The organism is Polyangiaceae bacterium, from assembly GCA_015075635.1.
GTDB lineage: Bacteria > Myxococcota_A > Polyangia > Polyangiales > Polyangiaceae > JADJKB01.
Genome location: JABTUA010000001.1, coordinates 626,176 through 740,474, shown reverse-complemented (window position 1 = coordinate 740,474; position 114,299 = coordinate 626,176). Strand labels below are relative to the sequence as shown.

Genomic DNA, 114,299 nt, shown 5'->3' with positions numbered 1-114,299 from the left:
GTGGAACCGGCGGCGCGCCCGGCGGCGGCGGGGGCACGACGGGCGGCGGGGGCACGACGGGCGGCGGGGGCACGACGGGCGGAGGTGGCACGACGGGCGGAGGTGGCACGACCGGCGGAGGTGGCACGACGGGCGGAGGTGGCACGACCGGCGGAGGTGGCACGACCGGCGGAGGTGGCACGACCGGTGGCGGTGGCACGACCGGTGGCGGGGGCACGACCGGTGGCGGTGGCACGACCGGTGGCGGGACGGGCGGCGGCCTGGACGCGGGCGCTGACTGATGGCCGGTCGCGCGCTGCTCGTGGCGACGGCCGCCCTCCTGCTCTCGGGGACGGCGAGCGCCCAGGTCGCGTGGGGCCCGCCTCCAGGCTCGTTCCCGGTGGTGCTGCACGCGAGCGACCCGAACGTCTCGTTCACGCTGGCGCACGAGAAGGACTCGCCGCCGTTCGTGGCCTGTCAGGGCGAGTGCGTGTTGCCTTTGTTCGCGGGCGACTACTTTCTGAAGATCGACGAGACGAAGAGCATCATCGGAGGGAAGCGGCGCTTCAAGGTGGACGCGCCCAGTGACGTCAGCATCGAGCCGCGGACCTACGATGACCGCGCGATGGGCCAGCTGATGGGCGGGATCGGCATCGGCCTTCTGGTGCTCGGCACCGTGGGCATGGTGGCTACGGGGATCCACATCGACGGAGAGCGAGAGAACGACAACGGCGAAGCGGCGCTCTTCGCCGTGAGCTTCTTCGGCTTCGTCGGCGGCGCCGTGCTCACACCCATCGGCTGGGTCAAGGCGGGACGCGCGGCGCCGGTGCTGAGCGTGACGCCGCTCGCGCCGGCACCCCGATGATGGTCGCGCTCAGCCACAGTCGCACGCGCATCCCGCGGCCCCACACGGATCCGCGCAGCCGTTCACCGCGCAAGCCGCATCGCCGCACTTCTGATACGCGCAGTAGCACTTGAAGCCGTGGCTCTGGCAGTAGAGGTCGCAAGTCGACCAGGTCAGCGTCGGCTCGCACATCGTACACGCGCCCGAGGTGCACTTCCCACAGGCCGTGCAGCCCGCGCCACACGCGGCACAGCTCACTTCGAGCTGCTGCTCTTGGCTCACGGCGTTCGACGCTGAGTCCGAGAACTCGACCAACACGGTTCGCGTCGCGCTGGCGCCGGCCTTGAAGACGATGGTCTCCAGGTCGTTCAGCACCTTCCAGGTCACGTCCGCGGTGAACGTTCCTGCACTGAGTTGGGTGAACGCGCCGAGGAACTTCGACTTGTCCTTCGAGTACAGCTTGCCGCCTGCGATGTCGGCCAGTCCGTCGGGATCGGTCACGTCGACGGTGAGCTCCACGCTCGCAGCGTCACCATCGAGCTCGCCGCTGACCAGGATGCTCAGGATGACCGGGCTCTGGTTCGCGCTCCCCGCCGCGCCGGCCGCTCCACCGGAAGCCGGGCTGCCGCCGGTTCCCGATGTTTCGGAGGACGACTCGGAGCAGGCGAGCGCAGTGCCGCACAGGACCGCCGCTGCAGCGAACACCGCCTGCCGCATGCAGATACCAATACCACGCGAGGGTGCTCGGGCGCGCCCACTCACACCCCGCGCCGGCCGCCCCAGCGCTCGATGTGCAGGCGGGGTGACAGTCCGAGCCCGCGCGACAGGCTCGCCGCCGCGACGAACGGCGTGCGCGCCGCCAGCTCTTCGCGCGTGCGCGCCTCGGGCATGAGCAGCGCGCGCACGCGTGGCCAGCCGAGCTCGGCGATCAGGCGCTCCGCCTCCTCCACGTCGGCCTCGTCGGCGACCACCAGCTTCAACCAGGCGCGCTCGGTGGCGAGGAATACTCCGAGCACCTGCGGTCTCAGGCGCAGTCCCTCGCGATTGCCGCTCTTGGAGAGCTTTGGGGAGACGTTCCACTGATCGACCCGCCGCGCGAGCTCGGGTACCGGAGCGAGCGTGCCGTTGGTCTCGACCTCGATGCAGAAGCTCCGGTCCAGCGCTGCCAGGAGCACGGCGAGGCTCGCCTGCTGGAGCAGCGGTTCGCCGCCGGTCACGACCAGCCGGCGCGCGCACGAGGCTTCGAGCTCGCTTCGCACCGACTCCACGCTGCGCGTGTGGACCTCGTCTTCGTAGCGGTGGTTGTTGAAGTCCCAGGTGTACTTGGTGTCGCACCAAGAGCAGTGCAGGTTGCAGGTCGCCAGGCGCAGGAACACCGCCGGCTGACCGGCGCTCGCACCCTCGCCTTGGATGCTCTCGAAAATCTCGGAGACCTTGAGCGTGCGCATGGCAGAGGTCGAAGGATTGTGCTCGCCGCTCTGCGGAGCAAGGCCGTTTCGTGGTAGCTCTCTCCCCCGATGGCCGACAAACGCCAAGGCTTGCCGCTCAACTCGATCCGTCCGGTGGAGGTGAAGCCGGGCTTTCACCGCTTCGCAGAGGGCTCGGTGCTGTACCGCGCCGGCGGGACCCAGCTCCTGGTCACCGCGTCCATCGACGACGGCGTCCCGGACTTCATGAAGGGCCGGGGCAAGGGATGGATCACCGCGGAGTACCAGATGCACCCGCGCGCGAACCCCAAGCGCCGCGAGAACCGCGACGGGCGCGACAAACCGCTGTCCGGCCGCTCGCGCGAGATCCAGCGCTTGATCGGGCGCGCGCTGCGCGCCGCGGTGGACCTCGACAAGCTCGGCGAGCGCAGCATCGTCATCGACGCCGACGTGCTCGAGGCCGACGGCGGCACGCGCACCGCGGCCATCACCGGCGGCTTCATCGCGCTGGCCATGGCCGTCGACAAGCTGCGGCTCGACAGGAAGGTGCTGCGCGATCAGGTCGCCGCGGTGAGCGTGGGGCACGTGGACGGCGAATACGCCCTCGACCTCTGCTACGCGGAGGACAGCACGGCGCGCGTGGATCTCAACGTCGTGGCCACGGCCAAGGGTGGCATGGTCGAGATCCAGGGCACCGCCGAGGGTGAGCCGGTGCCTCGCTCCGATCTGGACGCCATGGTCGATCTCGCGCTGATCGGCGTGGCGGAGCTGTGCGTGGTGCAGCGCAAGGCGCTCGGCGGCGTGGGCATCGAGCTCGGGCGCCTGATGCCCAGCTGAAGGGAGAACGGAGATGGGGAAGATCCGCGAGACCGCCGAGGCGCTCTGGTCGGGAGCCGCCGCCACCAGAGAATTGCAGCCGATTTCGCTGATGCTGGGCCTGGAGGAGCTGCAGCCGGGCCTGGCTTTTCTGTCGAGCTTCGGCAACGTGATCGCGCTCCGCACGAGCGACGGGCTGGCGTTGATCGACACCGGCTCGTTCTTCATGGCCGGGCAGAACCACGCCAACCTGCGCGAGTGGTGCGGCGAGCCGCTGAAGACCGCCGTCTACACCCACGGCCACGTCGATCACGCCTTCGGCCTCGGGCCCTTCGAGGCGGAGGGCAACGGCAAGATCGAGGTCATCGCCCACGAGGCGGTGAAGGAGCGCTTCGATCGCTACCAGCTCACCGCCGGCTACAACCGCGTGATCAACGGCCGGCAGTTCGGCATCGCCGCGTGGCCGACGGAGTACCGCTATCCGGACCTCTGCTACCGGGACCGGCTCGAGCTGCACCTGGGTGGCGAGCGCGTCGAGCTCTTCCACGCTCGCGGCGAGACCGACGACCACACCTTCGCCTGGCTGCCGGAGCGCCGTGCGCTGTGTACCGGCGACCTGTTCATCTGGGCGTCGCCGAACTGCGGCAACCCGCAGAAGGTGCAGCGCTTCCCGCGCGAGTGGGCGGCGGCGCTCAGGCGCATGGCGGAGCTCGGTCCGGAGCTGCTGTTGCCCGGCCACGGCCTGCCCATCGAGGGTCGAGATCGGGTCCAGCAGGCGCTGACGGAGAGCGCGGAGCTCCTGGAATTCCTGGTCGAAGCCACGCTCGAGCGCATGAACGCCGGGCAGCGCCTGGACACGATCCTGGCCGAGGTGAAGGCGCCGGCGCGCCTCCTCGAGCGCCCCTATCTCAGACCCGTCTACGACGAGCCGGAGTTCATCGTGCGCAATCTGTGGCGGCTCTACGGCGGCTGGTGGGACGGCAACCCCGCCAACCTGAAGCCCGCGCCGGAGGCGGCGGTCGCCCGGGAGATCGTCGCGCTCAGCGGCGGCGCCGGCGCATTGATTTCGCGGGCGAGCGCGCTGGCGGACGCCGGAGAGCTCGCGCTCGCGTCGCACCTGATCGAGCTCGCCCGTGCTGCGGCGCCACGAGACACGGAGCTCGGCGCGGTTCGCGCTCGGATTTACGCGGCGCGTTCCGAGGCCGAGTCGAGCCTGATGGCCAAGAACATCTTCCGCGCCGTGGCCGAAGAAGACTGAGCTCCGGGCTGGCCAGCCGAGCGTCTGGTCTTATCTTCGAGATCTCATGACCAAGCTGGACGCGAGCTACGAGCGCGGCCGCTGGCAGCACCCGCTCCCGGACGGGCGCATTCAGTGCGACCTGTGCCCGCGCTACTGCCGGCTCCACGAGGGCCAGCGGGCCTTTTGTTTCATCCGCGAGCGCGTGGGGGACGCCATCTACCTCACCAGCTACGGCCGGGCGACGGGCTTCTGCATCGATCCCATCGAGAAGAAGCCGCTGAATCACTTCTACCCCGGCTCGAGCGTGCTCTCCTTCGGCACCGCCGGCTGCAACCTGGGCTGCAAGTTCTGCCAGAACTGGGACATCTCGAAGGCCAAGGAGATCGAGCGCCTGTCTGACCGCGCGACGCCGGCGCAGATCGCCGAGGCGGCCGAGCGGCAGGGCTGCAAGAGCGTCGCCTTCACCTACAACGACCCCGTCATCTTCGCGGAGTACGCCATCGACGCTGCCAAGGAGTGCCACGCGCGTGGCATCAAGACGGTGGCTGTCACCGCCGGGTACATCACCCCCGAAGCGCGCGGCGACTTCTTCGAGCACATCGACGCGGCGAACGTCGATCTCAAGGCCTTCGAGCCCGACTTCTACCGGAAGCTCTGCTCCGCCGAGCTCGCGCCCGTGCTCGAGACGCTGGTCTGGCTGAGACGCGAGACGAACGTGTGGGTCGAGGTGACGACCCTGCTCATCCCGGGTCACAACGACTCCGTCGAGGAGATCGACCGGCTGTGCGCCTGGTTCGCGAAGGAGCTCGGTCCCGACGTCCCCCTTCACTTCAGCGCCTTCCACCCGGACTTCAAGATGCTGGACGTCCCGCAGACACCGCCCGCGACCTGCCAGCGCGCCCGCAAGCAAGCGCTCGCCCACGGCATTCGCTACGTCTACTCCGGCAACATCCACGACCCGAGCGGGGGCTCCACCTACTGCCCGAGCTGCAAGACGCTCCTGATCGAGCGCGACTGGTACGAGATCGGCAGCTATCACCTGGCGGGCAACCGCTGCGCCAAGTGCGGAGCGACCGTTGCCGGGCACTTCGAGGCCGAGGCGCCGAACGACCCCTGGGGCCGGCGGCGCGTGCGCGTCGCGATCGCCTAGCCCTCGCCGAACGCGTAGCGGTACAGCATGTCGGCGAGCGCGTCGCGGATCGCCTTGGCTGCCCGCGGCGACGGCGGCGGACCGCGCAGGCCCGCGGTGACCAGCGCCACGTCCTGCGCGGCGACGGAGATCACCCGCGCCGCGGCGTCGGCGTCGGGGATGCGCGCTTCCGAGACGCTCTGGCGGATCAACATCGCGATGGCCATGATGCCGCGCTCCTCGTAGTCGTCGCGCAGCTTGGCCAGGCCTTCGTCGCGCATCGCCACCGCCATGAACACGCGGGTCAGGCGCGGATTCTCCGAGGTGCTCTGGAACAGGATGTCGATCACCTGGTCCACCGCGGCTCGCCGCTCGCGCCGCGTGCGCGTCGAGGCGAAGGAGTCCGGCGTCAGGCGGCGCATCACGCTCTGGTACGAGTGCTCGAGGTGCCGCTCGACCAGCTCGACGAACGCCTGCCGCTTGTCGGCGAAATAGCGGTAGAAGGTGCCGACGGACACGCCCGCGCGCTCGGCGATGTCCGGGGTCTGGGTCTCGTCGTAGCCCCGCTCGGCGAACACCTCTGCCGCCGCCTCGAGCAGGCGCTGGTGGGTGTCCCGGGCCCGTTTCTGGGCAAACTCTCGGGTGTCCCGGGGGCGGGCGGGGCGGGGCTCGGCCAAGACCCCTAGCCTACACCGGACCACCAAAAAGTGAAGCCGGGTTCATATTTGCCTTGACGGGGAACAGATCAAACATGAAACTGGTTTCACTTTCGACACGGAGAGGTCCCGATGGAGACAGCCAAGAACCCGGTCAACGTCGAGCGCATCGAGGCCCAGCTCGATATCAGCTTCAACTGGGGCTACGAGAAGACGCGCGAGGATCTGCGCGACCTGTATCGGAAGAGCAAGCAGGCGCAGTGGGACGGCGAGACGCGCCTCGACTGGTCCATCGACGTGGACATCGAGAAGGCGCAGATCCCCGAGTTCATGCACCCGCTCTACGGCTCGGACATCTACGCCAAGCTGGACGAGAAGAAGCACCTCGAGCTCCGGCGCGAGATGCCCGCCTGGACCCAGTCCCAGTTCCTGCACGGTGAGCAGGGCGCGATGCTGGTGGCAGCCCAGCTGGTGAGCGCCGTGCCCGACATCGAGTCGAAGCTCTACGCCTCGACGCAGGTGATGGACGAGGCGCGCCACGTCGAGGTCTTCGACCGCTACCTGCACGAGAAGGTCGGCAACACCTACCCCATCAGCCCGCACCTGCGCGCGCTGCTCGATCGCATCCTGAAGGACTCGCGCTGGGACATGAAGCTTCTGGGCATGCAGATCATGGTGGAAGGGCTGGCGCTGGCGGCCTTCGGCGTGACGCGCGCCTACATCGAAGAACCCCTCTTGCAGAGCCTGACCACCTACGTGATCCAGGACGAAGCGCGCCACGTGGCCTACGGCGTGCTCTCGCTGCGCGACTTCTACCGCGACCAGAAGGAGTCGGAGGTGCGCGAGCGCGAGGACTTCGTGTACGAAGCCGCGGTCCTGATGCGCGACCGTTTCCTGTTCCAGGAGGTCTGGGAGAAGACCGGGCTGCCCGTGAAGGAGTGCATGGAGATCACGCTGAACAACGCCGGCCAGCAGGAGTTCCGCAAGATCCTGTTCTCCAAGATCGTGCCGGCCGTGAAGAAGGCGGGGCTGCTCTCGGACCGGCAGCGCGAGCGCTTCGCCAAGCTCGGCATCCTCGAGTACGAGAACTGGCAGGATCCCTTCGAGGCGCTTCAGCAGGCCGAAGCCGAGATGGCTGCCGAGCGCGCGGCCTGAAAGAAGTACTCATACGGCTCGTTCGCGGCGCGCACTCGCGTGTGCGGCGCTCCCGGCGCACCTGTGAGTAATCCTCGACAGCGATAGTGGTCAAACCACCACACCCCGCGCGAATCAAAGCCAAATCTTGCTCACGCCCGCGCGGCACGGTGGTTGCTCTTCATCGCCAGCGTGAAACGGGCTGACTCACGCGATCGCCGGAGACTCGGCGGCGCGGCGCTCCTGGCGCTGTGCCTGTTCGGGTCGCCGGCGCCGGTGGTCGCTCAAGCGTCCGATCCGGACGGCGAGGCGACCGAGGGTGTGGTCGTGGCGTTGGAGAAGGACGAAGTCATCGTCGATCTCGCCGGCAAGCGGGGCGCGTCGAGCGGCGACATCGTCGAGATCTGGCGCCCGCTGAAGCTGAAGCACCCGGTGACGGGGAAGATCGTCAGCGATCGCTTCCGCTTCGGCTCGCTCCGGCTCGTGCAGGTGCGCGACCGGCTCTCCATCGCTCGCGCCGAGGGCAAACCGTCCCGATCGATCGAGCCCGGCGACATCGTCGTGCTGCGGAAGGCGCGGCTCGACGAGCCGAAGGCGCCGCCGCCCATCGCCAAGAAGCAGCCCGAAAAGCCCAAGCCGCCCGCAAAGCCAGAGGCCACGGAGCCGGGGGTCGGCGCGCTGCCGCCGGTCGCGGCGCCAGGCGCGGAGCCCGCCGCCGCGGCGGATCCGGACACGGAGCTCGTGAGCGCGATGTTCGACCGGCTCAAGGGCGCCGACGTGACGAAGCGCATCATCGCCTACGAGGACTACGTCCGCGAGAACCCCGAAGGCCGCTACGCGGTGGTGCTGTGGGAAGAGGCGGCGCAGCTTCGTCGCCTGCTCGCCCAAGACGCCAGCAAGAAAGCAGACACGCTGCCGCGCCTGCTCAGCTTCAAGGCCCCCGACGAGGCGCTGCACGGCATTCCACTGACGGTAGGTCTGGAGCTCGAGGGCCCGGCGCGCGGCGCCGTGCTCTACGCGCGCCGCGCCGGGGAGGTCGCCTACCAGCCTGCGCCGATGCGCCCAGCGGGCCCCGGGTACTTCGCGGTGACGCTGCCCGCCACCCGCATGCGCGCGCCGAGCGTGGAGTATTTCATCGAGGCCACCACCGCCGACGGCAAGTCGCACGCGGTGGTCGGGTCGACGGAGAGCCCGAACGAGATCGAGGTTCACCCGATCCCCTCGCCAACGCCGCCGGTGAGCGCCGAGGCCACCGCCAGCATTTGGACCGACTACGCCGACTACAACCGCATGAAGGGCAACGACCGAGTCTGGCAGACCGAAGGCTTCGTCGGCATGCGCTTCCGCGACGAAGGCCTCCGGGCCATTCGCACCGGCTTCGGCGTCTTCCGCGGCGTCGGCGGCTCGCTGGAAGATCTGGACGAAAAGAAGCTCTCCGCGCGCCGCGTGGGGCTCACTTACGGCTACCTGGAAGCCGAGTGGGGCATCACCTCGTTCACTGGGCTCATCGCCCGCGGTGTGGTCGGCCTGCGTGACGACGGCATCACGGGCGGCGCGCAGGCGCTGGTCCGCATCGGCAACGACAAGAAGACCAACCTCCAGATCGGCGGCGAGGTGCTGGGCGGCGTCGGTCTGCGCGGCATCACCCAGCTCGAGTTCAACGGCATCGAGAAGGTCCCGATGCTGTTCCGCACCGAGGTCACGAACCAGCCCGCGGGAGTGGCCGCGAGCCCGGGCTCGGTGCGACCCGACGATCCCGACGCGCCCGGCGTCTCGCTGGAGCAAGGTGAGGTCGGAGCGCGGGCCATCGTGCAGGTCGGGTACCGACTCATGCCCGGCCTGGTGGTCGCCGGAAGAGGTTCCTACCAGGGCCGCAACATCAATCACGCTGGACCGGGGTTCGGCGGGGCGGTGACGTACACATGGTGACGCGGATCCATCACGCGGCGTGGCTCGTCCTCGCCCTCTCGACCATCCCCTTGGCGGCGCGCGCGGAAGAGGCGGCGGAGCCCGCGGAAGCCGCGAAGCCCGCCGGCCCCGCCCCGGCGGAGACGGCCGCGGCGCCAAGCGCTCCGGCGACGCCCAAACTGCACCACTCGCCTCCCTCGGTGGCGACCGCCCACGAGACCCTCGCCGTGCGTGCGGACATCGAGCACCCTCACCTGGTCAAGCGCGCGCTCCTGGTCTACCGCACCGCCGACAACCAGACCTTGCGCGAGGTCGAGCTGATGCGCGCCTCCGACGGACCCTACCGTGCCGAGGTGCCGGCCGACGACGTGACCTGGCCGAGCTTGTCGTACGCCATCGAGCTCGAGCTCACCTCGGGCACACGCGTCGCGGCGTTCGCGTCGCGCTCGGAGCTCTTCACCGTGCAGGTGCCCGAGGACCTGATGGACATCCGCGAGCGCGCGCTGGACCAGCGGCTGGGCGGCCGGCGCTCGGTGTTCAGCGCCACCGGCGAGTACGTGGACTTCGGACGCAGCAAGGTCCAGAACGTGCCGGGCGTCGAGAGCGTGCGCGATCGGTACTTCCGCATCGAAGGCAGCTACACCTACCGGCCGCTCCGAGTCGTCACCGAGTTCAGCATCCGGCTCGGTCTTGTGCGCGGCACGGCGCCCGTCCCGGTGCGCGACCTGGTGCCGGGGCAGGACGAGTCCGAGCGCTTCGACGTCGGCCTCAACTACGGCGCGCCCACCGTGCGCTTCCGCTTGCACGACCAGATCCACCTGGAGGGTGAGCTCCTGAGCAGCATCACCGAGACGGGATTCTCCCTGGGCGGCGGCAGCGCTCTCTTGCTCGGCGATCCCTACGGCAACAAGCTGACCTTCGGCTTCGAGTCGATCCAGAGCTTCGGCAACCGCTTCTATGCACGCATGGACGTGACGGCGACGGACCGAGTGATCCTAGGCCCCGTGATCGAGGTCACCAACATGCCGAGCGCCGAGGAGTACGGCGTGCGTCTGCTCGGCGAGGTGGCGATCGACGTGGGTGGAGGCTTCTCCACCGCGCTCCGCGGCGGCTACCAGGCACGCCTGGCGACCAGCGGCGGCGCGAGCGGGGGCGCCACGTTGTCCTACGCCTTCTGAGCGCGCTCCAGCGCGCCGCGCACGCCATACAGCGTGGAGTCGTCCGGGGGGAGCACCGGTCCGAGGGCGGTGATGGCGAGGACGGCGCAGAGCCGGTGGAGCGCGCCCTCCGCCGTCCCCGGCTCTGGTTCGACCTCCCACACCGTGGGGCAGCGCGCGGCCAGGTCCGCCATGCCGGCGGCGCGTCCGCGCGTCTCCGCCTGGCGGGCGCGCTGGAGGTCGGCCTCGCTTCGCGGGCGCGCGTGCAGCGCGAAGCTCGCGTCACCCAGCTTCAAGCGCAGCGTACCCGCGCCCTCCTCCAGAATCTCGACGTCGGCACGAAAGTGCCGGGTCGCGTTCCGGACCAGGGCCGCCGGGTCCACCCGCGGCTCGGGAGCTTGCGCGAAGATCAGGAAGGACACGCCGCAACACATATCAGAGCGCGAGACACTGCTCACGCGGGCGAGTGCAATGCTCGAAGTGGAGACTATCGCGCAAGGCCGTGGGATTCGCGAACTGGCCAGACTTCGTCGGGTTCTGAGCACGCTGACGATCTGGTAATGATTCAAGAGAGCGAGCGAAGCCAGGGCCAGAAGAGCGACAAGCGGGAGTGGACGCGGGCGAGTGCCGCATCGGAACGTTCGCCCGCGGAAGCGGAACGGACGCTGAAGTCGGCAAGGCCGGCGTTCGGCGGGTGGAACGTCCAGCTATGCAGCGGCTGCGCGCGACATCAGACCCAGTTCTCGCAACGAAGTCCGGGCACGCGAGCGAAGTGCTTGGCATCGTTCGTCACGAGAACGACCTGCTGAGCGATCGCGTGCGCAGCGATCATCGCGTCGAAGCCGTCGATCGGTGTCCGTTTGGCCGCCAAGGAGGAAACAAGTCGGCCAAAAATACGAGCGGTGTTCGAGGCGGAGTCACGATATCCCCTGGGGACGCGCCGAGCGGAGAGGTCATGACGACATCTGCTCGCAGCTGCATAACGGGATGACGTTCACCCGCGAACGCCGAGGAACATCGTAACAGAGCGCGGGGCGTGAACGCACGCGGGCGCGTGCCGCATCAGTGTGTCGCCCGCGGGCGCGGAACGGACGGTGATGGCGGCAGGGCCGGCGTTCGGCGGGTGCAACGTCCAGTTATGCGGTGCCTGGTCACCTGACTTCGTCGAGTCGATCGATCCAATGGAGCGGCTCCTGGCTGCCCAAGAATGCGACGACCACGACGCGCGGATCGGTGACGTAAATGACCGAGACGGGGAACGTGCGCAGAACGACATGCCGAACGCCGGGCGGGACACCCTCCAGGACCCAGGGCGGGCCGAGCAGAGGAGACTCGTCGAGCAGCCGGAAGATGTCTTCGGCTTCGTCGATGAAGCGGGAGCCGTAGCCGGACCGCCTTTCCTCGTACCAGACAGCGTTCGCGGCGAGCTCACGCGAGGCCGCGTCGAGGACTTCAGGCACGGCGAGCAGCCACTGCGGCTCGAGCCATCGAGAGCGCGTCCTGTGCGGAAACGGTCTTCGCGGTTCCGTCACGAAGGCGCTCGACCCGTCGCGCAATTTCTCCAACCCAAGCGTCGTGCGCAGACGGCGCTGGTGTCGGGGTCAAGCTCTCGGCCAGCCGGAGGGCGAGCTGAGCGCGCTCGTCGTCGGGAAGCTCGAGCGCTTCCGCGAGAATGAGGTCGATGCGGGACATCGCGCCAATCGTACCACGTCGTGCCGGTCGGCAAGTCGGGTATCGAGGCTCGAGCTGAAAGCACTCGGCGCTTCGTCGCAGCCGAATAACGGAGTGGCGTTCACCCGCGAGCGCCGCAGGCCAAACATATCAGACCGCCGGGCGGTGCAGCGCGGGCGAGTGCCGCATCAGAATGTTCGCCCGCGGAGGTGGAACGGACGCTTGGGCAAGGCCAGACCGGCGTGCGGCGGGTGCAACGTCCAGTTATGCGGCAGTGGCCGAGGCGATTCGGGTAGTCTCCCCTGCGGTGCGGTTCGTCGTTGTTGGCGCAGTTCTCGAAGTGGAGACCATCGCGCAGGGGCGTGGGATTCGCGAACTGGCCAGGCTTCGTCGGCTCTACGGTCCGGGACGCTGGCGCAAGCGCAAGGGGATCGCTAAGATCCGTTTCGACGATGGCACGACCTGCACGGCGGAGCTCCACTGGTACGAGGCGCACGGCGTCGGGCGCAAAGAGCTCAAAATCAAGCGCCTCATCTCGTAAGGCGCCGATGGCTCGGCCGCGAACCAAACATGTCGTGTGCGTGGAGAATGAGGGGTACGCCGCCTCGCTCGAACGGCGCAAGATCTACACGGCGATCGCGGACCAGGGCGCAGAGCGGCTCGGGTTGGTCCGAGTGGTGGACGAATCCGGCGAAGACTACCTCTACCCGGTGGGCTTCTTCGCCGACATCAAGGTGACGCCCAAGTTGGCGAAGGCGCTGTCCTCGGCCGGATAACGGAACGGCGTTCACCCGCGAACGCCGGAGGTGATCTTAGCAGAGCGCGAGGCGCTGCAGCGGCGGGCGAGTGCCGAAGACAGAGTGGTCGCCCGCCGGCGCGGAACGGACGGTGAAACTCGGCATGGCCGGCGTTCGGCGGGTCGAACGCGAGGTATGCGGCTCAGGCGTCGGGGCGGAGATGGTCGGGAAGGTGTTCGACGAAGACCGCCTCGCCGTGCGCGGCGACATGCACGCCGTCGCCGGCAACCTCCACCGTCTCGCCGGCAGGAAGTGAGAGACGAAGACGTGTTGAGTGATTCGCAACCAGGGGGATCGGAATCAGATTCTCGAAGACCTTGCCTACGTCCAGGGTTCCACCCGACAGCGCGACGGCTTTGAATGGGGCGACCCAAGAAGTCTTTCCGGCCAAGACGCGAATGGAGACGGATTGCATCGAGCCGGTGCCGGCCCAGCGATCGTCGCGACGCTCCCAAGCATGAATGTAACCTCGCAGTTCGACGACGAGGTCGTTCCCGACGTTGGTGATCGCAACGAGGTCGGAGTCGTGGAGTTCAAGCCACTGCGACAACTTCCTCACGTCCGCATGACGAGACACACGTTCACCCGCGAACGCCGAGCGTCAAGTCGTCAGTCCGCGTGGCGCCACAGACGCGGGCGAGTGCCGCATCAGTTTGGTCGCCCGCGGAAGCGGAACGGACGGTGAAGTCGGCAAGGCCGGCGTTCGGCGGGTGGAACGTGAGTTATGCATCACAGCCGTCGTCGCCGGACAGCGGGGTCGCGCTTGCCGTGGAAGCACGCCACGACAAACAGCGTGTCGTCGGAATCGCGGTAGAGAACGCTGTATGGGAACGTGCGGAGAAGCTTGCGGCGCACGCTGCGTTCGACGATCGGATTCGCCTTGGGCGCGCGCGCGATCTGCTCGAGCGATTCCGCTACCGAGGCCAGGAAGCGCTCGCCTAGGCCCGAGCGTTGTTCCTCATACCAGTCGTACGCGTCGGTGATGTCGCGCTCGGCTTCGGGCTCCAGGACGACGCGGGGCATCAGCGGGGAGCGCGAATCCGAGCGACAACGTCAGACCAGGGGCTGCCGCGCGATCCTTCGGCATCCAAACGATCCAGCCGGCGAGTCAGCTCGGCGCGCTGCTCAGCGGAGAGTGGCACGTCTGCAGGGGTGAGGCTGTCCCAGAGTTCCCCGATCAGATCGAGGCGCTCGTCCGGGGTCATCTGCGAGATATCGAGGGCTGGGCGTGCCACGAGTCGAATTGTGCCTCCGCGATGGGGAATCTGCCAGTGGATGTATAACGAACGGCGTTCACCCGCGAACGCGTTGGAACATCATAGCAGTCGGCAGGGCGTTGTCCGAGGCCGGCGTGTGCCGTATCAGTGTGTCGCCGGCCGCCGCGGAACGGGCGCTGAAGTTGGCAAGGCCGCGCTCGGCGGGAGCAGCAGCGAGTTAGACGGCAGCAGTGCAACTGTAGGCGCCGGCGGCGTCGTCCGCGCGGCTCGACCGTTTCTAGTCGGGCGCCTGCTCGACGTCAGTCTCGGCACTTGCGTCGCCGGAATCAGCCTGGGCTGCGTCAGGACAGACGTAACAGAGAGTGCCGATGGGGCAGCAGACAACCGGGCTTGTGCACCAACAGACTTCTCCAGTCTGACAGGCGCCTAGGCCACAGGAATGTGTGGACGCATCCGCAGGAGAACTGTCAGCACTTGAATCATGTGAGTCGCTGGCGTCGGCGTCTGTCGCGTCGGAGAAGGATGCGTCATGTGACGCGTGAAGAATGGTCTCGGCACTATCCCCGCCACACGAGGCGAACAGCAACGCCGACAAGATCGCTGCGACGGTTGTCGCCGAGCTACGAAGCACCCGACCGGCGTTGCGCATGGCACGAACTCTGCACGAACCGTGCCTGCCGCAACTCAGCGGCGCTGCGAGTTCAGTGGCACAGCCTGGCTCACCGCCGATCATGCGTCCGTCTAACGAGACACACGTTCACCCGCGAACGCCGGAGATCATCGTAGCAGAGCGCGGGGCGGTGCAGAGGCGGGCGAGTGCCGAAGTCAGAGTGGTCGCTCGCCGGCGCGGAACGAACGGTGGGGCAAGGCGAGGCCGGCGTTCGGCGGGTGGAACGTCGAGTTATGCGGCTGTCGGCGGGGCGCAATCGAGCTATGCTTCACGCATGGCGCAGTCACACCCCGACGAGTTGTTGCGGCGCGCGTTGGCGCTTCCTCCGGACAAGCGGCTGGCGCTGGCGACCGAGTTGCTGAACAGTGTCGAAGAGCGCCAGGACGAACGCTGGGAGCGGGAGTGGCTTGCGGAGTTGGACCGACGGAGCGCCGCGATCGACCGCGGTGAAGACAAGCTCGAGGACTGGGAGACCGTGAAGGCCAGGTTGCGGGCCGAGCTGCGCGCGAAGTGAGAACGCGGCTCTCTGACGGCGCGCAGGAGGACCTGCGCAGCGCGATGCTGCATTACGAAGAGGCGCGCGCTGGCCTGGGCGGTGAGTTCCTCGACGAGGTGGATGCGCTCGTCGCTGGCATCGGGGAACGGCCGCTCAGTTCCGCGACATCCTGATCGCGGACTCGACGGTCATCCGCCTGCACGAGCTGCTGGCCAAGGCGTTTCCGGCCTGCCGCACCAACCACACCCGGGCTGCCGCGAAGGTGCATGTGGTGATGTGCGTGGCGGGGGCTGGCAAGCAGACCGTCAAGGTGACCGCCGAGCCGGCGCTGTGCGCGGCCTGGGGCTCGATCCAGTCGATGGCCACCTGTATCTCTTCCTCAACAAGCGCAGGCGGATCGCGAAGGCTCTGTGGTTCGACGGGTCGGGCTGGTGTGTTCTCGCCAAGCGCCTCGAGGCTGGGAGCTTTCAGCTTCCGCTGCTGGACGGCGACAAGCCGCAGGTGGTGATCGACGGCTCGGCGTTCGCCTCGCTGCTGGCTGGGATCGACTTCACAGCGGCGCGGCGCGGCTGGTACCGGCGGCCTCGATTCGAAAAAGCACGCAAGGGGATCGACACGGATCTCCAAGTATGATCTCTACTCGTCTGTGAACGAGCTGGAAGCGCTGCGCAGAGAGAACGCGGAGCTTCGCGAGCGGACCAAGTCCCTGACCGCGCAGGTCGGCCAGCTCGTCGTGGAGCTCGCGCGGCTGAACGAGCGCGTGGCCGAGTTGCTCGCCGTAGCGCAGCGCAAGCAGCGAAAGGCTCCTGCTCCCGGCGCTGCAGCGCCAGCCGCTGCCCGCCCGTCGTCGAGGGAGAAGCCCAGCGTGCTTTCGATGAGCGCCCGAAGGCCCCGGAGAAGCCCCCCGCTGAGACTCCGCCGAAAAAGAAGCCACGGCCCACCGGGCGCAAGCCGATCCCCGGCCACCTTGAAGCCGAAGACCACGAGCTCCGCCCGGACTCGTGCGCCGAGTGCGGCGGAGCTGCCCTGGACGTCGTCGACGAGCTCGTCGAGGAGAAGCTCCACGTCGTCAAGGAACACCAGCGCCGGCGCGTCGTTCGTCGCTACACGTGTCGCTGTCGCGAGTGTGGCGAGCGCACGACGCTGCGCTCTCTGCCTGCCCCCTACGAGCGCTCCAAGGTCACCTGCGAGTGGCTCGCGTGGCTCGTGTACCAGAAGTTCTGGCTGCTCACGCCGCTCGACCGCATCCGGCGCGACCTCGCCGAGCGCGGAGTCCCGATCGCGATGAGCACGCTGGTGACCTTCATCGAGCGCGCTGCCGACCTGCTGTCGGGCATCGACGGTTTGCACTGGAAGCAGCTGCTCGCCGGCTCCTGGATGGCTACCGACGGCACCGGGTTGAAGGTCATCATCAAGAAGCTTCCGCTGCGCACAACGGTTACGTGGAGCTCTACCGCAACCACGACGTCGCGGTCTTTCAGTACGAGCCCGACAAGAGCGGCGAGGTCGTCGCCGCGAAGCTCAGACCCTTCCGAGGTACCCTCACCGCCGATGCCGAGCATCGCTTCAACGACGTCTTCGCTTCAGGCCGCGTGCTCGAGGCCGGGTGCAACGCCCACGGCCGTCGCAAGTTCCGTGACGCAGAAGACACCCAGCCGGTGCTCGCTCTCGAAGGCGGCGCCTTCCTGGGCGCGATCTACGGCGAAGAGGAGAGGCGCAGAAGCTCGGCCTGGTCGGAGAGGCGCTCAGAGAACATCGCCAGCGGTGCATTCGCCCCATCGTCCAGGACTTCGAGCGCTGGCGCGACGCCGTCGAGCCGACGCTCTTGCCTCCGAGCCGCTGGCGGCGGCGATTCAGTACTACAAGAACCATCGGGACGCGCTCTTCCGTTTCGTCGACGACCCGCTGGTCCCCATCGACAACTCTCCCACCGAGCGCGAGTTTCAGAACGTCGCCAAGCTGCGCCTCAACATGCTCTTCGCCGGCAGCACGGAAGGCGCCCACCGTGCTTGCGTGCTCCTCGGCATCATCGCCACCTGTCGAGCTCTAGGTGTCCCTGCGCAGGCCTATCTCACCTGGGCCTTCGAGCGCCTCGGGACCCACCGCGATGTCTTCGCGCTGCCGCTCGAGGCCCTGACCCCCGCCGCGTTCAAGAAGACCCTCGGCTGAGCCCCACGCACGATTCCACCCGCCGCGCATCCCGGCGTCGCTGATCGGTCACCGAGCAGCGCCGGTTCGTCACCGGCGGCACCGCCACCAGCGGCATGAGCTGGGGGCTGATCGAGACGCGTGGGAACGCGTGGGCGACGTTCAACTTCAACCGCGGGCAGGGCGCCGTGGGCTCGGCGGCGCTGCATATCAGCGCGCAAAAGTGCGGCTGTATAACGAGACACGCGTTCACCCGCGAGCGCGAGGAACATCGTAGCAGACAGCGCGGCGCTTTCGCAGGCCGGCGCAAGCCGTAGACAGAGAGGGCGCCGGCCGTCGCGGAACGGACGGTGAAGTCGGCAAGACCCGCGTTCGGCGGGTGGAACGCGAGTTATGCGGCTCGTACGCACCGCACTCAGCGACTCGTTCGGGGCTTTTTCGATCGCGTTGGTCGCTTCCGAGGCTGGCGGTTACTTTCGGCAGGCTTGGTCTCCCGATGGTGTGGCGCATCCGCGTGGTCCACCTCCAGGACGCGGAGTCTGACTTCATCTCCGGGGCGAAGAAATTGGTAGAGTTCCTGGGAGCCCTTCTTGCACCAAGTCGTATAGCTCTCCTTTCCGGCCCGCGAGGCTGTCAGTCCTCCGACGTACAGGAAGGGCTCATCGCTAGCGCCCCAGGTCACGCTTGCAGTGAGCACTGACTGATTCGCGTGGCCCGCAAGGAATTGGCGCTTTCTGTTGATGAAGACCTCGAATGCGACGAACCGTTTCCGCGTGGGCATGAGGCTTGTCCGAATAACGGGGCACGCGTTGACCCGCGAGCGCCGGGGCTCATCGTAACAGAGCGCGGGGCGTGAACGCACGCGGGCGAGTGCCGAAGACAGAGTGGTCGCCCGCGGGCGCGGAACGGACGGTGAAACTCGCCACGACCGGCGCTCGGCGGGTCGAACGCGAGTTAGGCGGCATCGACCGCGTCGAGCGACCTGCATCATGCGCACCCGCGCTGACACTTCACTTTGGTCTCCTCGGCCAACTGACACACGGGGTAGTCGGCGGCGCAGTACTGCGCACAGAACGCAGAATCCTGTTGGTATTCTCCAACCGAGGTGAATCCAGTGGCACCCGCGTCAACCTGGACGAAGTAGTGAGGGCAGCTAGTTCGCGTCGAGGCGGCGGGCTCGGAACCGCACGCAACAACCGTGGCCACCGACAGTCCGCAGATCAACCCGCAATGAGTTCTCATCTGTCCGCCTAACGAAACGGCGTTCACCCGCGAACGCCGGAGACCATCGTAGCAGAGCGCGAGGGGCTGCAGAGGCGGGCGAGTGCCGAAGACAGAGTGGTCGCCCGCCGGCGCGGAACGGACGGTGAAACTCGCCACTACCGGCGTTCGGCGGGTGCAACGTCGAGTTAGACAGCGCGAGGAACGGTGTCGACGTCGCGGTATCTCAAGCGCTGCCAAGGGCCTCGGCCGACCCTGAACCTGGGCCCGCCGGTGGCGGCAGCTTCTCGACCAGCGCTTCGATCTGCGGAAGGGCTTGGAGGGTCGCGCGTCGCGCCCTGGTTAGGTCCGGCAGTGCGTCGTATCGCAGGACGAGCACGTAGACGGTGGCGAAGGAGCGAACGTACGCCACGCCAGCATCGTCGGCGCTACAGAGGCGATCAAGTGAACCGCCCTGCTGCAGTGGAAGATCAAGCGACGCGAGCGCGCGGCGGAGACTGCGCGCGGCGTCCCTCGCAACGGCGATGTTGTGGTGCGGCGCGCAGCACCAAGGCAAGCCCCAAGCGTCGAGAACGGAGGCGCTCGTCGCGCACGCGTCGTGCGCGAGCGCCGCGAGGGCCTGTTGGAGCTGGGCCCACTCCGGAACGTGCGGTCCCAGGGCCATGGTTCGGCTGTTTAACGAGTAGGGCGTTCACCCGCGAACGCCGGGGGTCATCCTACCAGACCGCGAGGCGCAGCAGCGCGGGCGCAGTGCCGCAGACAGTGAGGGCGCCCGCGGGCATCGGAACGGACGCTTGGGCAAGGCCACAACGGCGTTCGGCGGGTGCAACGACCAGTTATACAGGTCTTGGCACGACGGTGATTCTCGGAGCAGTGGCGAGGCGCGTGGGCTCGGCTCTGCTTGTCCGAACGGTACAGTCGTCATGGCGCCGTGGTCTTGGCCGCAGCGCCGCGAACTTCAACAGTCAGCTCCGCCTCGAGCGCGAGCTCGGCGGGGGCTTGGCACGGCGCTGTGCGAAGCGTCAGAGACCGTCAGCTTCAACCGCGGGCAAGGCGCCGTGGTCTTGCGCGGTGCAGCAGCCATCGCCGCGAGCGCGACGACGGCTGGGGCTCGTCAGGGCGCTGTGCGAAGCGGCGGAGACCTACAACTTCGACCGGCGGAACGAGCGGCGCTGCCCAACAGCGAAGCCACAAAGCTGTATAACGAGACACGCGTTCACCCGCGAACGCCGAGCGTCAAGTCGTCGGTCGGCAAAGCGCTGCAGAGGCGGGCGAGTGCCGCATCAGAATGGTCGCCCGCCGGAGCGGAACGGACGGTGAAGTCCGGCAAGACTGGCGTTCGGCGGGTGCAACGTGAGTTATGCAGCGGCTGCGCGCGACATCAGACCCAGTTCTCGCAACGAAGTCCGGGCACGCGAGCGAAGTGCTTGGCATTGTTCGTCACGAGAACGACCTGCTGAGCGATCGCGTGCGCAGCGATCATCGCGTCGAAGCCGTCGATCGGTGTCCCTTTGGCCGCCAAGGAGGAAGCAAGTCGGCCAAAGTGGGCAGCCGCTTCGGCGTCGAAGGGGAGCGGCGTGACGCTCGCGGTGAACGTGTCGATCAGACGGTGCAACTTGCGTGAAGCGCGCTTGTCCGCACCGAAACGCAACTCCGCCAGCGTCACGGTGCTCATGCAGAGTTCGGATGGGCGATGCTGCAAGAGGCGCGCACCAACCCCGCCTTGACCACGCAGCGCGTAGCTTATGGTGTCGGTGTCGAGCATGTACTTCATTCAGAAGGGATCGCCAGGCGCACGCAGGCGATGTGCCTTGGGCCGCTCGATCTCTTCTGGCCATGCGCCAAGGCATCGAACGAACTCAGCTGGCCATTCGTCAGGCGCCTCCAGCACGACGCGGCGCCCTTCGCGATGGACGACGACCTCTTGTTGGTTGCCCGGAAACCGGCACGACTTGGGCAATCGAACCGCCTGGCTCCCGCCGTTTTGGAACAATTTGGCTCGAGCAGTCACGAGAGGAAGTATAGACAGACGTCTATACTTGTGCAACTGACCGTGACAGGCACGGGCACGAGGCCGGCGAGTATCCGGGTTCCGGCTGAATAACGACCATCGCGTTCTCCCGCGAACGCCGAGCGTCATCGTAGCAGACCGCGTGGCGCTGCAGAGGCGGGCGAGTGCCGCAGACAGAGTGGTCGCCCGCGGGCGCGGAACGGACGGTGAAACGCGGCATGACCGGCGTTCGGCGGGTCGAACGCGAGTTATGCAGGGCACGGAGCGTGGTGACTTCCAGCTCACTCAATCCCTGGTCTACGCACCGCACGACGAGTTCGGTCGCACTACCAGTGCTGCGCGGCGAACGCGATTCCGAAGATGAGTGATTCCAGGTCCGCGTCGTCGCCGAACACATGGGAGTACGCGAGACGCCCTTCGAACCCGAGCGAGCCACCGAACCAACCCGCGCTGAGGGCCGCGAGCAGTCCACGCAGGCGCCCGGCAAGGCGCGGGGCGCCAGCAACGGCTGCTCGGCTACCAGATAGCCACCCGACCTGGGCGGCACCGACAGATGCCGAGGAGTACAGCTCGTCGGTGGCGGCGAGAGAGAGAGGACACCGAGTGAGGCCTGGTATGGCATCGAGGCCGTCGTCAGGCCCATCTTGGTCCCGGCGCCGAACATGCCAATGTCCAAGTATCCGCCAATCCCAAGCGCCGGAGCCAGCAGCGGCCCGGCCGCGAAAGAGAGCTCGGCCCCAGGACCATCGACCGTGCCGGCGTAGGTTCGCCTGCCAGCCGGTGAATCCTCGGTCTGCGAGTACGTTCCGGCGAGATACGCGGGGCCTGCGGTGCCGCGCGCCCACAACGAGCCTGCGTCTCGCGATCGGACTTCCGGCTCAGCCTGCGCGGTCGCGGCGCCCGCGAGAAACGCGAGCAGCCCCAAGTTGAACAAGGGAAAGACCCGCACTCCAAGCCACACAATGAGCTTCAGCGTAGCAGACTACGCGAGATGCACCGGCTAGCAGTGCGGCGTGTCTGCATAACGAGACACACGTTCACCCGCGAACGCCGAGCGTCAAGTCGTCAGTCGGCAAGGCGCCACAGACGCGGGCGAGTGCCGCATCAGAATGTTCGCCCGCGGGCGCGGGACGGACGGTGAAGTCGGCAAGACCGGCGTTCGGCGGGTGCAACGTGAGTTAGGCGGCTCGCCCGAGGTCCCTTCATCAGCAACGAAACGTGGTTGCCGACTTTACCGGTGGGGAGGCACCGCCAGGGCTGCGCCCTTCGCAACCACGTCGGCGAAAGCGCGATCTCGCTCCACGTACTCCTGGGAGAAGACGTGCACTCGCCCGATGTAGGCGCCGCCGTCTATGGGTAGCCTCTCGATCAAAAGTTGGAGGCCGGAAAGCGCACCCGTTCGGAATTCGCAGCGCTGCCCGGCAATTTCGGGTGTCACCCCGGGGGGTGTGCGATACCCGAAGAGAATCGTCGCACCGATCCCCGGGCACCGGACACTCGTGCCGAACTCCTGCGAGAAATGGATGGCCGCCGGAGCGTCCCTGTAGAACGTGGCAACGAAGACCCGATCCGGGTTGGTCCTCACCTGCAGCACGGTTTCGCATGGACCGCTGTCTGATCGGGTGGGTCGGCAGGTCGGTGCCGCGTCGCCGATTCGGTCAGGGGTCAATCTGTACTTGGCAACGCGCTCGAAAAAAGCTGCTTGGTCCGGCGACGGAGCATCCTCCAAGGGCAGCGGAGGCGCCACAGAAGGCGTGCCAGGTGCGCCCGGCGAGTCGCGCTTGTCATGGCAAGTCACAAAAGCTACGGAGAGCGCTGCAAGTGCAGAGTATCGGTGAAGTCGAGCGGCGACTCGGCACACGCAGTAGGGAGAACTGGTCGAGTATGCGCTCAACGTTTGTCCGCCTAACGAATTCGCGTTCACCCGCGAACGCCAGGAACATCGTAGCAGAGCGCGGGGCGCTGCAGCGTGGGCGAGTGCCGCATCAGAGTGGTCGCCCGCGAAATCGGAACGGACGGTGGGGCAAGGCCAGACCGGCGTTCGGCGGGTGCAACGTCGAGTTAGACCGCGTCCAGATGCCATACGCCGTGTGGATTGTGGAATAGGTCATCTGGAGGGTGGAGGGAGTCTGGGTGCTGCGCCAGGCGATACGCGGGAGCGTCGGCCGAGACCGAAAATGTGTGCCCTGAAGCGAGCGTCGGGCGCTCCGCGATGCACCAGTAGTTGAACTGATTGATCAGGTCGGCCGCAGATTCGATCGGCATCCGACGCGACACCGCGCAATCTGCGAGGCCGAAGTGGTGCATGCCGCAAGAGTAGTAGCGGTCATCACCCCCAACGAGGACGACCGCAGCGCAATAGAGGTCGAAAGCACTCCCGCCAAGGAGCTCGAACCAACGCTCCCAGGTGTGCGCCACGCCTGCCGACTCAACCTTCACGGCGAGCCCCCCAGCGCCTCGCAGAACCGTGGAGAACCGGACGACCCGGTCTCGCTGTTCAGCGAGGTTGATGGGGAAATGCAGGAAGACCACGGGGCAATTCTCGAGCTTGGCAGCAAGGGTGTCGGGGACGCAACCCTGTCCCGCGATGGCAAACGCACGAGACAGATGTGGAACCCCCTCCTCGAACTCCGCTGCGACGTGGTCTTTCATCTCGATGTCAGCCAGCACGCCTCCGGCGAACATGAAGCGCCCTTTGGGCTCGTGCGTGACGACGCGTCCAAGAAACTCGTTTCTGTCGCGCCAAGGCCCGGGGACACAGAGGATCAACTCGGAAGGCATGGCCACTCTGCTACGGCGGTCTAACGAGACACACGTTCACCCGCGAACGCCGAGCGTCAAGTCGTCGTTCGGCAAGGCGCTGCAGACGCGGGCGAGTGCCGCATCAGTTTGGTCGCCCGCGGGCGCGGAACGGACGGTGAAGTCGGCAGGGCCGGCGTTCGGCGGGTGCAACGTGAGTTATGCGGCGGATGCTTCGGCGGTCGGCCCACGTCCTTCGCGAACGCTCGACGTCGATGGCAGTGACGCCTAGACTGCCAGCCAGCATGTTGCGCTTGTGTACGCTGGCGTGTGCGGTAGCGATTGCAGGGTGCGGCGGCGACGACAACGATGGCGAACAGGCCACTGGTGAGGACTGCGCCTTGACGGTTACCCTCTCTGGAGCGGTGGAGGTGACGACGAGCGGCAAGGCACCCTGCGATGCAAGCGGGAGCTACCCGCCCGGCCCGCGGACGGTGGTCACGTTCATCGGGCTGCCAGGGGACCAAGGCGAGCAGATGAAGTTCGCGTTGCACGAGGTCTCAGAGGGAACCACGGGCATGGTGCAGGCCGACGTCGGCGTGGTCAGGCAGAGCTCTCAGCAGGCGTGGCAGACGCCAGGTGGCGCCTGCACGATTGATGTGGCCGAGCACACGGTGGTTGATGACAACTATCCGGACGTGCGCGAGTACCGAGTTGGGGGTACGGGTTCATGCAACCTGGGCGCGTCTGGTCCGTCAGGAACGGTGGACATCAGCGAGTTCTCCATGCGGGGCATGGTGTTCTGGGAGAAGTGAGCCGTACGGTCAACGGCCGAATAACGAGATGACGTTCACCCGCGAACGCCGAGGAACATCGTAACAGAGCGCGGGGCGTGAACGCACGCGGGCGCGTGCCGCATCAGTGTGTCGCCCGCGGGCGCGGAACGGACGGTGGGGCAAGGCCAGGCCGGCGTTCGTCGGGTGGAACGGCAGTTATACAGTGCTTTGAAATATCGGTGATTCTGGGCACTGAGACTCCGGCGTCACCGTGAGTCGGGGCGCTGTGGACTTGGAACTCGAGCTCAGCCGGCGCGGGTGCTGAGTGCTGGGCATTTCTCGGACCTGTTGCTCGGCGTGGCGCTTCCGATGCCCATGCAGCGCCGCTTGCGTTCGCAGTCGTCGTCGCTTCAGCCGCGAAGACGGTTGGGGGTCGGCAAGGCGCGACCGGATGCGCGAGAGACCGTCAGCGTCGTCCGTCGTCGCGGCGGTACTGGCGCGCTCGGCGCTGTCTCTCCGGTTGGAGAAGCCTGATCTGTATAACGAATTCGCGTTCACCCGCGAACGCCGGAGATCATCGTAGCAGACGGCGAGGCGCTGCAGAGCGGGCGCAGTGCCGCAGACAGTGAGCGCGCCCGCGACGCGGAACGGACGGTGAAACTCGCCTGGCCGGCGTTCGGCGGGTGGAACGTCGAGTTATGCGGCGTTTCGGGGCGATCGCGACATCATGTCGCACGGCGTATCATTTCGAGTGACCCAATGGTTCGGGCTCGCGTCCTCACGATCGCAATGCTTGTCGTGATTGCCCTTGGGGTGGCGGCCACGGTCGGCTTGATGAAGACGGCGCAGACACCCGCGCGCATCCCGACGAGCCCTGCAGCGGGCGAGGACGCCGTGGACTTTGATGAGCGAGCCCCTTCACCCAGCCCGGACGAGCGCGAGCTTGAGGAGGAGATGGAGGCGCGTCGTGCTATTCGCGACCAGGGCCTTGATGCGGGGCTCGGCGAAGTGAAGAAGATGGTGAGGGTCAAGGAGAACCTGAAGAGACATTGGCAGGCGGGGAGAGCGTTCAACGAGCCCAACCGCAGAATGCTCCGCCACCTTTGCCAGAGGCTGGGCGACCCGAGTTGCAGCCAATTGCCGTCGGCCGAATAACGGGACACACGTTCACCCGCGAACGCCGAGCGTCAAGTCGTCAGTCGGCGAGGCACGACAGACGCGGGCGAGTGCCGCATCAGAATGTTCGCCCGCGGAAGCGGAACGGACGGTTGGGCAAGGCAAAACCGGCGTTCGGCGGGTGCAACGTGAGTTATCCGGCGGCGCCAACGGTGGGTTCGGGCTCGCCTGTGGAACCGAAGCTCAGCTTTATCAACACCAAGAAGGTCGCCGCGTTGACCCCGGAACCTTCAAACTGAGGTCGAAGGATCGTCTCCAGGCGCTGCGTAACATCTGCAAGCTGACGATGAAGCTCGGTGAGGTCGATACTCTTGTCGAACGCATGCAGCACGATATGGTCCACCGGCGGGTGGAAGGGCTTGCCGGCCGGGTTGACGAAGCTGAAGTTGGTGGATCCCGGCGGTAGCCCACCGGGCACGAGCAAACACGTGTGGCCTGTCTTCGTTTCCGGCGAGATCACAGCCCAATTGATGTACCCCCAGACTGGTTTGCGTTCACTTGCGATGCGTGCGGCTTGGTCGTCGAAGTGCTGAAACCCGTCGCGCGCGGCCTTCACGTCGGTCAGCGCATCCTCGAATCGGGACAGATCGAGCGTCACGTCGGTTTCTTCTGGAGGCTCCTGCGGTGGACCAGGCGGGCGAGGCAGCCGACCGTCGACAAGGAATCGTTTCAGGCGCCAGGTCGCATCGAGGAACGTCCAGGCATCAGCGACGACCGCTGTGTAGGCGTCGGGATCCAAGATGACCTGCTGGCTTTCTCCGGCAGCGGAAGCGCGCCCCACCAGGTCAAGAAGGAGTCCACGAAGGCGACGCATCGACAGGTCGGCGATCTCCACGGAGTATCGGAGGCCCTCGAGCCACCCACGCTGCGCATGATCGAGACCGGCGGGCAGCCGATCCAGTGGTGACCCCTCGGAGATGATGCGCGGAGTCATTGGCCGACTCCTCGTGGACTCTGCGGCGATGACGACCGTCTCAAACGTTGGTGCAACGACGGTGTTGAAGTGCGACGGCGAGCGCGTGCGCCGCCCTTGTTCGGCGGAGTTGGACATCGCGCGGTGCGCCTCCAACGCTTCAGCATCCGAAGGATCTCCGCTCGGCTTTGCGGAGCCGGCTCGCTCAGAGCGAATTGACGTTTGCGCGCCGCGATGATTCGGCGGTGAGATACTTCACCCAAAGACCCGGACGGCCCGTGATGACGGTCACGACCAGAACAACCTGTTCGCCACTTGCCCACGTCCACCATGCGTGTATCTCGGCGCGCTTGCTCTCGATGCAATTCGCCAACGTCGTGGAGCACTCTGTTGGCACCTTGTGTTTCAGCTCCGACGGCTTGCCATAGTGGGCCTCAAGCGCGGTTAGCTTGGCCTGAAACTCGTTTGGCCATTGGTTCGGATTGGAGGGGCTAAGGGTCTTGCCGAGCATGATGTCACAGACCTTGCCACTTGCGCAGGACTGGACGTAGGCGACGTCCAAACCGACCTTCCCCGGTACTCCGGTGCATTTGCCGTGCGTCTCGTTCTCGACGGCGACCATCCAGTCGAAGCCGCCCCCGCGACACGCGGCGGCCGCCTCGTCGAGTGTCGAGCCAAGGCGGAAGCCTCCGCCGCCGACCGGCGGCGGGACCTTTGCGTCCCTGGGCATGGTAGCCATTCGTTGCAGCGCTTTGCATCCCGCGATGTTTCCCCCGGTGCATGCCTTGCGAAAGAACGCTTCTGCGCGGGCGACATCAATGTTGAGGTGCGCAACACCCGCCTCGGCGCACGACATGGCGTCCCCGCGCTCGCACGTGGCCACGAACAAGTTCGTTGCGCCGCGGTCGTCGCGGGTGACTCCGTGGCCATCCCGCAGCAGACGGGCAAAGCTGTTGCAAGCACTGAGCGCACCAAGCGTACATCCTCGTTTGTAGTAGTTTGCGGCAGCGCCGTAGTCCTGCGGATAGAAGCCATCCTGGTCGCTGTACCCCTTCTCGTACCTGTAGCCGATGGTCCAGCAGGCCTCGCCATCGCCGTCGTCGCACTTCGCCTTCCGCCATTCGGTCGGCGACGTTTCCGGCGCGGGCTCTTGTGTTGGGTGGTCCGGCGGCGCGCGCTCGGCGGACCCTGCCCTTTCGCACCCCAGCAAGGCACTAATCAGCAAGAGTGTGGCGAAACGCACTTGGATTCCTCCGTGCCGAAACCCTTGGATTCTGCGCCTGGGCGGCCAGCAAAGGCAACGGGCGCAGCGCGTGTGGCTTGCGGTAGGTCCTCCCCGAAACGAGGTTCAGTGCCGCTTGATGGAGCCCGTTCGCGTGCTCTGCGCCCTCGGCGACACGCAAGCTGAGGTTGTTCAATTCCCCAAAGTCGCGGACGAAACGGGCATCTGGGTTTCCGGGGCGAAGACGGCGCGAGGGCCGCGAGGATCGCCGCCCGTCCCGATCTCAGAGTGAGACCGAAGGAACGTACACGTCCGCATAGGCAGCTGGCAAGACCGAGGTCCTCCGTGACGGGGTCCCAGTCCCAGCGGATCATGCACGGTCGGTCCGGATAACGAATTGGCGTTCACCCGCGAACGCCGGCTCCTGAGTTTAACAGAGCGCGAGGCGCTGCAGCGGCGGGCGAGCGCCGAAGACAGTGTGTCGCCCGCCGGCGCGGAACGGACGGTGAAACAGGGCATAGCCGGCGTTCGGCGGGTGGAACGACAAGTTATACAGTGCGCAGGAAACTCGGTGATTCTGGGCACTGAGGCTCCTGGCGTCACCGTTTGTCGCAGCGCCGTGGTCTTGGAGCTCGGGTTCAGCGCGGCGCGGTTCTGCTTGCTCGGCGTTCGAGTACGAAACACGAAGCGCCGCCGCGTTGGGCCACCAAGCAGCGCCGCCTTCGTTCGCGGTGGGCACGGCCTCGAGCGGCACGACGGTCGGGGCTTGGCAAGGCGCGACCGGAGGCGCGAGTGACTTACGGCGGTGATGGAGTCGCGGCGGTGCTGGTTCGCAGCGCTGCCCTCCCCGATGGAAGAATCTGATCTGTATAACGAATTGGCGTTCACCCGCGAACGCCGCAGGCCAAACATATCAGACCGCGTGGCGCTGCAACCGCGGGCGAGTGCCGCAGACAGTGTGGTCGCCCGCGGGAGCGGAACGGACGGTTGGGCAAGGCCAAAGCGGCGTTCGGCGGGTGCAACGACAAGTTATGCAGTGCGTAGGAAACTCGGTGATTCTGGGCACTGAGGCTCCTGGCGTCACCGTGTGTCGCAGCGCCGTGGTCTTGGAGCTCGGGTTCAGAGCGGCGCGGTTCTGCTTGCTCGGCGTTCGAGGACGACACGGCAGGCGCCGCGGCGTTGGGCCACCAAGCAGCGCCGCGTTCGTTCACGGCTCGCTCCGCTTCGAGCGCCACGACGCTCGGGGCTTGGCCAGGCGCGACCGGAGGCCTGAGTGACTTACGGCGGTGATGGAGTCGCGGCGCTTCAGGCTCGCGGCGCTGCCGTCCTCGTCGGGAAAATCTGATCTGGATAACGAACGGCGTTCACCCGCGAACGCCGGAGATCATCGTAGCAGAGCGCGAGGCGCTGCAGAGGCGGGCGAGTGCCGAAGACAGAGTGGTCGCCCGCCGACGCGGAACGGACGGTGAAACTCGCCACTACCGGCGTTCGGCGGGTGCAACGTCGAGTTAGACAGCACCGGCGAAGGCTGATCGAATCAGTCTCGGCCCAGGATTTCGAGATGCTCAAGCCAGATCTCGCCTTTGCGCGTGCGCGTGCCTCGAGCTCGGACGATGTCGCCCACTTTGGCCCGACGCACGACCGCAAAGGTGGCACGTCGGGCAGCATCCGGTGACGGTGAAGTGAACACAGAGCCGAAGTGCAGGTCGATGCTCTCACCGGGTGGCGACTCGATCATGAGGACGATGGGGCCGTCGACTTCACTGTCGTCCGCGATGTGAAGGACTTTGCCCGTGACTGTGACAGCGCCAGACGCGGTCGGGGCCGCAGCGTGATCGGCGCAAGCTGGAGCCGCAGCAGCCAGCGAAAGAACCACGGCGACGAACGCTCTTCGCCTCATGTGATGGCTGTATAACGAGACACACGTTCACCCGCGAACGCCGAGCGTCAAGTCGTCAGTCGGCAAGGCGTGAACGCACGCGGGCGAGTGCCGCTAATCAATGGTCGCCCGCGGAAGCGGGACGGACGGTGAAGTCGGCAGGGCCGGTGTTCGGCGGGTGCAACGTGAGTTATGCGGCGGATCCGGGACGTCGCTGCCGTTGTGCCTACGGCACGCACTTGGCCGGAGCGTACCCGCCGTCGAAAGGCCCGCCCTCGCATCCCTTCGGGCACCGAACAAGCTTGTGGCCACACAGAACCCCGATCTTGTCGATGCCCACGGCCAGGGTGTTCGCGTCCCGGCACTCGGAGTACCCGAAGAAATCGCAGTGTCCTGTGGCGTACGCGCCGCATTGGGCAGGAAGGGCTCCGGAGACGCAGTAAGCATTTCCGACTGCGCCTGGGATGAGGCAGATTTCATCGGCGCCGCATTCGTCCGTGGCGTTGCACAGCTTCACACAAGCGGGGACGATTGGCTTGCCGAAGCTGCCTACTGCTAGACAATGGCTGCCAGCTGGACACGGATCGCAGCTGGTCGAGCATTCGGGCGCCGTGCCATCGGCCGCGTCTGCTTCCGCGGAGTCCTTCGAGTCGCTGGCACAAGCGACGGGCACAACGAGAATGCACGTGAGCGCCGCGAGTCGCATTGGGGAAACGGTAGCATGCCGTCAATGCGCAGGCGCGAGACGATCTTGGGCGCTGCTCGCGAGGCCTTCGTCCGCATAACGGGGCGGCGTTCACCCGCGAACGCCGGAGATGATCTTAGCAGAGCGCGAGGCGCTGCAGAGGCGGGCGAGTGCCGAAGACAGAGTGGTCGCCCGCCGGCGCGGAACGGACGGTGAAACACGGCACGGCCGGCGTTCGGCGGGTGGAACGTCGAGTTAGGCGGCGGCTGACAACTCAGTCAAAATGTTGCGCCAACTCGAAGTGTAAGGTCGCGCGGTCCAGGTGCTGCGTCGATGTGCCAAGTCCTTCGGTCGGGCTCGGCGGTGGGAGCGGTTGCCAGCAGAACGATGCCCGCGGTCGCTGTTGCAGCACCAAGCGGGCCCGTCATCCAGAACATGCGACGCCATCGAGCGGAGTCGCATCCGGCTTCACCATCCCTTGAGCGGTCATCACAGCGAGCCGGGACATCGCCGGTCAGGGAGCCAGCGCGCGTGTATGCGTAGGCGCTTGTGAAGAGGAGGCTGGAGCCCGCGGCGGTGGCGATCCACCCCCAGGCGCGCTGAGTGGCGGCGGGAGTGCGCTGCTCGAGGCCGGGCGGTGGTTCGGCGCCTGTGGATTGAGCGACCGTCATCAACAGCGCGGCTGCAGCAATGCGAAGGGAGCTTAACGGGAACGTCATGAGTCCGCCTAACGATCGGCGTTCACCCGCGAACGCCGGAGATGATCTTAGCAGAGCGCGAGGCGCCGCAGAGGCGGGCGAGTTCCGAAGACAGAGTGGTCGCCCGCCGGCGCGGAACGGACGGTGAAACTCGGCCTGGCCGGCGTTCGGCGGGTGCAACGTCGAGTTAGCCAGCGTTGAAAATCGACGGTGAAGTTCCGTGCTTCGTCGGATCCTGACGGTGATTCTGGCCCGAGCGCGATGGGCCGCGAGCAGCGCCGGTACGCCATCAGTGGCATGGCCACCAGCGGCACGACCTCGGGGCTGATCGAGACGCGTGGGAACGCGTGAGTGACTTTCGAACTTCAACCGCGGGCAAGGCGCCGTGGGCTTGGCGGCGCTGCACAACAGAGCGCGAAAGTGCGCCTGGATAACGAACGAACGGCGTTCACCCGCGAACGCCGGCGAAGAGTTTAGCAGAGGGCAAGGCGCTGCAGAGGCGGGCGAGTGCCGAAGACAGAGTGGTCGCCCGCCGGCGCGGAACGGACGGGCGGGCAAGGCCAAAGCGGCGTTCGGCGGGTGCAACGTCGAGTTAGACAGCGTTGAAAATCGACGGTGAAGTTCCGTGCTTCGGCGGTTCCTGACGGTGATTCTGGCCAAAGCGCCGTGGACCGCGAGCAGCGCCGGTTCGCCGCCGGTGGCTTCGCCTCGAGCGACACGAGCTCCGGGGTGCGCGGGACGCGTGGGAACGCGCGAGTGCTTTCGAACTTCAACCGGTGGCGCGGCGCCGTGGGTCGCTGGCGCTGCACAACAGCGCGGAAGACTTGGGCTGTATAACGAGAGTGGCGTTCACCCGCGAACGCCGAAGATGATCGTAGCAGAGCGCGGGGCGCCGCAGAGGCGGGCGAGTGCCGAAGACAGAGTGGTCGCCCGCCGGCGCGGAACGGACGGTGAAACTCGCGACGACCGGCGTTCGGCGGGTGCAACGTCCAGTTATGCGGCATGAGCCCGGCAGCACCCTGCCGCGGCGCCTCGCGACGCGCACAGCCGCACATCCGCGGCGATTGGCGCGAACGTCCATCTCATGGCCTTCGGTCGAGATGGGGAGGGCCCTCAGGGTCCGCCCGCGGCGGCGAACACACCGGGGCGCACGAGCGCGACGGCGAGGAGGTGCATCCAGTAACACACCGGCCGCTGACACAGGGACTTTGCGACCAGCTCTGGAAGCGTGCGGGAACGTGCCGGAACGGCACAACCGGCATTCCGTGGCCACGCTGGTCGCGCGGTCGTTGCGCGGGCTCGCGACTTGCCTAGCTGGGAACACGCGTTAGCGTGGCCGGGAGAACCGTCGCAAGGGAGGACGTTGTCATGGAACTCCGATGCCGCTACGGGAACTGGGCGTTGATCGCGGTCAGCTTGTCACTGACGTCTTGCGCCGTTGAGGAGCCTGCACTTCCGACGAGTGGAGAAGGTGTGACGGGTGTGACCTCGAGTCGCGCCGCATTTGTCGTGCAAGGTCAGGAACTCGTTACCACGCAGGGGAAGCGCTACCTCCGAATGACGGATGACCTGGTGAAGCGCTGGCGCAGCGATCCCGGGCTCGAGGGCGACTACTCCGACCAACATCCCGCGGTGCAAGCGTTCCTTGAACGAGTCCGCGCGCACCAGCTCGCTACCAGACCCGTCGACCAGCTATCCGATGAGGAGCTAGCCGACGCGCTTCGACCGGTTCTGCACGTCGACGAGGGAGTTTTTCTGGCTGCCGATGGGGACGTGCCCGTCGTCAAGGCAATGCGCGCTTTGAAAGGGAAGTCGGTGAAGCTGGCTGAGAGTTACAGCCCGTCAGGCAACTACGACATCTACTTTGGAAAGCACCATGGACAGCCAACGCATGGCTGCTGCGGCACCGATGACCGATGGGCGGTGGGCGCCAATACGGCTTGGCCCTACGCCACGGTCATTGCGAGTTTCAACGTGTGCAACATCTTCTCGTCGAACTGGGGAAACGACCTCTGGTGCCAAAATGGTTCGAACGTTTACTCGCGGGATTGCACCTGGCAGCTGATCGGGCACTCGACCGCGATCGCGGCGGCACACTGTTTCTACGACACCGCTGCCAACAAGTATTTGCCCTGTTTCGAGGACGGCTACGGGCCGTTCTGCCGCTATCGCTGGGGTGCAGCACCGGACGCCTCGGACAACGCGATGCAGCCGATTCCGCCTGGGTACCCAACCCTGTGGGCTGGCTACTCCATGCAGGTACCCTTCCTGTGGTACCAGGCCACCGATCCGTACCTGGCCATTCAGTACGACTACGCCGTCATCGACTTCACCGGGTACGCGATTCCTAACCCAGGGTACACCGCGGGTTGGGTGGGATGGGGGGTTCTGAACAACTCGGACACGCTCAACTCGATGTACCAGATTTGGGGCGTCCCCAAGACGGACTTCTACGACACGCCCTATTCGACCTGGCCGCGAATCCGGGGATCGACTGCGATCAGGTACCCGTCTTCGGTGTCGACATACGTTACGTACACTCCCGGGGACGTCAGCGCCGGCAATAGCGGAACCGGTTTGATCCAGTACGTCAACGTCTGGGGCGGGTGGTACGTCACCGGGACCATCACCAGCTACGAGAACAACACTTGCTGTGCGCGCGCGCGACGATTGGAGAGCACATACCTCTCTTTCATCCAATCCGCGTCCACGGAGTACTGAGGTCCCCATGCGCGCGGCAAACCTTCGATCGATTATCGGTCATGGAGCACTGCTTGCTCTCACAGCGGCCGTGACGGCCTGCAACGCGCCACAGAAGCACGACGACGGCGCGGATGGCGGGCCCAACGCGGGCTACTGCATCGAGACTCGAACGGAAGTGAGCTTTTCGGAACAGACTGCGTTGGGCCTAACCGCGGGTCATCTGCTCGCCCTGGGCGCGGGAAAGCATGTGAAGCAGTTGACGTGGGCCGACTCTTCTACGAGTTCAGTGACTTTGACTGTGGACGGCACCGCCGCCTCGGGTTGGTTCGTCAAATCGGAACACAATCCGGCCACCGGAATCGTCCCCGAAGTGGAATGCCGCGACTCGATCGAAGTGGTGGTCGCCGCTACATTGGCCACACTTGACGGGAAGCTCGATGAGAAGTGGACGGGGCTTGTGCTGGCCTTTCAACCCACCGAACAGTTCGTCCCCGACGGGGGGTGGAAGGAGGGGTGGCTAGACGGTTCCGCTGAGCTCGAGGAAGGGTCGGCGGGCGGGACGTACAAGCCGGTGGTCCCAGCAGGTAGCTGCCTGCTCGACACTTTCGTTGCGGTCCATCTCAAGCCGGGCCTGGTTGGTCAGCCGCTATTCACCGGCGCAGTGCAGAAGACCGTCGCTGCGGCACCGTGCAAGCAGTTTGACCCGGCCACGACCGCTGTCGAGCCGGTGCTCGATGCCGAGTGGTAAGCAGCAGCGCCCAACTGGTTCGCGGGTCGGAGTGAGTCGAAAGATTCGCGTTGCGGCACTGCCCGGGCTCCTATCGGGAGCACTCTTCGGGCTGCCTCACGAAGCGCATGCGCTTTACGGCGCGCGGTCGGTCGACGAATCGGCATGGCCGTTCGTCGTTCAGCTCGATGAACGCTGCACGGGGGTCATCATTCACCCGCTGGTCGTTGTCTACGCTGGGCATTGCGGGACGGCCTTCACCGAGGTTCGTCTGTCGGGGCGACAGGTGCGCCGTGTTCCGCTCGTCAAGTGCCAGGCGCACCGCAATGCCTTTGCCGGCACGCGGGAGGACATAGCCTTCTGCGTGCTCTCTCTCCCAGCAGAGGTTCCTTTGCCCAGATTGCCCGCGGGCACCGAGGGGCACATTAATTTGGTGGGGCGCCACGCGACGGTTGTTGGATTCGGAACTGACGCTGTTGGTCGGTTGGGTAAGCGCGAGATGACCGTGCAAGTACTGTCGATCGGCCGAACGGCCGGAATGGCCTCGATTGGTGCGCCCGGGAAAGGGATCTGCGAGGGCGACTCCGGTGCGCCTGCGCTCGATTGCGCGGGTCTCTCCGACGCGCCTTGCACGGTATTAGCCATCGCGTCCGCGACGACGTCGCCGCGCTGCGAGGAAAGACCCGCGCAATTCGTCCTCCTCGGTCCGGCGCGTGCGTGGATAGAAGAAAACTCGGGCATCAGACTCACAGCCGATTCGACCGGGGAGAAGGCCGTTCCTAAGCGCCAGGATTGGACGCTGGCACTCGCGATGCTGGTTGGGCTGGCGTTCGCTGCGCTATCGAGCGCACTGTTTGGCGCGGTTCGGCGCCGTGGGTGAACCTGCGCTTCGGGCTGACGCCCATGGACCGCTGGAGAGCACTGCAGTCGCCGTGCGGCGCGGCGGCACCGCAACGCCCGTGCGGTCACGCGATGCCCCTTGTCGCTTTGTCCGAATAACGAATCGCGTTCACCCGCGAACGTGGGGAACATCGTAACAGAGGGCACAGCGCTTTCGCAGGCCGGCGCAAAGCCGTAGACAGGGAGGGCGCCGGCCGGCGTGGAACGGACGGTGAAACGCGGCAAGACCGCGTTCGGCGGGTGGAACGGCGAGTTAGCCAACGGAGGAAATAGCGGTGATTTCTGGGACAGTGGCCTGGTGACGACGAAGCCAGACGCCGCGGACTCGGAGCCCGGCGTCGCCATGGAACTCTTCGACGGCGGTGCAGTCCGCGCGGCACTTGGGGCCGCGGATGCAGCGCGCGTCAGTCGCCACCGCCTCGAGCGCGATCACGGTCGGGGCTTGTCGAGACGCGTGGGAACGCGCGAGAGACTTTCAGCGTCAACCGCGCGCACGGCGCCGTGGTCTTGGAAGCGCTGCCCCAGGGCGAAGGTGCGACGGTTGGATAACGAATTCGCGTTCACCCGCGAACGCCGAGCGTCATCTTATCAGACCGCGAAGCGCAGCAGAGCGGGCGCAGTGCCGCAGACAGTGAGGGCGCCCGCGACGCGGAACGGACGGTGAAGGAGGCAGGGCCGGCGTTCGGCGGGTGGAACGTCGAGTTAGACCGCTGGACGCCAGCTACTAGTCGTCAAAAGGATAGGGGAGCCTTTGTATGTTCTCGAAGTGATGGCGGCGACACAGCACGCTGAGATGAACATGCAGACGCGCGCAGCCGGGATGCCGGCAGGTTTCGGGTCCCACTTCCGGATCGACGGACCAGCGGTGGTATTCACGTCGTAGCCACGAGAGCGGCGGGTTGTACGGGAGGTGCACTGTCGTGATCGGTTGAAAGTCGACCCCAAGGTAAAAGGGGCGGTCGGGAGAGCGAAGCGCTTCGGTCAAGAACTCGGTGAATGAGTTGGCGATGACACGTCTCTCCCGGACGTCGTCATGATCACAGTCCAGAATGGGATTGGCTCCAGCGGCGGTCGTGGCAAGATCGATCCCGATGTAGTTCCCGTCGAAGGCGTCGCAGAAAGCGTACCAGGACGGAGGCTCTGACTCGGCCCACTCCGGTCCTTGCAGGGCAGCGCCCGTACGAACCCACGCCGAAGGGGGCAGCATCTGGTAGCTCTCGACGAGGGTCGCGGACGAAATGCGCTCATAGAACGCCGTCAGATCTGAGGGAAGAGCGAAGCCGGACCGAGCCGTGAATCGGTCTAGGTCCTGCCGGGCTTCTCCGTCGGCGACAACGTGGGGCTGAGTGGATTCGACGACGGCAATAAGGTCGTTGATGGTTTTCCGCATGGCGGACGCCCGGGCACTTGGTCGGTCTAACGAACGGCGTTCACCCGCGAACGCCGGAGATTAATCCTAGCAGAGCGCGGGGCGCCGCAGAGGCGGGCGAGTGCCGAAGACAGAGTGGTCGCCCGCCGGTGCGGAACGGACGGTGAAAGTCGCCACTACCGGCGTTCGGCGGGTGCAACGTCGAGTTAGACAGCGGTGCGAGCGAGCTGGTCGCGGTGTTCGCCTGGTGCGAGACTGTGGACCGTGGCGAACGACGAGGACGATCCGATCGACGTGAAGGCGGTGTTCGAGAAGTTCAAGCAGGGGGTCAAGGCCCAGGTGAGCGACGACAATGTCGCGGTGCACTTCGACCTCGGCATTGCCTATCAGGAGATGGGGTTGTTTGCAGACGCCGCAGCGGAGTTCGAGCTCGTCCTGCGAACGGATCGGAATCACGCCGGCGCAACTGCCCGATTGATCGAAGTCCACGCGAGGATGGGCAACCCAAGAGGAGGGACGCCCCCGGGCGAAGCGTAGAGCGGCCGGTGGGTCGGCATTGACAAGGCCCGGAAGAATTCCCGGCTGGATAACGAGACACACGTTCACCCGCGAACGCCGAGCGTCAAGTCGTCAGTCCGCGTGGCGCCACAGACGCGGGCGAGTGCCGCATCAGTTTGGTCGCCCGCGGAAGCGGAACGGACGGTGAAGTCAGCAAGACCGGCGTTCGGCGGGTGCAACGTGAGTTATCCGGCGTCGGTCGAGTCGAGCCTGCACAGCTTGGGATCTTCTAAGACGTGGTCAGAGTAGTCGCCCCGGGGAACGGGGCGCTCTGCGAGCGTTCCGGAGACCAGCACGCGCCCCTCACGTGGGAACCCGCAGCAAAGCAGGGATGCGTCGCCGAGACAGAGAAAGGCGTCGCCCGGCTGTCCGGGCAAAAGGAACAGGCCCTCTCCGTTCGAGTCGTGGACCCGCAAGAGCTGCCAGTTGGAGAGGTCTCCGCAGGTCGGCTCCCGCAGCGTGACCAAGCCGCGGTTCCCCGACGCGAGAGCGCCACGAACGACGACTCGTCTACCCGTGAGATCGGCCGCAGCCGAGAGGAGCTCACGGACGGCGCACCCGGTGGCATGCCCCTGGCAACGCGGGAGGTCCCGTGGCGTGAAAGGGCAGCCAGTCGCCGCTAGGCATGCTGTCGAGTCGTTGGGCACGGAGAATCGCTTGAAAGTGGAGTCGCTCGCAGTGGCCCACGAAGCGCCGGAAACGGCCTCGTCCGACAGACACGCCTTGGCCCGGGGCGACGAGGCGGTGGCCGATGGAGCGAGGCGCGTCGGTGGCGCGTCGGTCCGAAGAGGCGCCTCTGCTGGAGCGCAGTGAAGGCAACCGGCAACCAGAATCGAGGGAAGTCGTCTCACGGCCGGATAACGGGATGACGTTCACCCGCGAACGCCGGAGATGATCTTAGCAGAGCGCGGGGCGGTGCAGCGCGGGCGAGTGCCGAAGACAGTGTGTTCGCCCGCGAAATCAGAACGGACGGTTGGGCACGGCGAGACGGCGTTCGGCGGGTGAAACGTCGAGTTATGCCACGGAGGAAATTGCGGTGATTCCTGGGACAGTGGCCTGGGTTCGGCGAAGCGCGGGCCCGAGGACTCGGAGCTCCGCCTCGACTTGGATTTCTTCGAAGGCGCTGTAGTCGTCGCGGCGCTTGGGGCCACGGATGCAGCGCGGTGTCAGTCGCCATCGCCTCGAGCGCGACGACGGTTGGGGCTTGTCGAAACGTATGGGAACGCGCGAGAGACTTTCAACTTCAACCGCCGGCACGGCGCTGTGGTCTTGGAAGCGCTGCCCCTGGGCGAAGGTGCGACGGTGGGATAACGAACGGCGTTCACCCGCGAACGCCGGAGATGATCTTAGCAGAGCGCGAGGCGCTGCAGAGGCGGGCGAGTGCCGAAGACAGAGTGGTCGCCCGCCGCCGCGGAACGGACGGTGAAACTCGGCACTACCGGCGTTCGGCGGGTGCAACGTCGAGTTAGCCAGCGTTGAAAATTGACGGTGAAGTTCCGTGCTTCGTCGGTTCCCGACGGTGATTCTGGCCAAAGCGCCATGGGCCGCGAGCAGCGCCGGTACGCCACCGGTGGCACCGTCTCGAGCGGCACGAGCTCCGGGCGGCGCGAGACGCGTGGGAACGCGCGAGTGACTTTCAGAGTTCAACCGCGGGCCAGGCGCTGCGGGTCGCCGGCGCTGCACAACAGCGCGGAAAACTTCGGCTGGATAACGAAACGGCGTTCACCCGCGAACGCCGGAGATCATCTTAGCAGAGCGCGAGGCGCGACAGCCGCGGGCGAGTGCCGAAGACAGAGTGGTCGCCCGCGGGCGCGGAACGGACGGTGAAACTCGCGTGGCCGGCGTTCGGCGGGTGCAACGTCCAGTTATCAGGCGTTGCGACGAGGCGCCTCGGGCGCTGGGTTGGGCGGAAGAGCGTCGATTACCACCACGTCGTTCTCACGTAGGAACTCCGCCAGCCGATCAAGCGTGGCCGGTGGGCTAGTGCCCGGAGTCATCGTGACGCGACCGGCTTCTGTCGTGAGAGCGATACATGGATCGACGTGACCTGCGCTCTCCGTCAGGCCAAGCCCCAAGCGCACGCCCTCACGCACGTCGACGACGATGGTCTCTGTCGCGGCGCCGGCGTGGCGTTCAATGCGCAAGTCGCCATCGTCAATCGTGAGCACCCAGTGCACGCGCTGAGCGGCGCGCCGCACGAGGGCCACCGCGAGGGCGAGGATGGCTACTGCGCCCACGAGAAGAATCCGGGACAGGGTGGGTCCAGTCGCGACGAACAGGATTGCGGTGAAACCAACCGCCGCGAGCCAACTCGCCCAGACGTAGACTGTGATGACCGGCTCACCATGGACAACTAGCCGAGCTTGACGCCGGTGCCGGTAGGGCGAGTGTGAAGCACGGCGAGCCACGGCGGTGATGGCGGTCCTCGGCCGGATAACGAATTCGCGTTCACCCGCGAACGCCGGAGATCATCGTAGCAGACGGCGAGGCGCTGCAGAGCGGGCGCAGTGCCGCAGACAGTGAGCGCGCCCGCGACGCGGAACGGACGGTGAAACTCGCCTGGCCGGCGTTCGGCGGGTGGAACGTCGAGTTATGCGGCGTTTCGGGGCGATCGCGACATCATGTCGCACGGCGTATCATTTCGAGTGACCCAATGGTTCGGGCTCGCGTCCTCACGATCGCAATGCTTGTCGTGATTGCCCTTGGGGTGGCGGCCACGGTCGGCTTGATGAAGACGGCGCAGACACCCGCGCGCATCCCGACGAGCCCTGCAGCGGGCGAGGACGCCGTGGACTTTGATGAGCGAGCCCCTTCACCCAGCCCGGACGAGCGCGAGCTTGAGGAGGAGATGGAGGCGCGTCGTGCTATTCGCGACCAGGGCCTTGATGCGGGGCTCGGCGAAGTGAAGAAGATGGTGAGGGTCAAGGAGAACCTGAAGAGACATTGGCAGGCGGGGAGAGCGTTCAACGAGCCCAACCGCAGAATGCTCCGCCACCTTTGCCAGAGGCTGGGCGACCCGAGTTGCAGCCAATTGCCGTCGGCCGAATAACGAACGGCGTTCACCCGCGAACGCCAGGAACATCGTAGCAGAGCGCGAGGCGCCGGAGAGCGGGCGTGTGCCGTATCAGAGTGTCGCCCGCGACGCGGAACGGACGGTTGGGCAAGGCAAGACGGCGTTCGGCGGGTGCAACGTCGAGTTATGCCACGGAGGAAATCGCGGTGATTCCTGGGACAGTGGGCTGGGTTCGGCGAAGGTCGGCGTCGAGGACTCGGAGCTCCGCCTCGACTTGGACTTCTTCGAGGGCGCCGTGGTCGTCGCGGCGTGTGGGGCCGCGGATGTAGCGCGGTGTCAGTCGCCATCGCCTCGAGCGCGACGACGGTTGGGGCTTGTCGAGACGCGTGGGAACGCGCGAGAGACCTCCAACTTCAACAGCGGTCCGGGCGCCGTGGCCTTGGCAGCGCTGCCCCTGGGCGAAGGTGCGACGGTGGGATAACGAGACACACGTTCACCCGCGAACGCCGAGCGTCAAGTCGTCAGTCGGCAAGGCGCTGCAGACGCGGGCGAGTGCCGCATCAGAATGTTCGCCCGCGGGCGCGGAACGGACGGTGAAGTCGACACGACCGGCGTTCGGCGGGTGGAACGTGAGTTAGCCGGCGCTCTCGATCGAGGCCGGGGGGACTTCAATGAGCTGTGCCTCGATGAAGTCGAGGCGGCTCGCGAGCATATCCGCGTGCTCGAGGGTCGGCTCTGCATCAACGGGGATTAGGTCGGTCGTGGGTGTACCCGCTCGAACTGCAGCGATCCAGAGCCGCATCTCATCAACGTAGCCGGCCAGTGCGGACTGCCAGGAAGCGTCGGGATCCACAGCCAGATAGGCCGGTGGAACATCGCCGACGACGACCCAGAGTGTAGCGTCGATTTCGGGCTGAGCGGGGACGATGTCGAAAAGAAACACGCCGAGCACCGCAGGAATTGCGAATGCAAGCCGGCCCGCAACGACGCTTCGGCACCAGGTGTGCGACGTGAGAAAGTTTTCGGCCTCTCGTGCGAGTTCGCGAACCTCGGGATCGTTGATAGTCGCCACGTCGACGTGCATTGGAACGTCCGGATAACGAACGGCGTTCACCCGCGAACGCCGGAGATGATCTTAGCAGAGCGCGAAGCGCTGCAGAGGCGGGCGAGTGCCGAAGACAGAGTGGTCGCCCGCCGGCGCGGAACGGACGGTGAAACTCGGCACAGCCGGCGTTCGGCGGGTGCAACGTCGAGTTAGACAGCGTTGAAAATCGGCGGTGAAGTTCCGTGCTTCGTCGGTTCCTGACGGTGAAACTGGCGAAAGCGCCGTGGACCGCGAGCAGCGCCGGTTCGCCATCGGTGGCTCCGTCTCGAGCGGCACGAGCTCCGGGGTGCGCGAGACGCGTGGGAACACGCGAGTGACTTTCGAACTTCGACCGTCGGCAAGGCGCCGTGGTCTTGGCGGCGCTGCACTTCAGAGAGCGAAAGTGCGGCTGTATAACGAGATGACGTTCACCCGCGAACGCCGAGGAACATCGTAACAGAGCGCGGGGCGTGAACGCACGCGGGCGCGTGCCGCATCAGTGTGTCGCCCGCGGGCGCGGAACGGACGGTGGGGCAAGGCCAGGCCGGCGTTCGTCGGGTGGAACGGCAGTTATACAGTGCTTTGAAATATCGGTGATTCTGGGCACTGAGACTCCGGCGTCACCGTGAGTCGGGGCGCTGTGGACTTGGAACTCGAGCTCAGCCGGCGCGGGTGCTGAGTGCTGGGCATTTCTCGGACCTGTTGCTCGGCGTGGCGCTTCCGATGCCCATGCAGCGCCGCTTGCGTTCGCAGTCGTCGTCGCTTCAGCCGCGAAGACGGTTGGGGGTCGGCAAGGCGCGACCGGATGCGCGAGAGACCGTCAGCGTCGTCCGTCGTCGCGGCGGTACTGGCGCGCTCGGCGCTGTCTCTCCGGTTGGAGAAGCCTGATCTGTATAACGAATCGCGTTCACCCGCGAACGCCGGAGATCATCTTAGCAGAGCGCGAGGCGCTACAGCCGCGGGCGAGTGCCGAAGACAGAGTGGTCGCCCGCGGTCGTGGAACGGGCGCTTGGGCAAGGCCAGACCGGCGTTCGGCGGGTGCAACGTCGAGTTATGCCACGGAGGAAATCGCGGTGATTCCTGGGTCAGTGGCCCGGGTTCGGCGAAGGTCGGCCTCGAAGACTCGAAATTGCGCCTCGACTTGGACTTCTTCGAGGGCGCTGTGGTCGTCGCGGCACATGGGGCCGCGGATGCAGCGCCGTGTCAGTCGCCATCGCTTCCAGCGCGACGACGGTTGGGTCTTGTCGAGACGTGTGGGAACGCGCGAGAGACTTCCAAATTGAACAGCGGTCCGGGCGCCGTTGTCTTGGCAGCGCTGCCCCTGGGCGAAGGTGCGACGGTGGGATAACGAATCGCGTTCACCCGCGAACGCGAGGAACATCGTAACAGACGGCACTGCGTTTTCGCAGGCCGGCGCAAGCCGTAGACAGAGAGGGCGCCGGCCGTCGCGGAACGGACGGTGAAACTCGCGAAGACCGCGTTCGTCGGGTGGAACGGCGAGTTAGCCAACGGAGGAAATTACGGTGATTTCTGGGACAGTGGCCTGGTGACGACGGAGCGAGACGCCACGGACTCGGAGCTCGGCGTCGCCGTGGGACTCTTCGACGGCGGTACAGTTCGCGCGGCACTTGGGGCCGCGGATGCAGCGCGGCGTCAGTCACCACCGCCTCGAGCGCGATCACGGTCGGGGCTTGTCGAGACGCGTGGGAACGCGCGAGCGACTTTCAGCTTCGACCGTCCGCATGGCGCCGTGGTCTTGGAAGCGCTGCCCTTGGGTGAAGGTGCGACGGTTGGATAACGATCGGCGTTCACCCGCGAACGCCGGAGATGATCTTAGCAGAGCGCGAGGCGCCGCAGAGGCGGGCGAGTTCCGAAGACAGAGTGGTCGCCCGCCGGCGCGGAACGGACGGTGAAACTCGGCCTGGCCGGCGTTCGGCGGGTGCAACGTCGAGTTAGCCAGCGTTGAAAATCGACGGTGAAGTTCCGTGCTTCGTCGGATCCTGACGGTGATTCTGGCCCGAGCGCGATGGGCCGCGAGCAGCGCCGGTACGCCATCAGTGGCATGGCCACCAGCGGCACGACCTCGGGGCTGATCGAGACGCGTGGGAACGCGTGAGTGACTTTCGAACTTCAACCGCGGGCAAGGCGCCGTGGGCTTGGCGGCGCTGCACAACAGAGCGCGAAAGTGCGCCTGGATAACGAACGGCGTTCACCCGCGAACGCCAGGAACATCGTACCAGACCGCGGGGCGCCGCAGAGGCGGGCGAGTGCCGAAGACAGAGTGGTCGCCCGCCGGCGCGGAACGGACGGTGAAACACGCCATGACCGGCGTTCGGCGGGTGCAACGTCGAGTTAGACAGCGCGCGGAAGTGCGCTCTGATCCCACGCTAGGGTAACCCAGCCTCGAGCACCGACTCGTCCAGCACCACGGACGGATCTGTCCATCCGAGCCCAGCGCATTTTGAACAGACGATCGAGAATGGCCGACCGTTCACATCTATCAGAGCGCCATGCGCATCAAACCAGCCGGTCGCGGAGCACTCTGCACAGTCGGACGAGGTTGGTGGACGTGGCGGCATTAGCTCGCGTAGTTCCGAAAGGCCCGTCTTCCGCACTCCAGCGAGGAGCGCGGTGAAAGCGTCGGCGCGTGTCCCTGCAACGTCCCAGATGTCGTCATCCCACACGATGCGGCCGTCGCTTGTAAGGTAGGTCGGCGGGCCCAGACCAGGATCTAGAAGGAACGCATCGTAAGCGTCAGTGATCTCGTCTGCGCCGCGAGCCTCCCTGAGCTGCCGGAGCGCAGCCAGCAGTTGGGTTGACGGTCGGAAGATTCGGGCTGAGACGAGAATGCGTCTACTGGAGGATGGCAAGTGCTGCTCCGGTCGGAGATCGCGGTCAGCCCAGGCTGTATAACGAAACGGCGTTCACCCGCGAACGCCGGAGACCATCGTAGCAGAGCGCGAGGGGCTGCAGAGGCGGGCGAGTGCCGAAGACAGAGTGGTCGCCCGCCGGCGCGGAACGGACGGTGAAACTCGCCACTACCGGCGTTCGGCGGGTGCAACGTCGAGTTAGACAGCGCGAGGAACGGTGTCGACGTCGCGGTATCTCAAGCGCTGCCAAGGGCCTCGGCCGACCCTGAACCTGGGCCCGCCGGTGGCGGCAGCTTCTCGACCAGCGCTTCGATCTGCGGAAGGGCTTGGAGGGTCGCGCGTCGCGCCCTGGTTAGGTCCGGCAGTGCGTCGTATCGCAGGACGAGCACGTAGACGGTGGCGAAGGAGCGAACGTACGCCACGCCAGCATCGTCGGCGCTACAGAGGCGATCAAGTGAACCGCCCTGCTGCAGTGGAAGATCAAGCGACGCGAGCGCGCGGCGGAGACTGCGCGCGGCGTCCCTCGCAACGGCGATGTTGTGGTGCGGCGCGCAGCACCAAGGCAAGCCCCAAGCGTCGAGAACGGAGGCGCTCGTCGCGCACGCGTCGTGCGCGAGCGCCGCGAGGGCCTGTTGGAGCTGGGCCCACTCCGGAACGTGCGGTCCCAGGGCCATGGTTCGGCTGTTTAACGATCGGCGTTCACCCGCGAACGCCGGAGATGATCTTAGCAGAGCGCGAGGCGCCGCAGAGGCGGGCGAGTTCCGAAGACAGAGTGGTCGCCCGCCGGCGCGGAACGGACGGTGAAACTCGGCCTGGCCGGCGTTCGGCGGGTGCAACGTCGAGCTGAGGAATCCCCTCGAATTTGGTGACGGATCGCTAGAGAAATGGGGGATCGACGTGCATGCGGACTTCTGATCAATTGGTGTTTGCGACAACCCCAACGATCGGAGAATCCACATGCACGCCGTTCAGGTTCTATCACGCTGGCTTGGGCGTCGAGAAGTGGTCGGGCACACGGCACGCGCCGCGGCACTCGTGCGAGTCGTCCAGGCTCTCCTGGTCGGCGGGAAGCTCTCGCTGACGCAGCTCGGGCGCAACCTCGCTGGCCGCGCGCACGTGAAGCATCAGATCAAGGCCGTTGACAGGCTGCTCGGCAATCAACACCTACAGGGCGAGCGTGACCGGATCTACCGGGCCGTGGCTCGAACGCTTTGGCCGGGAACAAGCGGCCGGTAATCATCGTCGACTGGTCGGACTTCGAGCTCGGGCGCCAATGGCTCATGCTCAAGGCGGCGATTCCAGTGGGTGGGCGGGCCATTTCTGTCTACGAGCGTGTGTTCCCGTTCAAGCGCTACAACAGCCCTGGCGCGCACCGCGAGTTCCTGCAGGCGCTGCGTCTGGTGCTGCCGGAAGACTGTCGACCGATCATCGTCACGGACGCAGGTTTCCGCGGGCCATGGTTTCGCGCAGTCGAATCCTACGGTTGGGATTGGGTCGGGCGAATTCGAAACCAGATCAAGTACCTCCGTGAGCAGACGGGGCGTTGGTGTTACACCCACTCGCTCTATCCGCTGGCAACCACCAAGGCGCGCTACGTTGGCGAGGTCGCGCTCTCGCGGCGCCATCACTACCGCTTCCATCTCTACCTGGTCCGGGCGTACAGGCCTCGCGCTGGGCGCCCCGCGCCGCGGTCCCAGAGGGCCAAACGCAGCGATGTATCGTCGCCTTCACCGAGCTCCATGGCTGCTCGCGACATCGCTTCCTCACACCCAAGGCAGTGAGCGCAGGATCAAGCAGCTTTACACCTTGCGCATGCAGATTGAAGAAACCTTTCGCGACCTCAAGTGCCATCGTTGGGGCTTCGGACTGCGATACGCGAACTGCCGTACCGCGAAGCGACTCGAGCTGCTGCTCCTCGTCGGAACTCTCGCTGCCCTCGTCACCTGGCTCGTTGGGCTCGGAGCTCGTGCAATGGACTGGACCAGGCACCTGCAGGCCAACACAGTGCGCAAACGCGAGGTGCTCTCGACCTTCTTCATCGGCCGACAGCTACTCGCTCGTCCGGCGTCCTTGCTCCCACCTCTTCTGGCGGCACTCATCACTCTGCGCCGGCACTTGTTGCCCCCGGTGCCCGTCTAGTTTTCGTGGGGATCCCTCAGAACGTCGAGTTAGCCAGCGTTGAAAATCGACGGTGAAGTTCCGTGCTTCGTCGGATCCTGACGGTGATTCTGGCCCGAGCGCGATGGGCCGCGAGCAGCGCCGGTACGCCATCAGTGGCATGGCCACCAGCGGCACGACCTCGGGGCTGATCGAGACGCGTGGGAACGCGTGAGTGACTTTCGAACTTCAACCGCGGGCAAGGCGCCGTGGGCTTGGCGGCGCTGCACAACAGAGCGCGAAAGTGCGCCTGGATAACGAACGGCGTTCACCCGCGAACGCCAGGCACATCCTAACAGATCGCGCGGCGGTGCAGCGCGGGCGAGTGCCGAAGACAGTGTGTTCGCCCGCGAAATCGGAACGGACGGTTGGGCAAGGCACGACGGCGTTCGGCGGGTGCAACGTCGAGTTACCCAGCGTTGAAAATCTGGGGGAAAAGCGCGGCGCGGAGAGCAGGGCGCCGCTGTCGTCTTCGTCAGCTCCCGACGGTGATTCTGGCCAGAGCGCGATGGACCGCGAGCAGCGCCGGTTCGCTACTGTTGCCACCGCTGCCAGCGGCAAGACCTACGGGTGAATCGAGACGCGTGGGTACGCGCGAGAGACTTACAAACTTCAGCCGTAGGCAAGGCGCTGTTGTTTACCGGCGCTGCACAACAGCGTGCGAAAGTGTGGCTGGGTAACGAGACACGCGTTCACCCGCGAACGCGCGAGATCATCGTAACAGAGCGCGGGGCGTTTTCGAGGCCGGCGCGTGCCGTTGAAAATTGGGCGCCGGCCGCCGCGGGACGGACGGTGAAGAGCGCAAGGCGCGCGTTCGGCGGGTGGAACGCGAGTTATACCGTGGTGGAATCACGCTTGTTCGGGGAGCAGCGACGGTTGGCGTTGCAGCTCGCCTGGCGCCGTGATCTCGGAGCTCGGCGCCAGCTCGCGCGGCTTCTGTTCACCGCGCCACGTCGGCAAGGCGCTTGGGGCCGCGCGTGGCGCTTGGGCGAAGCACTCTGAGACCGCAGCGCGGCAAAGACAGTCGGCAAGGCGCCGTGGTCTTCGCGTGATCGTTTCCGGTCAGAAGACAGCGGTATAACGAGACACACGTTCACCCGCGAACGCCGAGCGTCAAGTCGTCAGTCGGCAAGGCGCTGTAGACGCGGGCGAGTGCCGTATCAGAATGGTCGCCCGCGGAAGCGGAACGGACGGTGAAGTCCGCAAGGCCGGCGTTCGGCGGGTGCAACGTGAGTTATCCCGTGGTGGAACCACGGTTGTTCTGGGCGCGGAGACCGTGAGCGTTTCCGTGCGGGGCGGCGCCGTGAGCTCGGAGCTCGGCGCCAGGTCGCGCGGCTTCCGTTCGGATTCGGATCGATTGCTCCGGTGCCCGCGGTAGAGCCGGATTGAACGGCTGCGCACCCGTGCGACAACTTAGTCGGCCCCGCCAGAATCGGCATTGCACGCGGTCCAATCAGGTGGGGGGCAACTGGCGACGGTTGCACCCCCGTCCCCCAAAAACTTGGGCCCCTCTGTCTCGCACACGCAGAGACCGGAATCACACAACAAGGCGCAGCGCAGATAGGGTTGAGGGGAACAACTCTCAGAGACTTGCGGCTGGACGGGGAAATTGGGACACAACGAAGTTTCGGCGGAGGGTGGGATACAGAAACAGACGAAATACCCATCCGCGCCCCACATCGAGCAGGTCGATTCGCCCGGGTCAATCGGAACGCGCGGAGCGCAGTACTGGCCTGCGGTCCGGCAGCACTGTCCAGGACCGCACTGCTCGTCGTTATCACAGTTCGTTGGCGATGAGTCAGATCCAGCATCGGCCCCGGGACGATGCGAATCCTCAGCACCCGGGCACGCTGTCATGAACAGGACCGACGTGATGGTGGCGATGAGGCACGCCATGAGCGGTGTCGCTGTGAGGGCCACGCTGCTTTTCACTTGGATCGCAGAATAGCCCACACGCGCACGCTACGCTCGCGCGGCTTCTGTTCACCGCGCTGCGGTTGGCAAGGCGCTTCGGGGTCTCGCTTCGCACTTGGGCGAAGCACTCTGAGCCCGCTGGGCGGCAGGGGCAGTCGGCAAGGCGCTGTGATCTTGCGTGATCGTTTCCGGTCACGAGACAGCGGTATAACGAGACACACGTTCACCCGCGAACGCGCGAGATCATCGTAACAGAGCGCGGGGCATTTTCGAGGCCGGCGCGTGCCGTTGAAAATTGGGCGCCGGCCGCCGCGGGACGGACGGTGAAGTCCGCCGGGCGCGCGTTCGGCGGGTGGAACGTGAGTTATACCGTGGTGGAACCACGGTTGTTCGGGGAGCAGCGACCGTTGGCGTCGCAGCGCGCCGCGACGCCATGATCTCGGAGCTCCGCGACAGCTCGCCCGTCTTCTGGTCGATCGGTTCAGTCGGCAAGGCGCCCTGGTCTTGGTTGCAGCGCGGCCACTTCAACAGCCGGCTCGTTCTCGAGCGCAACGACGGGCGGGGCTTGGCAAGGCGCGACCGGATGCGTGAGCGACTTTCAGCGCCAACCGTGCGCAAGGCGCCGTGGTCTTGGGCCGCGCTGGTTGAAGCGGAGGAACTCTGGCCCCGCAGGGTCAAGAGAACAGCGGGTACGGCGCCGTGGTCTTGCGTGATGCTGTCCGGTGAGAAGACAGCGGGATAACGGAACCACGTTCACCCGCGAACGCCGAGCGTCAAGTCGTCAGTCGGCAAGGCGCTGCAGACGCGGGCGAGTGCCGCATCAGAATGTTCGCCCGCGGAAGCGGAACGGACGGTGAAGTCGGCAGGGCTGGCGTTCGGCGGGTGCAACGTGAGTTATGCGGCGGTCGTCGCGCTTTGGCACGCGCACGAGTCTCGGGTGGTTGGCTTTGGGCAGGAGCAGTTGGGCCGGTGCATGCTATCGTTAGTCAGTGGCCTCTCGCGGCGTTTGGGGGATCGTGGCATGTGCCACGTGTCTCGCGTGCGTCGCCGGTTGCAGTGAAGACTCCGAGGACGATTGGCCCGATTGCGAGCTGGGGTACAGCGTCGACCGCACCAGCACAGAGATCTACTTGAAGTCGAGCGCCATCGTCGCCACCGGGGACTGCGAGCACCCGCGGTGCGACAACGGTGGCGGAACCTGTTTCGGCTGCTTCACGTCCGCGACACCAGTATGCGTGCTGACGTTCACGGACGAGCACGGCAGCTGCACTGTGGAGGTCAAGCCAGAACCTGGGAAGGTTGCGGACTTCGAACTCTCACTCGACCAAGGCGCCCTCACTTGCTTGGTGAGGTACTTTGACAAGCCGCCCCCTGGCGTGTGAAGGCCGAATAACGAGACACACGTTCACCCGCGAACGCGCGAGATCATCGTAACAGAGCGCGGGGCATTTTCGAGGCCGGCGCGTGCCGTTGAAAATTGGGCGCCGGCCGCCGCGGAACGGACGGTGAAAAGAGCAAGGCGCGCGTTCGGCGGGTGGAACGCGAGTTATACCGTGGTGGAACCACGGTTGTTCGGGGAGCAGCGACCGTTGGCGTCGCAGCGCGCCGCGACGCCGTGATCTCGGAGCTCCGCGACAGCTCGCCCGTCTTCTGGTCGATCGGTTCAGTCGGCAAGGCGCCGTTGTCTTGGTCCCAGCGCGGCTGCTCAACAGCCGGCTCGTCCTCGAGCGCGACCACGGTCGGGGTCGGCATGGCGCGACCGGCCGCGTGAGAGACTTCCATCATCAACCGCGGGCAAACCGCTGTGGTCTTGGGCCGCGCTGGTTCGAAGCGGAGGAACTCTGAGACCGCAGGGTCGAGAGAACAGCAGGCTCGGCGCGGTGGTCTTGCGTGATCGTTTCCGGTCAGGAGACAGCGGTATAACGAACGGCGTTCACCCGCGAACGCCGAGCATCATCTTATCAGACCGCGAGGCGCAGCTGAGCGGGCGCAATGCCGCAGACAGTGAGAGCGCCCGCGACGCGGAACGGACGGTGAAACACGCCATCACGGCGTTCGGCGGGTGCAACGTCGAGTTATGCGGCACTCGCGAGGTGAGGTTGAAACCGGTCGCAGCGCTAGCCGCAGGGCACCTGGCACTTGACCGTCGTGGCAGTCACCAGGGTGCACGCCTCGTGAGGGTCGGTGCAGTATTGAAGGCAGACGTCGTCGTGGCGCCACTCGCCGACCTTGGAAAAGCCCGTCGCCGCCGCGTCGAGTGTGACGGAATGCGAGGGGCAGTCGGTGTCTGTCTCACCAGACTGCACGGTGCAGGCCTCCACGGCAGTCGCAAGGACGGCGAGCAGAAGCGCGTTGCAGTGCCGTGGCATGGTCCTCATTGGCCGAATAACGAGACACGCGTTCACCCGCGAACGCGCGAGATCATCGTAACAGAGCGCGGGGCATTTTCGAGGCCGGCGCGTGCCGTTGAAAATTGGGCGCCGGCCGCCGCGGGACGGACGGTGAAGTCGGGAAGGCGCGCGTTCGGCGGGTGGAACGCGAGTTATACCGTGGTGGAACCACGGTTGTTCGGGGAGCAGCGACGGTTGGCGTCGCAGCGTGCCGAGGCTTCATGATCTCGGAGCTCCGCGACAGCTCGCCCGTCTTCTGGTCGATCGGTTCAGGCGGCAAGGCGCCGTTGTCTTGGTCCCAGCGCGGCTCGTTCAACAGCCGGCTCGTTCTCGAGCGCGACGACGCGCGGGGCTCGGCAAGGCGCGACCGGACGCGTGAGCGACTTTCGACCTCGACCGGCGACACGGCGCTGTGCTCTTGGGCCGCGCTGGTTTGAAGCGGAGGAACTCTGAGACCGCAGGGTCGAGAGAACTGCGGGCACGGCGCCGTGGTCTTGTGTGATGCTGTCCGGTGAGAAGACAGCGGTATAACGAACGGCGTTCACCCGCGAACGCCGGAGATAATCTTAGCAGAGCGCGAGGCGCTGCAGAGGCGGGCGAGTGCCGAAGACAGAGTGGTCGCCCGCCGGCGCGGAACGGACGGTGAAACTCGCCACTACCGGCGTTCGGCGGGTGCAACGTCGAGTTAGACAGCGTTGAAAATCGACGGTGAAGTTCCGTGCTTCGTCGGTTCCTGACGGTGATTCTGGCCAAAGCGCCATGGGCCGCGAGCAGCGCCGGTACGCCACCGGTGGCACCGTCTCGAGCGGCACGAGCTCCGGGGTGCGCGAGACGCGTGGGAACGCGCGAGTGACTTTCGAACTTCAACCGCGGGCAAGGCGCCGTGGGTCGCCGGCGCTGCACAACAGCGCGCCAAAGTGCGGCTGTATAACGAACGGCGTTCACCCGCGAACGCCGGAGATGATCTTAGCAGAGCGCGAGGCGCTGCAGAGGCGGGCGAGTGCCGAAGACAGGGTGTTCGCCCGCCGGCGCGGAACGGACGGTGAAACTCGGCATGGCCGGCGTTCGGCGGGTGCAACGTCGAGTTAGACAGCGTTGAAAATCGGCGGTGAAGGTCCGTGCATCGACGGATCCCGACGGTGAAACGGGCGAAAGCGTGATGGACCGCGAGCGGCGCCGGTACGTCCCCGGCGGCACCGCCACCAGCGGCACGAGCTCGGGGCTGATCGAGACGTGTGGGAACGCGTGAGAGACGTTCGACCCCAGCCGTCAACAAGGCGCCGTGGTCTTGGCGGCGCTGCATATCAGCGCGGCAAAGTGCGGCTGTATAACGAGACACACGTTCACCCGCGAACGCCGAGCGTCAAGTCGTCAGTCGGCAAGGCGCAACAGACGCGGGCGAGTGCCGCATCAGAATGTTCGCCCGCGGAAGCGGAACGGACGGTGAAGTCGGCAAGACCGGCGTTCGGCGGGTGGAACGTGAGTTATGCGGCGTCACGCCGGTTGCCGGGGGTAGACTTGGCCCACGGCAGATGGCGGCGACCAGAGGACAGCGTGGGCTCGCCTGGTGGCTGATGCTCGTCATCGTCTTTGCATGCGCCGGGTACAGGCCACGTCCGCCGTGGTTGGTTGCCGCAGCGGCAGTGCTGGGGCTGCCGCTCGGGTGGTGGGCGGTCATGGCGCTGGAGCGCTACAGAGTGCGTAGAAAACAGGTCGCGGTGATCGTCGCATGGGCGGCTGTGCCGATCATGATCGGGGCCGGGTTCCGGGTGTTCGGTTGGGGAGGAGCGCAGTGGAACGCGTACTCGAGGACGTGGCTCACGTCTGCGTTCATGTTCCAGCTCTTGGGCAGTGTGCTCGCCAGGTGGCGTCACGATCAAAGGCTCAGAGGATCGGTCTCACCCGAGTCCGAATAACGAATCGCGTTCACCCGCGAACGCCGGAGATCATCTTAGCAGAGCGCGAGGCGCTACAGCCGCGGGCGAGTGCCGAAGACAGAGTGGTCGCTCGCGGTCGTGGAACGGGCGCTTGGGCAAGGCCAGACCGGCGTTCGGCGGGTGCAACGTCGAGTTATGCCACGGAGGAAATCGCGGTGATTCCTGGGACAGCGGCCTGGGTTCGGCGAAGGTCGGCCTCGAGGACTCGAAACTCCGCCTCGACTTGGACTTCTTCGAGGGCGCTGTGGTCGTCGCGGCACGTGGGGCCGCGGACGCAGCGCCGTGTCAGTCGCCATCGCTTCCAGCGCGACGACGGTTGGGTCTTGTCGAGACGTGTGGGAACGCGCGAGAGACTTCCAACTTCAACAGCGGTCCGGGCGCCGTTGTCTTGGCAGCGCTGCCCCTGGGCGGAGGTGCGACGGTGGGATAACGAACGGCGTTCACCCGCGAACGCCGGCGAAGAGTTTAGCAGAGGGCAAGGCGCTGCAGAGGCGGGCGAGTGCCGAAGACAGAGTGGTCGCCCGCCGGCGCGGAACGGACGGTGAAACTCGGCACAGCCGGCGTTCGGCGGGTGCAACGTCGAGTTAGACAGCGTTGAAAATCGGCGGTGAAGGTCCGTGCATCGACGGATCCCGACGGTGAAATGGGCGATAGCGCGATGGGCCGCGAGCAGCGCCGGCTCGCCGCCGGTGGCTTCGCATCGAGCGGCACGAGCTCCGGGGTGCGCGAGACGCGTGGGAACGCGTGAGAGACGTTCGACTTCAACCGCGGGCAGGGCGTCGTGGTCTTGGCGGCGCTGCACAACAGCGCGAAATACTGCGGCTGGATAACGGGATGACGTTCACCCGCGAACGCCGGAGATGATCTTAGCAGAGCGCGGGGCGGTGCAGCGCGGGCGAGTGCCGAAGACAGTGTGTTCGCCCGCGAAATCAGAACGGACGGTTGGGCACGGCGAGACGGCGTTCGGCGGGTGAAACGTCGAGTTATGCCACGGAGGAAATTGCGGTGATTCCTGGGACAGTGGCCTGGGTTCGGCGAAGCGCGGGCCCGAGGACTCGGAGCTCCGCCTCGACTTGGATTTCTTCGAAGGCGCTGTAGTCGTCGCGGCGCTTGGGGCCACGGATGCAGCGCGGTGTCAGTCGCCATCGCCTCGAGCGCGACGACGGTTGGGGCTTGTCGAAACGTATGGGAACGCGCGAGAGACTTTCAACTTCAACCGCCGGCACGGCGCTGTGGTCTTGGAAGCGCTGCCCCTGGGCGAAGGTGCGACGGTGGGATAACGAATCGCGTTCACCCGCGAACGCCGGAGATCATCTTAGCAGAGCGCGAGGCGCTACAGCCGCGGGCGAGTGCCGAAGACAGAGTGGTCGCCCGCGGTCGTGGAACGGGCGCTTGGGCAAGGCCAGACCGGCGTTCGGCGGGTGCAACGTCGAGTTATGCCACGGAGGAAATCGCGGTGATTCCTGGGACAGTGGCCTGGGTTCGGCGAAGGTCGGCCTCGAGGACTCGAAACTCCGCGTCGACTTGGACTTCTTCGAGGGCGCTGTGGTCGTCGCGGCACGTGGGGCCGCGGATGCAGCGCCGTGTCAGTCGGCATCGCTTCCAGCGCGACGACGGCTGGGTCTTGTCGAGACGTGTGGGAACGCGCGAGAGACTTCCAACTTCAACAGCGGTCCGGGCGCCGTTGTCTTGGCAGCGCTGCCCCTGGGCGGAGGTGCGACGGTGGGATAACGGAGCGGCGTTCACCCGCGAACGCCAGGCACATCCTAGCAGACCGCGCGGCGCTACAGCCGCGGGCGCGTGCCGCCGAACATTGGGCGCCCGCGGGCGCGGGACGGACGGTGGGGCAAGGCCAGACCGGCGTTCGGCGGGTGCAACGTCCAGTTATGAGGCGAGAGTCACAGGAACCACAATCCGAAACCGGTGAACGTGATCGGCGACATCGCGAGGTTGTCGCTCGGAAGGCCGGAGTCTGGAGCGGGAGGGGTTAAACACGTGGTGCTCCCGGAGAGCCAATAGGAAACCGAGTCTTCGTCTGTGACATCCAGAACCTGACGGTCGATGCGCGTCGCACAGTCAAGGCCGGTCCAGGTTCGGCCTTCGAAGAAGAGGTCGAGTCGGACGGTGGTGGGAAAGGCCGGTCCAGTCTGTCCAGGCAAAATCTCCTGGAGCTCAAGTTCTAAGTGGAGGTTGATGTTGCCGCCGAGGATTAACATGGTCCGCGTCGACGTATCGACCTTGGCAGTGCCTGCGGCGCAGCTGAGCACCCCGTCGGCCTTGGAATGGTGCACGTTCGCCGTCAGCCCGCCGGTGAACTCGACCGCGAGCGAGCACGGCTTGGGGTCAGCTGGAGGGTCGTTGGCGGAGCACGCGCAGAGAGCGAGAACGCTCCCGATTGGGATTACTGGTCTGAACTTTTGGAAACACGCCATGGTGGACGCCGATGGGTCCGGCCGCATAACGAGACACACGTTCACCCGCGAACGCCGAGCGTCAAGTCGCGGGTCCGCGAGGCGCAACAGACGCGGGCGAGTGCCGCATCAGAATGTTCGCCCGCGGAAGCGGAACGGACGGTGAAGTCGGAAAGACTGGCGTTCGGCGGGTGCAACGTGAGTTATGCAGTGCGCGCAAGCGGGGTAATTCGCGGGATGTGCATCGTCCCCGCGGAGGTAATATCATTCCGGGAATGGGGCGCTTGCGCAATGCAGTGATCGGCGCCCTCGGGACTCTTTGCGTCGCAGGTGCGGGATACACGAAGTGGAGACTTGACACGCGAGGGGAGTCCCGCGGTCTGCCAGCCGACGTGGAGATCGAAGCGGAAGACCTACGCGAGCGAGCGCTCGCGAACGGGCTCGACCCGACTCGTCTGGCCTACGATGTGGTTGCGATCAAGCGATTGGAGCAGGTGCTAGCTTCAGCGGATCCAGTGCAGGCCGCGACGGAATTGCTCGACGGGAAGTTCTCGCGCGAGTCACAAAAGGACGCTCTTGGGACGAGCACTCGCAGCTGGCGCGCGGCTGGTGCCAGCCTCGGCTGCGGCTTCACAGTTGCTTTCTACTCCGGCAAAACGCTCGGGTGGGTCGCAAGTTGCGGCGGAGAAAAGGAGACGTGGTCGGCAGCGCTGCCCGAATACGAACGGCACGTGGTGAAGCTCACGGTACGGGGCGATCGGCTCCAGGCAGAAGGGACGTTCCCAGACGTGGTCGAAAGAGCGGACGCGGAGCGGGCGCGACTCCTCGGAAAGGTCAAGTCAACAGAGGTTCCGTTCGCCTTGCGGCAGGCGTACGAAACACTGACGTCGAGGTTCGCGCCGCTCGTCTTCGCGAGGTCGTGCGGCAAGGGCGACGGCGAAACGCCTGGGGGCGCCGCGATCAAGGCGTTGGCTGACGCGCAGAGACTGGACCTGATCCGGCAGGTTCTCCGAGGCCCCAACGAGGGAGGCAGACTTCTCGCGGCTGAGGAGCTCATTCTACAGGGCGCGGCGAACGAGGCTGACAGTCAGACGATCGCGCAGCTCAGACTTCTGACCCCGGTCGTTGAATCGTGCTCAGGATGTTCGCGTGGCCCCTCTGAGGTCGGACCCTTGCTCGACCAAGCCGAAACCATCCGGACTCAGCGCGTGTCCCGGAAGGCGCCGTAGCAGCCCACTCCGATTTGGCGGCGGCTGTGGCTGCATAACGGAGCGGCGTTCACCCGCGAACGCCGGACTCCAAGATAACAGAGCGCGAGGCGCTACTCACGCGGGCGCGTGCCGCTGAACAATGGGCGCCCGCGGAAAGCGGAACGGACGGTGGGGCAAGGCACGGCGGCGTTCGGCGGGTGCAACGTCCAGTTATGCAGTGCATGGAAATACGCCTCGGCTCTGGAGTCCGACAGAGGCTGGCGATGTGACGGTCATCACGCTAGGCTTGGCGTCGATGTTGACCATGAAAGCGCGTGTGCGAAACGGACGCTTGCGGCTGGACGAGCCGTATGAGGCGCCGGAGGGCACTGAGGTCGACGTGGCGATCATCGACGACGGAGACGAGCTCGACGACGAGTCACGCGCCCGCCTCCACGCGGCACTCTCGCACGGACACGAGCAGATGGTGCGCCGCGAGGTTGTGCCTGCTGATGAAGTGCTGTCGAAGCTCGGCACGCGCGGATGAGTCGGTACCGGGTCGAGTTCGCACTGGTCGCCCAGGAGCAGGTCGAGGCGATCCAGCAGTGGTGGGTGGAGCACCGACCGGCCGCGCCGAACCTCTTCAAGGAGGAGCTGCACGCCGCCGTGCGTTTGCTGGAGGACTGGCCTGAGCTAGGAACCGAGTACACCGCTGCGCCAGTGCCCGGCGTGCGGCGCGTCGTGATCGGCGCGTCCCGGTATCACGTGTACTGGGAGGTTGATTCGGCCTCCAAGACCGTGACCATCACCGCGGTGTGGTACGGCGGTCGGGGCGCCGGGCCTCCGCTGTAGCGTGGCCCCAGCTGCATAACGGAAGCACGTTCACCCGCGAACGCGCGAGATCATCGTAACAGAGCGCGGGGCATTTTCGAGGCCGGCGCGTGCCGTAGACAATTGGGCGCCGGCCGCCGCGGAACGGACGGTGAAGAGGGCAAGGCGCGCGTTCGGCGGGTGGAACGTGAGTTATACCGTGAGGGTTCACGGTTGTTCCGGGAGCAGCGACCGTCGGCGTCGCAGCGCGCCACAGCGCCATGATCTCGGAGCTCGGCGACGGCCCGCCCGTCTTCTGGTTGATCGGTTCAGCGGGCAAGGCGTGCGGGGCTTGGTCCCAGCGCGGCTACTTCAACAGCTGGCTCGTTCTCGAGCGCAACGATGGTCGGGGCTTGGCAAGGCGCGACCGGAGGCGTGGGTGACCTTCGACGTTGACCGGGGACACGGCGCTGTGGTCTTGGCCGCGCTGGTTGGAAGCGGAGGAACTCTGGCCCCGCAGGGTCAAGAGAACAGCGGGCACGGCGCCGTAGTCTTGCTCGAGCGTCACCCGTCGGAAGACAGCGGGATAACGAGACACACGTTCACCCGCGAACGCCGAGCGTCAAGTCGACAGTCAGCAAGGCGCCACAGACGCGGGCGAGTGCCGCATCAGTTTGGTCGCCCGCGGAAGCGGAACGGACGCTGAAGTCGGCAAGGCCGGCGTTCGGCGGGTGCAACGTGAGTTATCCGGCGCCGGTCGCGCTGAGCTGGCAGACATTGGATCTTCGGAGACGCGTCCATGCAGAGCGCCGGTCGGTTTCGCATGACGTGGGCGCAGTCGTGCGGTGGCCCGCGCGGGTGCCCCGTGGCAGGATGAGTTCCGTGAACCCGTCACCTTGGGCGAACAAGTCTGTCGCGCCGCTTCAAGCCGCAGGACTTCTTGTTCGAATCGAGGAGACTCCAAACGGCGCGGTTGGAGTACACCAACTTCACGGTACCGCGTTCTTCATTTCGGACGACGGCTTCTTCCTGACGGCCGCTCACGTCGTCGAAGATCACCCGCCAATAGAGCCAAAGTTGGCCGTGATGATCATCGGCGGCGCGGGGGTCTCGGTGATGCCGGTCGCTATGGTGATTCGCCACCCGACGGCAGACGTCGCGCTGGGCATCGCGAATATCAGTCCGGCGGCGCCCACCCGACCGAGGCCAATGACGCTGTCTCGCCGCCGCTTGGAACCTGGCGAGTGGGTGGCCATCCTGGGGTACCCGAAGAGTCTGAGCGAGCACGCGCTGAGCGATGAGGGCGTTGCACTAACCTCATTCACAGTCACGCCCGACTTCTACGAGGGCGAAGTGCTCGAGCACCATCCTGGCGGGGTTGGACTCGCGAAGTGGCCGGCCTACTCGACGGGCATCGTCCCACCACCGGGATCGGGACTGGCGGATTTGGGCGGGGCAAGCGGAGGACCGCTTGTCCACTGCGGAACGGTGTTCGTCCACGGGGTCGCCTGCTCGGCCAGCGAACAATACACGCTCTGCACGGACATTGAGACCGTTCTGGATTGGGACGTCTTCGAGGATGCCGGCGAGGGGTCAGTGACCGTCCGAGATTTCGCGGTACGGCGTCCAGGCGTGATCCGGATAGCGGAGTAGCCGGTCTCGCAGTCACCGGTTGGTGCGCCTCATTGCGGCATCTGCACTACTCGGATGCGGTCAGCGGGCTGCGCTTCGCTGATGCGGGATCCTGAAAGTCGTGCCCGCAGCCGCGGCACGTGTTCCTTGCCATGTCGCGCATCAAGAGGTCGCAGTGTGGGCATGGCCACACGAGGACGCCCCTGGTCGGAATCCAGTCGTCGCTGCCCGAAACTACGTTTGAAAACGGCAAGACCGACCATGCCGCGCGCTCGAGTAGCGCGCGGCGGAGTCCTACCGCGTCGTCAATCTGCTCTCCCGTGAGCCGGGCGAGTTCATCGACTTGGCGGCTTGTGATGGCCGCGCGCAGTTGCTCCTTGAGGGCCGAGAAAGTCAAAGACTCACGATCGGCACCCGAGAGGGCCATGACCGCCGCGACGGCGTGCTGTTCGGCAAACCGGATGTACTCGCCGACCTGGCTGGGCGCGAGCGCTTCAACGGCGCCACGGAGTTGCGTGCGGTCGTGGATCCGGGACGTCCTCGAGAGATGGTCGAGGACGCGGTCAGCAAAATCATCAGGATTTGAACCCAGCGGATCGGCGATGAATGTGTCTCGTACTGCCTTCGCCCACAGTTCGTCTTTTCTCTCTTCGACGTGCTGAGCGACTGAGATCTGCTTGGTTGCGGAGAGCGCGAACCATAGAACGGCGACAATCACGAAGCCGAAGCAGCCAAAGAAAGCAAGAACCTCCATACGGTTGCCTGTTGAGCATGCTAGCGCGCAGAACGTCTCTTCGGCCATGGGCTGGGGGCAGGGCGTGTTCGCGCCCTCGCCCGTCCTCCGCGTGCGCGGTCGTGCAAGGCACCGTGATCGCGTTCGCCCGCGAACGTCGAGGTTCGTCGCAACAGGCGTCGGGGCGCTCCAGGGCGGGCGCAGTGGCGCGATGCCGTGGACAGGTCGATAGAACGCGCTGGCGATCCCGGTGGCATCCACCGGGCCGACTGCCCACCCTCCCTTGGGCAAGTGACGCCCCCGCGCGCATCGTTGTATACATCCCGAGTAATGGAACGTGAGAGGGTCGCGCCGGTCCTCTGGACTCTGGTTGGGGCCGGACTTACGGCGGTGGTCGCGCTTTTGTGGCGATGTAGTTGCGAGGCGGAGAAAGCCCCTCCAGTTTCTCCTGACGTACGGACCTCCGCTTCCACGGAGCCCACCCGATCGTCACCGAGAGGCGCCCGCCCCCGATACGCCGACGGCGGAGAAATTCCGGACGACGAGCTAATGCACGCGCTCGAATCGAACCAGTTTGGATTTCTCGCGTACGAGGAGGTGCGGATGCTCGACAGGAATGGCGTGGAAGTCGCCGTGGTCGGGAAAAACGTGTCGGCGATGATCGACGAAGGCTACGGGCTTCTCGTCGGAGGTCGGTTGTGCCAACGACGCGGCCCGTCGGCAACGGCGCTGATTTTCGACGCCGGGCGCCGGACTTCGGTCTGGACCTGCACACCGCGCTAGCGACTTGACAAGGTGCGCCTGAAGCGCGGGCCGCGAGGAGTGGTCGGGGTTCGGAGCAATCGGGGCCGGTGCGAAGTCCGGATAACGAGACACGCATTCACCCGCGAACGCGCGAGATCATCGTAACAGAGCGCGGGGCATTTTCGAGGCCGGCGCGTGCCGTTGAAGATTGGGCGCCGGCCGCCGCGGGACGGACGGTGAAGTCGGCAAGGCGCGCGTTCGGCGGGTGGAACGCGAGTTATGCAGTGGTCAGGGCTGCGGCGGCCAGATCCTCCGTCGCAAACCAGCGGCGTGGAGCAAGCAACCCTTCTCGCCCTGCACGCACTGGCCGAAGACGGTCCAGATCCGAATGTTCATGGTGTCGGCATCGCCGAGCCTGACGCGAAGGGGGCGTCCCGCGGGAACGCGCAGTTCCCACTCGCCAGGGGCAAGCGTGAGACTGGCGCGACCCGGCGTGCGCCCAGCGGGGACGGTGATGTCCTTGGTCTGACGCTCGTCCCTTCGCCCGAGTCGGGGTTCTGGGACCGGCACTGCCTCGACCTGGAGTGACCCGACGGCTGCCCGCCGAACGAGATCCGGCCAGCATTGCGCGCCTTCGCATTGCCGTGCACGCAGCTCGGTATGCTCGAACGAGAGGTGCGCGGTTTCGCGCGGCGACTCGGATGACGACGGCGGGCCGAGGGGGATTTCGGGCGAGGTGGCACCCAGTGCGAAGAGCGGAACCGCGCACCCGACGAAAAGGCGCGCATCGGCGATCACTGGCCACTGAACCCGGCCGTCGTCGGGCGCATTCCCGTGGATGGGAAGCTATTGGTCGAGCTGCATAACGGAGCGGCGTTCACCCGCGAAAGCCGAGCGTTATCCTAGCAGACCGCGTGGCGTTGCAGAGCGGGCGCAGTGCCGCAGACAGTGAGAGCGCCTGCGACGCGGAACGGACGGTGACGCTCGCCTGGCCGGCGTTCGGCGGGTGGAACGTCCAGTTAGGCGGCTTGCGCAGCAGCGTCGGCTACGTGTCGCATGGAACGTCGTCCCAATCGGCCTCGACTCCGTAGACCCAATCAAGTGCTCGTCGGCGCTCCCTGATGACGCCGCCATCGACGAACTTGGGCGGGACGCCGGTGAGCTCACACTGCCGGACGTACCAGTGCAATCTGTAGTGGAGATCGACCTGGGCTTGGATCTCGTCGAGGGGGCGCAGCGTTGCGGCGGAGATAAACCGCTGCGGGTCGACGCCGAGCGGAAACCTGTCGGCAAGGTCATCGTCGCAGTGACGACTCGGGTCCATGTCGACGATCCCAAGGCAGTAGCCAAGCGCCTGGATGCCCTCCGTAAGCCAGGTGCAGTCGATCTCATCCTGACGAGAGGCACCCTCGGTCAGCATGCCCCGCTCGCGGGCGGACACCCAGTCCCATAGCCCGAAGCGTTCGAGATCGCGGCGCAGTTCCACGGGGTCGGCCCCGAATCCGATGCCCACAACGTAGCCCAACGCGGAGCCTCGAGCGGCGACATCTCGAGCGGTCCTGGGTGACACCTCGTCGAGGGACTCAATGAGCGGAAGGCCGGGGTTGACTTCGAGACCCCACGCCCGAATCCGCGCTTCATTCTCATGCTTGACGGTGTCGAGTTCCGCCATCGGTCCGCCTAACGAAACGGCGTTCACCCGCGAACGCCGAGGAATATCGTAACAGAGCGCGGGGCGTGAACGCACGCGGGCGAGTTCCGAAGACAGAGTGGTCGCCCGCGGGCGCGGAACGGACGGTGAAACGCGGCACTACCGGCGTTCGGCGGGTGCAACGTCCAGTTAGACCGCACCGAGTGGCCCGAATTGCCTACTCTTGGGCCGCAGGCGTGGAGAGCGCTGCTTCGACTATGCGGAGCTGGCGCATCAGTTCTCTGACGGGCTCGACCCGATCCCAGTTGATCACAATCGGCGAAGGAGTTGCATAGGTGATCGTCAACTGTGCTGACTTTGGTCCTCGACCTTCGTAGATTGAAGTGCACAGGTCTACTTCCCTGTGCGAAAATTCTCGGTCCGGGGCGAAGTCCTGTTCGTCTAACGCGACACGCTTCTGTGAATGCGCTTGGTCTTGAAGGGTGCTGATTGCGCCCAACATTCCGAAGGCTGCGGTTTCGAAACGCGCGCGAGGAGTCTGGGCTTCGCGGGCATGGTTCGGGAGCACCGCTGGCCATTCGAGCGCAGCGCAGAGAGAAGAGATCTCGGGATCAGCGAACGCTCGCGGGTGACGGTCGTGTGCGAAGACGTTTCGAATCTTTCGGATCCGATTGAGATCTCGATACGATCTGACGTCGATCAGGGCAAGCACGTACGACAGTTTGGTTCGGGCGCTAAACGACGAGAGCGGCTGCATCGGCTTAAAAAGCGAGTCGGCGACGCGAACTTCCCGGAAGAACCGTCGAAGGAGGCATTCGAGTTCGTGATCGAGAAACGCGGCCGCAAGCAGGGCGACGGCACGATCGGACTCTCCCTTGAATTCCACGTAGACGCGCTCCGGTGTGTCCATCGCATCGGCCTTCTCGGGTGCAGCGTGGCGGTATAACGAACGGCGTTCACCCGCGAACGCCGGAGATGATCTTAGCAGAGCGCGAGGCGCTGCAGAGGCGGGCGAGTGCCGAAGACAGAGTGGTCGCCCGCCGGCGCGGAACGGACGGTGAAACTCGGCACTACCGGCGTTCGGCGGGTGCAACGGCGAGTTAGACAGCTCAGCCGCACACTCCGTTGCCGCTAATGAACAACTTCTCGTCCGTGAACTTCGCCGATTCGCACGTTCCCAGCTTGTCCCAACAGACCAAGAGAGGCTCGCACTTCAGGTGCATCGGGGCGCCTTGGACGACGCCTGAGCACCCATTGGAATCGCGAGTTTCAATATGGAACGACATGGACTCCTGGAGATTGGGGAACGAGCAGGAGGTGTAGTCCTTCGCGCAAGCGGGGCATGTGGGTTCAGCTTGCGCGTCGCTTCCGCACGCGGCGGCCAGCGGCAGCAGGAACAACGCGGCGAGCACTGGCCGAATCAACGACATGTTCCTCGGGCTGTATAACGAGATGACGTTCACCCGCGAACGCCGAGGAACATCGTAACAGAGCGCGGGGCGTGAACGCACGCGGGCGCGTGCCGCATCAGTGTGTCGCCCGCGGGCGCGGAACGGACGGTGGGGCAAGGCCAGGCCGGCGTTCGTCGGGTGGAACGGCAGTTATACAGTGCTTTGAAATATCGGTGATTCTGGGCACTGAGACTCCGGCGTCACCGTGAGTCGGGGCGCTGTGGACTTGGAACTCGAGCTCAGCCGGCGCGGGTGCTGAGTGCTGGGCATTTCTCGGACCTGTTGCTCGGCGTGGCGCTTCCGATGCCCATGCAGCGCCGCTTGCGTTCGCAGTCGTCGTCGCTTCAGCCGCGAAGACGGTTGGGGGTCGGCAAGGCGCGACCGGATGCGCGAGAGACCGTCAGCGTCGTCCGTCGTCGCGGCGGTACTGGCGCGCTCGGCGCTGTCTCTCCGGTTGGAGAAGCCTGATCTGTATAACGAGACACACGTTCACCCGCGAACGCCGAGCGTCAAGTCGTCAGTCGGCGAGGCGCTGCAGACGCGGGCGAGTGCCGCATCAGTGTGTTCGCCCGCGGTCGTGGAACGGACGGTGAAACTCGCCATGGCCGGCGTTCGGCGGGTGCAACGTGAGTTAGACAGCACTGCCGCGATCAGACAGACGATCTCGATACGCTTGCCACTTCCGGAGGCTCTCGACAGCGCCGCTGGCTTCGAAGAGACCGGTATCCGACGACGGGTCAAATGCTCGCCAGCCGCATCGATTCAGAAGGTCGGCGACCAATCCGGCTGCCGCTTCGCCTCCGCGAACGTGGAGTGCGAAGGACATCACCTCTTCATCTTCACCCATGTTGAACTCGACAGAGAGCTCCGGGCTCTCGACGACTCCCCATGCAGGGTTGGAGAAGTCAACGTTCGGCACGACCTCCATTATGCGACTGAGCAGGTCCGATCGGGTGCCCAGGGCACGAGGCTCAAAGTCGTCGGGGATGTCGTCCACGGCCCGCGCATCGGCCGGAATATCCTGTACGACGATGTCCCAACTCATCGGATCCTCGTCTGTCTAACGAGACACACGTTCACCCGCGAACGCCGAGCGTCAAGTCGTCAGTCGGCGAGGCGCTTCAGACGCGGGCGAGTGCCGCATCAGAATGTTCGCCCGCGGAAGCGGGACGTACGGTGAAGTCGGCAAGACCGGCGTTCGGCGGGTGCAACGTGAGTTATACGGCGTGCGAGCTATTTGCTCTTGCCCGACTTCTGGCAACGGTCTCGGAGTTCGACAACCCCCGACGGGTTGTAGGCAAGATCGGCAACGCGAGAGTCATCCTCGGAGAAGAGCAGGAGAAGCCGCGGTGGCTTCTTGTACGCATCGGCCATGTCCGAGGTGTTGTAGCGCCAAGTCGTGCGGTCGCCGAGCCTTCCGACTTGGTCGGGGCCGCCCAGCATCTCCTCGAGCTCCTTGTGGGTGGTCACGCAGAGTTTGATCTGTTTGACCATGTCGGGTGTGATCGTTGTTCGGCACGCGGACTGGGCTAGCGCTACAACGCAGAGACACGGGATGAGATATCCAGGTCGCATGTGAACGACTCTATCGTCTGCCAGGGGGCACAGGAAATCTAGGCCGGATAACGAACGGCGTTCACCCGCGAACGCCGGAGAGCATCTTAGCAGAGCGGGAGGCGCTACAGTCGCGGGCGAGTGCCGAAGACAGAGTGGTCGCCCGCGGTCGTGGAACGGACGCTGGGGCAAGGCCAGACCGGCGTTCGGCGGGTGCAACGTCGAGTTAGACCGCAGGCGTCGCGGCCTACTCGGGCGGGTCTTCTTTCCCACGGGAACGTGCTCGAGCTGCAATGAGCAGAATGGCGCCACCAAGCGCGGCGAGAATCCCGACCGGAATCGTGATGCGGGTAATGCGACGAACCCGCATCATGAGCGCGACGGACTCCCCGAGGGCGCGGGACTTCTCTTCCGTCGGCACATCGCTGTTCGCGAGGGTGTCCATGCTTCGCATGTAGAGATGGACGTTCACGCCGACGCTGCCGCACGCCGAGAATAGGCCGGCAACAAGAAGCACCACCGGCACCGACAGCACGACACGTGAGTGCTGGTTCATGGCGGTATAACGGGGCACGCGTTGACCCGCGAGCGCCGTGGCTCATCGTAACAGACGGCACTGCGTTTTCGCAGGCCGGCGCAAAGCCGTAGACAGGGAGAGCGCCGGCCGTCGCGGAACGGACGGTGAAACTCGCCACGACCGGCGCTCGGCGGGTCGAACGCGAGTTAGGCGGCACGGTCGGGACACTACAGTGGGCAAGACCAATGCGGCGCACCGTCGCTGAAATACGGATTCTGGAGACAGTCGCAGTCGGCCGGCATGCACTCGAAGGCGGGGTGTTCCATCGGGTACGTCACGCGGCAGCCAAGCGGATACCTGCTCTCAACTGCGGCGCCATCAACGGCGTTGGGGTCGCCCCACGGGCCCGGATAGCGGCAGCCTCCGCCGTCTGGCGCGCTCGGCGCACACGAGAACTCGATCTGTGATGGGATCGGGGGATACTCGGGTGGACACTGTTTGTGGGATGGATCGCCAGTGCCGCCCTGCGAGCACGCGCGTGTGCCGAGCGCGAGCACGCCTGCAAAGGCCACGAGTACTGTCGGCACCCTCAACGCAGTCCGCCTAACGAGACACACGTTCACCCGCGAACGCCGAGCGTCAAGTCGTCAGGCGGCAAGGCGCGACAGACGCGGGCGAGTGCCGCATCAGAATGTTCGCCCGCGGAAGCGGAACGGACGGTTGGGCAAGGCCAGACCGGCGTTCGGCGGGTGCAACGTGAGTTATGCAGTGGCCAGTGCGCGCTACTGGTGTACGCGCAGCCAGGGGTCCGGGCGCGGGGGCTCGAGCTGAAAGTCAGCGTGGATCTCGAACGGCACTGCGGTGGCGAACTCCTGGGACCAACCGACATCGCACTTTCCCGACACCCGGAGGCGTACTTGCGCAGCCTCGACGTGCAACACCGCGATACGGACATCGTATGCCGCCTGGTGCGCACCGGTGTACAGCGTGAATTGATGCTCGCCTCGCTCGTTTTCGGTGGGAGGCGTGTAGACGTCACCGGCGCGGAGCGGAAGACGCGCTCCGTCGATGGGCACGCCGTGTCCGTAGAAGTAGAGCTGCCACTCGTCGTCGTCGTCTTGCAGCCGAGCGGTCTCCGCCTCGAGAGTCCACTCGATAGGCTCCGCGCCGCGATCACGCAGTGAGAGCGTCGCTTCACGGACGGGGAGACGCAGGCGCCCGAGCGCCGCCATTCCTTCGGGCAACAAATCGGTCATTGCAGCTGCATAACGACATTCGCGTTCACCCGCGAACGCCGGAGATCATCGTAGCAGACGTCGGGGCGCTGCGTGACCCATCAGCGACACCGGGATGATTTCCGCGGACGTGGCCGCCAGGCTCGGCTTCGACGCGGAGGTCATCAGTGGCAAATGGACGGAAGATCGAGGACGAGGCGGAGGCGCGGCGGTGCCTGCTCGCGGCGAAGCGGAAGGGCCTGAGCGCCGGGGAGTGGGCGCGGGCGCACGACATCGACGGGCGGTCTCTGAACGCGTGGCGGGTGAATCTCGAACGGCGGGGAGCGAGCGCTCAGCCGCAACGGCGAAAGTCGAAGGCGGCAGCGACGGCGCACGCGTTGGTCGAGCTTGTTCCCGCTTCGCCGAGCATCGCCGTGGCCGGGAGGGGCCGGTACGTTCTCGAGGTTGCCAGGGCTCGGGTGGAGTTCGGTGACGACGTTTCGGTCGAGACGCTGCACCGGGTACTCGAGGCTTTGCGCTCGTGCTGAGCCTACCTCCGACGGTGCGCGTGTTCGTGGCGGTGGCCCCGCTCGACATGCGCGGCTCCTTCGACGCCCTCGCCGGCGCTGTGCGCGGCCTGGGGCTCGATCCAGTCGATGGCCACCTGTATCTCTTCCTCAACAAGCGCAGGCGGATCGCGAAGGCTCTGTGGTTCGACGGGTCGGGCTGGTGTGTTCTCGCCAAGCGCCTCGAGGCTGGGAGCTTTCAGCTTCCGCTGCTGGACGGCGACAAGCCGCAGGTGGTGATCGACGGCTCGGCGTTCGCCTCGCTGCTGGCTGGGATCGACTTCACAGCGGCGCGGCGCGGCTGGTACCGGCGGCCTCGATTCGAAAAAGCACGCAAGGGGATCGACACGGATCTCCAAGTATGATCTCTACTCGTCTGTGGACGGGCTGGAAGCGCTGCGCAAGGAGAACGCCGAGCTCCGTGCGCAAGTCGCGCAGCTCCTCACCGAGCTGGCACGGCTCAACGATCGCGTCTCGGAGCTGCTCGCGGTAGCGCAGCGCAAGCAGCGAAAGGCTCCTGCTCCCGGCGCTGCAGCGCCAGCCGCTGCCCCGCCCGTCGTCGAGGGAGAAGCCCAGCGTGCTTTCGAGGAGCGGCCCAAGGCCCCGGACAAGCCTGCCGCCGAGCCTCCGCCGAAGAAGAAGGCGAGGCCAACGGGGCGCAAGCCGATCCCCAGCCACCTCGAAGCCGAAGAGCACGAGCTCCGCCCCGATGCGTGCGGCGAGTGCGGCGGAGCTGCCCTGGACGTCGTCGACGAGCTCGTCGAGGAGAAGCTCCACGTCGTCAAGGAACACCAGCGCCGGCGCGTCGTTCGTCGCTACACGTGTCGCTGTCGCGAGTGTGGCGAGCGCACGACGCTGCGCTCTCTGCCTGCCCCTTACGAGCGCTCCAAGGTCACCTGCGAGTGGCTCGCGTGGCTCGTGTACCAGAAGTTCTGGCTGCTCACGCCGCTCGACCGCATCCGGCGCGACCTCGCCGAGCGCGGAGTCCCGATCGCGATGAGCACGCTGGTGACCTTCATCGAGCGCGCTGCCGACCTGCTGTCGGGCATCGACGGTTTGCACTGGAAGCAGCTGCTCGCCGGCTCCTGGATGGCTACCGACGGCACCGGGTTGAAGGTCATCATCAAGAAGCTTCCCGCTGCGCACAACGGTTACGTGGAGCTCTACCGCAACCACGACGTCGCGGTCTTTCAGTACGAGCCCGACAAGAGCGGCGAGGTCGTCGCCGCGAAGCTCAGACCCTTCCGAGGTACCCTCACCGCCGATGCCGAGCATCGCTTCAACGACGTCTTCGCTTCAGGCCGCGTGCTCGAGGCCGGGTGCAACGCCCACGGCCGTCGCAAGTTCCGTGACGCAGAAGACACCCAGCCGGTGCTCGCTCTCGAAGGCGGCGCCTTCCTGGGCGCGATCTACGGCGAAGAGGGAGAGGCGCAGAAGCTCGGCCTGGTCGGAGAGGCGCTCAGAGAACATCGCCAGCGGTGCATTCGCCCCATCGTCCAGGACTTCGAGCGCTGGCGCGACGCCGTCGAGCCGACGCTCTTGCCCTCCGAGCCGCTGGCGGCGGCGATTCGGTACTACAAGAACCATCGGGACGCGCTCTTCCGTTTCGTCGACGACCCGCTGGTCCCCATCGACAACTCTCCCACCGAGCGCGAGTTTCAGAACGTCGCCAAGCTGCGCCTCAACATGCTCTTCGCCGGCAGCACGGAAGGCGCCCACCGTGCTTGCGTGCTCCTCGGCATCATCGCCACCTGTCGAGCTCTAGGTGTCCCTGCGCAGGCCTATCTCACCTGGGCCTTCGAGCGCCTCGGGACCCACCGCGATGTCTTCGCGCTGCCGCTCGAGGCCCTGACCCCCGCCGCGTTCAAGAAGACCCTCGGCTGAGCCCCACGCACGATTCCACCCGCCGCGCATCCCGGCGTCGCTGATCGGTCACGGCGCTGCAGAGGCGGGCGAGTGCCGAAGACAGAGTGGTCGCCCGCCGGCGAGGAACGGACGGTGAAGCCCGCCATGGCCGGCGTTCGGCGGGTGCAACGTCGAGTTATACGGCGCTGCCCGTTGGATGGAACTCAGGGCTGAATCGGGTTTCCATCCTCGTCCTCGAAGCGCGCGTTAAGCGCTTTCGCGCACCGCAGCGCAATGGGCGTGAGCACGGCCTCCTCACCATCCGCGAAGACGCGGCCGTCCTGCCAAATGAACATCCCGACCGCGTTGCCGTTCTGAACGACTTGGGCACTGCCCGGGACGTCAAAGACGACAGGCTCGCGCGTGAAAGGGTTGATCCCGCTGAAGGAGTCGCGAGCCTTCAGTAAGGCCTCGCCGCGGACGAAATCAAGCCACGCAGCTCGCGAGAGTTTCGCCTCGGGGTAGTTCGGCAGCGTGATGATCCCGTATCCAATCACTCCGGTTAGCTGAACATGAGACAATGCGGAAGGCGAGGGTGCGGGCGACACGGCGCCTGGTGCGGAGGGCGCCGCGGACGAGGAGGCAACTGGAGGACCGCCGGGCGGGCTTCGCCGGCTGCACTGCGACGAGAGCAGCGCGACGGCCCCAACCAGCAGCAGTGACCGCGTCTGCGACATGGGTCTCGAGTTCGGCCGGATAACGAGACACGCGTTCACCCGCGAACGCGCGAGGTCATCGTAACAGAGCGCGCGGCATTTTCGAGGCCGGCGCGTGCCGTTGAAAATTGGGCGCCGGCCGCCGCGGGACGGACGGTGAAGTCGGCAAGGCGCGCGTTCGGCGGGTGGAACGCGAGTTATACCGTGGTGGAGCCACGGTTGTTCGGGGAGTAGCGACGACTGGCGTCGCAGCTCGCCTGGCGCCGTGATCTCGGAGTTCGGTGCCAGCTCGCGCGGCTTCTGTTCACAGCGCCACGGTCGGCAAGGCGCTTGGGGCTGCGCGTGGCGCTTGGGCGAAGCACTCTGAGACCGCAGCGCGGCAAAGACAGTCGGCGGGGCGCTGGTGATCTTGCGTGATCGTTTCCGCTTGGGAGACAGCGGTATAACGATCGTCGCGTTCTCCCGCGAACGCGGGCTCTATCGTAACAGACGGCAAGGCGTAATCCGAGGCCGGCGCAAGCCGTAGACAGAGAGGGCGCCGGCCGCTGCGGAACGGACGGTTGGGCAAGGCCAGACCCGCGTTCGTCGGGAGCAACCGCGAGTTATACAGGTCTTGGCACGGCGGTAATTCTCGGGAAAGCAGCGAGGCGCGTGGGCTTGGTTCTGCTTGTCCGAGCGGTGCAGCAGTCATGGCGCCGTGGTCTTGGATGCGGCGCCGCGACTTCACAGTCGTCATCGCCTCGAGCGCGAGACCGGTTGGGGCTTGGCAAGGCGCTGTGCAAGCGTCAGAGACCGTCAGCTTTAACCGCGGGCAAGGCGCTGTGGGTCGCGTGAGCGGCGCTGCCCAACAGCGAAGCGACAAAGCTGGATAACGAGACACACGTTCACCCGCGAACGCCAAGCGTCAAGTCGTCAGTGGGCAAGGCGCCACAGACGCGGGCGAGTGCCGCATCAGAATGTTCGCCCGCGGAAGCGGGACGGACGGTGAAGCGCGGAAGGCCGGCGTTCGGCGGGTGCAACGTGAGTTAGACGGCTCGGCCGGGAGAGCCCGAAGTGTCGCGAAGAAGCGACCACGAGATCATGGTTACACCGGAAATGACACAGTGGCCGCCGCCGGTGTTTGTGAGAACTGCCTCGACGTCGGATGCCACGTTGCCAGACAAGAGCCAGCCGGAACCAAGACGTTGCCCCAACGCGATGGATTCAACGACTGCGTCGTTCCAGCCGGGCGCAACTTCGAACGTCCAGCAGCTCACGAATCCGCCTTTCGAGTAGGGCTCAAGCGTGACCGCGGGCGTGCCGGCAAACGCAACGTCAAGCAGCTTGCCGACCACGGTGCGAGCTTTCGCCTCGGTCGTGCAGTTTACCCAAGCCTTCCAATGAGAGGTGATACCCACAGTCCGTCTAACGAACGGCGTTCACCCGCGAACGCCGGAGATAATCTTAGCAGAGCGCGAGGCGCTGCAGCGGCGGGCGAGTGCCGAAGACAGAGTGGTCGCCCGCCGGCGCGGAACGGACGGTGAAACTCGCCACTACCGGCGTTCGGCGGGTGCAACGTCGAGTTAGCCAGCGTTGAAAATCGACGGTGAAGTTCCGTGCTTCGTCGGTTCCTGACGGTGATTCTGGCCAAAGCGCCATGGACCGCGAGCAGCGCCGGTACGCCACTGGTGGCTCCGCTTCCAGCGGCACGAGCTCAGGGCTGCGCGAGACGCGTGGGAACGCGCGAGTGACTTTCAAAGTCCAACCGCGGGCGAGGCGCAGTGGTTCGCCGGCGCTGCACAACAGCGCGGAAAACTTCGGCTGGATAACGAATTGGCGTTCACCCGCGAACGCCGGCTCCTGAGTTTAACAGAGCGCGAGGCGCTGCAGCGGCGGGCGAGCGCCGAAGACAGTGTGTCGCCCGCCGGCGCGGAACGGACGGTGAAACAGGGCATAGCCGGCGTTCGGCGGGTGGAACGACAAGTTATACAGTGCGCAGGAAACTCGGTGATTCTGGGCACTGAGGCTCCTGGCGTCACCGTTTGTCGCAGCGCCGTGGTCTTGGAGCTCGGGTTCAGCGCGGCGCGGTTCTGCTTGCTCGGCGTTCGAGTACGAAACACGAAGCGCCGCCGCGTTGGGCCACCAAGCAGCGCCGCCTTCGTTCGCGGTGGGCACGGCCTCGAGCGGCACGACGGTCGGGGCTTGGCAAGGCGCGACCGGAGGCGCGAGTGACTTACGGCGGTGATGGAGTCGCGGCGGTGCTGGTTCGCAGCGCTGCCCTCCCCGATGGAAGAATCTGATCTGTATAACTAACATTCTACCTCGGAGACTTCTCTCTGCGGATGCCCTTTGGGGGTGGAGCGCCTTCCTGTAGATCCAAGGTGTTGGGCTTTGGGGGGAGGGCGGGCGGCGTGTTAGGTAGGGCTGCATAAGACGATAATTGTCGCTTGGGGGTCGGGAGGGACGGAGGGACGGCGGTGGCCAGCTGATCGAGGGGGCTGGTCACGCCTAGGGCGCCGCGGTTCAGGACGTGGGTGTAGATCATGGTGGTGCTGACGTCGTGGTGGCCGAGGAGCTCCTGGATGGTGCGGATGTCGTAGCCGGCCTCCAGGAGGTGGGTCGCGAAGGAGTGGCGCAGGGTGTGACAGCTCACGTGCTTCGCGATGCGGGCCTCGAGGGCGGCGATGCGGATGGCGCGCTGCAAGACGGTCGGGTGCGTGTGATGGCGGCGGCGCTCGCCGGTGAGGCGGTCCGTGTAGTGGCGCTCGGCGGGGAAGAGCCACTGCCACCCCCACTCGCGGGGGGCGTTGGGGTATTTGCGGTCCAGCGCGTGGGGGAGCTCGACGCTGCCGAGGCCTTGGCGCAGGTCGGCGTCGTGCTGGGCGCGGACCTCGGCCATGTGGCACATCACGGCCTCCACCAGGGAGACGGGGAGCATGGTGACGCGGTCTTTGTTGCCTTTGGCGCGGCGTATGACGATCTCGTGCCGTGTGAGGTCGATGTCCTTGATGCGAAGGCGCACGCACTCGGTGACCCGTAGGCCGCCGCCGTAGAGGATGGAGGCCATCAGCCAGTTCCGTCCGAACAGGCGACCGAGGACCTCGGCGACCTCTTGGCGAGAGAGGACGACGGGGAGCCGCTTGGGTCGCTTCGCGCGCACGACGTCGTCGAAGGCGCGGATGTCGCGGCCGAGGACCTCCGTGTAGAGGAAGAGCAGCGCGGCGGCGGCCTGGTTCTGGGTAGAGGCGCTGACGTCGAGCTGGGTGGCGAGGTGGGTCAGGAAGTCGGAGACGTGGGTCGCGCCGAGCTCGGCGGGGTGGCGGAGCTCGTGGTGACGGATGAAGCGGCGGATCCAGTGGCAGTACGCCTTCTCGGTCCGTGGGCTCATGCCGCGCGAGCGCAGGGCGCCGCTGACCTGATCGAGCAGGCGCGGCGTTCGGGGATCGCGGGGTGGCGGTTTCGGTGGCTTCGGCGTCATCGACATCGACGCGCTGCAACCAGGGTGCCAGCGGCAGCGCGCGCAGATTTCCCGGGACTCGCCCGCCGACAGCCTGGCGATCGCCATGCTCGCCAGTGGCGATCGCCACATGTAGGCTCGCCGTGTGAGCAGCGGCAGGCTGAACCTCAGGCTCGAGCCGAGCACTGGCTCGGTGGGCTCGGCGGGCTCGGTGGGCTCGGCGGGACCGGTGGGCTCGGCGAGCTCGGTGGGCTCGGCGGGACCGGTGGGCTCGGTGGGCTCGGTGGGACCGGCGGTGCGCTACCGGGCGGAGCTCTCGGCCGGGCGCGAGAGCTGGCACGGCTGCGTCGAAGTGGACGCCGAAGGCGCGGTGCGATTCGAGCTGGGAGGTGAGGCGCCGGCGTGGCTGCGCCAGGCGGTGAGCGCCATCCTGCGCGCGGAGTGGCGCAACCGCCGCGGCGCGGACGCGGCGCCCTGGCCGCGGCGCATCACGCGCTGGCGTCTCGCTCCCGAGCGCGAGTGCTAGGCTCGACCTTCGATGGCTCCGTCTCCGTCCGGAGTGATCACGCTGCTCACCGACTTCGGGCTGCGCGATCCGTTCGTGGGCGTCATGCACGGCGTGATCCTCTCGCGCTTCCCGGCGGGGCGCGTCGTGGACCTCTCTCATGGCGTCGCGCCGCAGGCGTTGGACGAGGCGGCCTTCTGGCTGGAACGCTCGTACCGCTGGTTTCCGCCCGGTAGCGTGCACGTGGCGGTGGTGGATCCGGAGGTCGGAACGGCGCGTGCCGCGCTGGTGGTCGCGGCGCACGAGCGCTTCTTCGTCGCGCCCGACAACGGTCTCTTGGGTGAGATCGCCCACACGCTGGACGCCGAGGTGCGCCACGTCGATCTGGAACGGGTGGGCCTCGGCCCGCCGAGCCGGACCTTCCACGGGCGGGACGTGTTCGCGCCGGTGGCCGCCGAGCTGGCCGCGGGGCGCCTGCCCTTGGATGGCGTGGGGCCGCAGGGGGGAGCGCGGCGGCTGACGCCCGCGGCCGGACCTCGGGTGGTCAGCGTCGATCGCTTCGGCAACCTGATCACGGACATCGAGGCGAGCGCGCTCGCGGCGTTCGCGCGCCCGGTGGTGGTCGTGGCGGGGCGGGAGCTTCCCATCGCCGGCACTTACGCCGAGGTGCCGGACCAGGAAGCGGTGGCCCTGGTCAGCTCCTTCGACACCCTGGAGATCGCCGTGCGGAACGGGAACGCGTCGAGCGTCCTCGGCGTTCAGCGGGGCGCCGGAGTGTTTCTGCGCGAGGCCGCGCCCAACAATCGACTAGCTTAGGCGTCTGACCCCCATGCGCCCCCGTACTTCCCTTCTGGTCGCCACCGCGCTCGTCAGCGCGGAGCTGTTCGCTTGTGCCCCGGCTGTCGCGCAGCCCGCTCCCGCCGCGCCGAAGACGGCCAGCGCCGCCAAGAAGCCCGCGCCCGTCGCGGATCGGCTGAAGGCGGGCCGCGAGGCCCTCGACGCCAGCAAATACGCCGACGCCGAGGCGCATTTCCGCGCGGCGCGGGGGGCCGCAGCCCAGCTCGGCTTGGCCGAGACGCTGCTCGTCACCGGCCGCTACGACGAGGCCGTGAAGAGCGCGCGGTCGGCGGCGGGCGAGAAGACCACGAAGGCGGAAGCCGCCTGGGTCGAGGGCGAAGCGCTGCGCCGGCAGGGCAAGCTCGCGGAGGCGGAGGCTGCGCTGCGCAAGGTCGAGAAGGAGCCGGAGGCGCGGCGCGCGCGCCTCTTGCTCGGCGAGGTGCTGCTCGAGCGCGGCGCGGAGCAAGACGCCGAGTCGGTGCTGATGACGCTGGTCAGCGACTACAACGACGACAAGATCACCAAGAGCGACGGCAAGGGCCTGTCCCTGGTCGGCCGCGCCGCGCACCTGATGCACGCGGCGCGCGACGCCAACGACGCCTTCAACGAGGCGGAGCGCGCGCTGAAGGGCGACACGCAGACCTTGCTCTGGCGCGCGGAGCTCTTCCTGGAGAAGTACGACCCTGGACACGCCGAGGAGGTGACCAAGGAGATCCTGGCCAAGGCGCCCGAGCACCCCGAGGCGCTGGTCACCATGGCCTTCGTGAAGCTGGATCAGGCCTTCGACTTCGAGGAGGCGGAGCGCCTGGCGCGGAAGGCGCTGGCGGTGAACCCGAAGCTCGGGCGGCCCTACGTCGTGCTCGCCGGCATCGCGCTCCGCGACATGGAGCTCGCGGACGCGGAGAAGCACGTCACCGAGGGCCTGAAGCACAACCCGCGGGATCTGGAGCTCCTGAGCATGCGCGCCGCCGCGCGCTTCCTGGCCGACGACCTGTCCGGGTTCGAGGCGGCGAAGAAGGCTGTGTTGGGGTTGAACCCGCGCTACACGAAGCTGTTCCAGATCATCGGCGACTTCGCCGACTGGGAGCACCGCTACGACGAGATCGTCAAGATGATGCAGGAGGCGGTGCGCATCGATCGGCACGACGCCAAGGCCCACGCGCAGCTCGGCCTGAACCTGATTCGGGCGGGGCGTGACGACGAGGCGCTGAAGTCGCTGAAGACCGCCTTCGACAAGGATCCGTTCAACGTCCGCGTCTACAACACGCTGAACCTGTACGAGCGCGACATCCCGAAGGACTACGTCACGGTCAAGCACAAGCTCTTCACCTTCCGCTACCACAAGGACGAAAAAGCGATCCTGGAGCGCTACGTGCCGGGCATGATGGAGAATGCCTGGAAGAAGTTCGTGAAGGGGTATGGCTTCTCGCCCTCGACCCCGGTGGGCGTCGAGCTCTACGCGGAGCGGCAGAACTTCGCCATCCGCACGAGCGGCCTGCCGACCACGGCCATCCAGGGCGTCTGCTTCGGCAAGACGCTCGCCTCCATGAGCCCGATGCAGGAGAAGTTCAACCTGGGCATGACGCTCTGGCACGAGCTCGCCCACGTCTTCCACATCCAGCAGTCGAAGAGCCACGTGCCGCGCTGGTTCACCGAGGGCCTGGCCGAGTACGAGACGCTGGTGGAGCGCCCGGAGTGGGCGCGCGAGCACGATCCGGATCTGTACCAGGCGCTGCGCAACGATCGGCTTCCGCAGGTCGGCGCGATGACGAAGGCCTTCACCCGCGCCGAGGAGATGAGCGACGTGGCCACGGCGTATTACGCCTCGAGCCAGATCATGGTCATGCTGGTGAAGAAGCACGGCATGGGCAAGATGGCGAAGATGCTCGAGCTCTGGGGAGACGGAAAGACCACGCCGGAGGTGGTCCAGACGGCGCTCGGCCAGAGCCCCGAGGCGCTCGACAAGGAGTTCCGGGGCTGGGCCGAGCAGCGGCTGACCCGCTTCAAGACGCAGTTCGTGCCCATCTCGCGCACCGGCCCGTACGAGAAGGCCAAGGCCGAGGCCGAGAAGGCGCCGAACGACGCGCTGAAGCAGACCGTGTACGCGTTGGCCGCGCTGAAGAGCGGCAAGAAGGACGAGGGGCTGAAGGCGCTGGATGCCGCGCTGAAGGCTGACCCGAAGTTCCCCGACGCGCTCTGGGTCAAGGCCCGCATCGCGCTCGGCAAGAAGCAGGTGCCGGAGGCCGAGGCGCTCTTGAAGAGCATGGTGGACGGCGGCAACGACGGCTACTCGGTGCAGATGGCGCTCGCGGACATCGCCGAGGCCAAGGGCGACCAGGGCAAGATGAAGGCGGCGCTGGAGAACGCGCACAAACACGATCCGTCCGCCTCCGAGCCCATCCAGGCGCTGGTGGACATGGCCAAGAAGCAGGGCAACGTGGACGACGAGCTCGCGGGCCTGCGCAAGCTCTCTCTCATCGAGGAGCACGACGGGCGCGTGCACCGGCGGCTGATGCGCGCGCTGCTCGACAAGAAGCTCTACAAGGAGGCCAAGGACGTGGGCGAGATGGCCGTCTGGGTCGAGGTCAACGGCCTGAAGACCCACGCGCTCTTCGCCGAGGTGCTGGTCGCCAACAAGATGATCCCGCGGGCCGTCTTCGAGCTGGAGAGCGCCGTCCTGTGCCCGGGCCGGCCGGAGGAGAAGGCCGACGCGCACGCGCAGCTGGCCGAGACATACTTGCTCGTGCCGAACCGGCCCGCAGCGCAGAAGCACGCGGCGGAGGCCAAGAAGCTCGACCCGAACAACGCGCGGCTGAAGAAGCTGAAGATCTGAGCCGCGCTCAGCCGTCGCAGCTGGCGGCGAAGCAGGCCTGGATCTCCGGGCCGCAGTACTTCTCCGCGCAGGAGATGATGCTGCCCGGGCCGTCGGCGCAGTCGGCGATGTCGTTGATGTTCTGGAACGCGCAGCTCAACGTCTGATCGACGAAGAACTGCACGTCGGCGCAGCCCTTGGACACGCAGTTCGCCACGCAGGTGACGCTGAACTTGGGCGGGTCTTGCTGCAGCTCCACGCAGCCCAGGGCGCAGGTCACGATCATGAAGCACGACATCAGGTCGCACTCGCCGCAGTCCTGGTGGCAGTTCGAGCAGGTCTCGAACTGGGTCGCCTCGCACTTGCCGTTGCCGCACACGCTGCACACGCCGCAGTCCTGCGCGCACGAGGAGCAGGTCTCGCTGCCTGCGCACTTGCCGTCGCCGCAGCCGGCGCACTTGCCGCAGTCGTCCGGGCAGGTGAAGCAAGACTCGCCGTCGGCGGTCGAGCAGCTGCCGTCGCCGCAGGTCTTGCAGTTGCCGCAGTCCGGCGCGCACGACTGACAGGTCTCCGGTCCCTCGCAGAAGCCGTCGCCACAGGTCTTGCAGGCGCCGCAGTCTTCGGTGCAAGAAAGGCAGCTCTCGTTCGGGTCGCAGCTGCCGTTGCCGCACGTCGTGCACAGCCCGCAGTCCTCCGGGCACGACGAGCAGCTCTCGTCGGGATCGCACACGCCGTCGTCGCAGGTCTTGCACAAGCCGCAGTCCAGCGGGCAGCTCGAGCAGGACTCCCCTCCCTTGCACGCGCCGTCACCGCAGGTCGCGCCGGCGTCCGAGCCGCCGACGCCACCGTCCTCGTCGGATGCCTTGAGCGCCGTGCGCGTGCCACAGCCGGGCCCGAGGAGCAGGGCCGCGCAGAGGAGCGTGCAGAGTGCCAGGGCCAGGCGTGCGGTCTTCACCCGCCGGAGTCTAGCCGACGATCTACTCCTCCGGCTCGTCCTTGCCGCGGAGCCCCAGCGCTTTCGCCTTTTTGTACAGATGACTGCGCTCGAGCCCGAGCGCCCGCGCCGTCGCCGCCATCTGCCCGGCGTGGTGCGACATGGCCTCTTCGAGGATGGTGCGCTCGGCCTCGTCCACCAGCACGCGGAACGGCACCCCTGGCCGGTAGAGCCCCGCGTTCTGTGGCGACGCCGACATGCCCAGGGAGCGCTCGACGTCCTCGCCGGTGACGCTGTCGTCGGGGCTCAAGATCACCAGCCGCTCGATCAGGTTTCGGAGCTCGCGCACGTTGCCGGGGAAGGAGTGCCTCACCAGCACGTCGATCGCAGAGGGGGTGAGCGACACGCCGGGGCGCGCGTTGGCCTTGGCGGCCTGCTGCAAGAAGTGACCGGCCAGGAGCGGGACGTCCTCGCGACGCGCCCGCAGCGGCGGCAGCTCCAGCGGCAGCACGTTGAGGCGGTCGTACAGATCGGGTCGGAACTGTCCCTCGCGGCAGGCGGCGACCAGGTCCTTGTTGGTTGCGGCGACCACGCGCACGTCCACCTTGAGCACGTCGCTCCCGCCCACGCGCTCGATCTCGCGCTCCTGAAGCACGCGCAGGAGCTTCGCCTGCATGGCGAGCGGCATGTCGCCGACCTCGTCCAGAAACAGCGTGCCGCCGTGCGCCCGCTCGAACTTGCCGCGCCGCTGGCGGGTCGCGCCGGTGAAGGCGCCCGCTTCGTGCCCGAACAGCTCGCTCTCGATCAGCTCGGCGGGGACCGCGGCGCAGTTCAGCTTCTCGTAGGGGCCGTTCGCCCGAGGCGAGGCCCGGTGGATGGCGCGTGCCACCAGCTCCTTGCCGGTGCCGCGCTCGCCGGTGATGAGCACGCTGGCGGCGGCCTTCGCCGCCCGCGTGACGTGCTCGCGCAGCTCGCGCATGGCGCGGCTCTGGCCGATCAGCTCGTCGAAGAAGCCCGCCTCGGCGCGCAGCTCCGCCGCCTCCTCCTCGGCACGCATCAGGCGCAGCGTGTTCTCCAGCACCACCAGCAGGCGATCGGTCGAGACGGGTTTTTCCAGGAAGTCGAGGGCGCCGAGCCGCGTCGCCCGCACTGCGGTGTCGATGGTCGCGTGCCCGCTCATCATGATGACCGGCGTGTCCACGCCCGACTTGCGCAGCTTCTCCAGGAGCTCCACGCCGTTGCCGTCGGGCAGCGACACGTCGAGCAGGAGCACGTCGTAGCTCTTCTTCCTCAGCCGCTCCTCCGCCAGACCGACGCCACCGGCGACGTCCACGGTGTAGCCCTCGAGCGAGAGGGCCTTCTTCAGCGTGTTCAGGATCGACGGCTCGTCGTCGACGACGAGGACTAGGCCGCGAGGCATGGGGACCGGACCTTGCCAAGACAATTGTGCGACGCCAAGCGGCAGCGAAATCCGCGCCGCGCCGCGCCGTTTTTCGCCGGGTCCCGCGCGCCCGTGGCTCTGCTACAGTCTGCGTTCCCATGTCCGAAGCGACGGCGACCGGCAACCTGGAGGCGACTCCGCTCTCCCAGCTGCTGGTCTACGCGCTCGACAAGCGGCTGACCGGCTCGTTCATCTTCCAGACGCCGGACCGACAGAAGAGCGCGCTCTACTGCGTCGACGGCGCGCCCGCCAACGCCAAGACCGCGCAGCCCGTCATCCACCTGGGCCGGCTCCTGCTCGAGCTCGGCAAGATCGACGAGGGCGCCTACAACCAGACGCTGACTCGCGTCGCCAAGGAGCGCCAGCTGCACGGCAAGCTCCTGATCGAGGTCGGGGCTCTCGATCAGGAGACGCTGGAGGCCGCGCTCTCCGAGCAGCTGTTGCGGCAGGTGGTCTGGATGTTCTCGCTCGGGCCCAAGACGGGATACGCGTTTTATGCCGGCAAGAATTTCCTGGACCGCTGGGGTGGCGGCCCGGTCCAGGTGGAGCCGCTCGCGCTGATCTGGCGCGGAATTCGTCGCTACGAGAACGTCCAGCGCGTGGACGCCGCCTTGGCCCGGCTCGGGCCGCGCCCGCTCAAGCTGCACGTCGGGGCGCAGGTCGCGCGCTTCCAGCTCAGCGACATGGAGCGCGCGGTCGTGGACCTGCTCCGGGCAAAGCCGCAGCCCTTGGTCGATTTGCTTCAGTCCGGGGTGGGCGAGCCCATCGAGGTCAAGCGCCTGATCTACGCGCTGATGATCACGCGCCACCTGGACATCGGCGGCGTTCCTCTGGGCACTGGCGCCGCAGGTGCCGCGCGCCCGCCGCCGCCGGCCCGGGGGGCCCCGCCGCCGCCGGCCCGAGCAGCCCCGCCGCCGCCGCCGCCCATCGCCGTCTCCACTCGAGAGGCCGAGCCCGCGCTGCCCTCGTCGCCGTCGGTCTCGGCGCCGCTGATCTCGTCGCCCATCGCTGCGCTCGTCGGCTCGTCGCCGGTCGCGGCGCCGCCGCCGTCGACCCGAGCGGTCAAGCCCCCGAGCGAGCCCTCGCACGTGCTGGAGTTCCGGCGCGAGCTCGCGGAGCTCTCGGCGAAGATGCCCAACCAGAACTACTACGAGATGCTCGGCGTGCCGATCAAGTCGGCCAGCGCGGAGATCTCGGCGGCCTTCTTCAACCTGGCGAAGAAGTGGCACCCCGATCGGCTGGGTCCAGAGTACGGCTCAGTGAAGGACGAGGCGGTCAAGCTCTTCGCCAAGATGACCGAGGCGCACCAGACGCTGACCGACGACGAGAAGCGTCGCAACTACGACGAGCTGGTCAAGGACGGCGGCGGGACCGAGGCCGAGCAGGAAGAGGTCAACAAGATCATGAACGCCGTCGTCGCCTACCAGAAGGCGACGGTCTACTACCGCAAGGGCAACCTGGCTGAGGCCGAGGAGCTGGCGAAACAAGCTCGCGATGGCGATCCCGGCCAGTCCGAGTACACCGCGCTCTGGGTCCAGTGCGTGTCGCAGCGACCGGAGCGCGCTGCGAAGGGCGACTACCGCGACTTGATCGAGCTGATGGACGAGGCCGTGAAGAAGGAGCCCGAGAACGAGCGCGTGCGCATGGCGCGGGGCGAGCTCCTGAAGCGAGCGGGCAAGCTCGACCAGGCAGTGGCGGACTTCCGCTGGGTCGCGCGCTACCACCCGAAGAACCTGGAGGCCGCGCGCGAAGTGCGCCTCTACACCATGCGCGGTGGCGAGCCCGACAAGAAGTCTCTGGCTTCCGGCAAGGGCAAGGGCAAGGACGACAAGGGCCTGCTCGGCAAGTTCTTCAAGCGCTGATCAGCGCCGGTGGATCTCCAGCGAGCGCACGAAGGTCGCGCTCGGTCCGGCAGCGGAGAGCCCGACCGACAGGCGCCCACTGCCGACCGGACACCCGCGACGCTCGCCGGAGCGCTCGATGGTCGCCTGGTCCCCGCGCCGGAACAGCCTCAGCACTTCGCCGGGCGCCGCCGCGTCCAGCGACGTCCAAGGGCACTCTTCGCCGCCGACCCGCGTGCCGCCCAGCACCACCACCGGCGGGGGCCCCGAGGTCAGCGCGAGCTCGAGATCGAAGTCGGCGTAGCTCGTGTCGGCCACGAGCGCGAGGGTGTCTTCACCGCTCAGGCCGAGCCCCGCCCCGGAGTACTCGATGCCCGTGGCGGCGACGCCCATCGGGAAGCGGTTCGGCGCGACGTTCTCGCGCCCCGCGAGCAGGAGCGGCGCGATGTCGCGGGCGAAGGGTCCGCGCACGTCGTGGCGGAACCCCGCGAGCTTCGGCGTGCCCGCGCGCTCGAGCCAGACGAAAGCGCCGGCGTCCACGCCGAGTGGGACCGGGAGATCCGCGTCGGGGCCCAGCTCGGGTCGTGTCTTGGGCTCGTCGAAGCGACCGGTCCAGGGATCGAAGCGCTTCCAGAGCACGGCCGTGCTGGTGCGTGCATGGAGCCACGGTGCGCCGTCGTTCGCCGCGATCAGGGCCACCTGCGTCGGCGCGAAGGACAGCGAAGGCAGCACGTCGGCGCTGCCGTCCGCGCGGAACCAGGTCACGCTCTCGGCCGGCGTGAGGCAGCTCGGCACGCCCTTCGGCACGCACACCCCCACGGCGAGCACGCCACCGCCGGGCATGGCGGCGAAGCCGTGTGCGTCCGCGACGACGAAGCTCTCCTGGATGAAGGACAGCACGCGCGCGTCCGGCGACAACCACTCCAGGACGTTCACGGTGCCGAAAGCGGACGAGCCGCCGCCGACGAACACCCGGTCGTCGCTGAGGCGCAGCGCGACGGGCGCGATGCGGGGTTGCTTCAGGGTGGCCAGGCCTGCGCTGCGCGAGGCGTGGTCCTTCGGCGAGACCGCCTCCAGCGTCCCGAGCGCGACGCCGTTCGGGCCGGCGCCGCCCACCAGTAGCGTCTCGCCGCTCGCCAGCACCACGGCCGCGTGTCGGGCTCGCGGTTGGGCCAACGGAATGACCCGCGTGCGGTCGAAGCGCCCCTGCCGCACGTCGTATTCGGTGGCCGTGTCCAGCGGAGGGGCCGCCGCGAGATCGTTCGGCGACAGCGTCGGGTCCACGCCTCCGGCCACCAGCATCAGCTCCGAGCCGAAGGCGGTCACGCTGGCGAAGGCGCGCGCGCCGAGCATGCCCTCGGCGACCTCGCTGGCGCGACCGGTGGCCAGATCGACGGTGAACGCGCGCGATGCGTCGGCGCTCGCCGAGAGCGAGCCCGCCGCGAGCAGGTGGCGGCCGTGCACGCCGAACGCCACGCCCGGCGCCTGCTCGGGGAAGCTCGCGTCGCCCGCCGGCCAGAGCGGGGTGGAATCCTTGGTGCGCCAGAGCAGCACGTCGATGTTGCCAGCGCCGTCGGCGCTCCCGACCCCGCTGAAGCTCTGGTGGTCGCCTTCGGCCAGCGCGCTGACGGCCCGCGTGCTCCCCGGGAAGGGCAACGGCAGCGCGCGCGCGCTGCCCGGGGCGATCTTGCTGGTGAAGGCCGAACCCTCGAAGTCGCCCAGGGCGGTGAGCTCGATGGAGAGATCCGGAGGGGCGGCGCCGCTGGCGGCGGGCAGGTGGACCTCGATGCGGAGGACTCGGTCCGGCTCGGGCTCCGGAGAGCAGCCAGAAAGCAGCAGAATCGCCCAGACGGCGCTACGCTTGCCGAGCCGCATGTTCCCGCAGCTCTTCGGCAAGTACGTGCTCGAGCGAGAGATCGCTGCCGGAGGCATGGCCAAGGTGTTCCTCGCCACCTTACGCGGAGCCGTGGGATTCGAGAAGCGGCTCGTGGTCAAGCAGATCCGCCCGGAGCTGGCCTCCGACGACGCGTTCGTGCGGCGCTTCGTCGAGGAGGCCAAGACCGCGGTCGAGCTCGGCCACCCGAACATCGTGCCGGTCTACGAGCTGGGCGTCGAGCAAGGCGTCTACTACATCGCGATGGAGTTCTGCGAGGGCGTCACGCTCTCGGAGGTTCTGAACGAGACCGGGACGTTCTCCCCCGAGGAGGGCGCCTACCTGGGCATCGAGATCTGTCGCGCGCTCGACTACGCGCACCGCCGCGCGAGCATCGTCCACCGCGACATCACACCGCGCAACGTGATGCTCGACGAGGAGGGCGCCGTGCGCATCATCGACTTCGGCATCGCTGCGCCGGTGACGCTGCCGGAGGACGGCGGCGTCTCCCGGGGCGAGCTGTTCGGCTCACCCGGGCACATGGCGCCGGAGCAGATCGCGGGCGACGCGCTCACGCCCGCCACCGACGTGTTCGCCGTGGCGGTGCTCCTGATCGAAGCATGGACTGGAAAGCCGCCCTTTCGCCGCAAGACTCCCGCCGAGTGCCTGAAGGCCCTCGAGACACCGCCTCCGCGCTTGGACGAGGAGCTGCCGGAGCTCGCGCCGTTGGCGGACTTGATCGCGAGCGCCACCGCCAAGAGGCCGGAAGATCGACCCGAGACGGCCGAGCAGCTCGCGCGACCGCTGCGCGAGTTCGTCAAGAGCGCCGATCTCGGAGACGTCGCGCGGCGCGTCGGCGCGCGGGTGAGAAAGACGCGGCGCAAGCTCCTGGCTTCGAGCCCCTGGCTGTTCGGGGAAGGTGAGCGGGAGCCGGCGGAGGAGAAGCCGGACGTCTCCACCCGGCGCGCGCCCAGCATCGGCGACACGCAGACCTTCGCGGTGCGGAACGACCTGGTCGAGTGGACGCGCAAGCTGCCGAGCGTGCCGCCGCCTCCCGACGACGTGGTGGTCGAGCCCGCCCCCGCGAGTGAGGTGATGTCCACCCGCCCGCTCGAGAGCTCGGCGCCGGAGGAGACGGCTCCGATCACCGCGGGTGAAGAGCGTCGCTCCGAGCCGAACCGAGCTGGCCGGCCACTGGTCACGCTGCTCCTGGTGGGTGCCGTCGCGACGGCGATCTGGTGGGGCTCGCGGGCGCAGGCGCCGGTGGTTCCCGCGCAAGACCCACGCCCAGCCGCCTCGGTGCCAGCCGCCGCAGCGACCCCGAGCGCCACGCCGGTCGCGCCGCCCTCGGGGCCGCCGAGCGCTGCCCCCGTGCCGACTCCGAGCGCGCTGCCGCCGACGCGTCCCGCCGCTCCGGCGTCCGTGCCGCAGCCCGTTGGCGACGCCGCTGTCGTCGAGCCCGGCGCGCGCGCGTCGCTGACGCTCACGGCCTCACCGCCGAGCACGGTCAGCGTGGGTGGCCGATCGTACACCACGCCGGCGTCCGTCCCCCTCGCGCCCGGGAGCTACTACGTGGGCTTCGACAACGCGACGCTCAACCTGCGCACCGGCACCCAGGTCACGCTGAGCGCCGGCGCGAAGCGCTCCGTGCACGCCGACTTCACCGATCAGTCGCCGCGCGTGATCGTGCGCTGACGCGGCGCGAGCAGCCCGGTCTGCCGCAGCGCCTCGTAGAGCGCGATGGCGACCGCGTTGCCCAGGTTGTGCGAGCGCACCGGCCCGAGCGTGGGGATGCCGATCACCTGCTCTGCGCGAGCGGCGAGCAGCTCCTCCGGCAGCCCCACGCTCTCCTTGCCGAACACCAGCGCGTCACCCAGTCGGAAGTCCACGTCGAGGTAGCTCCGCTCGGCCTTGCCGCTGAAGAGCCAGCTCCGGGAAGCGATTTCTCGCTCCGCGCTGGCGAGGTCCGGGTGCTGGTGCACCTCCACCAGGTGCCAATAGTCGAGGCCCGCGCGCCGCACGGCGTGCTCGTCGATGCTGAAGCCGAGGCGCCCCACCAGGTGGAGCGGGCAGGCGGTGGCAGCGCAGATCCGCGCCACGTTCCCCGTGTTGGGCGGGATTTCGGGCTCCACCAGCACCACGTGGAAGGGCCGCTCGGCGCTCTGGCCGCGGAGGCGGACGGGCTCGGCGGGCATGGCCGGGCAGCTTAGCGCACCCCACTTCCCGGCCCATTGGCCGGGCGTAACCCCCCGAGCTTGACGATGATCCCAGCCGGCAAGTAGCCTCGCCCGGCGGAGATAGCGGTGGGAATGAAGGCTCGCTACGCAGCTCTAGCTGCTGGAATTTTCGTGACGACCGCTGCCTCGCTGGCGGCTGCGGAGCCCATGGACCCGGCGCTCGAGCGCCTGGTCACGGACCCGCGCTGCCGGACCGAGGTCGGCGAGTACGTGGATGACCCCACGACGCTCGCGCAGCTCCAGGCGGACACCGGTCGGGCGTGGTGCACCCCGGACCACGTGGCGTTCAAGCGCCTGATCAATCAGTTCGGCTTCGCGTTCGCGCCGACCGCCATGCACTCCGCGCGCACCACCGGCTTCGGCGGGTTCCACCTCTCGCTCGAGGCCGACTACACGAAGATCGACTCGGACGCCGACTACTGGAAGAAGGGCACCCGCGGCAAGATCGACCCGAACAGCAACAAGGCTTCGGTCAGCAACAAGAGCCCGTCGGACATCCTGTCGCTGTACTCGGTCAAGATCCGCAAGAGCTTCGGCTTCGGGCTCGAGCTGACGGGTCAGGTCGGCTTCATGCCGAACACCAGCCTGGTCTCCGGCGGCGCGGACGTGCGCCTGTCGTTGCTCGAGGGCTTCCGCACCGGCGTGCCCGGCATCCTGCCGGACATCGCGGTGGGCGGCGGCGTGCGCACCATCACCGGCACCCCGCAGTTCCAGCTCACCGTGGCGGGTCTCGACGTGCAGATCTCCAAGCCGCTGCCCATCGCGGACTCCTCGGTGATCACGCCCTACGTGGGCTACCAGTACGTCTGGATCTTCGGCGACTCGGGTCTGGTGGACCTGACGCCGGCCACGGACCCCGTGGGCTACTGCAACTACGCCGGCGCCAACCTGCCCGGCAATCCGGATCCGGACCCCGCGAAGGCAGGCATCCACGACGGCCAGCCCATCTGCGTGGACGGCTCACCGCTCGACTTCAACAACAACGCCGTGTTCAAGAAGACCCGGCTCGAGCGCCAGCGCCTGATCTTCGGTCTGAACTACCGCTACGAGATGGTCATGGTCGGCGGCCAGTTCATCACCGACATCGTGGATCCCGCGGACGCGCAGAACTCCGACACCGACAAGAAGGACCTCGACGGCGTCCCGCGCCAGTGGACCGTCTCCTTCGAGCTCGGCGCGATGTTCTGAGCGCGGACCACTAGGCTCGAGTTGCGCACCTTCGCGCAATCGAAAACCCGCGGCGCCTGCGTTCCGTCGAGGTCAGCCCGGGAGCGTGAGCTGCAAGAAAGTCGCGACCCATCCCACGGGAAGAGGAAGCATCCGCCGGCTTCGCCGGCAGTTTCCTTGGGTCTTCGCCACTCTCGACGATCGTGATCTGATCATGGCAAGACTGCCCAAGTCGAGCCTAGGCCAACGCCAACGCGACCATCGCGACGCCGAACAGCGCGCACGCGACCAGGGCCAGCGAGCCGGCGATCCACATCGCGCGCCTCGAAGCTCGAGCCGACGCTTCGTCGTCCAGCTGGTAAACCCCGCGCAGGAAGGCGCGGGTCGCGACGCGCGGCACCGTGAGCGACAACGGCATGGCGCGCCGGGCGGCGCGGAAGCCGTCGGTGATGGCCAGGACGCCGATGCCCGCGGGCAGCGTGACCAGGTCCCAGCCGCAGGAGTACAGGCCGAAGCGCAGCCCGCGGGTGGTGCGGGCGCGGGCGCCCACGCGGCGCGCGCCCAGATCGAGGCTGACTCCGTGGACCGAGTGCAGCACCACCATCAGGAGCGCCAGCCCCGGCATGCCGAAGGCGAGCAGCTTCACGAGCCAGGCGCGCAGCCAGGGATCCCGGCTGACGGCGTCGAAGAGCCAAGGCGCGAACGCCAACACCACGGGGATGGCCACCACGCCCATGCCGAGGACCGCGAGCGCCTCCGCCAAGAGCGCGAAGCGCAGCGGAGCCGCGATCTCGCCGTCCGGTAGCGCGGCGAAGAACGACTCCGAGCCGAGCGTGCTGAGCTTGGCGGTCCCCCAGAGCCGGCCCGCCGCGGAGCCCGGGCGCTCCCAGGGCACGATGGCGACGATGCCGGAGGTCTGCGTGGTCTCCTCGACGCAGCCGCCCAGGCAGCCCGGATCGCCGCACAGCGCGCAGACGACGGCGGCGGGAACGTCCATCAGCTCGAGCGAAGAGTCGCTCGGAGCGTCGATCTCCGACGCCCGTTCGGCTTCCGCGGAGCCCCGCGGAGCCCCTCGAGCTCCCGCCTGCCGCACATCCGAGCGCTACCACGAGTTGGGCCGCTCGGCGAGCGTGCGCTCAGTGCAGCGTCTCGCCATCGCTCGAATCGCGCCGGCGCCGGCCGCGCTCGTCGCGCCACGGCATCGCGGGCAAGTCGTCGATCCTACCGCCGAATCTCGCCGCGACCGCGATCGCCGCCAGCGACACCGCGGCGCTCATGTAGATGCCGAATCCCCAGGCCAGCTCCACTGGACGGAGGCGGCTGCTCTGCGGTGGCAGTGACAACATCATGCCCACCTCGATCAGCGTGAGCGCCGCGAAGGCCACGGTCACGATGCGTACCCCGCGCATTTTCGCGATGGTGCGTCGGGTCCAGACCAGAGGCAGCATGATGAACCAGCCCACCGCGCCACCCCAGAGCCAGCCGGCGCGTCCCCGCGCCAGATCGAAGCCGCTCATGCTCACGTCGCTCGGCGCGGTGAGCACGACCCAGGGCAGACAGAACGCGACCAGGCCCAGCACTGCGAGGACGAGCAGGGCGCCGCGGCCCCGGCCGAAGTAGCTCCAGGGCAGCTCCCGGTGCTCCGGCGGGGTCACCTGCCCCTCCTCGACCTCGTCCGCCATCGCGTCCAGGCTGGGGGGCAAGTTCGCCAACGATTCCAGCGACACACCGCACTCCGGGCAGGCCTTGGCCTCGCCCTCGGGGAAGAGCTCGCGGCAGAACGGACAGGCCATCAGGCGCGCCACGGCAAGAGCATATCCCACGACGGTCGACCTCGACGGGGACCGACAGCCTCACCCCGGCCGAGGTTCCCGGGATGACATTTGGCGCCGTTTGGCTACACCTTGGTCCCTCGCGGGACGACGATGCTCACCGAGATCGCAAGACAGTTCGGGCTCTCGGAGCTCGCCCCTCACCTCAAGGTCGCGCTCACCCACCCGAGCTTCGCCAACGAGCAGCGCGGCGAGCCGGACAACCAGCGCCTGGAGTTCCTGGGCGACGCCGTGCTCGGGCTGTGCGCCAGCGAGCTCTTGTACGAGCGCTTCCCGGAGGCCGACGAGGGCTCCCTGACGCGCCTGAGAGCGCGTTTGGTCAACGCAGATGCCCTGGCCGCCTGGGCGCGCGACAACGCCATTGCGGAGGCGCTCCTGCTCGGGCGCGGCGCAGAGTCGAGCGGGCTGCGCACCAGCACCAACGTCCTGGCCGACGCGGTCGAGGCGCTGGTCGCCGCGGCCTACCTCGACTCCGGGCTCGAGGCCGCCCGGTCGGCTTGCGCGCAGATCCTCGAGCCGCAGCTCGAGGGCATCGACGCGGGGAGCACGCGCGACCCGAAGAGCGAGCTTCAGGAGCGCGTCCAGGCGGCGCGCGGGGACACCCCGCGCTACGACGTCACCGACAGCGGCGGCCCCGCGCACGATCGCTGGTTCGAAGTGGCCGTGCGGGTCGGCAGCCGGGAGCTCGGCCGCGGTCGCGGGCGCTCCAAGCGCGCCGCGGAGTTCGCCGCGGCACGAGCCGCCCTGGACGCGGGCGCCCAGATCGAAGGGAAGGAGTCATGACCACCACTCGCCGAGGTCTGTTGGTTGCGTGCTTGGCGCTGGGCTTGGTGCTCGTCGCGTCGCCCGCGCTGGCTGGCAGCTACCTCGACCGGCTCTCGCTCTTGATCGGGCAGGCCAACCACGACTCGGAGTACCTGCGCGCGCGGCTCTCCGATCGCGAGCTCGCGCGCGTCATCCACGCCATGGCGGAGGCGCGGGTCAAGGCCGCCGGCGGCATGACCGTGCCCAAGGAGATCGCGCAGGCCCACCCCCACCTGCTGCTCGTGCTCGAGAACCACGAGCGCGCCGCCGAGGCCGCCAAGGACGGCAACGCACAGCGCTTCCTGGTCTACCACCAGCGCGCCCGCGACGAGGAGCGCGTGCTGCGCGGCGTGCTCAAGCAGCTCGGCTTCCCGTTGCCGGACAAGTAGCGCGGCTCAGCGCAGGCCGCGCTGGTCGCCGCTGCGCCGCGTAGCGCGGCTCAGCGCAGGCCGCGCTCGTCCCGCTGCGGCGCGCCGGGCGCCCGCGCGCGATGGCGAGGGATGACTCCCGGGCGCTGCCGCGCCCCCACGTCGCCGGACGGATCGACGTTCACGTAGCTCAGGAGCTCGTGGCTCACGTTCTTGACCTGCTCGGCCTGGAGCTTCTTGGCGAGCTCCGTCACCTGCCCCGACACCTTCTGGCGCGAGAGGATCTGGCGAATCGCCGGCGCTTCCTGCGCCAGCGTGCGGTTCACGGCCTCCAGGCTGCCCCGGCGCCAGACCACCGCCCAGTTGTCGCCCTCCTTCACCGGCTCCGGCACCAGCTCGCCGTCCTTCACCTTCTCGGCGGCGGTGAACAAGGCGGGATCGACCCGGAGCTGCGGCATCTCCGTCTGGCCATCCGGGCTCACGAAGCCGAGGTCGCCGTCGCGCATGTTCGTGGACTTGTCGATGGAGTCGTCCCGCGCGTGCTTGTTCCAGCGGTTGGCGCCCTCGAGCTCGCTGCCCTTCACGGCCCCGAGGATCTTCTTCGCGGAGGCTTCGTCGCGCACCAAGATGCGCCACAGCTTGATGCGCCGGGGCGTGTTGAAGCGGTGCCGGTTCTCGTCGTAGTACGACTTGATCTCTTCCGGGCTGACGCTGTTGGCCGCCTCACGCAGCTCCATCTCGGTGGCCTGCCGCAGGGCGTCGCGGATCCGATCGCGCGTCCCCGGCGCCGCCTCCAGCTTGCGCCGGCGCGCCTCCTCCACGTACAGGAGCTCCGGCACCAGCACCTTCTCGACGAAGCCCTTGCGGATTTCCGCCGGCGTCTTGCCGAACTGAGCCAGCTGGAAATGCGGGATGCTGCTCAGCCGTCGCTCGATCTCCGCGACGGTCATGCTCGACTCGCCGACCGTCAGCGCCACGTCCGACTTGCCCGCGGGCGCGGGTGGGCTCTGGGCGACCGCCGTGCTGGCGATCAGCGCGAGGGCCAGGGCGATCGGGTGGCGCATGGCGACGACGGTTCTAGAAGAGCGCCCGGGTGCCGGCAAGCCGAGCTCAGCTTTCAGCGCGACGCCGCCGAGATGCGGGGGCCTCGGCCTCCGGCGGGACGCTGCGCCGCCCCGGACGCGCGCCGAGCACCCCGGCCCGGCGCAGGGTCTCGTCCCCGATGCCGAGGAAGGCGTAGGCCTCCTTGGGAAAGCCGTAGGCGCGGTGCAGGCGGCCGAGCAGCTCGATCAGCCGCGCGTCCGCCGCCGGCGCGGGACGCGGGCGGCACACCTTGCGGATGGTCGTCACGCTTTCGCCGAGCTCGAGCAGCTCCGTGACGTGCGAGAGCACGTCAACCGGCTTGAGCGGTTTGCCCGAGCCGCGCGTCTTGCCGGACTCCAGCTCCGAGAGCAAGCGCCGCCGCCGCTGCTCCGTTCGACCGTCGAGGCGTGACGCCCCGCTCGGATCCAGGAGCTCGTTGAAGGCACGCGCGGAGCGTCGCTTGGCGATGGCCTCGGGGCTACCGCGCTTGTTCAGCGGAGGCGGCGGCTCGGCCTTCTTCTTCACGGGCCCGAACCTAGCGCGACTCCGCCAGCACGGCGAGCAGCGTCACCGAGAGCGCGATCAGCCAGACCAGCCAAGTGCGGGCGAAGAAGGTCCGAAGCTCGCTCCAGAAGCTCCGCACGGCTCGCCGTTCGAGCTCGCGCTGACCCACGCGTCGCGCGTGCTCGCGCTGGATCTCGGCGTGCTCCTCGTCGTCGAGCGGGTCGTCGCCGGACAGGTGCCCGAAGTGGTGCTCGAGCTCGTGGCGAATGGTCTCGCGCACCTCCGCGCGCACGTCGTAGGCGCCTTCGTCGTGCGCGATGTTGGCAAAAGTCCGGTAAAATAGCCGGATTTCAGCGGGACGCGGCACCAGGCCCTCGGGGTCCGGCGGCCGGTAGCAGCCGAGCAGCGGCTCGCCGCCGTCGTCCACCTCCGCCGGTCCTTCGATCACCGCCAGGTCGATCTCCCTCACGCCCAGGTCGGCGTAGGCCGACGCCGCTTCCTCGCGGACCAGGGCTTCGAACTCGTCCAGGTCCATGAAGCTCCGGTCGTCCGGGGGAGGCGGCGGGGCCGCGTCGTCGGACGGCTCCAGGCTGAGCTCGCGCGAGAGCGGGACCGAGAGCCACTCGGAGAGGCCGCAGCTCGGACAAGCGTGGGGCACGTCGAGACGGGGCGGATAGTGGGCGTCCTCGAACAACGCGCCCACGGCGTCGAAGCAGTCATCCGAGGCGGCCGCCAGCAGGCGAGCGATCCGCCTGGGGTCGGTCTCGCCGTCGAGCTCGACGATCCCCATCCCTCGCACCACTCGCGAGGTGACGCGGAGCGGTCGGTCCCTGGAGAGCGCGCGGTGAAGCTCCCGCGCCTGCCCCACGCTGCACGGCGCGAGCCTCACCCTCGATTCGTCGCGGTCGTCCCGGACTGCCGGAATGGAATGGGTGCGGGAGAAGTCGAAGTCCGCGTCCACCTCCGGATCGTCGAGCTCGGCATCGCGAAACGGGCCGAGCTCCAGCGTGGAGCAGGGCTTCACCCTGAATTCCCCGTGACAGTTGCTGCAACGGATCGCCAGCTCGGGCTCGTCCACCAGACCGAGCCTGCGCGCGATGGCCCGGAGCACGTGCAAGTCACCGAGCGGAAGCGCGTCGAGGGGGACGCTCAACCGCACGCGGAGGGCACGGAGCTCGGCGCCGATGGGCCCGTCGAGCTCGATGGGCTCCCCCACGCCCAGCTCGACCTGGGCGCCGCTCGGCAGATGGAAGCGGGACGGCACGGCCGCCGCAGTCTAACCCGCCAGCGCGCTCGGTCGCCGGAGCCGGCCGGCCTTGGCGGGCCCCGGCGCCTCCACCACCACGCGCTCCTCGAAGGGCCTGAGCCCCTGGGCACGCAGCCGCCTGCGGGCCACGCGGATGGCCTCGCCACCGGCGTCGATACCGACCGAGCGCCGGCCGAGCCGCGCGCTCACGGCCAGCGTGGTGCCGCTGCCGGCGAAGGGATCGAGCACGAGGTCACCCGGGTCCGTGCAGGCCTCGATCAGCCGCTCCAGGAGCGCCTCGGGCTTCTGCGTCGGGTAGCCGGTGCGCTCCCTCGCGATGGGCGCGACGATGCCGATCTCCCAGACGTCGCCCATCGGCGTGCCTGGGGTCTGCTCTTCGGTGCGGCTCGAGCGCTGGCGCCGGCCGTCGCTCCCGACCACGGCGCGCTGCTTCTTGTCGCCCCAGGTTTGCAGCGTGGACGCCGCCAGCGGCTCGTAGAGCTGGCGGAACTTCGGCTCGACGCCCGCGTCCTTCACGTAGCGCAAGAGCACGTCGTGGACGCGCTGGAAGTTCTTGGTCTTGGCAGGCCAGCGGCGATAGCGCCAGACGATCTCGCTGGCGAAGCACTCCGCGCCGAACACCTCGTCGCACATCACCTTGGCGTAGTGACTGGTCTTCGGATCCACGTGCACGATCAGGCAGCCGTCCGGCGCCAGGAGCTCTCGCGCCGCTTCGATGCGCTCGCCCAGCTCGCTCAAGTAGTGGGAGAGCCCCTCCCAGCGGTCGTCGAAGGCCGGGCGCAGCAGGCGGATCACGTTGCCCGTCTCGGGATCGCGGCGGCGATCCACGCGTGCGTGTTGCCGCCCGGTGAAGAACGGCGGATCCAGGTAGACCAGCGAGAAGGCCGGGCCCGTGCGCTCGAACAGCGCGCGCATCGCGAGCAGGTTGTCGCCCTGCACCAGCATGCAGCCCGGGTGGCCGCCGCGGGCCGCCTCCAGGCGCGCCGAGAGCGTCGTTCGGCGCGCGCCCTTGCCGGGCCACTCCAGCCGAATCGTCTGCCTTGGACCGCTCATTCTCGAGTGAAATCGTAGCGAGGCGCGCCTGGTGACGGCCAAGTTCAGCGCGCTTCCGACTTGCCCCGCTCGGCGCGGGAGGCTACCTGACGGCCCTCCCATCATGACCTCCACGCCCCGCATCTTCTCGGGCATGCAGCCGACCGGCAGCGGCGAGCTGCACATCGGCAACTACCTGGGCGCGCTGAAGAACTGGGTGGCGCTCAGTCAGGAAGGTACCTACGACGCGCTCTTCTGCGTCGTGGACGCACATGCCGCAACGGCGGAGTACGACCCGAAGGAGATGCCGACGCGCATCTTCGGCACTGCGCTCTCGTACCTGGCCGCCGGGCTCGATCCCGCGCACTGCACGGTGTTCGCGCAGAGCGACGTGCCGCAGCACATGGAGCTCGCCTGGTACCTGTCCACGGTCACGCCGATGGGCGACCTGCACCGCATGACGCAGTTCAAGGAGAAGAGCGATCAGTACAAGCAGAACGTCAACGCCGGCCTCTTCACCTATCCGGTGCTGATGGCGGCGGACATCCTGCTCTACCGCGCCACGGTCGTGCCCGTCGGCAACGATCAGGTGCAGCACCTGGAGCTCTCCCGGGAGATTTGCCGGAAATTCAACGCCCGCTTCGGCGACGTCTTCCCGGAGCCGAAGCCCAAGCTCACCCAGACGCCGCGCATCATGGGCCTCGACGGCAAGCGCAAGATGAGCAAGTCGCTCGGCAACTCCATCGACCTGTTCGACGACGCGAAGACCGTGGAGAAGAAGCTCAAGCGCGCCTTCACCGACGAGCAGAAGCTGCAGCTGGGGGATCCGGGTCGGCCGGAGGTGTGCAACGTCTTCACCATGCACACCGCGCTCACGGCGGCCGCCGAGGTGAAGCGCATCGACACGGACTGCCGCTCGGGAGCCCTGGGCTGCGGCGAGTGCAAGAAGCGGCTGACCGAGAGCATGAACGCGGAGCTCGCGCCGATTCAGGCCCGCGCCGCCGAGTTGCGCGGGTCGCCGAAGCGCGTGCTCGACGTGCTCGAGGCCGGCGCCGAGCGCGCGCGCGGGATCGCGCGCGAGACCATGGCCGACGTGAGAGAAGCGATGGGTATGAACGTGCGGGCGCCGAAGCCGTGAGCCGCTGGGGCGTCGCCCTCGCCGTGCTCGTGGTGGCGTGCGAGCGCGAGTCGGCGGACTCGCGCCCGGAGCGCGTGGTGCAGGAGTTCGTGGAACGCATGCAGCGCGTACACGGCAACCCGACCAGCGCCCGCGGCGCCTACGACCTGATCTGGTCGGAGGGCAAGCAGAACCTGGCGGAGCGCGCCAAGCGCGCCAGCGCGCTCTCCGGGCGCAAGGTGGCGCCCGAGGAGATGCTGGCGCCGTCGCGCTTCTCGCTGCGCTTCTCTCCGCGGCGCTACACGGCGGAAATCCAGGGCGACTGGGCCGTGGTCACCGTCACCGGTGAGGCGCCGGACACGCAGCGCGAACGAATGAAGTGCGTGCGCGAAGACGGCGGCTGGCGAGTGGTGGTCGAGATGCCGCCCGTGCCGCCGATCCAGCAGCGCGAGGACGCCGGGATCTGACGGCACAAAACGCCTCGGGACGCGCGGTCTTCCGACGGCGCGTCCCGTGGCGGTTCGCGGTGCTCAGTTCGAGAAGAAGATCGCTTCGATCTCGTTCTTGACCTGCTCTTCGGTCTGAGCGCGCGCGATGGCGATCTCCTTGACGATCAGCGTGCGCGCGGTGTCCAGCATGCGGCGCTCGCCGAAGGAGAGTTGCTTGTTCGCCTTCAGCCGGTACAGATCGCGCAGCACCTCGGCCACGTCGTAGATCGAGCCGGTCTTGATCTTGTCCATGAAGCCGCGGTAGCGACGGTTCCAGGTCTGCGTGTCGAAGCCGATGGTGCGCTCCTTCAGGATGTCGAAGATCTCACGGATCTCCTGCTCGCTGATGACCTGGCGCAGCCCCACTGCGTTCGCATTGCTCACCGGGACCATGATCTTGCGGTCGGTGTCGAGGATGCGCAGCACGTAGAAACGCTGCCGCGAGCCGGCGATGTCCTTCTCGTCGATGCTGATCACTTCCGCGACACCTTGAGCGGGGTAAACCGCCTTGTCGCCGACCTTGAACTCAACTTCCGGACTTGCGGGCATGTGTACTCCTTGGCAGAAAAGACCGCTGGCTCCGACGAGCCAGCCGGGCGCACGTGGTGCGCTGCGCCCCGACGCTGAACAGATTCGTATGCCTGTCACCCGAGCCTGTTCGTGCTTCGCGACCCCACTCAGAGGTCTCTAACGAACAGTTCGGATAAGTGATTCATTCCAATGCTTACGGGCGACTGACGGCAACCGGAGGTTAGGGGTCGCCAGGCGCGGCACTCTAGTCAGCTCGGACTATTCTGTCAATCAATTGCTGCCGATTTGTGACTCCGCGCGCGTGAGGAAGCTTGGGCCGAGTAGGGCGTCCGCGCAAGTCGGCTGGATCCCGAGGCAAATCCCTCAGCCGGCCAAGCGGCGCTCGAGCAAGCCCCAGCGCACGCCGCGGTCCGACACCAGCAGCTCGCTCGCGCCCGCCCAGCGGCAGATCTCGCTCACCAGCGCGGCCCCGACGGGGATGACGTCGGCGCGTCCGGGATCGAGCCCGCCGAGGCCGAGGCGCGCGGCGAGCGACAGGCTCGCGAGCTCTCTCGCCAAGCGCTCGACGTCGTGCGACGCGAGCCGGGTGCCGTGTACCTCTCCGGCGCGCGCCACGCTGGTTCCGTAACGCAGGCACGCGAGCGTCGTCACGGTTCCTGCCACGCCCACGAGCTGGCAGCCCGGTGCGGGCTTTCTGCACGAAGCCAGCGCTTCACGCACCGCAGCGCGAGCCCGCTCCAGCTCGTCGAAGGTCGGCGGATCGCTGGCGACGTGGCGCTCGAACAAGCGCACGCTGCCGATGTCGAGGCTCGCGCTGCTCGCGATCGCGCGACCCGCGCCCGCGTTGCCGAGCACGAGCTCCGTGCTGCCGCCGCCCACGTCGAAGACCAGCACGTCGCCCTCGAGCGAGAGGCCGCTTAGCGAGCCCTCGAAGGTCAGCTCCGCCTCCTCGCTGCCCGTGACGACGCGCGGTCGCACACCCAGCACTCGCTCCGCGTCGTCGAGGAAAGCGCTGCCGGAGCCGACGTCGCGCAGCGCGCTCGTGCCGACGGCGTCGACGGAGTCGACGCCGTGCGCAGCGATCAGCTCCGCGTATTCCTCCAGGCAGGCGACGGTGCGGGCGCGCGCCTCGTCGGAGATGGCGCGCGTGCGATCGACGCCGGCGCCGAGGCGGGTGATGGTCGCGCGCTCGCAGGACGCGACGATCGCCCCGGCTCGCCGCTCGGCGATCGTCAGGAGCACCGTGTTGGTGCCGATGTCGATCGCCGCGGCGCGGGGCATTTCGGCCTAGCTCATTGGGCCAGGCTGTTCAGGTTGAGCATCTCTTCGACGTTCGGCAGCACCACCAGCTCGACGCGCCGGTTCTTGCCGCGGCCTTCGTCGCTGTCGTTGCCGGCCACCGGATCCGTGTCGGCGTAGCCGGCGGCGCTCCAGTTCTTGGGGTCGAGCCCGCCGTCACCGGTCAGGTAGATGAGCACCGAGCGGGCGCGCATGGCCGAAAGGCCCCAGTTGTCCTTGAACTCGCCGCCCTTGAGCGGCTTGGCGTCGGTGTGGCCGGCGACCTGGAACTCGCGGTTCTTCAGGTCCGAGTCGTTCTTCACGACGTCGGCGACCTGCCTCAGGATGTCCTCGCCGTCCTTCTTCAGCTTGTCCTTGCCGGAGTCGAAGAGCACGTCGCCGGGGAGCTGAATGACCATGCGGTTGTCCCGCACCGCGACCTTGAGCCCGAGCTGCGTCAGCTTCTGGAGCTTGCTGCGCAGGAGGTCGAAGCGCTTGCGGATCTGGTCCAGTTGCTCGGCGCGGCGGCGGTACTCCTCGAGGGCCTTGCGCTCCTCGTCGAGCTTCGCGCTCAGGTTGTCGATGTTGATGCCGCGCTCTTTGAGCTTCTTCTTGAGATCCTCGATCTCGTGCAGGGAGTCGGCGTAGTCGGTCTCGCACTTCTTGTGCGCCTGGCGCTGCGCGGCCAGCTGGTTGCGGAGGCTCTCGTTCTCGCGGACCTTCTGGTCCCACTCTTCTTGCGAGTAGCCGCAGCCGACGAGCAGCGCGGGGAGGGTTGCGGCGAGAAAAACTGACAGGGTTCGGATGCGCATGGTCGTGGTCTTGAGGGTGGGGCTCGGCGCCCGGAAGGGGACAGCCGTAGCGTGCCCGCGGCACGCGCGTCAAGCCGTGATTTTCGTCAGAGTTTCGCGGGGTTTGCGCTGAGCTTGAAGGGCGCTTGAAGGGCACTGAAAGGGTGATCGGTCTGCAGCTCTTGCATGCGTTTCAGCGGAGGCTTCCGGGTTCCGCGAAATGCAAGCTGAACTTTTTTCGTTGACACATCACAATAGGTGGCAATATACGTCGTGCAACATACCTCGGGATGAGCTTCATTGCCTTTATCCCCACGCTCGTAGGAGGCATCGAAAATGGCCGCAAAGAAGACCCGTACCAAGTCCGCTCGTAAGCCCGCCGCCAAGAAGGCACCGAAGGTCGCGAAGCGCCGCACGAAGCGCAAGGCGAAGAAGGCTGCTGCCAAGGCGCCGGCGAAGCGCAAGGCGCGCCGCAAGAAGGCCGCCAAGAAGGCCTGATTGGCACGTCGGTAGCGCGGCAGATGCCTGCCCAGCCCTGGGGCCGCCTCGAGAGGGGTGGCCCGGGGCGACCGCAAGAAGGGGCTCTGGCGCGCGAATAGAGGGAGGGCGATGCCCCACGACGGCGTGGTGGCACCCTTCCGCCGGGAGGCGACTCCGTTCCGCGATCTCGATCGCGCGCTCGGGGGCGCCGCGTCGGCAGCAGCTAGCGGGTGGACAGGTCGGTAGGAGACTACCGGTCGGTCTACCCGCTAGCTGTTTTGTCTCAATCGCTGATGTAGAGCTTCAGCGCCCCCGCGGCCGCTCGGCGATCGAACGGCACGCCCGCCAGCACGTCTCGCTTGGAGATGTCGTCGAACAGCTGGAGCAAGAAGCTGTGGAAGGCGACGCACTCGTCGATGGCCGCCTCCAACCGAGCGGGGTCGACCAGATCCGTGTCCTCGAGCCGCTCCATGGCGCGCATGAACGAGTCGAAGCGCGGGTAGTCGGCGCTGCGCAGAAGCGGGTAGCCCATGGTGCGGAAGTACGAGAGGAACTCGCGCACGTACTGGAAGTTGTGGACGAACGCCCAGCGATCGTCGGTCGGCGTGTGCTCGGCCTTGGCGGCGAACGCGCGGACGATCTGCGCGAACATCCATACGTCGCGGCGCAGCCGATCGCTGGTCTCGCGCCGCGCTGCGTGGTCGTCGAACACGCCGGTCTCGTCCAGGCTGGTGCCCAGGGCCTTGCCCAGGAACAGGATGGCGTTCCGGAGCGCCGGTCGCATGTCGTTGGCGGCCCGGTGGAGCGCGGCTCGGAGCTCCGCCTCGCCGACGTTCTGCCCGACGGGCGGGAGCTCGTGGTGGAAGGCACGGCGGGCTTCCAGGCGCAGGCTTCCGGCCACGCCTTCCAGCGCGGATTTGATGCCGATCAGCCGGTGGCCGTTGGCGCGCAGCTCGTCGCGACGCGTCGCGAGATCGCGCACGTTCACCCGCAAGAGGTCGCGCTCGAAGCTCTGGGCCAGCAGGCCGCCGGCTCGACGGCGCAGGTGATCGCCCAGAGCTCGGGCGTCGGAGCGCAGCACGCTCAGCACCAGGTAAGCGCGGCCCGCTATGCGCCGGCGGCGGCCGCCCGGCTCGTTGGCGATGCGGCTCAAGAGGCGCAAGTAGCGCAGCAGGCGGAACAGCGAGAGGAACGTCAGCGCCACCAGGCGGTGCGCTTCGTCGCCGGGCACGGCGCGGATCAGGTCGAGCACGTGGGGCGACTTGATGCGGTCGAACTCCGGCCGGAACTCCAGGGCGGAGAGCGGGTTGAAGAAGGCGTTCGAGCCCACCTCGCGCTGGATGGTCGAGAGCACCGCGTAGTAGAGCCGGTAAGGCACCCGCGGTCCGCGCAGGATGCCCTCCAGCACCTCGACCCAGCGCGAGAGCGCGTGGCGCAGCGCGACCAAGCTCTCCTCCGGCGTGCCGTGGTCGGCGCCCTCACCGGCCAGCTGCGTGCGCAGCCGATCCTCCGGCAGCACCGTCTCCAGGTAGCGGTGGAACACCAGCGCGCGGTCGCGGCTGCCGAGCAGATGCCGGACCAGGCCGAGCGCGTGCTGCATGCCGTCGCGGAAGAGCACGGTCGCCTCGCGGAAGTCCTGCGCGACGACCGGGGCGCGGCGGGGATTGCCCGGGTGATTGCGCGGGTTGACGAAGCAGGCGCTGGCCTTGAGCAGAACCTCCAGCTCGAACAGGACGTCGTCCTTGCTCTCGATCGGCAGCCCGTTGAACCAGGCGTCGCGCTGCACGCGTTGCGTGCGACGCATGCCGCGCGTGCGCGCCAGGAGCTCGCTGTACGGATCGCCGCCCGGAGCGACGGACGGCATGTAGCTCCGCTTGGCGGGCGGGTCGGTCATCGGCCGGCGGTCGTTCTGCTCAGGGATTGAAGGTGTACGGGTAGTTGATGGTGGTTTCCATCCCGCGCGACGAGGGTGGGAACTTGATCTTCTTGATCACGGCGACGGCACAGTTGACGATGTCCGGCGACTTGACCTCGCTCTTCTCGACGTTGAGCACGGCCTCTTTGACCTTGCCCTCGGGATCGAGCACGAAGTGGATCACCATCGTGCCCTTCAGATCGGGGATCTGCTTCCTGGCCTTCTCGTAGCACTCGCGCACCGGCTTGCGGTTCTCCTGGACCAGCGCCTGAATCACCTCCGTGGTGCGCGTCTCCTTGTCGCCCGCCGCGGGCTCGTCGCCCTCGGCCGGCTCGGCGGGCTTCTTCTCCTCGCCACCCGCGCGGGGCTCGTCGCTCTTGGGCTCGGTCGCTCCGGCGCCGGCGGCCCCGGCGGAGGGCGCAGCGGCGTCGGGCTTCTGACCGGCGCAGCCCGCGAACGAGATCAGGGTCACGAGCGTGAGCGAGGCAGCGACGTTCAGCTTGGTGCAGGACAGCATGCGCGCATCATAGGCGCTCGCTGGCCGACGGCCCAGCCCCGCCGCTCAGCCCGTCGCCAGGTACGGTTGCCACTCGCTGAAGGGCTCGCGCTCGGCCATCAGGATCTGGGCGGGTGTGGTCCAGCGCGGCTTCTGCGGGCGCCGGAGCAGCGTCATCCCGGCCTCCTCGGGCGTCCGGCGCCCCTTCTTCAGGTTGCAGAGCCGGCAGGACACGACCAGGTTCTCCCAGCTGTCCCCGCCCCCGCGCGAGCGGGGCAGCACGTGATCCAGGTTCAGGTCGCGCACATGCGGGCGACGCCCGCAGTACTGGCACTGGTGGTCGTCTCGGAGCATCAGGTTGCGCCGGGTCAGGCGCACGATCACCCGAGGCGCGCGGTCGTAGCGCGTGAGGTGAAGGACTCGGGGAACCCGGAGCTGCCCGCCGACCATCGGGATGCCGTCGTCGCTGGAACGCACCGGGAGCGCGCGCCAGCGGGTGAAATCGTGCATCGCGCCGTCGTCGTCCAGGGCCAGGGCCGAGCCGCCGAAGAGCAGCACCACGGCGCGCCGGGCCGGCGTCACGCTGACCGGCGAAAAGTAGCGATTGAGCAGCAGTACCGGCAGCGACAGCACGTCGCGGCGTGTGCCGGGTCGTAGCCTTGGGCCGCTGCCTGTGGAGCTCACGGCGTGGAGCTTAGCATGACGGTCGAGCCTCGACCCACGCCCGGTGATGGGCTATCTCGTCGCGGCCAAGGCCCCCGGGGGCCATCGCCGAGGTAGCCGTGAAACGAGTCCTGATCCCGAGCGCCATCGCGCTCGCCCTCTCCGCCGTCGCGTGCGGCCCCGCCGTGACGAGCAGCGAGCCGGTGTGGCCGGAGTCGGCCAAGAAATGGTTCGACCGGGCCCAAGCCAGCTACCGCGTCGGGGACGTGGATGACGCCGAGGTCGCGGTCGGCAACGCGCTGCGCGTGCTGCCGGACGAGCCCAGCGTGCGCGTGCTGGCCGCGCGGATCTCTCTGGCTCGGCTCGAGTACGATCGCACCACGCAGCTGCTGGCTGGTGTCGAGAGCTCCGACGCGGGCGCCATCCGGGGGCGCGCGTACTGGTACTCCGGGCAGGTGGACAAGGCGGCGGACGAGCTCGAGAAGCTGGTCGCCGATCCCGAGGTGCGCGACCTCTGGGCCACCGAGGTGGCGAAGCTCGCGCGCCGGGGCACGGGTCGCAAACCGTTCCGGATGAGCGGCGGCTTGGTAGCGGTGATGGAGATGCCGCAGGTGGCGTCCACGTCGCTGGTGGTTCCGGTCGAGGTCAACGGCGAGCCCGCCCTCGGGCTCATCGCCACCGGCACCGCGGAGGCGGTCGTGGACAGCGGCGGCCCCGGGGGCGATCCGAAGTGGATCTCCCTGCGCTTCGGCGAGCGCATCGAGGTGAGGGACGTCCCCGCGCTCTCCAAAGACCTGTCGGGGATCTCTCGTCAGTTGAACGCGCCCATCAAGGTGCTGATCGGCGTGAACCTGCTGCGCCACCTGCACCCCACGGTGGATTTCGCGGGCAGCCAGTTCGTCGTGCGCAGCTTCGACCCACCGCCTCCGCCGCAAGCGACCACGGTACGGGTCAGCTACGTGCGGGGCGGCGGCATGATGATGCGCGGGGCCTTCGGCTCGGACGCCACGTCGCCCGGAGCAGCGCTGCTGATCGACACGTCGATGACCTTCCCCCTCGCGCTCGACGAGGGGGGCTGGAAGAAGGCCGGCGTGGCGACCTCCTCGTTGCGCTCGATCCCCAACGCGGGCGGGCTTCGCGCGGGCATCTTGCCGCAGCTCCGGCTCGGGGCGTTCACCGTGCCGCAGGTCCCGGGTGTGCTGGGCGCGCCGGTGGCGGAGCTCGAGAAGGGCCTGGACGTGGATCTCGACGGCCTGGTCGGCTCGGGCCTCCTGGCCACCTTCCGGGTCACGCTGGTGGACGGCGGCCGCACCATGTGGCTCGAGGATCTGCCGCCGGAGGCGTTGATCGCGCCGCCCAAGCTGCCGAACCTGCCGGACGTCGGGGACCTGCCCGACGAGGAAGGCGCCGAGGAAGAGGAAGCGCCTCCCGCCAAGCCGGGCGCGAAGAAGTGGGTTCCGCCGAAGAAGCCCGCGCCCGCGCCGAAGGCCGCGCCAGCGCCGGCACCCGCGCCCGCGCCGAAGGCCGCGCCAGCGCCGGCACCCGCGCCCGCGCCGGCGCCGGCGCCCGCGCCGAAGGCTGCGCCCGCGCCGGGTGGCAACCAGCCCCCCGCGCTCAAGGCGCCCGCGCCCGCGCCGGGAGGCAAGCCGTGAACGGTGGGCCGCAGCTCGCCGTCTACGCGGGCAGCTTCGACCCTCCGACCTACGGTCACCTCGATCTGGTCGAGCGCGCCGCGAAGCTCTTCCCGCGGGTGATCGTGGCGGTCGGCGTCCACCCGACCAAGACGCCGCTGCTCAGCGCGGAGGAGCGCCAGGCGCTCTTGCGCGAGATCGTCTCGCCCTACGGCAACGTCGAGGTGGACTCGTTCCAGGGCTTGCTCATCGACTACGGGCAGCGCGTGGGCGCCCGCGTCATCGTGCGCGGGCTGCGCGCCGCCACGGACTTCGAGTACGAGCTGCAGATCGCCCACGCGAACGCCGATCTGCGCCCGGAGATCGACACCGTGTTCCTGCCCACCCGCACCAACTACGGCTTCATCTCGGCCTCGCTGGTGCGCGAGATCGCCAGCCACGGCGGCGACATCACCCGCTACGCCCCGCCCAACGTGGTCGCGGCGCTCAAGCGGCGCTTCGGCAAGGCTTAGCCTCGACCTTCGCTGTCTGCCGAGTCAGAACACCGCCCACGGCGTGGGCATGAACAAGAGCACGAAGAGCGCCAGCGTGAAGATGGCGACGACGCGGCGTTTCGGGGACAGCTGCGGGTCGTCCACGGGCGGATGGTTCGCGCCCGACACCCCGCGCAAGAGCCAGAGCAGCACGAAGATGCTGATCCAGACCGTGGCCGCGCTCACGGGCATCCAGTTCTGTTGACCCCAGCCCTCCTTCATCGCGCGGAGCACGATGGGGCGGACGTGGACCCAGGCGTTGTAGAGCACCATCACCAGCGGCACGAACACGGCGAAGCGCGCCAGGCGGTTCTGGCGCTCGCCCAAGAGCGCGTAGGCCACGTGGCCGCCGTCGAGTTGGCCGAACGGCAGGAGATTGAGGAAGGTCACCAGGAAGCCGGCCCAGGCTGCCAGCGCCGTCGGATGCAGGAACACGTCCTGATTGGCGGGAATGGGCCCGTGCACGATGCGCTTCAGCAGCCAGTACAGGATGCTCTGCCCCTCCTGGATGAAGCCGCTCTCGCTGCGTGGACCGACCGTAGAGTAGGCTAGACCGATCAGCATCACCGGGATCGCGACCAGCATCCCCGCCAAGGGCCCCGCCGCGCCGATGTCGAGCAGGGCATTCGCGGAGCGAATGCGCTTCGGCATCACGATCACCGCGCCGAAGGTGCCGAACGGGCTCAGCTTGGGGAACGGGATGAAGTACGGCAGCGACGCCGGCACGCGATGGAAACGCGCGGCGATGTAGTGGCCGAACTCGTGGAACAAGAGGATGCCGAGCAGCGGCACCGCGAACGGCCAGCCCCCGAGCCAGCCCTTGAAGCCGGGCACCTCCGCCTTGCCGTTCCAGGCTTGTCCGACCTCGAACACGCTCCAAACCGTGACGGCGAACAAGAGCAGGTTGATCGGCCAGCGCACGCGCCGCGGCGCGTCCGCCGACGCCGGCTCGCTCACGGGGGGCTCCTCCATCCGCGCGGACACTGGTTGGGACACCGGCGCGCTTCCTTCTGGCGGCGCCGGGAAGCGCCAGTCTCCGTTCGGCGAGCTCATTTCTTCAGCGACTCGCGGAGCTTCTGGGTCAGCCGATCGAGCTGCGGCGCGAGAGCGGCGTCGAGCACGCCGATCTCGGTCTCGAGGCGCAGGTCGCCGGGCGGGCGCGCCGGATCGGCCACAATCTCGAGGACGTCGAGGGCCGCGCCGAGGGTCTCGCGCTCGGCCTCGAGCCGTGCGGCGTCGTCCGGGTGGGCGACGACTCGCACGCGGCGCGCGCCCCGGGCCTCGCCGAGCGCGCGCCGGGCCAGCGCGGTGATGCGCGCGGGATCCTGGCGCAGCTCCTCGCCCAGCAGGCGCTCCGCGAGCAGACGGGCGAGCTCGACGCTGCGCTCGAGGCCGCGCTCGTCCGCGCGCGCTTCGAGCGCGGCCAGCGCCACCGCCTTGGCAGCCACCGCGGCGATGCCGTCCGCGCGCCCCTCCGCCTCTGCCGCCAGGCGAGCGTCGCCGGCGGCGCGGGCGGCGCTCTCGAGCAGGAGCCGCCCGCGTTCCTCGGCCTGGGCGAGCAGGTGGCGCGCGCGCTCGTCGGCGTCCACGATCGCGCGCGGCACGCGCCGGCCGAAGGGCACCGGAGCCGTGGTGGCCAGCGCGATGGGCTTCACGTCGTGCACGCTCTCTGCGCGCAACAGGCGTCCGCGCGTGACGCTCACGCGAGCCTCCGCGCTTCCAGCGCCTGGGCGACGCGCGCGAGCTCGCGGGCCAGCACCACGGCCCGGGCGTTGCGCTCCGGGTGACCGAGCGCGAGCGCCAGCCGCCGCGCGGCCTCGCCGCCGCCGCCGAGCGGCGCCGTGAGCGCATCGCCGCGTTGGTCCAGGAAGTAGCTCACGGCCACGAAGGCGCGCTCGAAGTCGTCGGGGTTCGTCACGTCGTCCAGTACTTCTCGCCGTCGGTTCGGATCCGGCCGTCGCGCCTCAGCTTGACCAAGTGCGCGCGCACACTCAAGAGGGCTAGTGGCCAGGCGGCCTTCGGCGTGTCGGCATAGGCGCTCGGGACCAGGAAGACGTCCGAGGTCCCCGCTGGACCGGCGTCCTCGACCGCCTTCAGCACCTTGCGCTCGCGTTCCAGCCGGTGGGCCACGTAATGGGCGAAGAGCCGGCTCGGCTCCGGAATGGGGTCGCCGTGGGCCGGGAGGGCCGTCTGCGCTCCCAGGGCTTCGAGCCGTCCGAGCTGCTTCAGGTACTCCGCCATGTCGCCGTCGTTCGGCTCGATCAGGATGGTGCCCTCGCTCGCGACCATGTCGCCGACCACGACGCAGCCCAGGGCCGGCTCGAACAGGCACACGTGACCGGCGGCGTGCCCGGGCGTGTGCAGGACCTGCCAGGCCTGCGCCGTGGGGCCGTCGAGCGCGAGCACGTCGCCCTCGCTCAGCTGGCGCGCGATCGGCAGCTCCGGCAGGCGCGCGGCCGTCTCCGCGTGCGCCCAGAGCGGCACGCCCAGCTCGCGGGACAGCGTCTCCGCGCCGCCGACGTGATCGACGTGGTGGTGCGTGAGCACGATGGCGACGAGCTCGCGCCCCGCGCTCCGCAGGCCGCGCGCCCAGTCGAGCCAGGCCCGCTGCTCGTCGGCGTAGGGAGTGGCGGGCTCGACCAGCAGCAGCTGCCGCGTGCCCAGGGCGTAACTCTGCGTGTGCGTCGCCGGCGGAAGCGTGGGCGTTCGAGTCGGGAAGGCCGCGACTCCGTCGGCGACGTCACGCGGGCGGATCACACGCGCTCGACCACCACGGCCACCGCTTCGCCGCCGCCGATGCACAGGGTGGCCAGGCCGTGCTTCACCTTCTGGTCGCGCATCGCGTAGAGCAGCGTGGTCAGGATGCGGGCGCCGGACGCGCCGATGGGGTGACCCATGGCGACGGCGCCGCCGCGCACGTTGACCTTGGCCGGGTCGAGGCCCGAGATCTTCGAGCAGGCCATGGTCACGCAGGAGAAGGCCTCGTTGATCTCCCAGAGGTCGATCTGCTCCTTCTTCATGCCCAGCTTGGTCAGCGTGGCGTCGATGGCCTTCGACGGCGCGGTGGTGAACCAGTCCGGAGCCTGCGCCGCGCCGCCGTAGCCGACGATGCGCGCGAGCGGGGTCAGGTTCTGCTCCTTCACGGCCTTCTCGCTGGCCAGGATCAGCGCCGAGGCGCCGTCGTTGATGCTGGAGGCGTTGGCGGCGGTGATGGTGCCGTCCTTGGCGAAGGCGGGGCGCAGCTTGTCGAACTTGCTGGGGTCGCCCTTGCCCGGCTCCTCGTCGAGCTTGACGCTGATCGGATCGCCCTTCTTCTGCGGGATCTCGACGGGCACGATCTCGGCGTCGAAGAGCCCCTCCTTCTGGGCGCTGAGGGCGCGGCGGTAGCTCTCCTTCGCGAACTCGTCCTGGGCCTCGCGGCTGAGAGCGTACTCCTTCGAGCACTTCTCGCCGGCCTCACCCATGTGGAAGTTGCCGTACGGATCCCACAGCCCGTCGAAGATCATGCCGTCCACGAGCTTGCCGTCGCCCATGCGATAGCCGGTGCGGGCTTCGCGCAGGTAATACGGCACGTTCGACATCGACTCCATACCGCCCGCGACGACCACGTCCGCGTCGCCGAGCATCAGGGTCTTGGTGCCGAAGATCACCGCTTGCAAACCGGAGCCGCAGACCTTGCCCACGGTGGTGGCCGGCACGCTGTCGGGCACGCCGGCGAAGATGGCGGCCTGCCGCGCTGGGGCCTGACCCACACCGGCGCCGAGCACGTTGCCCATGAACACCTCCTGAACGCGCCCGGGCTCGATCTTGGCGCGCTCGATGGCAGCCTTGATGGCGACCGCGCCGAGGCGCGGGGCCGGCAGCGACGCCAGGGCGCCGAGGTAGGAGCCAATCGGGGTGCGCGTCGCGCTGACGACGTAAACCGGGGAAACGTGATGGGTCATGGCTTTTGCTCCCTTTCGCTGGGACCCAGGCGGTCTAACGCGGTTCAAACCCGCCGGCCACCCCCCCGCGGGGCGTTCGCGCTAAGTATGGGCCATGCGCCCCGGGAATCGCAGCCGGACCAGTGACTGGGTGGCGGCGCTGCGCGCGCTCTACAGCGAGGCCCCCGCGGAGCTCGCGATCTTCGACGACGCAGTTGCTGCGCGTCTGTTGCCCCCGGGGCTCGGCGCGATGGTGCGGGCGGCCACGGCGCTGCCGCTCGGCACGCGCGTCGCGCACCGGCTGATCGGCGCGGCCACCCGCGGCCTCAGCTATGGCGTACCGCTGCGGACCGCGGCCATCGACGACGCGGTGACCGGCGCCGTGAAGCAGGGCACGCGCCAGCTGGTGCTGCTCGGAGCGGGGCTCGACGCCCGCGCCTGGCGCATGCCCGACCTCGCGGAAGTCACCGTGTTCGAGCTCGACCACCCCGACACGCAAGCGTTCAAGCGCGAGGGGACCCGGGAGCTTCGCCCGCTCGCCCGCGAGGTGCGCTTCTGCTCCATCGACTTCGAGCGCCAGACCATTCCCGACGTGCTCGGTGAGCACGACTTCGATCCGAAGGCGCCCAGCGTCTGGGTCTGGGAGGGCGTGACGATGTACCTGAGCCTCGAGGCCATCGAGGCGACGCTGGACGCGGTCGCGGGGCTCTCTGCCAGCGGCAGTCGGCTCGCGGTGACCTACCTGCCCCGGGAATACGCCAGCCCCTGGCTCCGGACCGTGGGCGAGGTCGGCGCCATGTGGATCGGCGAGGCGCTCAAGTGCCAGCAGGATGCGCCCGAGCTGGCTGGGCGGCTCGAGGCACGGGGCTTCGAGGTGGAGCAGGACGACTCGGCGCTCGAGTGGGCCGAGCGCTGGCCGGCGCGGGAAGCGCGGCGGGTCAGCCCCTTCGAGCGGCTCGCCGTGGCGCGCCGCGTCTAGCCGCCTGTTCTGGCTCCCGGCCCCGTGGCCGTGCTATTTCCTTCGCGCCGAGGGATTCGCGGGTCGCTCGGCGCGAAGGAGCGTCGCATGCGTCGAGGCTATGGTGTCTTGCTCGGGTCGGTCATCGTGGTCCTCTCGGGCGCTGCGTGCAGCAGCGCCTCGGAGAGCGGAGGCTCCGGCGGCTCCGGCAACGGCGCGGGTGTCGGCGGCAGCGGCGGCATCAACGTCGGCGGCTCCGGCGGCGGCATCAACGTGGACGGTGGCGGTGGCACCGGCGCGCTGACCGGCTGCGCGAAGGAGACCTTCGGCGGCGAGCTGGTGCCGGTGGACATGTACATGATGTTCGACCGCAGCGGCTCGATGCAGGACAGCGGCAAGTGGAGCTCCGTCACCACCGCGGTGAAGAAGTTCGTGGTGCTGCCCGGGCTCGACAAGCTCGGCATGGGCCTGGCGTTCTTCCCCACGCCGGCCAAGACGCCGATCCCGGGTGCGTGCACCAGCGACCAGCAGTGCGGCTTTTACGGGCCGTGCGTGCCGGGCTTCAACCTGTGCTCCGGCTCGCTCGCCGGCAACGACTCGTGCGTGGCGACGGACTACCAGACACCCGTGGTGGGCATCGAGGCGTTCCCGGGCGTGTCGTCGAAGATCATCTCGGCCCTCGACACGGCGAGCCCGCAAGGCGCGTCCACTCCCAGCGCTCCGGCGCTGGAAGGCGCCATCGATCACGCGACCATCTGGCAGCAGCAGCACACCGATCGCGTGGTGGTGGTGATCCTGGCCACCGACGGCGAGCCGACCAACTGCACTCCCAACACGGTCTCGGACATGGCGAAGCACGCGGCGGAAGGCGCCGGCCAGACGCCCAGCATCAAGACCTTCGTGATCGGCGTGGGCGATCTCTCCGCGCTCAACTCCGTGGCAGCGGCCGGCGGCACCGACAAGGCCATCATCGTCAGCTCCGGCAACGCGGAGAAAGAGTTCCTCGACGCGCTCAACAAGATCCGCGGCGCGGTCGGCTGCCAGTACCTGATCCCGGTGGGCGGCAAGGCGGACCCGGGCAAGGTCAACGTGCTCTTCACGCCGGACGGTGGCGGCGAGGGCACGCTGATCAAGCAGGTCCCGGACGCCGCGAGCTGCCTGGGCCAGATCGGCTGGTACTACGACAACCCGGCGAGCCCCTCGCAGATCATGCTCTGCCCCGCCGCCTGCGATCTGGTCACGAACCAGAAGGGCAAGGTCGAGGTCGTGCTCGGCTGCAAGACTCAGGTGAACTGAGCGCCGCGCACCCTGGCCCAAGTTGCGCCAAATCGCGGGCACGGCCCTTGCTTCGATACCCTTCGTGGCACACCGCACCTGGTCTCGACGCCGCGTCCTGGGCCTCGCCGCCCTGGCCAGCGCGCTCTTGCCGGCATGCGGCCCGAGCGAGGCCGTCGACGCGGCCGACTCCGGCGCCGATGGCTCGGCTGACGCGGCTGACGGCTCTCCCGACGGTGCCGCGTTGCCGTCCTGCACGGCGTCGCAGCTCGGCGGCGCGGTCGCTGAAGCGCAGGCGGGTGAGGTCTGCACCTCGGTGCTCCGGATCTCGGAGAAGGAGACCCTCTACCGCGTGAGCTGCGGGCCGGTCACGACGGTCACCCAAGGCTCTGCGGAGGCCCTGTTCACGGATCCGCCCCACGGGCCGCCCTACTGGGCGCTCGCGAAGGACGCTCTGCCCGAAGCCTACGTGTTCTTCCACGACCCAATGGACTCCGGAGGCGTCGCGGTGGTGAGCGCGCAGACGGGTCTGCTCGCAGCTCGAGTGAAGACCGCGTGCTGCGTCGGAGGGACGCCCTCGGGCGGGAGCATCGCGGACCCGCCCCAGACGAGCTGGACCGTTCCACCCGCGTGCCGAACCAGCGTCGCGCTGCCCAGCGCGAAGGGTCTGCTGCTCGGCGGTGGGCAGGTGCCGAGCTCTGGGCCGCTCGACCCGAGCGCGATCGCGGAGGCGATGCAGCAGCTCGGCGACACGCCGCTGGCCGACGAGCTCGCGAAGCGGGCCACGATCGAGTCTGTCCTCGTGCTCGACAACCCAGCAGCCGGGCGTTTGGTCGTGCTCGAGTCGGGCCCGCTGGGGCCGTAGTTGCCCGCGACGGCCAGGCTGGCAATTCTCACGACATGCGGCACGCGCTCTGGATCCTCGCCTGGTCGTTGTCGGCCGCAGCCTGCGCCTCGGAGAACGGCGGGCCGAGCGGCGATGGCGGCACTGGTGGCGCCGCCGGCGCCGCCGGAGCGGCCGGATACGGCGGCGCTCAGTGTTCGGGGCCGACGGGCAACCTCTGGGTGTCCGTGTCTCCGAACCCCGCCACCGACGGCGGAACCGCCATCGATTGGTCTGCGACGGGGAAGGTCGTCGCGTCGGCGAAGAACCAGCTCACCCTCGACGAGTGCGCGCCTGGCGCCTCGTGCAGCCCGACGCTCCGCGAGCTCACGATAACGGCGTATCAGCTCGATTTCGTCGCGCCGGTGGGCGCATTCGTGGAGGCGCACTTCGTGATCGGCCCCACGGGTGGGTACATGAACCCGCCGCTGACCCTCGGTATCCGCAACGTTCCGAGTTGGGGCGGGACCGACAACCCCGTGGCGACCACCTCGCACTGGTACTTGCTCCTGGCGGACGGGGTGCTCGCGAACCCCGACGCGCCCTTCGAGGTGACGGCCACGCCGGTCGCGTGCTGGGGCGGCGCTCAGGTCGAGCTGGCGTTCGGCGCACCCGGTCAGGCGCCGATTCCGGTGGCGGTGAATCAGGTCGTCAGCCTCGAGCTCGCCGGACAGAAATGGAACGCGTCGGTCGTGCGTGCTCATCAGCCGGCGTGTTGCGACTATCCGGCGCCGTACGCGTGGTGGTTCGAGTCGGCGGAGGAGTGAGGGCTCCACGATCACACGACGCTCTCGATGTTGGTGTGAGTGAGCGAACTTTTTGCGCAAGCGTGCCGCGCCCGCATCGCGCACAATCCGGGCGCAGTCATGCCCACTCGTCTCGATTTCTCCACCCTCAGCCTGATGGACGCCCTCGATCTCGCGGTGTTGATCGAGGTGGAGGCTTACCGGCGCTACAAGGTGTTCGCTGCCCAGCTCGGTCATCACGGCCCCGGCGACGCGGCCTCCGTCTTCGCGAGCATGGCCGAGAACGAGGCCAAGCACGGCCAGCAGCTCGAAGCGCGCCGCAAGGCCAGGTTCGGTCTCACTCCCGCGCGGGTGACGCTGGACGACTTGTTCGACGTCGAGGCGCCGGAGATGGGCGCGCCGCGACGCAGCATGTCCGCGCTCAAAGCCTTCGAGCTGGCGCTGTCCTCGGAGCAGAAGGCTCAAGACTTCTACGACGAAGCCCTCGGCCACGTGAGCGATCCGGAGATCCTAGAGCTGTTTGCCGAGCTGCGGGACGAGGAGATCGAGCACGTTCGCCTGGTGCGCGAGGCCATCGCCCGTCTGCCTCCGAGCGCCAGCATCGAGCTCGAGATCGATCCCGACGAGTCACCATCTCTGTAGCTCGGGCGGCGCCGGCTGCCGCCCGCCGGTCGGGGAACCGGGGTATTGCCCTCTCACCGACGTTCACACACCAAGAATGAAAAGGCGAAACCCATCAATGACTCGCGCAACATGGATCGTCGCGCTCCTGTTCGGCTGTTCGGTCGTCGCCTGCGGCGGGGAGTCGGAGAGCAACGGCGGCTCCGGCGGCGGAACGCAGACCGGGCCCCTCTGCGACGGAAGCGACTCGATCCGGTTCCTGCTGACGAGCGGCGGCGGCTACGTCGAGCCCGAGTACTCGTTCACCAGCCCTTACGGCTCGACCTACCTGGTGGTCACCGGCAAGTGTGAAGCGTACGTCGCCGGCGACTACATGACCGGCGTCCGCGTCGCGACGCTGTCGGAAGTCCAGGCGGAGACCTTCGCGAGTGACGTTCGCTTGAGCAAGATCGCGTCCTGGAAGGACCACGAGGACCAGGGCTGTCCGGACGCCGGGCGCAACTCGATCTCCGACGGCAAGAGCTTCGCGTGGTGCTCTTGCGGCTGCGACCCAGACGCGCCCGCGGGCCTCGAAGCCGCGCAGGACGGCGCCTTCAGCTGGCACACCACGCTGCTCGCGCAGGGCGAGCCGATCGGGGGGCCGCTTGCCGCCGCGGCCAATGCAGACACGTCTCCCGCGCCGAACGTGACCCCGGTCCCGTGGCCGCTCGCGTGGCCGGTCAGCTCGCTGCCCGCCACGAACGCTGGCAAGGCCGGAAAGCGTGTGGAAGGAGCGGACGCCGACGAGCTTCGCGAGCTGCGCACCGAGGCGACGCTGAGCGGCACCTACCTCGACTACATCCCGGTGCAGAGCACGGGCACGGAGCGCCACCGGGTGTACGCGCGCGACGAGCTGCCCGACGCGCTCACGGCCGCGCTCGACGCGCTGCTCGCCACGAAGTGACCCGAGCTCGACGCGCCCCGGTCCCACGCGGCGGCGCGTTCACTCCTTGGTCACGGAGCAGTGTCCAGGCGGGCTGCTCCAGGTCGCTTGGCACTTGTTGGCGCCGTCCCAGCAGCCATAGACGTTGCGCCCGCTCTTGGTGCGGAGGTTGGCCTCGAAGTGAAGGTCCCGACACGGCATGCCGGACGTGGAGCCGGACACTTCGCAGGTGGTGCGATCGAAAGTGTACTTGTGGTCTCCCGCCGTCCAGGTTCCGCCCGACAGCGCGACGTCGTTGCTCACCGTGAAGCGCTGCACGATGGCCCCGATGGTGCGGATGTTACAGGCCTCGTCGGTCTTGACGCTGGGGCACGAGAAGCGCCACGTGCCCTGCGCGCCACAGGCGTCACCTGTCGGCGTCGAGGGCTCGGCCGGCTGCGCCGGCGCTGGGGAGCCCGTGTTCCCGCTCGGTTCGCTTCGCTTGCAGCAGACCAGAGCGAGCAGCAGCACCGCCGCCCCGAGGCGCGCGGTTCGCCTCACCCCGTCGACGACCATGGAGCGACACTAGGCCGACCCTCGACGCCGCACAACCGTCTCAGCGATGAAAGACCGCTTCGATCCGGTAGCCGTCCAGGTCTCGCACGAACGCGGCGTAGTAGCCCTCACCGTACTCTGGCCGGGGTCCCGCTGCTCCCTCGTCCGTGCCACCCTCGCGCAGGGCCACTGCGTGAAACTCGTCCACCCGCGACGGGCTCGTGGCGACGAAAGCGACGTGACAGCCGACACCAGGCGCTCGCGCGCCCTCACCCGACGACAAGATCGCGAACGCCTCGTCCTTCGCGCCCGGCGCTCCCCAGCCGAGCGCGCGAGGGTGCGTGAGCACTCGCACGTACCCGAGCGTCGCGAGCACGGCGTCGTAGAAGGCGCCCGCGCGCGCGAGGTCCGCCACGCCAATGGAGAGGTGATCGAGCATCGGCAGCGAAGCTACCTGCGGGAATCGCAGAGGATCAAGGGCGCCGAAGGCAGGCGGCTCCGCTCATGCTGGTTGCGTCGTCGCGCAACTCTCCTCCGACGGCTCAGCCCGCGAGCCTCAGATTCCGCCGCATCCTTCCGATTGGCTCCTCCAACCTTCCTGCCCCAACTCGCCGCCGCTTCGCGGCGTCGGTCTTCCCCAAATTCGGGCTTCGCCCGAATGGGGAAGACGGGTCGCTCCTAGACCGAAGCGTCGTCGCAGAGCACCACGAGCGGCTGGTGGTTCCTCGGCCCGGCGTGGCGGTCGGGCTCCGCTCATCGGCGCACGCTCTGCGCCACGCCGCTCGGTGAGCTGACGCGTAATGGTGAGCTCGCCCGCGTCTGCGCGCTCGAGCAGCAATGGGGCGGCGTGTCACAGATCGTGCGCCCTGGGTCGCGAAGCCCGCCCACCACGCCGGGCCTCGGAGGAACCATGCTCGCTCGCGACCGCCAACAGCTCCGCCGCCAACAGCTTCTTGCCGCCCGCGCCGCCGTGATGCGTGCCGCGCCCACCGCGTCGGAGGCCGCGCTCTGGCGTGCGCTGCGCGCCCGTCAGCTCGGCGTCGAGGTGCGACGCCAGGTGGTGATTGGGGACTTCATCGCCGACTTCGTGGTGACCTCGGCGTGGCTCGTCATCGAAGTAGACGGCAGCGCCCACCGGGGTCGGTGCGCCGCCGACGCCCGTCGCGATCGCAAGCTCGCGAAGCTCGGCTACCGGGTGCTCAGGCTCGACGCGGAGCTCGTGCTTCGCGCGTTGCCGGTCGCGCTCCGGCAGTTGAGGGACGCTCTCGTGGGCTGA

At 67.6% G+C, this 114,299-nt stretch carries 105 protein-coding genes and 2 pseudogenes (1 of these 107 running past the window's edge); 51 read left to right on the top strand and 56 right to left on the bottom strand.

Going from position 1 to position 114,299, the window contains the following annotated elements; all coding sequences use genetic code 11:
* Both HS104_03425 and HS104_03420 read left to right on the top strand, forming a co-directional pair.
* A protein-coding gene (locus HS104_03425) for a hypothetical protein (protein MBE7479030.1) crosses the window boundary here: on the top strand, positions 1 to 281 show its final stretch. It extends 787 nt beyond the left edge of the window; the window shows 281 of its 1,068 coding nt (coding positions 788-1,068); its start codon lies off the left edge, out of view; the stop codon is at positions 279 to 281.
* Entirely contained in the window at positions 281 to 844 is a 564-nt protein-coding gene (locus HS104_03420; GenBank protein ID MBE7479029.1) for a hypothetical protein, read from the top strand. The genes HS104_03425 and HS104_03420 overlap by 1 nt, the downstream gene beginning before the upstream one ends.
* A gap of 9 nt (positions 845 to 853) precedes the next feature.
* Here HS104_03420 and HS104_03415 read toward each other — a convergent pair whose 3' ends face one another.
* Positions 854 to 1,540 carry a hypothetical protein gene (locus HS104_03415; GenBank protein MBE7479028.1) on the bottom strand — a complete coding sequence of 229 codons (687 nt, stop codon included), beginning with the start codon at positions 1,538 to 1,540 and terminating at the stop codon, positions 854 to 856.
* 41 nt (positions 1,541 to 1,581) lie between these two features.
* Positions 1,582 to 2,271: a 7-carboxy-7-deazaguanine synthase QueE gene (locus HS104_03410; GenBank protein ID MBE7479027.1), complete on the bottom strand. Its 690-nt coding sequence runs from the start codon at positions 2,269 to 2,271 to the stop codon at positions 1,582 to 1,584.
* 69 nt (positions 2,272 to 2,340) lie between these two features.
* Here HS104_03410 and rph point away from each other — a divergent pair, with 69 nt between their 5' ends.
* The 3 genes from rph to amrS are packed head-to-tail and all read left to right on the top strand — an operon-like array spanning position 2,341 to position 5,456.
* Positions 2,341 to 3,087, top strand: a complete 747-nt coding sequence (gene rph / locus HS104_03405) for a ribonuclease PH (protein ID MBE7479026.1) — start codon at positions 2,341 to 2,343, stop codon at positions 3,085 to 3,087.
* Positions 3,088 to 3,100: 13 nt separating this feature from the next.
* The gene (locus tag HS104_03400; GenBank protein ID MBE7479025.1) at positions 3,101 to 4,324 is read left to right on the top strand and encodes an MBL fold metallo-hydrolase; all 1,224 of its coding nucleotides are present in this window, start codon (positions 3,101 to 3,103) and stop codon (positions 4,322 to 4,324) included.
* A gap of 46 nt (positions 4,325 to 4,370) precedes the next feature.
* Positions 4,371 to 5,456: an AmmeMemoRadiSam system radical SAM enzyme gene (gene amrS / locus HS104_03395; GenBank protein ID MBE7479024.1), complete on the top strand. Its 1,086-nt coding sequence runs from the start codon at positions 4,371 to 4,373 to the stop codon at positions 5,454 to 5,456.
* Here the strand turns inward: amrS and HS104_03390 are convergent.
* Positions 5,453 to 6,112, bottom strand: coding sequence for a TetR/AcrR family transcriptional regulator (locus HS104_03390; protein ID MBE7479023.1), 660 nt, complete (start codon positions 6,110 to 6,112; stop codon positions 5,453 to 5,455). The genes amrS and HS104_03390 overlap by 4 nt on opposite strands.
* Before the next feature lie 111 nt (positions 6,113 to 6,223).
* Here HS104_03390 and HS104_03385 point away from each other — a divergent pair, with 111 nt between their 5' ends.
* The 3 genes from HS104_03385 (at position 6,224) to HS104_03375 (ending at position 10,311) form a co-directional block, all read left to right on the top strand.
* Positions 6,224 to 7,246, top strand: a complete 1,023-nt coding sequence (locus tag HS104_03385; protein MBE7479022.1) for a ferritin-like domain-containing protein — start codon at positions 6,224 to 6,226, stop codon at positions 7,244 to 7,246.
* 171 nt (positions 7,247 to 7,417) lie between these two features.
* Complete coding sequence (locus HS104_03380; GenBank protein MBE7479021.1) at positions 7,418 to 9,154, top strand: hypothetical protein; 1,737 nt, start codon at positions 7,418 to 7,420, stop codon at positions 9,152 to 9,154.
* Positions 9,151 to 10,311, top strand: a complete 1,161-nt coding sequence (locus HS104_03375) for a hypothetical protein (GenBank protein MBE7479020.1) — start codon at positions 9,151 to 9,153, stop codon at positions 10,309 to 10,311. Before HS104_03380 ends, HS104_03375 begins: the two co-directional genes overlap by 4 nt.
* Here HS104_03375 and HS104_03370 read toward each other — a convergent pair.
* From HS104_03370 to HS104_03355, 4 genes are all read right to left on the bottom strand, one after another.
* A complete protein-coding gene (locus tag HS104_03370; protein MBE7479019.1) occupies positions 10,299 to 10,712 on the bottom strand; it encodes a hypothetical protein in 414 nt (137 codons plus the stop codon). The genes HS104_03375 and HS104_03370 overlap by 13 nt on opposite strands.
* Before the next feature lie 308 nt (positions 10,713 to 11,020).
* Entirely contained in the window at positions 11,021 to 11,161 is a 141-nt protein-coding gene (locus tag HS104_03365; protein ID MBE7479018.1) for a type II toxin-antitoxin system VapC family toxin, read from the bottom strand.
* A gap of 280 nt (positions 11,162 to 11,441) precedes the next feature.
* Positions 11,442 to 11,750, bottom strand: coding sequence for a hypothetical protein (locus HS104_03360; GenBank protein MBE7479017.1), 309 nt, complete (start codon positions 11,748 to 11,750; stop codon positions 11,442 to 11,444).
* Positions 11,743 to 11,982, bottom strand: a complete 240-nt coding sequence (locus tag HS104_03355; GenBank protein MBE7479016.1) for an addiction module protein — start codon at positions 11,980 to 11,982, stop codon at positions 11,743 to 11,745. The genes HS104_03360 and HS104_03355 overlap by 8 nt, the downstream gene beginning before the upstream one ends.
* A gap of 286 nt (positions 11,983 to 12,268) precedes the next feature.
* Here HS104_03355 and HS104_03350 point away from each other — a divergent pair, with 286 nt between their 5' ends.
* Together HS104_03350 and HS104_03345 are read left to right on the top strand one after the other, a co-directional pair.
* Positions 12,269 to 12,502 (top strand): hypothetical protein, encoded by a 234-nt coding sequence (locus tag HS104_03350; protein MBE7479015.1) that lies wholly within the window; start codon positions 12,269 to 12,271, stop codon positions 12,500 to 12,502.
* 7 nt (positions 12,503 to 12,509) lie between these two features.
* A complete protein-coding gene (locus HS104_03345; protein ID MBE7479014.1) occupies positions 12,510 to 12,737 on the top strand; it encodes a hypothetical protein in 228 nt (75 codons plus the stop codon).
* A 163-nt stretch (positions 12,738 to 12,900) separates the two neighbouring features.
* On the opposite strand, the gene HS104_03340 is transcribed toward HS104_03345, so the two are convergent.
* The 3 genes from HS104_03340 to HS104_03330 all read right to left on the bottom strand — a co-directional run bounded on the left by HS104_03340 (position 12,901) and on the right by HS104_03330 (position 13,993).
* A complete protein-coding gene (locus tag HS104_03340; GenBank protein ID MBE7479013.1) occupies positions 12,901 to 13,308 on the bottom strand; it encodes a hypothetical protein in 408 nt (135 codons plus the stop codon).
* Between the two features lie 179 nt (positions 13,309 to 13,487).
* A complete protein-coding gene (locus tag HS104_03335) occupies positions 13,488 to 13,781 on the bottom strand; it encodes a type II toxin-antitoxin system RelE/ParE family toxin (GenBank protein MBE7479012.1) in 294 nt (97 codons plus the stop codon).
* The gene (locus HS104_03330; GenBank protein MBE7479011.1) at positions 13,781 to 13,993 is read right to left on the bottom strand and encodes an addiction module protein; all 213 of its coding nucleotides are present in this window, start codon (positions 13,991 to 13,993) and stop codon (positions 13,781 to 13,783) included. Before HS104_03330 ends, HS104_03335 begins: the two co-directional genes overlap by 1 nt.
* A gap of 926 nt (positions 13,994 to 14,919) precedes the next feature.
* Between HS104_03330 and HS104_03325 the strand changes: the two genes are divergently transcribed.
* The 5 genes and pseudogenes from HS104_03325 (at position 14,920) to HS104_03305 (ending at position 17,310) form a co-directional block, all read left to right on the top strand.
* Positions 14,920 to 15,159, top strand: a complete 240-nt coding sequence (locus tag HS104_03325) for an addiction module protein (protein ID MBE7479010.1) — start codon at positions 14,920 to 14,922, stop codon at positions 15,157 to 15,159.
* Positions 15,156 to 15,314: a hypothetical protein gene (locus HS104_03320; protein ID MBE7479009.1), complete on the top strand. Its 159-nt coding sequence runs from the start codon at positions 15,156 to 15,158 to the stop codon at positions 15,312 to 15,314. The genes HS104_03325 and HS104_03320 overlap by 4 nt, the downstream gene beginning before the upstream one ends.
* A 157-nt stretch (positions 15,315 to 15,471) precedes the next feature.
* Positions 15,472 to 15,774 carry an IS66 family insertion sequence element accessory protein TnpB gene (gene tnpB / locus HS104_03315; protein ID MBE7479008.1) on the top strand — a complete coding sequence of 101 codons (303 nt, stop codon included), beginning with the start codon at positions 15,472 to 15,474 and terminating at the stop codon, positions 15,772 to 15,774.
* Positions 15,775 to 16,142: 368 nt separating this feature from the next.
* A pseudogene (locus tag HS104_03310) lies at positions 16,143 to 16,868 on the top strand (transposase).
* Positions 16,869 to 16,905: 37 nt separating this feature from the next.
* Positions 16,906 to 17,310, top strand: a complete 405-nt coding sequence (locus tag HS104_03305) for a transposase (GenBank protein MBE7479007.1) — start codon at positions 16,906 to 16,908, stop codon at positions 17,308 to 17,310.
* 1,426 nt (positions 17,311 to 18,736) lie between these two features.
* On the opposite strand, the gene HS104_03300 is transcribed toward HS104_03305, so the two are convergent.
* The 3 genes from HS104_03300 to HS104_03290 form a co-directional block, all read right to left on the bottom strand.
* A complete protein-coding gene (locus tag HS104_03300; GenBank protein MBE7479006.1) occupies positions 18,737 to 19,174 on the bottom strand; it encodes a hypothetical protein in 438 nt (145 codons plus the stop codon).
* A 717-nt stretch (positions 19,175 to 19,891) separates the two neighbouring features.
* Positions 19,892 to 20,284, bottom strand: a complete 393-nt coding sequence (locus tag HS104_03295; GenBank protein MBE7479005.1) for a type II toxin-antitoxin system VapC family toxin — start codon at positions 20,282 to 20,284, stop codon at positions 19,892 to 19,894.
* Between the two features lie 2,298 nt (positions 20,285 to 22,582).
* The gene (locus HS104_03290; GenBank protein ID MBE7479004.1) at positions 22,583 to 23,302 is read right to left on the bottom strand and encodes a hypothetical protein; all 720 of its coding nucleotides are present in this window, start codon (positions 23,300 to 23,302) and stop codon (positions 22,583 to 22,585) included.
* 263 nt (positions 23,303 to 23,565) lie between these two features.
* On the opposite strand from HS104_03290, the gene HS104_03285 reads away from it, so the two are divergent.
* Both HS104_03285 and HS104_03280 read left to right on the top strand, forming a co-directional pair.
* Positions 23,566 to 24,075, top strand: coding sequence for a hypothetical protein (locus HS104_03285; protein ID MBE7479003.1), 510 nt, complete (start codon positions 23,566 to 23,568; stop codon positions 24,073 to 24,075).
* A gap of 615 nt (positions 24,076 to 24,690) precedes the next feature.
* Positions 24,691 to 25,191 carry a hypothetical protein gene (locus HS104_03280; protein MBE7479002.1) on the top strand — a complete coding sequence of 167 codons (501 nt, stop codon included), beginning with the start codon at positions 24,691 to 24,693 and terminating at the stop codon, positions 25,189 to 25,191.
* A 154-nt stretch (positions 25,192 to 25,345) separates the two neighbouring features.
* Here the strand turns inward: HS104_03280 and HS104_03275 are convergent, their stop codons facing one another.
* The 3 genes from HS104_03275 to HS104_03265 form a co-directional block, all read right to left on the bottom strand.
* Positions 25,346 to 26,146, bottom strand: coding sequence for a hypothetical protein (locus HS104_03275; protein MBE7479001.1), 801 nt, complete (start codon positions 26,144 to 26,146; stop codon positions 25,346 to 25,348).
* 184 nt (positions 26,147 to 26,330) lie between these two features.
* The gene (locus HS104_03270; protein ID MBE7479000.1) at positions 26,331 to 27,368 is read right to left on the bottom strand and encodes a sel1 repeat family protein; all 1,038 of its coding nucleotides are present in this window, start codon (positions 27,366 to 27,368) and stop codon (positions 26,331 to 26,333) included.
* Between the two features lie 1,516 nt (positions 27,369 to 28,884).
* The gene (locus HS104_03265; protein ID MBE7478999.1) at positions 28,885 to 29,247 is read right to left on the bottom strand and encodes a hypothetical protein; all 363 of its coding nucleotides are present in this window, start codon (positions 29,245 to 29,247) and stop codon (positions 28,885 to 28,887) included.
* A 2,919-nt stretch (positions 29,248 to 32,166) separates the two neighbouring features.
* Here HS104_03265 and HS104_03260 point away from each other — a divergent pair.
* The 3 genes from HS104_03260 to HS104_03250 are packed head-to-tail and all read left to right on the top strand — an operon-like array spanning position 32,167 to position 34,919.
* Complete coding sequence (locus tag HS104_03260; protein MBE7478998.1) at positions 32,167 to 33,330, top strand: hypothetical protein; 1,164 nt, start codon at positions 32,167 to 32,169, stop codon at positions 33,328 to 33,330.
* A 7-nt stretch (positions 33,331 to 33,337) separates the two neighbouring features.
* Positions 33,338 to 34,060 (top strand): hypothetical protein, encoded by a 723-nt coding sequence (locus HS104_03255; GenBank protein ID MBE7478997.1) that lies wholly within the window; start codon positions 33,338 to 33,340, stop codon positions 34,058 to 34,060.
* A gap of 31 nt (positions 34,061 to 34,091) precedes the next feature.
* On the top strand, positions 34,092 to 34,919 hold the full coding sequence (locus HS104_03250; GenBank protein MBE7478996.1) for a trypsin-like serine protease: 828 nt from the start codon (positions 34,092 to 34,094) through the stop codon (positions 34,917 to 34,919).
* 744 nt (positions 34,920 to 35,663) lie between these two features.
* On the opposite strand, the gene HS104_03245 is transcribed toward HS104_03250, so the two are convergent.
* A complete protein-coding gene (locus HS104_03245) occupies positions 35,664 to 36,329 on the bottom strand; it encodes an SMI1/KNR4 family protein (protein ID MBE7478995.1) in 666 nt (221 codons plus the stop codon).
* A 243-nt stretch (positions 36,330 to 36,572) separates the two neighbouring features.
* Here HS104_03245 and HS104_03240 point away from each other — a divergent pair, with 243 nt between their 5' ends.
* A complete protein-coding gene (locus HS104_03240) occupies positions 36,573 to 36,845 on the top strand; it encodes a hypothetical protein (protein MBE7478994.1) in 273 nt (90 codons plus the stop codon).
* Positions 36,846 to 38,734: 1,889 nt separating this feature from the next.
* Here HS104_03240 and HS104_03235 read toward each other — a convergent pair.
* Positions 38,735 to 39,103: a hypothetical protein gene (locus HS104_03235; GenBank protein MBE7478993.1), complete on the bottom strand. Its 369-nt coding sequence runs from the start codon at positions 39,101 to 39,103 to the stop codon at positions 38,735 to 38,737.
* Between the two features lie 311 nt (positions 39,104 to 39,414).
* Between HS104_03235 and HS104_03230 the strand changes: the two genes are divergently transcribed.
* On the top strand, positions 39,415 to 39,915 hold the full coding sequence (locus HS104_03230; protein MBE7478992.1) for a hypothetical protein: 501 nt from the start codon (positions 39,415 to 39,417) through the stop codon (positions 39,913 to 39,915).
* Positions 39,916 to 40,513: 598 nt separating this feature from the next.
* Here the strand turns inward: HS104_03230 and HS104_03225 are convergent.
* The 3 genes from HS104_03225 to HS104_03215 all read right to left on the bottom strand — a co-directional run bounded on the left by HS104_03225 (position 40,514) and on the right by HS104_03215 (position 44,997).
* Positions 40,514 to 40,963 carry a hypothetical protein gene (locus HS104_03225; protein MBE7478991.1) on the bottom strand — a complete coding sequence of 150 codons (450 nt, stop codon included), beginning with the start codon at positions 40,961 to 40,963 and terminating at the stop codon, positions 40,514 to 40,516.
* Between the two features lie 3,106 nt (positions 40,964 to 44,069).
* Complete coding sequence (locus HS104_03220; protein MBE7478990.1) at positions 44,070 to 44,507, bottom strand: hypothetical protein; 438 nt, start codon at positions 44,505 to 44,507, stop codon at positions 44,070 to 44,072.
* A gap of 304 nt (positions 44,508 to 44,811) precedes the next feature.
* Positions 44,812 to 44,997: a hypothetical protein gene (locus tag HS104_03215; GenBank protein ID MBE7478989.1), complete on the bottom strand. Its 186-nt coding sequence runs from the start codon at positions 44,995 to 44,997 to the stop codon at positions 44,812 to 44,814.
* 363 nt (positions 44,998 to 45,360) lie between these two features.
* Between HS104_03215 and HS104_03210 the strand changes: the two genes are divergently transcribed.
* Complete coding sequence (locus HS104_03210; protein MBE7478988.1) at positions 45,361 to 45,972, top strand: transposase; 612 nt, start codon at positions 45,361 to 45,363, stop codon at positions 45,970 to 45,972.
* Between the two features lie 4,049 nt (positions 45,973 to 50,021).
* On the opposite strand, the gene HS104_03205 is transcribed toward HS104_03210, so the two are convergent.
* A complete protein-coding gene (locus tag HS104_03205; protein MBE7478987.1) occupies positions 50,022 to 50,282 on the bottom strand; it encodes a hypothetical protein in 261 nt (86 codons plus the stop codon).
* A 1,120-nt stretch (positions 50,283 to 51,402) separates the two neighbouring features.
* Between HS104_03205 and HS104_03200 the strand changes: the two genes are divergently transcribed.
* The gene (locus HS104_03200) at positions 51,403 to 51,543 is read left to right on the top strand and encodes a hypothetical protein (GenBank protein ID MBE7478986.1); all 141 of its coding nucleotides are present in this window, start codon (positions 51,403 to 51,405) and stop codon (positions 51,541 to 51,543) included.
* Positions 51,544 to 54,129: 2,586 nt separating this feature from the next.
* Here the strand turns inward: HS104_03200 and HS104_03195 are convergent.
* Positions 54,130 to 54,522 (bottom strand): hypothetical protein, encoded by a 393-nt coding sequence (locus HS104_03195; GenBank protein ID MBE7478985.1) that lies wholly within the window; start codon positions 54,520 to 54,522, stop codon positions 54,130 to 54,132.
* A gap of 395 nt (positions 54,523 to 54,917) precedes the next feature.
* Here HS104_03195 and HS104_03190 point away from each other — a divergent pair, with 395 nt between their 5' ends.
* The 4 genes from HS104_03190 to HS104_03175 all read left to right on the top strand — a co-directional run bounded on the left by HS104_03190 (position 54,918) and on the right by HS104_03175 (position 58,295).
* Positions 54,918 to 55,871: a hypothetical protein gene (locus tag HS104_03190; GenBank protein MBE7478984.1), complete on the top strand. Its 954-nt coding sequence runs from the start codon at positions 54,918 to 54,920 to the stop codon at positions 55,869 to 55,871.
* 247 nt (positions 55,872 to 56,118) lie between these two features.
* Positions 56,119 to 56,379, top strand: a complete 261-nt coding sequence (locus HS104_03185; protein ID MBE7478983.1) for a hypothetical protein — start codon at positions 56,119 to 56,121, stop codon at positions 56,377 to 56,379.
* A complete protein-coding gene (locus HS104_03180) occupies positions 56,376 to 56,684 on the top strand; it encodes a type II toxin-antitoxin system RelE/ParE family toxin (protein ID MBE7478982.1) in 309 nt (102 codons plus the stop codon). The genes HS104_03185 and HS104_03180 overlap by 4 nt, the downstream gene beginning before the upstream one ends.
* A gap of 840 nt (positions 56,685 to 57,524) precedes the next feature.
* Positions 57,525 to 58,295, top strand: a complete 771-nt coding sequence (locus HS104_03175; protein ID MBE7478981.1) for a trypsin-like peptidase domain-containing protein — start codon at positions 57,525 to 57,527, stop codon at positions 58,293 to 58,295.
* A 46-nt stretch (positions 58,296 to 58,341) separates the two neighbouring features.
* Here the strand turns inward: HS104_03175 and HS104_03170 are convergent, their stop codons facing one another.
* The gene (locus tag HS104_03170) at positions 58,342 to 59,076 is read right to left on the bottom strand and encodes a hypothetical protein (protein ID MBE7478980.1); all 735 of its coding nucleotides are present in this window, start codon (positions 59,074 to 59,076) and stop codon (positions 58,342 to 58,344) included.
* A 480-nt stretch (positions 59,077 to 59,556) separates the two neighbouring features.
* Between HS104_03170 and HS104_03165 the strand changes: the two genes are divergently transcribed.
* Positions 59,557 to 59,790 (top strand): hypothetical protein, encoded by a 234-nt coding sequence (locus HS104_03165; GenBank protein MBE7478979.1) that lies wholly within the window; start codon positions 59,557 to 59,559, stop codon positions 59,788 to 59,790.
* Positions 59,791 to 60,796: 1,006 nt separating this feature from the next.
* Here the strand turns inward: HS104_03165 and HS104_03160 are convergent.
* From HS104_03160 to HS104_03135, 6 genes are all read right to left on the bottom strand, one after another.
* Complete coding sequence (locus tag HS104_03160; protein ID MBE7478978.1) at positions 60,797 to 61,423, bottom strand: DUF4272 domain-containing protein; 627 nt, start codon at positions 61,421 to 61,423, stop codon at positions 60,797 to 60,799.
* 196 nt (positions 61,424 to 61,619) lie between these two features.
* Entirely contained in the window at positions 61,620 to 62,312 is a 693-nt protein-coding gene (locus tag HS104_03155) for a hypothetical protein (GenBank protein MBE7478977.1), read from the bottom strand.
* A 1,172-nt stretch (positions 62,313 to 63,484) separates the two neighbouring features.
* Positions 63,485 to 63,898 carry a hypothetical protein gene (locus tag HS104_03150; protein MBE7478976.1) on the bottom strand — a complete coding sequence of 138 codons (414 nt, stop codon included), beginning with the start codon at positions 63,896 to 63,898 and terminating at the stop codon, positions 63,485 to 63,487.
* A 188-nt stretch (positions 63,899 to 64,086) separates the two neighbouring features.
* Entirely contained in the window at positions 64,087 to 64,347 is a 261-nt protein-coding gene (locus HS104_03145) for a hypothetical protein (GenBank protein ID MBE7478975.1), read from the bottom strand.
* 307 nt (positions 64,348 to 64,654) lie between these two features.
* A complete protein-coding gene (locus HS104_03140; GenBank protein MBE7478974.1) occupies positions 64,655 to 64,963 on the bottom strand; it encodes a hypothetical protein in 309 nt (102 codons plus the stop codon).
* 743 nt (positions 64,964 to 65,706) lie between these two features.
* Complete coding sequence (locus tag HS104_03135) at positions 65,707 to 66,180, bottom strand: hypothetical protein (protein MBE7478973.1); 474 nt, start codon at positions 66,178 to 66,180, stop codon at positions 65,707 to 65,709.
* Between the two features lie 520 nt (positions 66,181 to 66,700).
* Here HS104_03135 and tnpB (HS104_03130) point away from each other — a divergent pair.
* Positions 66,701 to 67,069 carry an IS66 family insertion sequence element accessory protein TnpB gene (tnpB, locus tag HS104_03130; GenBank protein ID MBE7478972.1) on the top strand — a complete coding sequence of 123 codons (369 nt, stop codon included), beginning with the start codon at positions 66,701 to 66,703 and terminating at the stop codon, positions 67,067 to 67,069.
* Positions 67,070 to 67,082: 13 nt separating this feature from the next.
* Entirely contained in the window at positions 67,083 to 68,588 is a 1,506-nt protein-coding gene (locus HS104_03125) for an IS66 family transposase (GenBank protein MBE7478971.1), read from the top strand.
* 185 nt (positions 68,589 to 68,773) lie between these two features.
* Here the strand turns inward: HS104_03125 and HS104_03120 are convergent, their stop codons facing one another.
* The 3 genes from HS104_03120 to HS104_03110 all read right to left on the bottom strand — a co-directional run bounded on the left by HS104_03120 (position 68,774) and on the right by HS104_03110 (position 72,722).
* Positions 68,774 to 69,106: a hypothetical protein gene (locus HS104_03120; protein ID MBE7478970.1), complete on the bottom strand. Its 333-nt coding sequence runs from the start codon at positions 69,104 to 69,106 to the stop codon at positions 68,774 to 68,776.
* 1,184 nt (positions 69,107 to 70,290) lie between these two features.
* The gene (locus HS104_03115) at positions 70,291 to 70,599 is read right to left on the bottom strand and encodes a hypothetical protein (protein ID MBE7478969.1); all 309 of its coding nucleotides are present in this window, start codon (positions 70,597 to 70,599) and stop codon (positions 70,291 to 70,293) included.
* 962 nt (positions 70,600 to 71,561) lie between these two features.
* A complete protein-coding gene (locus HS104_03110; GenBank protein MBE7478968.1) occupies positions 71,562 to 72,722 on the bottom strand; it encodes an integron integrase in 1,161 nt (386 codons plus the stop codon).
* A gap of 124 nt (positions 72,723 to 72,846) precedes the next feature.
* On the opposite strand from HS104_03110, the gene HS104_03105 reads away from it, so the two are divergent.
* The 3 genes from HS104_03105 to HS104_03095 are packed head-to-tail and all read left to right on the top strand — an operon-like array spanning position 72,847 to position 76,876.
* Entirely contained in the window at positions 72,847 to 73,227 is a 381-nt protein-coding gene (locus tag HS104_03105; protein ID MBE7478967.1) for a hypothetical protein, read from the top strand.
* Positions 73,228 to 73,239: 12 nt separating this feature from the next.
* Positions 73,240 to 74,022: an SAM-dependent chlorinase/fluorinase gene (locus tag HS104_03100; GenBank protein ID MBE7478966.1), complete on the top strand. Its 783-nt coding sequence runs from the start codon at positions 73,240 to 73,242 to the stop codon at positions 74,020 to 74,022.
* A 13-nt stretch (positions 74,023 to 74,035) separates the two neighbouring features.
* Positions 74,036 to 76,876: a tetratricopeptide repeat protein gene (locus tag HS104_03095; protein MBE7478965.1), complete on the top strand. Its 2,841-nt coding sequence runs from the start codon at positions 74,036 to 74,038 to the stop codon at positions 76,874 to 76,876.
* A 7-nt stretch (positions 76,877 to 76,883) separates the two neighbouring features.
* On the opposite strand, the gene HS104_03090 is transcribed toward HS104_03095, so the two are convergent.
* On the bottom strand, positions 76,884 to 77,810 hold the full coding sequence (locus HS104_03090) for a hypothetical protein (protein MBE7478964.1): 927 nt from the start codon (positions 77,808 to 77,810) through the stop codon (positions 76,884 to 76,886).
* A gap of 22 nt (positions 77,811 to 77,832) precedes the next feature.
* Positions 77,833 to 79,209 carry a sigma-54-dependent Fis family transcriptional regulator gene (locus HS104_03085; GenBank protein MBE7478963.1) on the bottom strand — a complete coding sequence of 459 codons (1,377 nt, stop codon included), beginning with the start codon at positions 79,207 to 79,209 and terminating at the stop codon, positions 77,833 to 77,835.
* 119 nt (positions 79,210 to 79,328) lie between these two features.
* On the opposite strand from HS104_03085, the gene HS104_03080 reads away from it, so the two are divergent.
* A complete protein-coding gene (locus HS104_03080) occupies positions 79,329 to 81,092 on the top strand; it encodes a DnaJ domain-containing protein (GenBank protein MBE7478962.1) in 1,764 nt (587 codons plus the stop codon).
* Here the strand turns inward: HS104_03080 and HS104_03075 are convergent, their stop codons facing one another.
* Entirely contained in the window at positions 81,093 to 82,946 is a 1,854-nt protein-coding gene (locus HS104_03075; protein MBE7478961.1) for a hypothetical protein, read from the bottom strand.
* Between HS104_03075 and HS104_03070 the strand changes: the two genes are divergently transcribed.
* Positions 82,945 to 84,639: a protein kinase gene (locus HS104_03070; GenBank protein MBE7478960.1), complete on the top strand. Its 1,695-nt coding sequence runs from the start codon at positions 82,945 to 82,947 to the stop codon at positions 84,637 to 84,639. The two genes, HS104_03075 and HS104_03070, sit on opposite strands and share 2 nt — an antisense overlap.
* Here the strand turns inward: HS104_03070 and HS104_03065 are convergent.
* Positions 84,612 to 85,139: a tRNA (cytidine(34)-2'-O)-methyltransferase gene (locus HS104_03065; GenBank protein MBE7478959.1), complete on the bottom strand. Its 528-nt coding sequence runs from the start codon at positions 85,137 to 85,139 to the stop codon at positions 84,612 to 84,614. The genes HS104_03070 and HS104_03065 overlap by 28 nt on opposite strands.
* Before the next feature lie 114 nt (positions 85,140 to 85,253).
* Between HS104_03065 and HS104_03060 the strand changes: the two genes are divergently transcribed.
* On the top strand, positions 85,254 to 86,369 hold the full coding sequence (locus HS104_03060; protein MBE7478958.1) for a hypothetical protein: 1,116 nt from the start codon (positions 85,254 to 85,256) through the stop codon (positions 86,367 to 86,369).
* Between the two features lie 217 nt (positions 86,370 to 86,586).
* Here HS104_03060 and HS104_03055 read toward each other — a convergent pair whose 3' ends face one another.
* Positions 86,587 to 87,345, bottom strand: coding sequence for a hypothetical protein (locus HS104_03055; GenBank protein MBE7478957.1), 759 nt, complete (start codon positions 87,343 to 87,345; stop codon positions 86,587 to 86,589).
* A gap of 139 nt (positions 87,346 to 87,484) precedes the next feature.
* Positions 87,485 to 88,153: a hypothetical protein gene (locus HS104_03050; GenBank protein ID MBE7478956.1), complete on the bottom strand. Its 669-nt coding sequence runs from the start codon at positions 88,151 to 88,153 to the stop codon at positions 87,485 to 87,487.
* A gap of 120 nt (positions 88,154 to 88,273) precedes the next feature.
* On the opposite strand from HS104_03050, the gene rnc reads away from it, so the two are divergent.
* Both rnc and HS104_03040 read left to right on the top strand, forming a co-directional pair.
* Positions 88,274 to 88,963 (top strand): ribonuclease III, encoded by a 690-nt coding sequence (rnc, locus tag HS104_03045; GenBank protein MBE7478955.1) that lies wholly within the window; start codon positions 88,274 to 88,276, stop codon positions 88,961 to 88,963.
* The gene (locus tag HS104_03040) at positions 88,960 to 89,373 is read left to right on the top strand and encodes a hypothetical protein (GenBank protein MBE7478954.1); all 414 of its coding nucleotides are present in this window, start codon (positions 88,960 to 88,962) and stop codon (positions 89,371 to 89,373) included. Before rnc ends, HS104_03040 begins: the two co-directional genes overlap by 4 nt.
* A gap of 50 nt (positions 89,374 to 89,423) precedes the next feature.
* On the opposite strand, the gene HS104_03035 is transcribed toward HS104_03040, so the two are convergent.
* The 4 genes from HS104_03035 to HS104_03020 are packed head-to-tail and all read right to left on the bottom strand — an operon-like array spanning position 89,424 to position 93,151.
* Complete coding sequence (locus HS104_03035; protein MBE7478953.1) at positions 89,424 to 90,416, bottom strand: peptidyl-prolyl cis-trans isomerase; 993 nt, start codon at positions 90,414 to 90,416, stop codon at positions 89,424 to 89,426.
* A 46-nt stretch (positions 90,417 to 90,462) separates the two neighbouring features.
* Entirely contained in the window at positions 90,463 to 90,960 is a 498-nt protein-coding gene (locus tag HS104_03030; GenBank protein ID MBE7478952.1) for a hypothetical protein, read from the bottom strand.
* 10 nt (positions 90,961 to 90,970) lie between these two features.
* Positions 90,971 to 92,203: a metallopeptidase family protein gene (locus HS104_03025; protein MBE7478951.1), complete on the bottom strand. Its 1,233-nt coding sequence runs from the start codon at positions 92,201 to 92,203 to the stop codon at positions 90,971 to 90,973.
* Positions 92,204 to 92,215: 12 nt separating this feature from the next.
* Complete coding sequence (locus HS104_03020) at positions 92,216 to 93,151, bottom strand: site-specific DNA-methyltransferase (protein ID MBE7478950.1); 936 nt, start codon at positions 93,149 to 93,151, stop codon at positions 92,216 to 92,218.
* Between the two features lie 211 nt (positions 93,152 to 93,362).
* Here HS104_03020 and trpS point away from each other — a divergent pair, with 211 nt between their 5' ends.
* Together trpS and HS104_03010 are read left to right on the top strand one after the other, a co-directional pair.
* Entirely contained in the window at positions 93,363 to 94,376 is a 1,014-nt protein-coding gene (trpS, locus tag HS104_03015) for a tryptophan--tRNA ligase (protein ID MBE7478949.1), read from the top strand.
* Positions 94,373 to 94,822 carry a hypothetical protein gene (locus tag HS104_03010; protein MBE7478948.1) on the top strand — a complete coding sequence of 150 codons (450 nt, stop codon included), beginning with the start codon at positions 94,373 to 94,375 and terminating at the stop codon, positions 94,820 to 94,822. Before trpS ends, HS104_03010 begins: the two co-directional genes overlap by 4 nt.
* Positions 94,823 to 94,885: 63 nt before the next feature.
* On the opposite strand, the gene HS104_03005 is transcribed toward HS104_03010, so the two are convergent.
* The 3 genes from HS104_03005 to HS104_02995 all read right to left on the bottom strand — a co-directional run bounded on the left by HS104_03005 (position 94,886) and on the right by HS104_02995 (position 97,464).
* On the bottom strand, positions 94,886 to 95,392 hold the full coding sequence (locus HS104_03005) for a CarD family transcriptional regulator (GenBank protein ID MBE7478947.1): 507 nt from the start codon (positions 95,390 to 95,392) through the stop codon (positions 94,886 to 94,888).
* 345 nt (positions 95,393 to 95,737) lie between these two features.
* On the bottom strand, positions 95,738 to 96,655 hold the full coding sequence (locus HS104_03000) for a Ppx/GppA family phosphatase (GenBank protein ID MBE7478946.1): 918 nt from the start codon (positions 96,653 to 96,655) through the stop codon (positions 95,738 to 95,740).
* A gap of 11 nt (positions 96,656 to 96,666) precedes the next feature.
* Positions 96,667 to 97,464 (bottom strand): OmpA family protein, encoded by a 798-nt coding sequence (locus tag HS104_02995; protein MBE7478945.1) that lies wholly within the window; start codon positions 97,462 to 97,464, stop codon positions 96,667 to 96,669.
* A gap of 315 nt (positions 97,465 to 97,779) precedes the next feature.
* Here HS104_02995 and HS104_02990 point away from each other — a divergent pair, with 315 nt between their 5' ends.
* Positions 97,780 to 97,941 (top strand): hypothetical protein, encoded by a 162-nt coding sequence (locus HS104_02990; protein MBE7478944.1) that lies wholly within the window; start codon positions 97,780 to 97,782, stop codon positions 97,939 to 97,941.
* 265 nt (positions 97,942 to 98,206) lie between these two features.
* On the opposite strand, the gene HS104_02985 is transcribed toward HS104_02990, so the two are convergent.
* Genes HS104_02985 through HS104_02975 form a run of 3 tightly spaced genes read right to left on the bottom strand, consistent with a single transcriptional unit; the run spans position 98,207 to position 100,946 of the window.
* Positions 98,207 to 99,787 (bottom strand): hypothetical protein, encoded by a 1,581-nt coding sequence (locus HS104_02985; GenBank protein ID MBE7478943.1) that lies wholly within the window; start codon positions 99,785 to 99,787, stop codon positions 98,207 to 98,209.
* Positions 99,788 to 99,836: 49 nt separating this feature from the next.
* A complete protein-coding gene (locus HS104_02980) occupies positions 99,837 to 100,355 on the bottom strand; it encodes an AgmX/PglI C-terminal domain-containing protein (protein ID MBE7478942.1) in 519 nt (172 codons plus the stop codon).
* Positions 100,356 to 100,400: 45 nt separating this feature from the next.
* Positions 100,401 to 100,946 carry an HNH endonuclease gene (locus tag HS104_02975; protein ID MBE7478941.1) on the bottom strand — a complete coding sequence of 182 codons (546 nt, stop codon included), beginning with the start codon at positions 100,944 to 100,946 and terminating at the stop codon, positions 100,401 to 100,403.
* Positions 100,947 to 102,466: 1,520 nt separating this feature from the next.
* Between HS104_02975 and HS104_02970 the strand changes: the two are divergent.
* Positions 102,467 to 102,649: pseudogene (locus HS104_02970) on the top strand (hypothetical protein).
* Entirely contained in the window at positions 102,646 to 103,140 is a 495-nt protein-coding gene (gene coaD / locus HS104_02965) for a pantetheine-phosphate adenylyltransferase (protein ID MBE7478940.1), read from the top strand. Before HS104_02970 ends, coaD begins: the two are co-directional and overlap by 4 nt.
* 24 nt (positions 103,141 to 103,164) lie before the next feature.
* On the opposite strand, the gene HS104_02960 is transcribed toward coaD, so the two are convergent.
* The 5 genes from HS104_02960 to HS104_02940 form a co-directional block, all read right to left on the bottom strand.
* Positions 103,165 to 104,118, bottom strand: coding sequence for a site-2 protease family protein (locus tag HS104_02960; GenBank protein MBE7478939.1), 954 nt, complete (start codon positions 104,116 to 104,118; stop codon positions 103,165 to 103,167).
* Between the two features lie 92 nt (positions 104,119 to 104,210).
* Positions 104,211 to 104,864, bottom strand: a complete 654-nt coding sequence (locus tag HS104_02955; protein MBE7478938.1) for a hypothetical protein — start codon at positions 104,862 to 104,864, stop codon at positions 104,211 to 104,213.
* A complete protein-coding gene (locus HS104_02950; GenBank protein ID MBE7478937.1) occupies positions 104,861 to 105,079 on the bottom strand; it encodes a hypothetical protein in 219 nt (72 codons plus the stop codon). Before HS104_02950 ends, HS104_02955 begins: the two co-directional genes overlap by 4 nt.
* Positions 105,076 to 105,918, bottom strand: coding sequence for an MBL fold metallo-hydrolase (locus HS104_02945; GenBank protein ID MBE7478936.1), 843 nt, complete (start codon positions 105,916 to 105,918; stop codon positions 105,076 to 105,078). The genes HS104_02950 and HS104_02945 overlap by 4 nt, the downstream gene beginning before the upstream one ends.
* Complete coding sequence (locus HS104_02940; protein MBE7478935.1) at positions 105,915 to 107,105, bottom strand: acetyl-CoA C-acyltransferase; 1,191 nt, start codon at positions 107,103 to 107,105, stop codon at positions 105,915 to 105,917. The genes HS104_02945 and HS104_02940 overlap by 4 nt, the downstream gene beginning before the upstream one ends.
* A 94-nt stretch (positions 107,106 to 107,199) precedes the next feature.
* Between HS104_02940 and HS104_02935 the strand changes: the two genes are divergently transcribed.
* The 6 genes from HS104_02935 (at position 107,200) to HS104_02910 (ending at position 112,510) form a co-directional block, all read left to right on the top strand.
* Positions 107,200 to 108,063, top strand: a complete 864-nt coding sequence (locus tag HS104_02935) for an SAM-dependent methyltransferase (protein ID MBE7478934.1) — start codon at positions 107,200 to 107,202, stop codon at positions 108,061 to 108,063.
* Between the two features lie 87 nt (positions 108,064 to 108,150).
* A complete protein-coding gene (locus HS104_02930; GenBank protein MBE7478933.1) occupies positions 108,151 to 109,338 on the top strand; it encodes a hypothetical protein in 1,188 nt (395 codons plus the stop codon).
* A 64-nt stretch (positions 109,339 to 109,402) separates the two neighbouring features.
* On the top strand, positions 109,403 to 110,182 hold the full coding sequence (locus HS104_02925) for a hypothetical protein (protein ID MBE7478932.1): 780 nt from the start codon (positions 109,403 to 109,405) through the stop codon (positions 110,180 to 110,182).
* Positions 110,183 to 110,217: 35 nt separating this feature from the next.
* Complete coding sequence (locus tag HS104_02920; protein MBE7478931.1) at positions 110,218 to 110,967, top strand: hypothetical protein; 750 nt, start codon at positions 110,218 to 110,220, stop codon at positions 110,965 to 110,967.
* 99 nt (positions 110,968 to 111,066) lie between these two features.
* Positions 111,067 to 111,588 (top strand): ferritin family protein, encoded by a 522-nt coding sequence (locus tag HS104_02915; protein ID MBE7478930.1) that lies wholly within the window; start codon positions 111,067 to 111,069, stop codon positions 111,586 to 111,588.
* 97 nt (positions 111,589 to 111,685) lie between these two features.
* Positions 111,686 to 112,510, top strand: a complete 825-nt coding sequence (locus HS104_02910) for a hypothetical protein (protein ID MBE7478929.1) — start codon at positions 111,686 to 111,688, stop codon at positions 112,508 to 112,510.
* Between the two features lie 39 nt (positions 112,511 to 112,549).
* Here the strand turns inward: HS104_02910 and HS104_02905 are convergent, their stop codons facing one another.
* Together HS104_02905 and HS104_02900 are read right to left on the bottom strand one after the other, a co-directional pair.
* Positions 112,550 to 113,044 carry a hypothetical protein gene (locus tag HS104_02905; GenBank protein MBE7478928.1) on the bottom strand — a complete coding sequence of 165 codons (495 nt, stop codon included), beginning with the start codon at positions 113,042 to 113,044 and terminating at the stop codon, positions 112,550 to 112,552.
* A 40-nt stretch (positions 113,045 to 113,084) separates the two neighbouring features.
* Positions 113,085 to 113,462, bottom strand: coding sequence for a VOC family protein (locus HS104_02900; protein ID MBE7478927.1), 378 nt, complete (start codon positions 113,460 to 113,462; stop codon positions 113,085 to 113,087).
* A gap of 471 nt (positions 113,463 to 113,933) precedes the next feature.
* On the opposite strand from HS104_02900, the gene HS104_02895 reads away from it, so the two are divergent.
* Positions 113,934 to 114,299: a DUF559 domain-containing protein gene (locus HS104_02895; protein MBE7478926.1), complete on the top strand. Its 366-nt coding sequence runs from the start codon at positions 113,934 to 113,936 to the stop codon at positions 114,297 to 114,299.

Excerpts from the sequence above, each read along its gene's own strand:
- HS104_03420 (MBE7479029.1), top strand. The coding sequence starts at position 281 with ATGGCCGGTCGCGCGCTGCTCGTGGCGACGGCCGCCCTCCTGCTCTCG.
- HS104_03415 (MBE7479028.1), bottom strand. The coding sequence starts at position 1,540 with ATGCGGCAGGCGGTGTTCGCTGCAGCGGCGGTCCTGTGCGGCACTGCG.
- HS104_03410 (MBE7479027.1), bottom strand. The coding sequence starts at position 2,271 with ATGCGCACGCTCAAGGTCTCCGAGATTTTCGAGAGCATCCAAGGCGAG.
- rph (MBE7479026.1), top strand. The coding sequence starts at position 2,341 with ATGGCCGACAAACGCCAAGGCTTGCCGCTCAACTCGATCCGTCCGGTG.
- HS104_03400 (MBE7479025.1), top strand. The coding sequence starts at position 3,101 with ATGGGGAAGATCCGCGAGACCGCCGAGGCGCTCTGGTCGGGAGCCGCC.
- amrS (MBE7479024.1), top strand. The coding sequence starts at position 4,371 with ATGACCAAGCTGGACGCGAGCTACGAGCGCGGCCGCTGGCAGCACCCG.
- HS104_03385 (MBE7479022.1), top strand. The coding sequence starts at position 6,224 with ATGGAGACAGCCAAGAACCCGGTCAACGTCGAGCGCATCGAGGCCCAG.
- HS104_03355 (MBE7479016.1), bottom strand. The coding sequence starts at position 11,982 with ATGTCCCGCATCGACCTCATTCTCGCGGAAGCGCTCGAGCTTCCCGAC.
- HS104_03345 (MBE7479014.1), top strand. The coding sequence starts at position 12,510 with ATGGCTCGGCCGCGAACCAAACATGTCGTGTGCGTGGAGAATGAGGGG.
- HS104_03335 (MBE7479012.1), bottom strand. The coding sequence starts at position 13,781 with ATGCCCCGCGTCGTCCTGGAGCCCGAAGCCGAGCGCGACATCACCGAC.
- HS104_03325 (MBE7479010.1), top strand. The coding sequence starts at position 14,920 with ATGGCGCAGTCACACCCCGACGAGTTGTTGCGGCGCGCGTTGGCGCTT.
- HS104_03300 (MBE7479006.1), bottom strand. The coding sequence starts at position 19,174 with ATGGCCCTGGGACCGCACGTTCCGGAGTGGGCCCAGCTCCAACAGGCC.
- HS104_03295 (MBE7479005.1), bottom strand. The coding sequence starts at position 20,284 with ATGAAGTACATGCTCGACACCGACACCATAAGCTACGCGCTGCGTGGT.
- HS104_03290 (MBE7479004.1), bottom strand. The coding sequence starts at position 23,302 with ATGCCTTCCGAGTTGATCCTCTGTGTCCCCGGGCCTTGGCGCGACAGA.
- HS104_03285 (MBE7479003.1), top strand. The coding sequence starts at position 23,566 with ATGTTGCGCTTGTGTACGCTGGCGTGTGCGGTAGCGATTGCAGGGTGC.
- HS104_03275 (MBE7479001.1), bottom strand. The coding sequence starts at position 26,146 with ATGACTCCGCGCATCATCTCCGAGGGGTCACCACTGGATCGGCTGCCC.
- HS104_03265 (MBE7478999.1), bottom strand. The coding sequence starts at position 29,247 with ATGAGGCGAAGAGCGTTCGTCGCCGTGGTTCTTTCGCTGGCTGCTGCG.
- HS104_03260 (MBE7478998.1), top strand. The coding sequence starts at position 32,167 with ATGACGGATGACCTGGTGAAGCGCTGGCGCAGCGATCCCGGGCTCGAG.
- HS104_03255 (MBE7478997.1), top strand. The coding sequence starts at position 33,338 with ATGCGCGCGGCAAACCTTCGATCGATTATCGGTCATGGAGCACTGCTT.
- HS104_03245 (MBE7478995.1), bottom strand. The coding sequence starts at position 36,329 with ATGCGGAAAACCATCAACGACCTTATTGCCGTCGTCGAATCCACTCAG.
- HS104_03225 (MBE7478991.1), bottom strand. The coding sequence starts at position 40,963 with ATGCACGTCGACGTGGCGACTATCAACGATCCCGAGGTTCGCGAACTC.
- HS104_03220 (MBE7478990.1), bottom strand. The coding sequence starts at position 44,507 with ATGGCCCTGGGACCGCACGTTCCGGAGTGGGCCCAGCTCCAACAGGCC.
- HS104_03205 (MBE7478987.1), bottom strand. The coding sequence starts at position 50,282 with ATGAGGACCATGCCACGGCACTGCAACGCGCTTCTGCTCGCCGTCCTT.
- HS104_03190 (MBE7478984.1), top strand. The coding sequence starts at position 54,918 with ATGGGGCGCTTGCGCAATGCAGTGATCGGCGCCCTCGGGACTCTTTGC.
- HS104_03180 (MBE7478982.1), top strand. The coding sequence starts at position 56,376 with ATGAGTCGGTACCGGGTCGAGTTCGCACTGGTCGCCCAGGAGCAGGTC.
- HS104_03170 (MBE7478980.1), bottom strand. The coding sequence starts at position 59,076 with ATGGCCGAAGAGACGTTCTGCGCGCTAGCATGCTCAACAGGCAACCGT.
- HS104_03165 (MBE7478979.1), top strand. The coding sequence starts at position 59,557 with ATGCACGCGCTCGAATCGAACCAGTTTGGATTTCTCGCGTACGAGGAG.
- HS104_03160 (MBE7478978.1), bottom strand. The coding sequence starts at position 61,423 with ATGGCGGAACTCGACACCGTCAAGCATGAGAATGAAGCGCGGATTCGG.
- HS104_03155 (MBE7478977.1), bottom strand. The coding sequence starts at position 62,312 with ATGGACACACCGGAGCGCGTCTACGTGGAATTCAAGGGAGAGTCCGAT.
- HS104_03150 (MBE7478976.1), bottom strand. The coding sequence starts at position 63,898 with ATGAGTTGGGACATCGTCGTACAGGATATTCCGGCCGATGCGCGGGCC.
- HS104_03145 (MBE7478975.1), bottom strand. The coding sequence starts at position 64,347 with ATGGTCAAACAGATCAAACTCTGCGTGACCACCCACAAGGAGCTCGAG.
- HS104_03140 (MBE7478974.1), bottom strand. The coding sequence starts at position 64,963 with ATGAACCAGCACTCACGTGTCGTGCTGTCGGTGCCGGTGGTGCTTCTT.
- HS104_03135 (MBE7478973.1), bottom strand. The coding sequence starts at position 66,180 with ATGACCGATTTGTTGCCCGAAGGAATGGCGGCGCTCGGGCGCCTGCGT.
- HS104_03110 (MBE7478968.1), bottom strand. The coding sequence starts at position 72,722 with ATGACGCCGAAGCCACCGAAACCGCCACCCCGCGATCCCCGAACGCCG.
- HS104_03100 (MBE7478966.1), top strand. The coding sequence starts at position 73,240 with ATGGCTCCGTCTCCGTCCGGAGTGATCACGCTGCTCACCGACTTCGGG.
- HS104_03095 (MBE7478965.1), top strand. The coding sequence starts at position 74,036 with ATGCGCCCCCGTACTTCCCTTCTGGTCGCCACCGCGCTCGTCAGCGCG.
- HS104_03085 (MBE7478963.1), bottom strand. The coding sequence starts at position 79,209 with ATGCCTCGCGGCCTAGTCCTCGTCGTCGACGACGAGCCGTCGATCCTG.
- HS104_03080 (MBE7478962.1), top strand. The coding sequence starts at position 79,329 with ATGTCCGAAGCGACGGCGACCGGCAACCTGGAGGCGACTCCGCTCTCC.
- HS104_03070 (MBE7478960.1), top strand. The coding sequence starts at position 82,945 with ATGTTCCCGCAGCTCTTCGGCAAGTACGTGCTCGAGCGAGAGATCGCT.
- HS104_03075 (MBE7478961.1), bottom strand. The coding sequence starts at position 82,946 with ATGCGGCTCGGCAAGCGTAGCGCCGTCTGGGCGATTCTGCTGCTTTCT.
- HS104_03065 (MBE7478959.1), bottom strand. The coding sequence starts at position 85,139 with ATGCCCGCCGAGCCCGTCCGCCTCCGCGGCCAGAGCGCCGAGCGGCCC.
- HS104_03060 (MBE7478958.1), top strand. The coding sequence starts at position 85,254 with ATGAAGGCTCGCTACGCAGCTCTAGCTGCTGGAATTTTCGTGACGACC.
- HS104_03055 (MBE7478957.1), bottom strand. The coding sequence starts at position 87,345 with ATGGACGTTCCCGCCGCCGTCGTCTGCGCGCTGTGCGGCGATCCGGGC.
- rnc (MBE7478955.1), top strand. The coding sequence starts at position 88,274 with ATGCTCACCGAGATCGCAAGACAGTTCGGGCTCTCGGAGCTCGCCCCT.
- HS104_03040 (MBE7478954.1), top strand. The coding sequence starts at position 88,960 with ATGACCACCACTCGCCGAGGTCTGTTGGTTGCGTGCTTGGCGCTGGGC.
- HS104_03035 (MBE7478953.1), bottom strand. The coding sequence starts at position 90,416 with ATGCGCCACCCGATCGCCCTGGCCCTCGCGCTGATCGCCAGCACGGCG.
- HS104_03020 (MBE7478950.1), bottom strand. The coding sequence starts at position 93,151 with ATGCTGGTGCAGGGCGACAACCTGCTCGCGATGCGCGCGCTGTTCGAG.
- trpS (MBE7478949.1), top strand. The coding sequence starts at position 93,363 with ATGACCTCCACGCCCCGCATCTTCTCGGGCATGCAGCCGACCGGCAGC.
- HS104_03005 (MBE7478947.1), bottom strand. The coding sequence starts at position 95,392 with ATGCCCGCAAGTCCGGAAGTTGAGTTCAAGGTCGGCGACAAGGCGGTT.
- HS104_03000 (MBE7478946.1), bottom strand. The coding sequence starts at position 96,655 with ATGCCCCGCGCCGCGGCGATCGACATCGGCACCAACACGGTGCTCCTG.
- HS104_02995 (MBE7478945.1), bottom strand. The coding sequence starts at position 97,464 with ATGCGCATCCGAACCCTGTCAGTTTTTCTCGCCGCAACCCTCCCCGCG.
- HS104_02990 (MBE7478944.1), top strand. The coding sequence starts at position 97,780 with ATGGCCGCAAAGAAGACCCGTACCAAGTCCGCTCGTAAGCCCGCCGCC.
- HS104_02985 (MBE7478943.1), bottom strand. The coding sequence starts at position 99,787 with ATGCCGTCCGTCGCTCCGGGCGGCGATCCGTACAGCGAGCTCCTGGCG.
- HS104_02980 (MBE7478942.1), bottom strand. The coding sequence starts at position 100,355 with ATGCTGTCCTGCACCAAGCTGAACGTCGCTGCCTCGCTCACGCTCGTG.
- HS104_02940 (MBE7478935.1), bottom strand. The coding sequence starts at position 107,105 with ATGACCCATCACGTTTCCCCGGTTTACGTCGTCAGCGCGACGCGCACC.
- HS104_02935 (MBE7478934.1), top strand. The coding sequence starts at position 107,200 with ATGCGCCCCGGGAATCGCAGCCGGACCAGTGACTGGGTGGCGGCGCTG.
- HS104_02930 (MBE7478933.1), top strand. The coding sequence starts at position 108,151 with ATGCGTCGAGGCTATGGTGTCTTGCTCGGGTCGGTCATCGTGGTCCTC.
- HS104_02920 (MBE7478931.1), top strand. The coding sequence starts at position 110,218 with ATGCGGCACGCGCTCTGGATCCTCGCCTGGTCGTTGTCGGCCGCAGCC.
- HS104_02915 (MBE7478930.1), top strand. The coding sequence starts at position 111,067 with ATGCCCACTCGTCTCGATTTCTCCACCCTCAGCCTGATGGACGCCCTC.
- HS104_02910 (MBE7478929.1), top strand. The coding sequence starts at position 111,686 with ATGACTCGCGCAACATGGATCGTCGCGCTCCTGTTCGGCTGTTCGGTC.
- HS104_02905 (MBE7478928.1), bottom strand. The coding sequence starts at position 113,044 with ATGGTCGTCGACGGGGTGAGGCGAACCGCGCGCCTCGGGGCGGCGGTG.
- HS104_02900 (MBE7478927.1), bottom strand. The coding sequence starts at position 113,462 with ATGCTCGATCACCTCTCCATTGGCGTGGCGGACCTCGCGCGCGCGGGC.
- HS104_02895 (MBE7478926.1), top strand. The coding sequence starts at position 113,934 with ATGCTCGCTCGCGACCGCCAACAGCTCCGCCGCCAACAGCTTCTTGCC.